Genomic DNA, 115,343 nt, shown 5'->3' with positions numbered 1-115,343 from the left:
GGATTATTGGCGGCGTTGGTGGTTGGTTCGGTTTTGGTCATGCGACGCTGGAAGGGATCTTCGGCTATGTACTGGCTCCCCTCGCCTGGATCATGGGGGTGGACTGGAGTGATGCGACGCTTGCCGGAAGCCTGATTGGGCAAAAACTGGCAATTAACGAGTTCGTAGCCTATCTCAGTTTTTCACCGTATCTGCAAACGGCAGGAATGCTGGATGGTAAAACGATCGCCATTATCTCTTTTGCTCTCTGCGGTTTCGCAAACTTTGGCTCCATTGGGGTCGTGGTTGGCGCGTTTTCTGCCATTGCACCGAAGCGTGCGCCGGAAATCGCTCAACTGGGCATGCGGGCGCTGGCAGCAGCAACGCTCTCTAACCTGATGAGTGCCACCATTGCCGGGTTCTTTATCGGTTTGTCACAATAAATGTGACCGGATGATCCCATGGGCGGGTCATCCGGTACTTTGTTCAGGCTTGTGTCGTTTGTAACAGATACAGCGCGTTATCAGCAGAAAGGGTTGGGTTGTTAATACTGACGCTGGCACGGGATAACGCAGCGCAGGCCATCGCGAAGTTCGCACTGTCTCGAAAATCGCTCCCTTCCAGGAAACTGTAGATCAATCCCGCCATAAAACCGTCATCGGCTCCGAAGCTGTCAACGACCGTATGGGGCGGAGGTGAGAGCAGGAACTGTTCACCATTCTTCCGGCTGCAAAAGACCGATTCATCTTTCAGGCACACAAAAATGTGCTCGACGCCTTGCTGGTGCAGCGCGTTAACGGCTTCTGTCATCTCTGCATCGGTGTGAATAGGCTGTCCCCAGAGGATCTCCAGCTCTTTTTGTGTCGGTTTAAGCGTGTGGATTCGGGAATACCAGGTTTTCATTTTCGCGGCTTTGAATTCAGACACGGTATCGATAAAGACCGGGATATCATCCGCAATGGTAAAGACCCACTCAATGGCTTCGGGTGTGAGGTTACAGTCTGCCAGCACGATACCCGCGTGACGAATCAAATCCCGGGAGCTGTCCAGCAACTGCGGCGTTAGCTTTTGCAGGATGTGCGTATCGTTGATCGCGAGTACCGTTTCTTCCTGTTGATTGGCGATAGAGAGATAGGTCGACGTATTGTGCCCGTGCAGACGAATGCAACTGGATATGTTCACGCCAGCCTGGCGTGTCTGCTCCAGCAGCGTTTCACCGTAAAAATCGCTGCCAACGGCTGAGATTAAATGCACATCACGCCCCAGCAGCGCCAGGTTGTGTGCGATATTTCGTCCCACGCCACCGGCTGAACAGTGGATGCTGCCTGGGTTAGAGGCGGCCTGCGGATAGTGAATATCTGCGACACCGCGAATATCCATGTTGATAGCTCCGACCACCACACAGTATTCCTGCTCAGTAAGGATATAGCCCTTACCTTTGATCATCCCTTTGCGCATCAAATCCATGATATGCGCGGCAACACGAGAACGGCTGATCTGCAAAATATCGGCGATTTCATGTTGCTGAATAAGTGGATTACGACGCAGGATCTTGAGTATCTGCTTCTCTCTGTCGTTCATTATTACGCAACCGCCTTTTCAATCTGTTGCGCCTTCAGCCAGGCAATTTCTTCTGCCCAGATATCCGGATTCACGGTTTCGAGCACCATCGGAATGCCGTCAAAACGGTCGTCCTGCATGATAAAGCGGAAAGCATCGTGGCCGATATTGCCTTCGCCCAGGCTGTGGTGGCGGTCAACCCGGCTACCAAAGGCACTTTTGGCATCGTTTAAGTGCATTCCACGCAGGTAGTTGAAACCGACGATGCGATCAAATTCGGCAAAGGTTTTTTTGCACTCGTCGAGCGTGCGCAGGTCGTACCCGGCGGCAAAGGCATGACAAGTGTCAATACAGACGCCGACGCGAGATTTATCTTCAACACCGTCAATAATGGCGGCCAGGTGTTCGAATTTGAACCCAAGATTGCTGCCTTGTCCGGCCGTGTTTTCAATGACTGCCGTCACGCCTTTGGTTTGGGCAAGGGCGATATTGAGCGACTCCGCAATACGCGCCAGACAGGCGTCTTCGTCAATCTGCATCAGATGACTTCCCGGATGGAAGTTCAGCAGCGTCAGCCCCAGTTGTTCACAGCGCTGCAGTTCATCAAGAAAAGCTTCGCGTGATTTTTCCAGAGCGTCTTCAACCGGATGACCGAGGTTAATCAGATAGCTGTCATGGGGGAGGATCTGACCAGGCCCAAAATGGTATTTCTCGCAGGCCGCTTTGAAATCGTCGATGGTTTCAGTGGTGAGTGGGGCGGCACGCCACTGGCGCTGGTTTTTGGTAAACAGGGCGAAAGCGGTCGCCTCGATTTCGGCGGCGCGAATGGCGGCATTCGCAAGGCCACCAGCAGCACTCACGTGCGCTCCAACATATTTCATAAAGGGACTCCTGTTAACCCGAAATGCTTATGATAGCGGGTTAACAGGAGAAGGATGTAGTGGTTTATGCCATCAGGCTATGAACGGCCAGGTTGATTGCCCCCCCGCCTACGATGAGCCAGATGAAAAGCACCAGCGCCATCAGCAGTGGTTTCGCACCTGCTTTTTTTAGTGCACTGACATGGGTCGTGACTCCAAGAGCCGCCATCGCCATTGCCAGAAGGATGGTATCCAGTGTCACCAGCATATCCACTACATATTTTGGCAACAGGTGGAAGGAGTTAAATATCGCCACCACAATGAACAGAATGGCAAACCACGGAATGGTGATTTTACTCTTCTGGTTACTGCCCACTGGGGCGAGTTGCTTAACACGAGCCGCCAGAATAATCAGGAACGGTGCAAGCATCATGACGCGCAGCATTTTGGCAATCACGGCGGCATTTTCAGCATCAGGGTTAATGGCGTGGCCGGCAGCAACCACCTGCGCGACTTCATGCATCGTCGAGCCAATATAGATGCCGTAAGTTTCCGGGCTAAACCAGTGAGCAACCAGCGGATACATCGCCGGGTAAAGGAAAATGGCCAGCGTGCCGAAAATCACTACCGTCGCGACCGCAACAGTCACTTTGCTGGATTCTGCTTTGACCACGGGCTCGGTTGCCAGTACTGCCGCTGCACCGCAAATACTGCTCCCCGCGCCAATTAACCAGCTGGTTTGTTTATCCAGCCCGAATACTTTCTGACCGATAAAACAGGCCAGTAAAAAGGTACTGGTCAGTGTCAGGACATCAATGGCAATTCCGCTGACGCCAACATCGGCTATCTGGGCGAAGGTAAGGCGAAAGCCGTAAAGAATGATGCCCAGCCGCAGCAGGTGTTGCTTGGCGAATATCACGCCGCCGTCGCAGGATTTCCATATATGCGGGTAAACCGTATTCCCGACAACCATGCCGAGCAAAATAGCCAGCGTCAGGGCACTGAAACCTGCGCCCGCTACGGCAGGAATGCTGCCGCCCCATAATGCTACGCCAGTGACAACGGCACTGAGCGCAAGACCCGGCACGAAGTGCCACAATGTACGATGATTCTGTAGGGTGAGTTCTGTCATAACCTTCTCCTTTCTCTGGATAAAAGGTTACGGTGCTCTGGCTTAAAAATAAAATTGATTATATATTTATAATTAATCTTTATAAGTGGTAAGCAACCATGCACATTACATTGCGTCAGCTTGAAGTCTTTGCTGAAGTGCTGAAAAGCGGTTCAACAACGCAGGCCTCACAGATGCTGGCTCTGTCTCAGTCAGCGGTTAGCGCCTCGTTGACCGATCTCGAAGGCCAACTGGGAGTTCAGCTTTTTGACAGGGTAGGGAAGCGACTGGTCGTTAATGAGCATGGCCGCCTGTTGTATCCGCGCGCGCTGGCGCTACTGGAGCAGGCGACAGAAATAGAACAACTGTTCCGCGAAGATAACGGCGCGATCCGTGTCTATGCCAGTAGTACGATTGGCAACTACATCCTGCCGGAGGTGATTGCTCGTTATCGCCGGGATTTCCCGACCTTGCCGCTGGAGATGAGCGTAGGTAACAGTCAGGATGTTATTACTGCCGTTATCGATTTTCGGGTTGATATTGGTCTCATTGAAGGCCCATGCCATAACGTCGATATTATTGCTGAACCCTGGCTTGAAGATGAACTGGTGGTCTTTGCCTCTCCGGCATCTTCTCTTCGACAGGGGGAAGTCACGCTGGAAAGGCTGGCGCAGGCGCAGTGGATTTTGCGTGAACATGGTTCCGGTACGCGAGAAATTGTCGATTACCTGCTGCTGTCGCATTTGCCGCAATTCCAGTTGGGAATGGAACTGGGTAATTCTGAAGCAATCAAGCACGCCGTGCGTCATGGCCTCGGGATCAGCTGTCTGTCCCGGCGGGTCATTGCCGAGCAATTAGCGTCCGGTACGCTGGTCGAAATTCCGGTTCCGCTACCAAAACTGGTCCGTACGCTGTGGTGTATCCATCATCGACAAAAGCATCTTTCCAACTCCCTGCAACGTTTCCTGCGTTACTGCGAGATCTAAATGATTCCGTTGCGCGCTTCTCTGCGGGGAAGGCGCGGCGACCAGATTCATGCTTTGCTTATAATTCCAGGCCAGTCATGAAGCTCTCTTATAACAGCGCATTTCTGCCAGAAGGAATGCGTATCGTCTGCTACAATCTCGCCTCGTTTTTTGAATGGACAGCATTTTCACATGGTTTCAGAAATTAAAACCACAGAAGCGCCCACGCTACGTCGTGAACTCAAGGCGCGTCACCTGACGATGATCGCGATTGGCGGATCCATCGGCACAGGTCTTTTTGTTGCCTCTGGGGCGACAATTTCTGCTGCGGGCCCGGGTGGGGCACTCTTTTCTTATATTCTGATTGGCCTGATGGTGTACTTCCTGATGACCAGTCTCGGTGAACTGGCAGCCTATATGCCTGTTTCCGGTTCTTTCTCAACGTATGGCCAGAAGTATGTCGAAGAAGGCTTCGGCTTCGCGCTCGGCTGGAACTACTGGTACAACTGGGCTGTGACCATCGCCGTTGACCTCGTGGCGTCGCAGCTGGTGATGACCTGGTGGTTCCCGGATACGCCAGGCTGGATCTGGAGTGCAATCTTCCTCTGTGTGATCTTCTTGCTCAACTACATCTCTGTGCGCGGCTTTGGTGAGGCGGAATACTGGTTCTCACTGATCAAAGTGGCTACCGTCATCATCTTTATTGTGGTGGGCGTGGCGATGATCGTTGGCATCTTCAAAGGTGCGGAACCTGCTGGCTGGAGCAACTGGGGTATTGGCGATGCGCCGTTTGCCGGTGGCTTCTCGGCCATGATTGGTGTGGCGATGATTGTCGGTTTCTCCTTCCAGGGGACGGAACTGATTGGTATCGCGGCGGGTGAATCTGAAGATCCTGAGAAGAATATCCCCCGCGCAGTACGCCAGGTGTTTTGGCGAATTTTGCTGTTCTATGTGTTTGCCATTCTGATTATCAGCCTGATCATTCCCTACACGGATCCTAGCCTGCTGCGTAACGATGTGAAAGACATCAGCGTTAGCCCGTTCACGCTGGTGTTCCAGCACGCAGGCTTGCTTTCCGCCGCTGCGGTGATGAATGCGGTGATCCTGACGGCCGTACTGTCTGCGGGTAACTCCGGTATGTACGCGTCGACCCGTATGCTCTACACCCTGGCGTGCGATGGGAAAGCCCCGCGTATTTTCGCCAAACTGTCTCGTGGCGGTGTACCGCGTAATGCACTGTATGCCACGACGGTGATTGCCGGTCTGTGCTTCCTGACGTCAATGTTCGGTAACCAGACGGTTTATCTGTGGCTGCTTAATACCTCGGGTATGACGGGCTTTATTGCCTGGCTGGGTATTGCCATTAGCCATTATCGCTTCCGTCGTGGCTACGTTATGCAGGGCCATGACCTGAACAATCTGCCGTACCGCTCCGGGTTCTTCCCGCTGGGGCCGATTTTCGCCTTCGTGCTGTGCCTGATTATTACCCTGGGACAGAACTATGAAGCTTTCCTTGCGGACACTATTGACTGGGGCGCTGTCACGGCAACCTACATTGGTATTCCGCTGTTCCTGATTATCTGGTTTGGCTACAAATTGACAAAAGGAACCCAATTCGTTCGCTACAGTGAAATGGAATTTCCGGAACGATTTAAAAAATAATGCACTTCCTCTCTCTTAACCCGCTCATTTGAGCGGGTTTTTTTATCTCCATATTATGTAAATTTGACATGATTCCTAACAATTAAATTGATAATGGTTATCGTTTGCTTTATCGTTACGCCGTAATCAAAAAGGATGAAGGACTCGGTATCACCCCCCCTTATCAGGGCAGTGATATTGCTGCCACACCTGCAAATAAAGAGATGATCGACCTGCCAAAGATGCAGGCGGTATATACGGCACTGTGAGCAATAATTATTTGATTTAGTTGTTTTTACCTCATGGAGATATGGAATGTTTAGGTTGAATCCCTTCGTCAGGGGAGGACTTTGTGCGTCCGCAATGTCCCTGGCACTGCCTGTCATCGCAGCAGAATCCGGCGACACGATGGTCGTGACGGCATCGGCGACCGAGCAAAACCTGAAAGACGCACCGGCCAGTATCAGCGTGATCACCCAGGAAGATTTGCAACGCAAACCCGTTCAGAATCTCAAAGATGTGTTACAGGACGTTCCAGGCGTGCAGCTCACGAACGAAGGTGACAACCGTAAAGGCGTTAGCATCCGTGGCCTCGACAGCAGCTATACGCTGATCCTGGTGGATGGCAAACGCGTTAACTCCCGCAATGCTGTTTTCCGTCATAACGACTTCGATCTTAACTGGGTCCCGGTGGATGCAATTGAACGCATCGAAGTGGTTCGCGGGCCAATGTCCTCACTGTATGGCTCAGATGCACTGGGCGGCGTGGTTAACATTATTACCAAGAAAATTGGTCAAAAATGGACCGGTACGCTGACGGCAGACACGACTATTCAGGAACATCGCGATCGCGGTGATACCTACAACGGCCAGTTTTATACCAGCGGTCCGCTGGTCGATGGCGTACTGGGGCTGAAAGCTTTTGGTAGCCTGTCTAAACGTGAAAAAGACGAACAACAGAAATCTGCAACTTCCGCAACCGGCGAAACGCCACGTATCGAAGGCTTTACCAGCCGTGATGCCAACGTTGAGTTCGCCTGGACGCCGAGTGAAAACCATGATTTCACAGCAGGTTACGGCTTTGACCGCCAGGATCGCGATTCAGACTCTCTCGACCAAAATCGCCTGGAGCGCCAGAACTACTCCCTGAGCCATAATGGCCGTTGGGATGTGGGTAACAGCGAGCTGAAATTCTACGGCGAGAAAGTGGATAATAAGAACCCGGGCAACAGCAGTGCGATCACCTCTGAAAGCAATGCCATAGACGGAAAATTCGTGCTGCCGCTGAGCCCGATTAACCAGATGTTTACCTTCGGTGGTGAATGGCGTCACGACAAGCTCAGCGATCCGGTTAACCTGACGGGTGGCTCCAGCAGCAAAACCTCTGCAAGCCAGTACGCTCTCTTCATTGAAGATGAATGGCGTATTTTTGAGCCGCTGGCGTTGACCACTGGCGTGCGAATGGACGATCACGAAACGTATGGCGACCACTGGAGTCCGCGTGCGTATCTGGTCTATAACGCCACCGACACCGTGACGGTGAAGGGCGGCTGGGCGACGGCCTTTAAAGCGCCATCGCTGTTGCAGTTAAGCCCTGACTGGACAACCGGTTCCTGCCGTGGTGCATGTGAAATTGTCGGTAGCCCGGATCTGAAACCTGAAACCAGTGAAAGCTTCGAACTGGGTCTTTACTATGCCGGGGAAGAGGGCTGGTTAGAAGGCGTTCAGGCCAGTATCACCACCTTCCAGAATGATGTGGATGACCGTATTAGCATCAGCCGCACGGCGAATGTGAAGCAGGCAAAAAGCTACCCGAACTATGTGGGGCTGAACGCCGACGGGGAGCCTATTTTCCGTTATTACAACGTCAACAAGGCCCGTATTCGTGGTGTCGAGACGGAACTGAAATTCCCGCTGGCTGAAGACTGGAAAATGACGCTGAATTACACCTACAACGATGGGCGTGATATCAGTAATGGTGATAACAAGCCACTGTCTGAGCTGCCGTTCCATACCGCGAATGGCACGGTTGACTGGCAGGCGACGCAAGACTGGTCATTCTACGTGCAGGGTAACTACACCGGCGAAAAACGTGCCATCACTGATGGCGCGGCGACACCGGGAGGGTATGTTGTGTGGAATACTGGTGGCGCGTGGCAGGCAACGAAAAACGTTAAGCTTCGCGCGGGTGTCCAGAACCTGCTGGATAAAGATCTCAGCCGTGACGACTACAGCTATACGGAAGATGGCCGTCGTTACTTTATGGCGGTGGATTACCAGTTCTGATGTAAAGATGCCCGGTCAGCACTGTGCGACCGGGCAGCGGTGCGCTTATTTACTTCAACAGATGCTCCGCATGGAAGCGGAGATGATCTTCAATAAACGATGCGATGAAATAATAGCTGTGATCGTAGCCTGGCTGAATGCGTAACGTGAGCGGCCAGTCTTTCTGGCGTGCTGCTTCTGCAAGCACGGCAGGTTGTAACTGTCCCGCGAGGAACTGATCGGCATCGCCTTGATCGATAAGCACAGGAAGGGCATTTTCCGACGGGCTTGCCAGCATTAATGCACAACTGTCCCATTCCTGCCATTTTTCCGCATCATCACCCAGATAATTCGTGAACGCTTTTTGCCCCCACGGCACGTGAGCCGGGTTCACTATTGGCGCAAACGCTGACACGCTGGTGAATTTTCCAGGGTTTTTCAGCGCCAGGATCAACGCCCCATGTCCCCCCATTGAGTGACCGCTTATCGCACAACGTTCGCTCACGTCAAACTCACGCTGAATCAGCGCAGGTAATTCATCGCGGATGTAATCGTACATCCGGTAGTGGCTTGCCCAGGGTTGCTCGGTGGCATTCACATAGAAACCAGCACCTTTACCCAGGTCGTATCCGGCATCGTCTGCCACCCCGTCGCCGCGCGGGCTGGTATCCGGCATGACCAGGGCAATTCCCAACTCTGTGGCAACTCGCTGCGCGCCTGCTTTGGTCGTGAAATTTTCGTCATTACAGGTTAAACCGGAAAGCCAGAACAGAACGGGAGGTTTCACGCCTTCATCTGTTGGTGGCAGAAAAATGCTGAACGTCATGGCGCAGTTCAGCACGGTGGAGTCGTGCCGCCAGCGCTGCTGTCGACCTTCAAAACAACGGTGCTCTTCGAGCAGTTCCATGCAAGGCTCCTTGTACGAATTGATCTTCATTAAAGCCATAATACAGCGTTTTCATTTACCTGTGAGCAACTTTCACTTTCGCTCTGTGGCACTATACGGCATCATAAATTTACTTATTTTTAACAATTGGAGTGGCCATGGCGCTGCGTATTGCGCTCAGCGGGTTTGTCGTTCTGGTCGTGGCGATGGGGATCGGTCGTTTTGCCTTTACACCTCAGGTTCCACTGATGATTGCGGCCGGACAACTCACTTTAACCAGCGCCGGGTTGGTGGCCGCGATGAACTATTTGGGGTATCTGGTGGGCGCATGGGACGCGATGCGTGCGCACCGTTTCGTTGAAACCCGACTGTATGTCGGGATTTTCGGCGCGGTAGCGCTCACGCTGCTCTCTGCTCTTGCGGATAACGCCATTATTCATGGTCTGATTCGCTTTGTGATTGGCTGCATGAGCGGCTGGTCCATGGTGCTGATTGCGGCCTGGACAAATGAACGGCTTGGACAACTGGGCAAACCTGGTCTCAGTGCGGCGGTATTTGCAGGCCCTGGAGCGGGCATCGCCCTGAGCGGGTTCCTGGCGGTTTATATCCAGTCGCGAGCGCTCTCTGCCGGCGCAGCCTGGCAAATTTATGGGGTGCTGGCGCTGGTTTTAATTGTCCTGGTGGCGCGTTACCTTCCGCGTACGGGGCAGCTACACCGACCGGAAACCGCACCTGAACCCCTCATCCTCACGGTCGATTTACGGCGTCTGGTCTGGAGTTATAGTCTGGCCGGGTTCGGTTATATCCTTCCGGCGACGTTTTTATCACAAATGGCCGCAGCGCGTTTTCCGGGCAGTCTGTTCGCACAATTTGTCTGGCCGCTTTTTGGTGCAGCCGCGGTGGTGGGGATTGCGCTCAGTATTGCGCTTCGGCATACCTCATCATCCAATCACCGGCTGGCTATTGTCTTGTGGTTGCAGGGTGTCGGTGTACTGGCTGCCTGGCTGTTGCCGGGTCTCAGCGGTCTGTTAGCGGGTGGGTTGCTGGTGGGCGGCGGATTTTTATGTGCCGTTCAGCTCTCCTTACTCTATGGCCGTGAACTGGCTCCAGAGCACACACGCTATATGGCGGGATTGCTCACTACAGGCTACGCAATCGGGCAGCTCATTGGCCCCGTCACGTCAGCCCTATCCACCTGGTTTACGCACCGGCTTGAGCCTGCGTTGGGGCTTGCGGGCGTTGCGTTGTTTGTTGGAGGGGCATTAGTCTGGAACCGACAAACCGAAAGGTAACAACAATTGCAATAATTATCGTCGTGAATACTGGATTATGTGTGCTACCTCACGCACAATGAGCGCACACTTTTGCCACAACGAGGGCAAAAGACAGTCACACCTGCAGGAGACAAGAATGCCATCACTCAGTAAAGAAGCTGCCCTGGTCCATGAAGCCCTGGTGGCGCGCGGTCTCGAAACACCACTGCGTCCGCCAGTCAATGAAATTGACAATGAAACACGCAAGCGTCTGATTTCCGGGCATATGACCGAGATCATGCAACTGCTGAATCTCGATCTGAGCGATGACAGCCTGATGGAGACTCCGCACCGCATCGCCAAAATGTATGTTGACGAGATCTTCTCTGGTCTTGATTACGCTAACTTCCCGAAAATTACCGTTATCGAAAATAAGATGAAGGTCGATGAAATGGTGACGGTACGCGATATCACGCTGACCAGCACTTGCGAGCATCACTTTGTCACCATCGATGGCAAAGCGACCGTCGCCTACATCCCGAAAGAGACGGTGATTGGTTTGTCCAAGATTAACCGTATCGTCCAGTTCTTTGCCCAGCGTCCGCAGGTGCAGGAGCGTCTGACGCAGCAGATCCTGACAGCGCTGCAAACATTGTTAGGAACGAACAACGTGGCAGTGTCCATCGACGCGGTTCATTATTGTGTGAAAGCGCGCGGCGTTCGTGATGCCACCAGTGCGACCACCACGACCTCACTGGGCGGTCTGTTTAAATCAAGCCAGAACACCCGCCAGGAGTTCCTGCGCGCCGTGCGTCACCACAACTAATACACAGGGCAGGGTACATGGAGCGAAACGTCACGCTCGATTTTGTTCGCGGCGTCGCCATTCTCGGTATCCTGCTGCTAAATATCAGCGCCTTTGGCCTGCCGAAGGCTGCCTATCTTAATCCTGCGTGGTATGGCGACATTACCCGTCGTGATGCCTGGACCTGGGCTGTGCTCGATCTCTTCGCGCAGGTTAAATTCCTCACTCTCTTCGCCCTCTTGTTTGGCGCGGGTCTGCAAATGCTGCTTAAACGTGGCAAACGCTGGATCCAGTCGCGTCTGACGCTGTTGGTTATTCTCGGTTTTATCCACGGGTTGTTTTTCTGGGATGGCGACATTTTGCTGGCCTATGGGCTGGTGGGATTGATCTGCTGGCGAATGATCCGCGATGCCCACAATGTGAAAAGCCTGTTTAACACTGGCGTGATGTTGTATTTGATGGGCATTGCTGTTCTGCTTCTGCTGGGGATGATTTCAGGTGGAGCAACCAATCGTTCGTGGATCCCGGATGCGGCTAATCTCCAGTACGAGCAATTCTGGAAGTTCAAAGGGGGTACAGAAGCGATCGGTAATCGCGCGGATATGCTGGGTGATAACCTCCTCGCGTTGGGGGCGCAGTATGGCTGGCAATTGGCGGGAATGATGTTGATGGGGGCTGCGTTGATGCGCACGGGTTGGCTGAAGGGCGAATTCAGTCTCCGGCATTACCGTTGGACAGGTGCAGGACTGGTTTTACTCGGTGTCCTGATCAATCTGCCTGCGATCGTGACGCAATGGTACATTCACTGGGACTATCGGTGGTGTGCATTTCTGCTTCAGGTTCCGCGTGAGCTGGGTGCACCGTTTCAGACTATCGGCTACGCGGCGTTGATTTATGGCTTCTGGCCGCAACTGTGTCGCTCCAGACTCGTGAGTGCAGTGGCGTGCGTGGGACGGATGGCGCTAAGCAATTACATTCTGCAAACGCTCATTTGCACGACACTGTTTTATCGTTTTGGCCTGTTTATGAAGTTCGACCGTCTTGGGCTACTGGCGTTTGTTATTCCGGTCTGGGCAGTCAATGTGGCGTTTTCCGTTATCTGGCTGCGCTATTTCCGCCAGGGGCCACTGGAGTGGGTATGGCGACAATTAACCATACATGCTTCAGGTGTATCATTGAGTAATACATCCAGATAACGATCTGGATCACAATCATTAACAAAACGGATGTAACCGTTTTCATCAGTGTGACCTTCTTCACGTAGTCCCCTCTCTCTCGCTGCCAAAATAGCCACCTTGCTAAACACAGGGGGTGTCTGTGAGTTGCTGCAATCCTTTGAAGGATGGTGAACATGATCACCATTCGTGACGTCGCCCGCCAGGCGGGCGTTTCTGTTGCTACTGTCTCCCGCGTGCTGAACAACAGCGCGCTGGTTAGCCCTGAAACCCGTGAAACAGTGATGAAAGCCGTCACGCAACTGGGATACCGACCTAACGCCAATGCGCAGGCATTAGCTACTCAGGTGAGCGACACCATTGGCGTGGTGGTAATGGACGTATCGGATGCCTTTTTTGGTGCGCTGGTGAAGGCTGTCGATGTTGTTGCCCAGCAGCATCAAAAATATGTCTTGATCGGTAACAGCTATCATGAGGCTGAAAAAGAGCGTCATGCCATTGAAGTACTGATTCGTCAACGCTGTAACGCTCTGATTGTTCACTCAAAAGCGTTAAGTGATGAAGAGCTGGCCGGGTTTATGGAACAGATCCCAGGTATGGTATTGATCAACCGAATCGTCCCTGGCTATGCCCATCGTTGTGTTGGGTTGGACAACGTGAGTGGTGCGATGATGGCAACACGCATGCTCATTAATAATGGTCATCAGCGTATCGGTTATCTGGCTTCCAGCCACTCTATTGAAGACGAAGATATGCGTCGTGAAGGGTGGCAAAATGCGTTGAAAGAGCACGGCATTGTGCCCCTTGAGAGCTGGGTTGGCACGGGGACGCCGGATATGCAAGGGGGAGAAGCGGCAATGGTCGAGTTGCTTGGTCGAAATCTCCAGCTTTCGGCGGTCTTTACCTATAACGATAACATGGCCGCAGGCGCGCTAACGGCGTTGAAAGACAATGGGATTGCTGTGCCACAGCATCTGTCGTTGATTGGTTTTGACGATATCCCGATTGCCCGTTACACCGATCCGCAACTGACTACAGTGAGATACCCCATTGCCTCGATGGCGAAACTGGCAACAGAGCTGGCGTTACAGGGCGCAGCAGGGCTGCAGGATCCTAACGCAACACACTGTTTCATGCCGACTTTAGTACGACGTCACTCAGTTTCTATTCGGCAAATTGTGGCTCCGATCACTAACTGATTACATAGGGTGATGTAACCGTTTTCAATCTGTGAGTAAATTCACAGTATCTTAACAATGCGCTGACTATGATGTCAGCGTTTTAGGAGCTGAAACGCTATGTAACGGTGATTAATCACTTTCACTATAGTCAGGCAGCCACAAACAACCAATAAAACGCATTTCTGGAGCGTTACCGAACACGGAAGATAGAAATTTTATAAGTGAACTTCGGCTGACAGAAACGTTTTATTAACATCTGCCCGCCGACCGTTATTCACAAGAACTACCCTGCATAAAAAAACCGGAGATACCATGAATAAGAAGGTGTTGACTCTGTCTGCTGTTATGGCAAGCATGCTTTTTGGTGCAGCAGCGCACGCTGCGGAAACCCGTATTGGTGTGACTATCTATAAATACGACGACAACTTCATGTCTGTTGTGCGTAAAGCTATCGAGAAAGATGCTAAGGCAGCGCCAGACGTTCAGCTGCTGATGAACGACTCCCAGAACGACCAGTCCAAACAAAACGATCAGATCGACGTTTTGCTGGCGAAAGGTGTGAAAGCACTGGCTATCAACCTGGTTGACCCGGCTGCGGCAGGTACGGTAATCGAGAAAGCGCGTGGGCAGAATGTGCCAATTGTGTTCTTCAACAAAGAACCTTCTCGCAAAGCGCTGGACAGCTACGACAAAGCCTTCTATGTGGGTACTGATTCCAAAGAATCCGGTATTATCCAGGGCGATCTGATTGCCAAACACTGGGCCGCTAACCCGAACTGGGATCTGAATAAAGATGGTCAGATTCAGTTTGTTCTGCTGAAAGGTGAACCAGGCCATCCGGATGCTGAAGCACGTACCACCTACGTGATCAAAGAGCTGAATGATAAAGGTTTGAAAACGCAGCAACTGGCGTTAGATACCGCAATGTGGGATACCGCTCAGGCAAAAGATAAGATGGATGCATGGTTGTCTGGCCCGAATGCGAACAAAATCGAAGTGGTTATCGCCAACAACGATGCGATGGCAATGGGTGCGGTTGAAGCGCTGAAAGCGCACAACAAATCCTCCATTCCGGTATTTGGTGTGGATGCATTACCAGAAGCACTGGCACTGGTTAAATCTGGCGCGATGGCCGGTACGGTGCTGAACGATGCCAACAACCAGGCAAAAGCAAGCTTCGATCTGGCTAAAAACCTGGCTGAAGGTAAAGGTGCGGCTGATGGCACTAACTGGAAAATCGAAAATAAAATCGTTCGCGTACCTTATGTGGGTGTAGACCAGTCAAACCTGGCTGAGTTTATCGGTAAATAAGTGATTTGAAATGTCTCCACTGGGCGCAATTCATTGCGCCCTTTTATAACGCGATATGCGAGGCCAACAAGGTATAATTATGGTCAGCACAAATACTCAGTCGTCCGGTGAATTCTTGTTAGAAATGAGTGGTGTCAACAAGTCTTTTCCCGGCGTTAAGGCACTCGATAATGTGAATTTAAACGTCCGCCCGCATTCCATTCATGCATTAATGGGTGAGAACGGCGCAGGTAAATCAACATTATTAAAATGTCTTTTTGGGATCTATCAAAAAGATTCTGGCAGTATTCTTTTTCAGGGGAAAGAGATCGATTTCCATTCAGCTAAAGAAGCACTGGAAAATGGTATCTCAATGGTTCATCAGGAATTGAACCTGGTACTGCAACGTTCGGTAATGGACAATATGTGGTTGGGGCGATATCCAACCAAAGGTGTATTTGTCGATCAGGATAAAATGTATCGCGACACCAAAGCCATTTTCGATGAGCTGGATATTGATATTGATCCGCGTGCACGCGTAGGAACATTATCTGTTTCCCAAATGCAGATGATCGAAATTGCGAAAGCCTTCTCCTATGATGCCAAAATCGTCATCATGGATGAGCCGACATCATCATTGACGGAAAAAGAGGTTAACCACCTTTTCACTATTATCCGTAAATTGAAAGATCGCGGCTGCGGTATTGTTTATATCTCGCATAAAATGGAAGAGATCTTCCAGTTGTGTGATGAAATCACGATTTTGCGTGACGGTCAGTGGATTGCCACTCAGCCTCTGGAAGGGCTGGATATGGATAAGATCATCGCCATGATGGTTGGCCGTTCACTGAACCAGCGTTTCCCGGACAGAGAAAACAAACCCGGTGAAGTGATCCTTGAGGTGCGCAACCTGACATCCCTGCGCCAGCCCTCGATTCGCGATATCTCTTTCGACCTGCATAAAGGCGAAATTCTGGGGATCGCCGGACTGGTTGGGGCAAAACGTACGGATATCGTGGAAACATTGTTTGGTATCCGTGAGAAATCCGGTGGGACGATCACGCTGCACGGTAAACAGATTAACAACCATAATGCCAACGAGGCCATTAATCATGGTTTTGCGCTGGTGACCGAAGAGCGTCGCTCAACGGGTATTTATGCTTATCTGGATATTAACTTTAACTCGTTAATTTCTAATATTCGCAACTACAAAAGTAAAATTGGCCTGTTGGATAATTCGCGTATGAAGAGTGATACCCAGTGGGTTATTGACTCGATGCGGGTTAAAACACCGGGTCACCGTACTCAAATCGGTTCACTTTCTGGTGGTAACCAGCAGAAAGTTATTATCGGTCGTTGGTTATTAACCCAGCCAGAAATTCTCATGCTGGACGAGCCTACCCGTGGTATCGATGTTGGTGCAAAATTTGAAATTTATCAGTTGATCGCTGAACTGGCTAAAAAGAATAAAGGGATTATTATTATTTCTTCCGAAATGCCGGAATTGTTAGGGATCACAGACCGTATTCTGGTTATGAGCAATGGTCTCGTTGCCGGTATTGTTGACACCAAAACGACAACGCAAAATGAAATTTTGCGTCTTGCGTCTTTGCACCTTTAAGATCAGGGGCTCCTTATGAGTGCGTTAAATAAAAAAAGTTTTCTCACTTATCTGAAAGACGGCGGTATTTACGTTGTTCTTTTAGTGTTGCTGGCCATTATTATTATCCAGGACCCCACGTTCTTAAGTTTACTGAACTTAAGTAACATTCTGACGCAGTCCTCCGTGCGTATTATCATCGCATTAGGTGTTGCGGGACTTATCGTCACACAGGGTACTGACCTGTCAGCAGGACGTCAGGTGGGATTGGCGGCTGTTGTGGCGGCAACCCTGCTACAGTCGATGGAAAACGCCAACAAGGTCTTCCCAGAAATGGCTACCATGCCGATTATCCTGGTGGTCTTGATCGTGTGTGCTGTTGGCGCAGTAATTGGTCTTATTAACGGTATTATCATCGCTTACCTGAATGTTACGCCGTTTATTACCACACTGGGCACGATGATTATCGTTTACGGTATCAACTCCCTTTACTATGACTTCGTGGGTGCATCTCCGATTTCAGGTTTCGACAGTGGCTTCTCGACCTTTACGCAGGGCTTTGTCGCGCTGGGCAGCTTCCGCTTGTCTTACATCACCTTCTACGCGTTGATTGCGGTAGGCTTTGTCTGGATCCTGTGGAACAAAACCCGCTTCGGTAAAAACATCTTTGCTATCGGTGGCAACCCGGAAGCGGCGAAAGTCTCTGGTGTTAACGTTGCGCTGAACCTGTTGATGATTTATGCCTTGTCTGGCGTGTTTTACGCATTCGGTGGGATGCTGGAGGCGGGCCGTATAGGCTCTGCAACCAACAACCTTGGGTTCATGTACGAACTGGATGCGATTGCAGCGTGTGTGGTCGGCGGGGTTTCCTTTAGCGGTGGCGTAGGAACGGTTATCGGTGTGGTAACAGGTGTCATCATCTTTACCGTTATCAACTACGGTCTGACCTACATCGGTGTGAACCCTTACTGGCAGTACATCATTAAAGGGGCGATCATCATCTTCGCCGTAGCGCTGGATTCTCTGAAATACGCGCGCAAGAAATAATCTCTGCTTGCCTTATCAGGCCCGCTCATTGAGCGGGCTGTTTTATTTTTAACGTACCAGAGCAGATTCCTGCTCGGTGACAATGCTTTCAAACCACGCCAGCTCAGATAACTTACAGGCAATCCATTGCTGCGAGAATGCCTCTCCCAGGCTCGCAGTGAGATACTCACTCTGCGCAAACTGCTCAATGGCCTGATGCTGAAACAAAGGCAGAACGGGTTCGGCCTGTTGAGGTTCAGATAAGTCGCGCTCGTCAACGTTCTCCAGTCCATACAGCATGCCGGTAAGCGCCGTCGCTACCACCAGATAAGGATTTGCATCCGCACCCGCGAGGCGATATTCAATGCGTCGGTTACCTTCATCAGAACATGGGATACGGAGTGCCGCTGAGCGGTTGTTGTATCCCCAGGAGTTGAATAGCGGCTCATTCAGATTTTTGCGCAGACGGCGAAAGGCGTTAACACCGGGGGCAAGAATGGCGACAGAAGCAGGCATGAGCGCCAACTGACCAGCAAGACACAGACGCACCATGCTGTTCAGGTCATCCGCTGGCGAGGCAAAGACGTTCTCCCTGTGAAGATCGTTCAGGCTGAAATGGAAATGCAGGCCGCTGCCGGATTGATGGCTGTAAGGTTTTGCCATAAAGGTTGCCTGGAGACCCTGTTTCTCCGCGACGAAGCGGGTCAGGCGGCGCAGGGCGAGTATGTTATCGCAAATCTCAACGACACGGTGGCTGTGTTTCAGGTTGAGTTCAAACTGGCCCGGTTCGGCTTCGGCTACAATCCCGGTGAGCGGAATACGTTGTATTTGAGCAAGTTGCTCCAGTTCGTCGAAAAGTGCCGCATGGCTTGTCGAGGCGTCCATATGAAAACAACCCTGACCACGTTCATCTTCAGGATGTTGACTGGTCAGGTAGAATTCGATTTCAGGGGCGACAACCGGATACAGTCCATGTTGATGAAAGCGAGCCAGTACATTCTGCAAAATAACCCGTGGCTCAAGCTGACAGGGCTGATTTTCGTTCTCTTGCATGGTCAACATGATTTGCGCGGTATGGTGAGGGTCAAGAGGTGAGGGGTGAAGCGTACCCGCAACGGGTAAACAGAGTCTGTCGGGTTCATCCTGAAGCGTGAGACAGGCCGACTGTGGGGCAATTTTCCCTTTTTGATCCATGGAATAGACGGAGAGCGGAAAGTAGCAACCCTTTTCAAGAGTGAGCAGGTTTTCAACGGCCAGGCGTTTCCCGCGCATTGTGCCATTGATATCGTTGAGATAAACGTCCACATGTTTCGTCTGCGGATAGCGACTGAGATAGTCCTTTACATCTGATTGAAGAGGGGGAGTTAATACGTCGATTTTTTCATCAAGGTAGAGGCCTGAATTTAGCGCAGTGGGCACAGATGGCCCCGGAAAGTTAAAGTATGGGCGGATATTTTTCAGGAAAAAAGCATTCATAATGGAGTTCATATTCTTTTTTCAATGAGGCCGTTATGGCGATGAACTCAGCTTAAAAGGGGGGGTATAAAGAGGAGGTAAAAAGAGAACCCGCAAGCGTAAAGAAAGTCTAAATGCGGGATTATTTTTTCATTTTCTTTTGCACATCCAGCAGTTGCTCTGGTGTTACAGCCGGATAACCTTGTGCATCTTCAGGGACTTCGTGCATCGCCGGGATAGGGACCAGTGGCCCTAAAAAGCGCGGCTCGCGTTTAAAAAGATAGAGGTCGGCCAGTGCGCCAAAGCGCGCACCAAATTCCCGCACACGAACGCTGAGCATATCTTTTGGTGACGGTACGGCGTAACACTGCGCCTGAATACCCATATGCAACGCAATAAACAATGCACGTTCGCAATGAAAGCGCTGGGTAATGATGATGAAGTCGTTGGTATCAAACACTTTACGGGTACGTACGATGGAATCCAGCGTACGGAAGCCCGCGTAATCGAGCACGATGTCCGCCGGGTCAACGCCCCCCGCAATCAGATCTTTACGCATCGTCACCGGTTCGTTATAGCTTTGCAGTGCGTTATCGCCGCTCAACAGCAGGTAATTCACTTTGCCACTGTTGTACGCATTGAGTGCACCCTGAATTCGGTAGCGGTAATACTGATTGATAACGCCAGTGCGGTAGTATTTGGCTGTGCCGAGGACGACGCCCACCTGGCGATACGGTAAATCTTGCAGATCATCGAAGATATAAGGGGCGGTTTTCCAGCTCATCCAGCGGTCAAGGCCAAGCGCAGTCAACAGCAGTATGCCGACCAGGACAGACAGGCTGTAAAACACACGCTTTAACATGAAAATGACTCTTTCCGTGGCTGAAATTTCACTCAGGCTACTTTACCCGCCTGGTTAGCGCAAGAAACAGCGGTTTAATTGGGGGGATTTTCGCCAGATGCGCGGGCATTGCTGCCCGCACAGGAGGATTATGCAAGCAGGATGCGGTCGGTTGTTGAGCAGCCCAGCGCTTTCAGCGTAGCGGCGGTGGCATCCCACTGAATCAGTGGTGCGTCCGCTTTTTCGGCCAGAATGGCACGCTGAATATCAGGGTAGTCGTAACCGTTCAGGCTCAGCAGGTTCAGTGCGCCCTGAAGTGGGGGTAACGTTGGGTTAAACGCGGCATTTTCCGCGTAACTGCCACTGAAGATTCGACCATCACGGCACTGCAGCGCAACGCCGCTCGGTGATTTGCTGTACGGGGTATGGCTTTTATTGGCGGCAGTAATAGCCGCTTTGCTCAGCGCATCACCGGAGAGGGCATAGCCATGATCCTGCTCGTCCATCAGCAGTGTTTTAATGTCGAGATCTTTCGGACCAAAGGCGTCGGGCAGGTAATCGCCCAGCGTATGCGGCGCACGGCCTGGCAGATTAATCCGCAACTGCAGACCACTGTTCAGCTCGTTCATAAACTGACGGCAGTGACCACAAGGGGTGTAGTTCACGGTGATGGCGCTCAGGGCTTTTTCGCCGCGAAGCCAGGCGTGGCTGATAGCGCTCTGCTCTGCATGAACGGTCTGTTGCATGGTTGCACCAAGGAACTCCATGTTCCCACCGAAGTACCACGTCCCACTCACACCACGCGCAATAGCGCCAACGTTGAAGTGGGAGAGATCGGCGCGTGCGCAGGCAGCAGCCAGCGGCAGCAGTGCAAAAGCCAGCGCGTCTTCGTCCAGTCCCGTTGCTTGTTTAAGCGTCGTGACCTGCTCAGCCGTTAGCAGGGCGGGGAAATGCTCATCCGCCAGAACCGGGGCCAGGGCTGATTGCAAATTCTCTGCCAGCTGGGCGAAAGCAGCTTGAAAACGTGGGTGCATGGCGTTGCCTCATAAAGGTTAATGGATCGGTAGTGTACGGAGCCGGTGGGGCTTTATATGTGATCCACTTCTCATTATGTATGCAACTTATGAAAACAAAATGAAATTTGCGCGACGCATCGCAAATTTTAGCCCACAACCGCCAGAATAACCGGGAACAGGAATGGGGCAATCAGTGAGGTCATGATCCCACAAATGACCAGAGCCAGGGAGCTAAATGCGCCTTCCTGGTAATCCATCTCAGCGCATCGTGCAGTGCCCAGGGCATGTGATGCGGTTCCCATCGCCAGACCACGGGCAGCTTTGGTGTGAATCCGCATCGCATTCAATAATGTATGTCCGAAAACAGCGCCAAGAATACCGACGAATATTACGCACACGGCGCTAATAGCCGGAATGCCGCCGATGCTGCCGCCAACTGCCATGGCGATAGGGGTCGTTACGGATTTCGGTAAGATTGAGGCGGCAATCTGTGGCGAGGCCCCCATCAGCAAAGCTACCGATGTCCCGGTGATCATCGCGACCAGGCTGCCGAAGAAGCAGATGGTAATGATTGATTTCCAGCGAGCGCGGATCTGGTGTAGCTGCTCATATAAAGGAAAAGCGAGCGCAACGACGGCGGGTTGCAGCAGGTCGTTTAAAATTTTACTGCCAGCAAAGTAGCGTTCATAAGGGATCCCGGTGAGCAGCAAAAAAGGAATAATCACTACCATTGCCACCAGCAGGGGATTCAGTAATGGCATTTTAAAGCGTGCGGCAAGTTTACGCGCGGCGAAGAATACCACCAGAGTTAACGGCAGCGACCACCAGATATTAGCCATCATTGTTTTGCCCCTTTCTGCCCGACCACTTTACGTTCGCCATGCACCAGATGCGAACTCCAGCTCACCACCAGGAGGACGACCAGCGTACTCACGGTACAGGAGACCACAATGGGTCCGAACTGCGCTTTGAGCAAATCATAATATTGCATCACTCCAACGCCGATGGGGACGAACAGTAGCGCCATATAGCGAATGAGCACGAAGCAACCAGGGTTGACCCATTTTGCCGGCAGAATTTGCAGTGCCAGCAGAACAAACAGAATCAACATCCCGATAATGCTACCCGGGATGGTGATGGGCAGCAGCGAAGCGATGAAGATCCCGGCGTACAGACAGGCATAAATCAGGACGAATGCGCGCAGATATTGCCAGATAGTATTCAATGATTTACTCATGGTGAAAGTCCTTGATGAAACGCATTCATCATACAATTAAACCCAGAAATGTGCCACGGATCACAACATGAATTTTGAGCATACCAGACATTCCTGAATGGAACGTCGGGCATTTCCCCAAATGGACAGCGCTCCCGCGACATGAGAATATGCATTCCATATATAAAACGTAACGGTGTGTATAAATGGGAATCGTAAAAATTTCAGACCTGCTCCATGACGATATTCGTGATGCCAGCAAGGCGATGTCTCGCTCGGTCAATGCGCAGGCCGAATACTGGATCCGTCTGGGAATGATGAGCGAACTCTATCCTGACCTGAACTATCAACAGATCAAGATGATGATGTTGAAATCAGGATCCGACCGACTGCTGGAGGTGATCAATGCCGTCAATAATCATTAAAACCGCAGACGAGCTTGCCAGCCAGCGTCATGCCGGTGAACTGCTGGCCTCTGTTTTTACCCTGTTAGATGACTTTATTGTGCCGGGCGTAACGACGATGGCGATCAACAATCGCGTAGAAGATTTTATTGTCAATGAGCTGCACTCCCGCCCGGCCAGCAAAGGGCAATATGATTTCCCGTATGTTCTGAATACCTCGGTAAATGAGGTTGTGTGCCATGGCATTCCAAAAGAGTCAGAACATCTCAAAGTTGGTTCGATCGTGAATGTCGATATCACGCTTGAGAATGGCGGCATGATTGCAGATTCCAGCAAAATGTACCTGATTGGTGAAGTGTCTCCACTGGCGCGTCGGTTAGTGAAAAAAACCTACGAAGCCCTGTGGAAAGGTATCAAGGTTGTGAAACCTGGCGCGACGCTTGGAGACATTGGCCATGCCATTCAGTCATATGTAGAAAGTCACGGCTATAGTGTGGTGCGTGAATATTGCGGACACGGTGTCGGCAAAGAGATGCATGAAGAGCCACAGGTATTGCACTACGGAAAACCGGGTGAGGGCGTTGTTTTGCAGGAGGGGATGGTGTTTACCATCGAACCGATGATCAACCAGGGCGACAGCAGGATCAAAACTAAAAAAGATGGCTGGACCGTGGTTACCCGTGACAAAAAACTGTCAGCGCAATGGGAACATACCATTGCGGTGACGGCGGATGGTTTTGAGGTGCTGACGTTGCGCCCGGAAGAGACTATTCCGGACTAAGCAAACCAGAAAGGGGGTATCGCTGTCCCTCTTTTACTGGGCAATATAACGGGCGGCAAGTTTATCCAGGAAGGTAAATAACGTCTGGTTCATCTCCTGGTAACGATGAGCGCGCAATTGCTCCGGCGTTTCCACAAAACGGAATTCGCCTGCCCGCTGTAAGTCGCTCTCTGAGTGCGCGATCAACAACTCAACGACTTCTGATGTCAGTTCCATGTGGCACTGGAATCCGTACACCCATTCACTGTACTGCACTATCTGGCGTGGGCAGCCTTCGCTGCAGGCCAGAACCTCAGCCAGCGGGGTTAACCCAGGCATGTCGTTATGCCAGTGGCCAACGTCAAGAACGTTGCTGAAGTCTGAAAATAGCGGGTTGGCTCTGCCTGCCGCTGTCAGCGTAATGGGGAACAGGCCGATCTCTTTTTCCGGGCTGTGACTAAACGGCGCGCCGAGGGCTTCACCGATAAGCTGCGAGCCGAGGCAGACGCCAATGACCACTTTTTGAGCGTCAATGGCGCGGTTAATGGCCGCTATTTCCGCCTGCGCATCGAACCAGGCGCATTCCTGACGCGTGGTGGCGGGTGACTGCGGGCCGCCCATGATGATAAGAAAATCGATAGTGCTCAGGTTTTCCGGCAGGGGATCGCCTGCATAGACGCGTGAGTCAGTTACGGTATAACCGCGCTCGCGGGCCCAGCGGGCATACGCTCCGGGCGCTTCGAAATGTTCATGGATAATAAAATGGATGTGCATTGCGGCTCTCTCTGGAAACGTGTACAAGCATCATCTTAACGGTAAGGGGAGACGGTGAAATGCCAACCATTATAGACAGAACGCCAATTCACGATGACGCGATCGGCTGGTCCAGAGGGGCAATTAACTACGCACGCGGTGAAGTCGATCCTCCCCATCATCACGCGCAGGGACAGCTTCTGTTTGCGACAAAAGGGGTCATGCTGGTGGAAACCGACAGGCAGCGCTGGGTGATCCCGCCTCAGCGTGCGCTCTGGATCCCCCCTTTTCAGGAGCATACCTACAGCGTGCTGTCTGAGACAGCGTTACGCGCAATCTGGTTTAGCCCGTCTCTGATCGCCCTCTGCGAGCCTTTTACGCGAAGAGAGGAGGTTCATGTGATCATGGCCACGCCGCTGTTTAAAGAGCTGATCGGGGGGTTGTTCAGCGCTGGTTACAGCCAGGCTAGCCAGCGTACGATGGCGGTTCTGCTGCTGGAAATCCTGAGTGAAACGCAACATATTTCGGCCGAACTCCCTATGCCTGTCGATGAGAGATTGCAGCGTACCGCGCGGGAGATCATTGCGAATAATCTCTGGGATATGCCTATGGAAATACTGGCGGAGCGAGCGGCGATGTCTGAGCGCACATTCTCGCGTCTGTTTATCAAAGACACGGGGTTTAGTTTCCGCGCCTGGCGGCAACGAGCGCGGATTTGCGCCTCTCTGGATCTGCTCGCTAACGGGATACCTGTCAAGCAGGTGGCCTGGATGCTGGGCTTTTCAGGCCAGTCATCATTCGCCGCAGCGTTTCGCTCTATCCTGAATGCCACGCCGGGAGAATTTCTTCCTGAGCAGAAGGGCTTCCCAGCGGTATAGAGAGCAGATACCATAGCGCGTCTTTTTTCACAGGTACTGATATGCGTGTTTTACTGGCCCCAATGGAAGGCGTGCTCGACTCACTGGTGCGCGAGCTGCTGACCGAGGTAAACGACTACGATCTCTGCGTCACGGAGTTTTTGCGCGTGGTTGATATGCTGCTGCCGGTAAAATCATTCTACAGGCTTTGCCCGGAGCTACATCGTCAGAGCCGCACTACTTCCGGCACGTTAGTGCGTATTCAGCTCCTGGGTCAGTATCCTGAATGGCTGGCGGAGAACGCCGCGCGCGCTGTGGAACTGGGTTCTTACGGTGTTGATCTCAACTGCGGTTGCCCATCAAAAATGGTAAACGGTAGCGGCGGTGGAGCGACTTTGCTGAAAGATCCGGAGCTGATTTATCGCGGTGCGAAAGCGATGCGTGAAGCCGTTCCTTCCCATCTGCCGGTGACGGTGAAAGTGCGCCTGGGCTGGGATAGCGATGCCCGGCAGTTTGAAATTGCCGATGCAGTACAGCAGGCCGGAGCAACCGAACTGGTGGTGCACGGGCGGACGAAAGAAGACGGCTATAAAGCTGAGCGGATCAACTGGCAGGCTATTGGCGAGATCCGTCACAGGCTGACGATCCCGGTTATCGCCAATGGTGAAATCTGGGATTATGAGAGTGCTCAGGCTTGTATGAAAGAGACGGGCTGTGATTCCGTGATGATCGGTCGTGGGGCGCTGAATGTCCCGAATCTCAGCCGGGTGCTGAAATACAATGAGCCCCGTATGGCCTGGTCTGATGTTGTCACGCTTTTGCAAAAATATACCCGTCTGGAAAAACAGGGTGACACAGGGTTGTATCATGTGGCGCGTATTAAGCAGTGGCTGAGTTATTTACGTAAAGAATACAGTGAAGCGTTAGGGTTATTTCAGGAGATACGTACCTTACAGACCTCCGCAGATATTGCACGAGTGATACAGTCAAAATAATAAGCGTTAATTCGCTCACATTTTTTAAAATATAAAATATTCTCAGTTTGCAACGTGGCGCGATGGTGTTAATGTGCCACTGTTTTCAACGCAGGATTGTTACTGGCTAACAGGCAAAACCTAAGCGTTCCACGGCATTTGTCGTTGTGGAGCACTTAGGTTTTTTTTTGCCTGTTATTTACGCAGGAGAAAAATTTGCTTTAACACCTGACTCTGAACGATATCGGCATGCATGTTGTGGTTATTGATAACTGCAGGGCTGCTATTACGCAAAAAATAAATGAAAAGACGACAGGCAATATATAAATTGCCTGCGACCGGTTACGCACTAAATACTCAATCACAGGTTTTCATTATGGCACATAAAAATATTCACTATAAGCTGTGCGCACTTGCCTTATTGACGTTTTCTCCTCTGTCGATGGCGCAAGAGTGGAACGGAACAGTTTTGGGTTTTGAGGCTCCGCCCGATCCGATTCTGGGGGATATGCTTGGTATTCGTAAGATTCTTAACGATAACGGTTTTACCTGGAATCTGGGTTATCTGAATGAAATTGGCTGGAATGGTGGCGGAGGTTACAACCACGATTCGCATGTGGCCTATATCGATCAGTTTGCCCTGACGTTCAACCAGGATCTGGAGCGCTGGACGGGCATTGCGGATGCACGAATTGAAGGGAATATCGTCAACCGTAACCATAACGACGATCTTACCACCAAACGGGTGCAGGACCCGCGCGTTAACTTTAACGATTTGACGCAGGAAAGCTGGGGCGGGCAGTCCATCACTCGTCTGGGTTGGCTGACGTTTGCCCGGAGCTTTGACGACCGACGTTTGACCTGGCGTATCGGGATGATGAATAAAGTTCAGACCTTCGATCAAATCATTCCGTGTGACTTCCAGATGCTCTCTCAATGCGGCGGAAAATCAGCCAACTCCCTGACCTGGAACAACTGGAACGTCCATACCTGGGGAACCACGCTGGAGTACAAAATCACACCAACCGTCACCTTAAAAGGCGGTGTGATGGAGCAGAATCCGGATGCCTCCAGCCGTAACCATGCCTGGAGCTGGTCCACGAAAGGCAGCAAAGGGGTATTGTTGCCGGTGGAAATTGAGGCCCGTCCTCTGATCAACGGCTTGCCGGGAGCTTATAACCTGGGCGTGGTGTTCACTAATGCGCCGCAAACCGATCTCTATCGCGGCGAATCGGGCGGTGCGGGTGCAAGCGATCCAGACGGTTATGAGAAACATAATCGTACCTGGTTCATGTATGCAGGGCTTAACCAGCAGTTGACGCAGCATCAGGACGATCCCAGCCGTGGGTTAAGTACCTCCCTGAGCATGAGTCTTGCCGATCAGAGCACAAACTACATACATCAGGTTTATGCCGCTTCGTTGCGTTATCGCGGGCTGTTTGATGCCCGACCGGAAGACTGGATTGGCTTTGGTCTGACGTGGATTGATATGAGCAACCAGTACGCACGCAACCAGCGATATATGAATAGCCTGAGTGGGATCTCTGACTACAACGACCCGGCATATCGTCCAGTTCCAGGTCATTCACTGAACGGAGAGTTTTACTATCGTTTCCGGCCTGTGGCGTGGCTTGAGTTACAGCCGGGTATTCAGTACTGGCATCACCCTGGCGGTATTTCCAGAACTCAGGATGCATGGGTGACAGAGCTAAAAACCGTCGTGACGTTCTAATATCGCAGCGGCAAGTTCGATCTGCGTCACGTTTTTACCCGTGACCGATTGAGGCTGCGAATGAAACTGATAGAGTGCCAGAACTGGATTGTTACTGCTTCTGCAGGCAAAACCTGATTTTCTGGCTTCTGCCGGAGGTCAGGTTTTTTTGTTTCTGGGGTTCCGATGAAAATCGCCAAAATTCTTAATAATAATGTGGTGGTTGTTCAGGATGAACGCGGGCGCGAACAGGTCGTAATGGGGCGAGGATTGGCCTTCCAGAAACGCGTCGGTGAAGATCTGGATACCGCGCAAGTTGAAAAGGTATTCGCACTGCAAAGTGATGAGCTGGTGCGTCGACTGGGGGAGTTGCTGAACCAAATCCCGCTGGAAGTGATGACCACCTGTGACCGTATCATTGGTCTGGCGGCACAACGGCTGGGGAAATTGCAGGACAGTTTGTATATCACCTTAACGGACCACTGCTATTTTGCGATTGAGCGGCAAAAGAAAGGCCTCGCAATCAAAAACGTGCTGCTGTGGGATATCAAACGACTGTATCCGAAGGAGTTCGATTTGGGGCAGGAGGCACGGGCCATTATTGCCAAACGCCTGAACGTCGAGCTGGCTGAGGATGAGGCCGGGTTTATCGCACTGCATCTGGTCACGGCGCAACTGAACAGTGAGATGCCCGAAGTGATGCACGTTACCCGGGTCATGCAGGAGATCCTGCAACTGGTGAAGTATCAGTTGCAGCTGGAATACGATGAAGAGTCGCTTAGCTATCAGCGCTTTGTCACCCATCTGAAGTTTTTTGCCCAGCGGATGTTAACCCGCACCGTGGTGGAGGATGACGATGTGTCGTTACATACGGCGGTGAAAGACAACTACGCGAAAGCGTGGAAATGCGCCGAGAAGATAGCCCAGCATTTGCAGAAAAGTTATCAGCGTGAGCTGACAACCGAAGAAATCATGTTCCTCGCCATTCATATCGAACGGGTGAGAAAAGAGGGGCGTTAAGCCTCAAAACTGGATTGTTACTGCATAACGCAGGCAAAACCTGAGTGCGGCTTCTGAAAGGAGGACGTTCTCGGGTTTTTTTATTTTTATACTCAGTCAACAGGTGTCTGCGGACATCGGATGTAAGGAAATCGAGATGGAATACCAGGCTTTAGCGAAGGATATTCTCGGCCACGTTGGCGGAAAAGAGAACATTGTCAGCCTTGTACACTGTGCGACCCGGCTTCGCTTCAAACTCAAAGAGAATCAAAAAGCGGATGCTGAGGGGCTGAAAAAGAACCCTGGCGTGATCATGGTGGTTGAAAGCGGTGGTCAGTTTCAGGTGGTGATTGGCAATCACGTTCACGATGTCTGGAATGCTGTGCGCAATGAAGCTGGGCTGACGGATGATGCACCAGAAGTGGAAGATAAAGGCGAAAAAGGTAATCTTCTTGGGCGGTTAATCGATATTGTTTCAGGCATTTTTACGCCATTTATCGGCATCCTGGCAGCCTCCGGTATTTTGAAAGGACTGCTGGCGCTGGCGGTGGTCTGCGGCTGGCTCACCACCGAGAGTGGGACTTACAAAATCTGGTTTGCGGCCAGTGATGCGCTGTTCTTCTTCTTCCCGCTGGTGCTGGGCTACACCGCCGGGAAGAAGTTTGGTGGTAATCCGTTTATTACGATGGTCATTGGCGGGGCGCTGACCCATCCGATGATGATTGGGGCGTTTAACGCCAGCCAGCAACCGGGGGCCGTTGCTGATGCATTTCTCGGAGTTCCGGTCACCTGGTTCAATTACAGTTCGTCGGTGATCCCAATCATTCTTGCCGCGTGGGTCAGTTGCTGGCTGGAAAAACAGAGCACAAAGCGGTTGCCAGCATCGATGAAAAACTTCTTTGCCCCGCTGATCTGTTTAGGCATTACGGTTCCATTAACGTTTCTGGTAATTGGCCCGCTGGCCACCTGGCTTAGCCAGTTGCTGGCTAACGGCTATCAATGGATTTATGTTCTTGCTCCATGGCTGGCAGGGGCGGCAATGGGCGCACTGTGGCAGGTGTGTGTGATCTTCGGTCTGCACTGGGGCCTGGTTCCACTGATGATCAACAACCTGGCAGTATTGGGCCATGATTCGATGCTGCCGATGTTGCTGCCAGCCGTATTTGGCCAGGTGGGAGCAGCGCTGGGGATTTTCCTTCGCACTCGTGATGCGCGTCAGAAAATGCTGGCGGGTTCTTCCGTAACGGCAGGGATTTTCGGTATTACCGAACCAGCCGTCTATGGCGTTAACCTCCCGCTACGCCGTCCCTTTATCTTCGGCTGTGTGGCAGGGGCGATTGGCGGTGCGATTGTGGGCTTCAGTGATACCCACGTTTACTCTTTCGGTTTTGCCAATATCTTTACCGTTGCGCAGATGATCCCGCCGGGTGGCGTAGATGCCACGCTGTGGGGCGGTATTATCGGTACGCTGGTGGCGCTGGTATTAAGCTGTGCCATGACGCTTGTCGCGGGTATGCCAGGGCGCAATACGTCTGATGCCATCGTGCCGGTTACGCCAGGTGAAGATGATGTGTTATCCCCGATGACCGGAACGGTACTGGTACTGGAAAATGTGCCGGACACCACGTTCGCCAGCGGTTTGCTGGGTAAAGGCGCGGCTATTATTCCTTCCGACAATAAAGTGATTGCCCCGTTTGCCGGTGAAGTCGCTTCACTGTTTCAGACTAAACATGCGATTGGTCTGCTCAGCGACAGCGGTATTGAAGTGCTGATCCACGTCGGGATCGACACGGTGAAGCTCGACGGTAAGCCTTTTACCGCACACGTGAAAGTGGGTGACAAAGTGCAGCCAGGTGATTTGCTGCTGGAGTTCGACAGACAGGCCATTATCGATGCCGGATACGATCTGGCGACCCCCATTATTATCAGTAACAGCGACGAGTATCGTGACGTAGCGACGGTGGCGGCCACATCCGTCAACGCCGGAATGCCGTTACTCAGCGTAAGCCATCAATAACAGGAGAACGTGATGAAAACTTTCCCGGAGACATTTTTATGGGGCGGTGCAGTTGCCGCGAATCAGGTAGAAGGTGCTTACCTGGATGATGGTAAAGGTTTGTCCACCTCTGACGTCCAGCCGCAAGGCGTGTTTGGACAAGTGGTAGAGCGTGTCGCCGGGGACAGCGGCATCAAAGACGTGGCGATTGATTTCTACCATCGTTATCCGGAAGACATTCAGTTGTTTGCGGAGATGGGCTTTAGCTGCCTGCGTGTTTCTATTGCCTGGACGCGTATTTTCCCTAACGGCGACGAACAGCAGCCAAACGAAGCGGGACTGGCATTTTACGACAAGCTGTTTGACGAACTGGCAGCACATAACATTATGCCGATGGTGACGCTCTCACACTACGAAATGCCGTGGGGGCTGGTGAAACAGTACGGTGGCTGGGGCAACCGTCAGGTGATTGGTTTCTTTGAGCGCTATGCCCGCACCGTGTTTGCGCGCTACAAAGAAAAAGTGAAACTGTGGCTGACCTTCAACGAGATCAACATGTCACTGCATGCCCCAATGACCGGGGTTGGTCTGCCAGAAACCAGCAGCAAAGCGGAAGTCTACCAGGCGATTCACCATCAACTGGTCGCCAGCGCTCTGGCGGTTAACGCCTGTCATCAGATTATTCCGGACGCCAAAATCGGCAATATGCTGCTGGGTGGTCTGGTGTATCCGTTGACCTGTAAACCAGATGATGTGCTGGAGGCGTTACAGGAAAACCGCGCATGGCAGTTCTTCGGTGATGTGCAGTGCCGCGGTGCGTATCCGGGCTACATGCTGCGCTTCTTCCGTGATAACGGCATTCAGCTTGAGATCACTGACGCTGACCGCGAGGCGCTAAAATCGACCATCGATTTTATCTCGTTCAGCTATTACATGACGGGCTGTGTCACCACGGATGAAGAGCTGAACCAGCAGGCTCGCGGTAACATTCTGAGCATGGTTCCGAACCCGCATCTGGCGAGCTCTGAGTGGGGCTGGCAAATCGATCCAGTTGGCCTGCGCACGCTGCTAAACGTGCTGTGGGATCGCTACCAGAAACCGCTGTTTATCGTTGAAAATGGTCTGGGCGCAAAAGATACACTGGACGCAAATGGCGTGGTGCAGGATGACTACCGTATCAGTTATCTTAACGATCACCTTGTACAGGTGCGCGAAGCCATTGACGATGGCGTTGAGGTTATGGGGTATACCAGTTGGGGGCCAATCGACCTGGTCAGTGCGTCAAAAGCGGAGCTGTCTAAACGTTACGGTTTTATTTATGTCGACAGGGATGACAACGGTAAAGGTACGCTTGCCCGTAGCCGCAAGAAAAGCTTCTGGTGGTACAAAGAGGTTATTGCCACAAACGGCGCGTCTCTGAAAGCGTAACGTAATCAAATTTGCCCGGTGAAATACCGGGCAAATTAATCAGAAAATCATCTTGAATACACCTGTTACCACCAGTAATCCAATCAGGAAAATAATTAAAATAATCCACAATAATATTTTCATTCGCCTCTCCTGCGTCTGTCTCTCGTCATTAAGTGTAGCAGCCCCTTGCGGATAGAATTCATAATTGAAGTGAATGTATTTAATTTATTAATTTTAAAGGTGAATGTTTTTCTGAATATAAAGAGATATGACAATATGTGGATTGCCACCGATGACTAAAAAAAAGAGAGGTATTAAGCGTAATTTGCGCCTTTATTTTTTGAGTGAATGGCGTAATGAAACGTTCTCTGACTTTATCTCTGAGTGCTCCACTGGTTTTAATTCTCGCAGCCTGTGCGCCGGAACATCCTTCCGTATCGCCTGAAAAGATACAGTCCGTTGTCACAGAGGTTAGTACTTCACTGAGCCATAAAGACTGGCCGAAAAGTGAGTGGTGGAAGGATTACCACGATCCTCAGTTGACGGGGCTGATTGTAAAGGCGCTCGATGATGCGCCGGATATGCATATTGCTCGTCAGCGTATTACGCTGGCAGAAGCTCAGGCTAAAGCCACGATGGCTGCCGATGGGCCGCAGATCGACTTCTCCGCAGATGTGGAACGGCAAAAAATGTCGGCAGAGGGGCTGATGGGGCCATTTGCGCTCACTGATCCCGCAGCGGGAACGACGGGCCCCTGGTACACCAACGGGACCTTTGGCGTGACGGCGGGCTGGGATCTGGATCTGTGGGGGAAAAATCGCGCACGCGTTGAGGCGCGTATCGGTAAGGTCAATGCGCAAAAAGCGGAGCTGGAACAAACCCGCCAGTTGCTTGCCACCAGCGTGGCCCGGCTTTACTGGAAGTGGCAGACTCAGGCTGCGATTGGCACTGTGCTGACGGCCATCAGGCAGGAGCAAAATACCCTGATTGCAGCGGATAACGAGCTTTATCAGCACGGGATCACCTCGTCGGTAGAAGGGATTGAGACCGATATTAATGCCAGTAAAACCGAGGCACGTATTGCGGAAGTGACTGGCACAATGAAGGGGATTGAAGCGCGGTTACAGGCGTTGACCAACACCTCACCGGTCAGGCTGTCTCGCCATGATTTACCGGGAGTTGAAGCCTCTTTACCGTCCACGTTACGTTATGAACTGTTGGCGCGCCGTCCCGATCTTCAGGAAGCGCACTGGTATATTGCAGCCTCGATGAGCAACGTTGACGCCGCGAAAGCGGCATTCTATCCGGATTTCAACCTGATGGCGTTTTTACAGCAAGATGCTTTACATCTGAGCGATCTGTTCCGCCATTCGGCGCAACAAATGGGCGTCACGGCAGGGGTCTCGCTACCTATTTTTGATAGCGGTCGTCTGAATGCCGCGCTCGATATTGCGCAGGCGCAAAGCAACCTGACAATTGCCGATTACAACAAAGCCGTTGTAGAGGCGGTGAACCAGGTCACGCGTACGGCAAGTGAAGTGGAAACCCTGGTCACTAAAAACCAGCAACAGCGACACGTAGAACAGGATGCCGCCAGGGTTGTCAACCTTGCGCAGGCGCGGTTCAGCGCCGGGTTGATTGCAGGCTCCCGTGTCAGTGAAGCGAAAATTCCTGCGTTGCAGGAAGAGATTGCCGGCCTGATGTTGCAAGGACAATACGTGGATGCCACGCTTCAGCTCACGTCAGCCCTGGGAGGGGGGTATCACCCAGGGTGAGTTTTTTGCCGGGAGAGGGCGCTTACTCCCGCTTCTGTTCTCGGTGTTTTAGCCACAACCGGACGGCAATCACCAGGACAACCACCAGAATCAACCAGGCCCAGTGCTTAACATGCTGATCGAGATTGTGTAGCCATGGGCCAATCACTTCGCCACCAACATAGCCAAGTGTTGTGAAGATCAACGCCCAGGCGATTGCACCCAGAATATTTAAGGGCAGGAAAATATGAGGGGGTAAACGACTCGCGCCAATGAGTAATGGCCCGATAATCCTAAAGCCGTACATAAAGCGCGTTCCGATCACAAACAGGTAAGGATGGCGCTGGATCAACTGCTGGGCACGACGAACTTTCTTTCGATGCTTCGAGAAGCGTCGCAGAAGTGTCGGCCCAAAGCGCAGACCTAAAAAGTAGAGCAACTGGTCACCAATCATCCCACCTAACGCCACGGCCGCAACCACCAGGGGGAAGCGAAGCAATCCCTGATGTGCCGCCACACCGCCAAGCAGGGTGATGGTTTCGCCTTCTGCCACGCTGCCTATCACTAATGCGGCGTACCCATATTGTTCAATCAGACCATTGATATCCATAAACTCAGCGTAGTCTCCCTGTGCGTACCTGCATTAATCATATACCCCATGAATCAATAATGGCGCAATCACGGTGATTTACCCGAGCGGCATTTTTAGTGTTGTTCATAAAATAATCAAAAGCTGCATTATACTTGAAGTATCGCTGACGGGCCGACAACAAGGGGGCGTTATGAACCATGTCTGGGGGCTGTTCTCCCATCCCGATCGTGAAATGCATGTGATCAGAGGCGAGAATGAAACGGTCGCGCATCACTATACACACCATGTATTGCTCATGGCGGCTGTACCGGTGATCTGCGCATTTATTGGAACAACACAAATCGGCTGGAATTTCGGTGATGGTACTGTTGTCCAGCTCTCCTGGTTTACCGGGTTATACCTTGCCATCCTGTTTTACGGTTTGATGCTGGCGGGAGTCGCAGTCATGGGACGCGTCATTCACTGGATGGCACGTAACTATCCTCAACGCCCGTCGCTGGCGCATTGTATGGTCTTTGCCGGATATGTTGCGACACCGCTGTTCTTAAGCGGCATTGTTGCGCTCTATCCACTGGTCTGGTTGTGCGCGCTGATCGGTACTGTGGCTCTCTTTTACACAGGTTATCTGCTGTATCTGGGGGTTCCAACCTTCCTGAATATCAATAAAGAAGAGGGCCTGAGCTTCTCCAGCTCAACACTTGCTATTGGTGTGCTGGTCCTGGAGGCGTTACTGGCACTGACGGTTATTCTTTGGGGTTATGGATACCGTCTGTTCTAAGCTCACTGCATTGCTGGCGTAAATGCCAGCAATGCAGCATCTGTTCACGATTCTTCGCTGGCGGCATGGCACGGTCATCGCTATTATGCCGTTGCCAGCCTGTGTGTATTCGTCAACACAGGCGGTGTACGTCATTACGTGCGTGAATAATTATCAGAAGCCTCACCATGCTGAAATTCCGAGTTTCTTTACTTAGCCTTGCGCTGATCCTGGGTACGCCTGTTGCCGCGCCAGCGATTGCCAAAACGCCCGCTGTGACCACCGCTGCCCAACCGGAAATTGCCTCCGGCAGCGCGATGATTGTCGATCTGAACACCAACCAGGTGATCTACGCCAGCCACCCGGATCTGGTGCGTCCCATCGCTTCTATTACCAAATTAATGACCGCGATGGTGGTGCTTGATGCGCGACTGCCGCTGGATGAAAAACTGAAAGTTGATATCAGCCAGACGCCGGAAATGAAGGGGATATACTCTCGTGTACGTCTGAACAGCGAAATCAGCCGTAAAAATATGCTGCTGTTGGCGCTGATGTCGTCAGAAAACCGTGCGGCTGCAAGCCTTGCACACCACTACCCTGGCGGATATGACGCGTTTATTCGTGCCATGAATGCAAAAGCTAAATCCCTGGGCATGACGAATACTCACTACGTGGAACCCACTGGCCTGTCGATTCATAACGTCTCCACGGCGCGTGATTTGACCAAACTGCTGATTGCCAGCAAGCAATATCCGCTTATTGGTCAGCTCAGTACGACGCGAGAAGAGATGGCGACCTTTGCGAACCCGGCGTATACACTGCCGTTCCGCAACACTAACCATCTGGTGTATCGCGATAACTGGAATATTCAGTTAACCAAAACCGGGTTTACCAATGCGGCAGGGCACTGTCTGGTGATGCGTACCGTGTTTAACGGTAAGCCAGTGGCGCTGGTCGTGATGGATGCGTTTGGCAAATACACGCACTTTGCTGACGCCAGTCGTCTGCGTACCTGGATTGAGACCGGGAAAGTCCAGCCTGTTCCGGCAGCAGCGTTGAGTTATAAAAAGCAAAAAGCTGAACAGATGGCGACTGCGCAAAACGACTGATGGTCTGCGCGGGCTAATGCTCTCTCCCACGGGAGAGGGAGAAAACATTAAAAACGGTAACGAATGTTACTGTTTTGCATTTTATTCCGGCAGCGTCCAGTCGCCATCATTGAGTGGACGCTGCATGATGACCGTATCCCGCCAGTCACCTTTTTTATAGCCTACACTGCGCAACTGACCCACCACCTCAAAACCATGCTTCTTATGCAGCCGCAAGGAACCCGCATTGTTATTCCCGTCACCGACAATGGCGATGATTTGCCGCCATTGCCCTTGTTCGCAACGTTCAATTAATGTGTCCATAAGCGCGGAGCCGAACCCTTTCCCGGTTGTACTGGCATCCACGTAGATAGACTCTTCAAGGGTATAACGGTAGGCAGGGCGAGGTCGGTACAGAGTGGCGTAGCAATATCCAACAACGATGCCCCGATAAAGGGCGACCAGCCAGGGCAAACCGTTATCGGCGACCTTTTTCATACGCAGGCGCATTTCATCGATCGTAGGGGGAATTTCTTCGAACGACGCGCGTCCATTAAGAACATGCCAGGCGTAAATTGCCGCGATGGCATGTACGTCGTCTGGCAGGGCATCGCGCACTTCAACTTCGGTTTCGGATAAAATATCAACAGCCGACATGATGTGCTTGCTCCTCGTCATGGAAAGCCGGAGAAACGTTTCTCCGGCAACATGGCACTACTCTAGTACGATTGACGAGGGCTTAACAATGGCTTCAGTGTGGCTTTACAGTTTGATCAGCAGCTTGCGTATCACTCTGCTCTGCTTCTTCACGCTCTTTCCAGTATTTATGCCGTGTCGTCTTACCAATTCCGGGGTTCATACTGTTTGTAGGGTCATTCTCACGATAAAAACGCTTAAGCGTTTCGGGTGCTTTATACAGATGTCCGACGTTATGTTCGGCCGGGTATTGCGCACCACGTTCCTGCAGTAGCGTCAACATTTGCTCTTTCAGCGCATGCGCATCGACCCCTTTTTTGACGATGTAATCCTGGTGGAAGACATAACACATAAAGTGGCCATAATAGAGTTTATGCACCAGTTTGCTGTCGATTTCCGGCGGCAGATGTTCAAACCATTCGGTATCGTTGCGTCGCAGAGCAATATCCAGTGCCAGAATATCTTCAACCTCATCAGAATGGACGGCCTGATAACGGATGGCTGCGCCAGCCGCCGCAAAACGATGTAAAAAGGCTTTGCTGCCCTCTTCAGGTGTACAGGCAAAGAAGTCGCCTTCTGCCGTTTTGAAGAATTCGCTGAGCCAGGCCTGCGCTTCGGTAATTCCGTCGCCCGCCATTTTCAGCAGCAGATGGTGCTCGTATTTATCCCGCCAGCTTTTCATCCGCGTCGGTAAATGTGCCGGGAAGACAGTCCCCAGTTTCTGCATAAAGCGGTCGGTAAAGTGCGGCTTAAAGAGCGAGACTTTGTCCAGCATCGCGTCGGTACGGCCTTTCATCGTAAAGAAGAACGGCATTTTGTCTGTGCCGAGTTTGTCGATCATCAGGAAGGTATCTTTGCCATAGCGTTCGGCAATATCGTAAATATCCCGGTGCATATACTCACCGGCCACCGGCAAGTGGGTGAATTTCCCCAAAATATGACGACGAATCTCGGTCAGAACCTCAGGCTGGTTGGTCCCGATATAGAACACCTGTTGGTTTTTTTCTGCCGGGAATGTATCCAGACGAACGGCAAACACCGCCAGTTTTCCGGCACATCCTGAAGACTCAAACAGGCGATCCGGGTCAGCGTTATAGCGTGCAGGCGTGTCAGCGTCGATGTCACGTACCCGGGTCACATAATCATGATCGTGAGCATGACGGCCATCATGCAGAACATCTTCATCCTTCACGCGGTCATCATCCAGTTTACTCAGGATCTGTTCAGGCGTGTCGCCCAACTCAATCCCCAGGTGGTTCACCAGACGGAGCTTGCCGTTTTCGTCGATACGGGCGAAGAGTGACATCTCGGTATAAGCCGGGCCACGTTGTACCAGCGACCCCCCGGAGTTATTACAGATCCCGCCGACCACGGAGGCGCCAATGCAGGATGAACCGATCACCGAATGTGGTTCACGACCAAACGGCTTGAGCGCTTTTTCAAGGGAATAGAGCGTTGTGCCAGGGTAGGCAAGCACCTGCTCGCCTTTATCCAGCAGGTGAAGTTTATCGAGCCGCAGGGTGCTGATGATGACGATATCACGGTCATAATCGTTGCCGCTTGGGGTCGAACCTTCGGTCAGACCGGTATTGGCGGCCTGCATTAAAATAATTTTATCGGCAGCGACGCAAGCGCTCAGTACGCGCCACAGTTCCAGCAGCGTGCCGGGGAAAACAACGGCCAGCGCATCGCCCTGGCCGGAACGAAAACCCTTGCGATAGCGTGCCGTTTTGGCCGGGTCAGTTAGCAGGTGAGAGTGACCAACCAGGCGCGACAGTTCGTTAATGAATGCATTGTTATCGTGAGTTCGAACAGAAGACATCTTCCACTCCTTGTGGTGGGGCAAATTTCTCGCTGTAAAGCATAGCGCGATTAACTGTTAAGCGGTCGAGTATTCACGAGAAAAATCAGAGAATAACCCTGCAAGGTACAAAGGGTTTGTGGCACACTGCGCTTTTCGCACGGTTTGGCCGAGATCTTCCGGCGGTTATTGATGAGAGAGTAAAACAACATGAAATGGCTTTGTTCTGTAGGTGTTGCCGTCAGCCTGGCGCTGCAACCTGCACTGGCAGATGATCTGTTTGGCAATCATCCCCTCACGCCTGAAGCCCGGGACGCCTTTGTCACGGAATTGCTCAAGAAGATGACGGTTGATGAGAAAATCGGTCAGCTCCGTCTTATCAGCGTCGGCCCGGATAACCCGAAAGAGGCCATCCGCGAGATGATTAAAGGTAGCCAGGTTGGTGCGATCTTTAATACCGTCACCCGCGAGGATATTCGGAAGATGCAGGATCAGGTGATGGATCTCAGTCGTTTGAAGATCCCACTGTTCTTTGCCTATGACGTGCTGCATGGACAACGCACTGTTTTCCCGATTAGCCTCGGTTTAGCCTCCTCCTTTAACCTCGATGCGGTCAAAACCGTGGGACGCGTTTCCGCCTATGAAGCGGCGGATGATGGTCTGAATATGACCTGGGCTCCGATGGTGGATGTTTCCCGTGATCCGCGCTGGGGCCGTGCCTCTGAAGGCTTTGGCGAAGATACCTATTTAACGGCAACCATGGGGAAAACCATGGTTGAAGCGATGCAGGGGAAAAGCCCGGCCGACCGCTATTCTGTCATGACCAGCGTCAAACACTTCGCGGCCTATGGTGCGGTAGAAGGCGGGAAAGAGTACAACACCGTCGATATGAGCCCGCAGCGCCTGTTCAACGACTACATGCCTCCGTACAAAGCCGGTCTGGATGCCGGCAGCGGTGCAGTTATGGTGGCGCTGAACTCGCTGAACGGTACGCCAGCCACTTCTGATGCGTGGTTGCTGAAAGATGTTCTGCGCGATCAGTGGTGCTTTAAAGGCATTACTGTTTCTGACCACGGTGCAATCAAAGAGTTAATTAAACACGGCGTGGCTTCTGACCCGGAAGACGCGGTGCGCGTGGCGCTCAAGTCGGGTATCAACATGAGCATGAGCGACGAGTATTACAGCAAATATCTGCCAGGTCTTGTGAAGAGCGGCAAGGTGACAATGGCGGAGCTGGACGATGCCACCCGTCATGTGCTGAACGTGAAATATGACATGGGGCTGTTTAACGATCCGTATAGCCATCTTGGACCGAAAGATTCTGATCCGGTGGATACTAACGCTGAAAGCCGTCTGCACCGTAAGGACGCCCGTGAAGTGGCGCGTGAAAGCCTGGTGCTGCTGAAAAACCGTCTTGAAACCCTGCCGTTGAACAAGTCAGCGACGGTGGCTGTTGTGGGGCCGCTGGCGGACAGCAAGCGTGACGTCATGGGGAGCTGGTCTGCAGCAGGTGTGGCCGATCAGTCTATAACCGTGTTGACCGGTATTAAAAATGCTGTCGGCGACAAGGGCAAAGTGATCTACGCCAAAGGTGCGAACGTCACCAATGACAAAGACATCGTGACCTTCCTGAACCAGTATGAAGAGGCGGTGAACGTTGATCCTCGCTCGTCAAAAGAGATGATCGACGAAGCGGTTAACGCAGCGAAGCAGTCTGATGTGGTGGTGGCTGTGGTCGGGGAAGCGCAGGGCATGGCCCACGAAGCCTCCAGCCGCACCGACATTACCATTCCGCAAAGCCAGCGTGACCTGATTGCCGCACTGAAAGCTACCGGAAAACCTCTGGTGCTGGTGTTGATGAACGGCCGTCCTCTGGCCCTGGTGAAAGAAGACCAACAGGCTGATGCGATTCTGGAAACCTGGTTCGCCGGTACGGAAGGCGGTAACGCCATTGCTGACGTGCTGTTTGGTGATTACAACCCGTCAGGTAAGCTGCCGATGTCCTTCCCGCGCTCTGTCGGGCAGATCCCGGTTTACTACAGCCACCTGAATACTGGCCGTCCGTATAACGCCGACAAACCGAACAAATACACTTCACGTTACTTCGATGAGGCCAATGGCCCGCTTTATCCGTTTGGCTACGGCCTGAGCTACACCACGTTCACGGTCTCTGACGTGAAAATGTCTGCGGCCTCAATGAAACGTGATGGCAAGGTCACGGCCAGTGTTGAAGTAACCAATACCGGTAAGCGTGAAGGCGCAACGGTTATTCAGCTGTATTTGCAGGATGTCACTGCGTCCATGAGCCGCCCGGTGAAACAGTTGCGTGGTTTTGAGAAAGTGGATCTGAAACCGGGTGAAACCAAAACGGTCAGCTTCCCGATCGACATTGATGCACTGAAGTTCTGGAACCAGCAGATGAAGTATGATGCTGAACCAGGCAAGTTTAACGTCTTTATCGGCGTGGATTCTGCCCGGGTGAATAAAGGCGAGTTCGAACTGCTGTAACATCCTTCCCTCCGGCCTCCCCCTGTTATGGGGGAGGCCGCTTACCTGATGCAAAAATCGCATTTCAGCGGTTAATTCCTCCTTTTTAAACTACGCTTTTCTCTCAAGCCCCTGAAAAGGGCGCAAAAAAATGAGGAAAGCAGAATGACAATTGCGAAAGGGGCTATGGGCTCTGCGCTGATTCTGGCGGCGTTGAGTCTGCCGTTACAGGCGGCAGAACCGGTCAAAGTGGGTTCAAAGATTGATACCGAAGGGGCACTGCTCGGCAATATTATTTTGCAGGTGCTTGAAAGCCACGGAGTTAAAACGGTCAACAAAGTTCAGCTTGGCACGACGCCTGTTGTACGCGGGGCGATCACATCCGGTGAGCTGGATATCTATCCTGAATATACCGGTAACGGTGCATTCTTCTTCAAAGATGAAAACGATCCGGCCTGGAAAAATGCCCAGGCAGGCTACGAAAAAGTCAAAAAGCTTGATGCTGAACAGAACAAACTGGTCTGGCTGACGCCTGCTCCGGCCAACAATACCTGGACGATTGCCGTTCGTAAGGACATTGCCGAAAAGGGCAAACTTACCTCGCTTGAAGATCTCAGCCGTTATCTGAATGAAAAGGGTGATTTTAAACTTGCCGCGTCGGCGGAATTTATCGAACGCGCTGATGCGTTACCGGCATTTGAAAAAGCCTATGGTTTCAAACTTGATCAGGCTCAGTTGCTGTCGCTTGCGGGTGGGGATACCGCGGTGACCATCAAAGCCGCGGCGCAGCAAATCTCTGGTGTGAATGCGGCGATGGCTTACGGAACGGATGGCCCGGTAGCGGCTCTTGGCCTGCAAACCCTGACCGATCCGAAAGGTGTTCAGCCGATTTATGCTCCAACACCCGTGGTACGCGAAGCGACGCTGAAGGCTAACCCTGAAATTGCGGAATGGCTCAAGCCCGTGTTTGAAAAGCTGGATGAAAAAACGCTGCAACAGCTGAATGCCAGCATTGCAGTTGAGGGGCTGGATGCCAAAAAAGTGGCTGCCGACTTCCTGAAGCAACAAGGGTTTGTGAAGTAACAGGACAGGTCTGTGCCAATAAAATGTCATAACCGCGTACTGCTGCTTCTGGCGTGTATTGCTGCCGCAGCCGTTACATTGCCGTTTGTCAATGTCGCGCCTAATCGCCTGGTGTCGGGCGAAGGGCGGGCGATCTGGCAGATCTGGTCGTTCCCCCCGGGATTCCTGCTTGTGGTGCTGGGGGTTTTCATCGGTTTATCCCTATGTCCTGGGCGTATGGCGCAGTGGCTGACGCTTTTCATCGGTGAAGGGGTGTTTGCTGTGCTGGTTTGGGGGGCCGGACTTGCGGCGACACATCTGAGCACCGTTGAAAGTCCACTTGCGAGGACCTCCGTCGGCAGTGGGTTGTGGCTGTGGATGGCGTTATGCCTGCTTGTCTGCAGTGATGTCATTCGGCGGCTAACAGCACAGTCAGTTTGGCGTTGGGTGCTGAATGCACAAGTCTGGTGTTTTCCATTGCTGCTGCTGTTTAGCGGTGAACTGAACCAGCTGTCGCTGTTAAAGGAGTATGCCAACCGCCAGGAGGTATTTAATGATGCGCTGGTGCAACATCTGACACTGCTGCTGGGCACGCTGTTCCCGGCATTATTGATGGGTTTGCCGCTGGGCATCGGCTGTTATCGTCATCCTGGACGTCAGGGAACCGTGTTTGCCATTTTGAACGTTATCCAGACTATTCCTTCTGTTGCCCTGTTTGGTGTGTTAATTGCGCCTCTGGCGGGGCTGGTGAAGGCGTTTCCGGTACTGGCATCTTTGGGTATAGGCGGGACGGGGCTTATGCCAGCCCTTATTGCACTGGTGCTTTATGCGCTATTACCGTTGGTGCGTGGGGTTGTCGCTGGGTTGAGCCAGGTGTCACCGGATGTACTGGAAAGCGCGCAGGCAATGGGGATGAGTACCCGCCAGTGTTTTTGGCAAGTGCAGCTCCCGATTGCGTTGCCATTACTGCTTCGTAGCTTGCGGGTAGTGACCGTCCAGACGGTGGGTATGGCGGTAATCGCAGCGTTAATCGGTGCGGGTGGGTTTGGCGCCCTGGTATTTCAGGGGCTGCTGAGTAGCGCACTGGATCTGGTGCTGCTGGGCGTTATTCCAACCGTTGCACTGGCTGTTGTGGTGGATGCGCTGTTTGCCTTGTGGCTCGCGTTGCTCAAGGGGAGAGGCAATGATTGAATTTCATGATGTCAGCAAACACTTTGCTGGCCGTCCGGCGGTGAGCCATCTGAACCTGCATTTTGAGGAAGGGGCGTTTTCTGTCCTGATTGGGACATCGGGATCGGGAAAATCAACCACGCTTAAGATGATCAACCGGCTCATTGAGCATGACAGCGGACTCATCCGCTTTGCAGGGGAAGAGATCCGCAGTGTGCCCGCGCTGGAGTTACGTCGTCGTATGGGCTACGCCATTCAGTCTATCGGCTTGTTCCCTCACTGGACGGTCGCGCAAAATATCGCCACCGTACCGCAACTGGAAAAATGGACACGGCAGAAAATTGCCGAACGTGTTGATGAGCTGATGGCACTGCTGGGGTTAGAACCGGCTTTGCGCGATCGCTATCCACATCAGCTTTCTGGTGGGCAGCAACAGCGTGTGGGCGTGGCGCGAGCACTTGCAGCGAACCCGCAGGTGTTGCTGATGGATGAACCTTTTGGCGCGCTGGACCCGGTGACACGGAGTGCGTTACAGGCCGAGATGACGCGCATTCACCGGATCCTTGGGCGGACGATCATTCTGGTTACGCACGATATTGATGAGGCACTGCGGCTTGGCGATCGACTGATCCTGATGGATAACGGTGAAGTGATACAGCAGGGAGCGCCGCTGACGCTTTTAACCCAACCTGCAACCGATTTTGTGCGTGATTTTTTTGGCCGCAGTGAATTGGGGGTCAGGTTACTTTCGCTGCGCACCGTAGGTGATTACTTGCGACCCCCGGGAATGCATATCGATGGCGAACCCTTGCAGGTACAGATGAGCCTGCGCGATGCATTATCCGCGTTTGTCGCTCGGCAATGTGATGTTCTGCCCGTTGTGGATGCACTGGGCAGTGTGTGTGGTGCGCTCCATTTTCGTGATCTGCTGACAGGGGAGGTCGGCCATGAAGTGGATGCGTGAACCGCTGGTTTGGCTGGTGGCGCTGTTTGTGGCGCTATTATTTCTGATGCCGCATAGCGCTGGTCTTTTTAGCGCGCTTTTTCCGGGGCTGCCGCGACCGGTTTATCAACAGGAGAGTTTTATCAATCTGACGCTGGCACATTTCTGGCTGGTGGCGGTTTCAAGTGTTACAGCCGTTGTATTAGGGGTGGGGGCAGGCGTTGCAGTGACGCGCCCCTCAGGCAGAGAGTTTCGTCCACTGGTCGAAACCATTGCCGCCATCGGCCAGACCTTTCCACCCGTGGCGGTTCTGGCCATCGCGGTTCCGGTCATTGGTTTTGGTCAGACGCCGGCAATCATTGCACTTATTTTGTATGGCGTGCTGCCTATTTTACAAGGCACGCTGGCCGGAATATCGGCGGTTCCTGCCTCGGTGATGAGCGTGGCTGAGGGGATGGGAATGAGTGGCTGGCAGCGTTTTCGCCATGTTGAACTGCCGCTTGCCGCACCGGTTATTATCGCCGGAATTCGCACGTCTGTGATTATCAACATAGGGACGGCGACCATCGCGTCAACGGTTGGTGCAAATACGCTTGGCACACCCATAATTATCGGGTTAAGCGGATTCAATACGGCCTATATTGTGCAGGGGGCGGTACTGGTTGCACTGACAGCGATTGTGGTCGATCGGGGGTTTGAGCGCCTGGCGAGTTATCTCAACCGACACCGCCACGAACAATAAACGAGTATCCAGCCAGCATAACGCCACCGATACCGCTAACGGCCATGAGGACGAAAAGAGTGATTACGGCCAGTTTGGTTGCCTTCATACATGTGCTCCTGTTGTTAACGAAGCAATTATACGGTGAAGCGTAGCTGTTAATGAACCATTAAATGCCGTTACGGCTCGTTAGGCCCAAGTGCGTAAACCGGATAACCGTGTTCACGCCATTCTGTAAGCAGTTGCTGCTGCGCTGCGCTTGGGACTTCACCGCACCAGACCAGCAATGTCTGCCCATCGAACAACTCCGGGCGTAATTGCGCTAATGAATGTGCCAGCACATCGACGCGCCAGCCCTGCTGTGTGGCAATCCATGCTTCAAGCCACAAACGGGTGGTGTCATGCACATTCCACCCGACGACCAGCGCATCTTTATTATTCTTATTTCTTGCTGATGCAAGACACACAGAAATGTAATTAATGAGAACGCCGTCAAGCATACTGAGCAGTGCCTGTAGCGTCGGCTGCTGGCACTGAAGACGGCGGCGTAAGGGAATGAACAGACGGGAGATTAACGTTTGCGCGGGATAGTCGCGGCCTTGCTCTTTTATCCACGCACGCAGGCGCTGCAGGTTACCTGCCTGCAGGAGACGCAGCAGTGTTTCCTGTTGTTCGCGCCAGATATGTTGCGTATCAGGATCGTCCTGGCTGAGCAATGATTTCACTTTACCGACCTGGACACCGTTATCGATCCAACTTTTGATCTCACGGATCCGCTCAATATCAGCATCGTTGAAAAGACGATGACCACCGTCTGTTCGCTGCGGTTTGAGTAATCCATACCGTCGCTGCCATGCTCGTAGCGTCACGGGATTGATATCACAAAGGAGTGCCACTTCACCTATCGTGTAAAGCGCCATATTCGCCCCCTGGCTTGCGCGTCCCCAGCTTAACTGTAGACCCAGTTTGGCGAACCAGGAAGAATTGCCCGAATTTTGAACAAATAATGCGACGCTCAGGTTATTTTCTGAAAAAGGTGTGATTGCGAACACGGTTTACACCTTTTTTGGTGTGCTTCAAAGAAAGTTAAACCACATCAGTGTATGTTACGCGTTTTTGAAACGCGCGGTTTGTGGGTATGTACGAGTTTAACCTGGTGTTGTTGCTGCTCCAGCAGATGTGTGTATTTCTGGTCATCGCATGGCTGATGAGTAAAACGCGTCTGTTCATCCCACTGATGCAAGTCACCGTACGTCTGCCGCACAAGTTTCTCTGTTACGTCGTTTTTTCCATTTTCTGCATCATGGGGACCTGGTTTGGTCTCCACATCGAAGATTCGATTGCCAATACGCGTGCGATCGGTGCGGTGATGGGCGGTCTGCTCGGCGGTCCCGTAGTCGGTGGGCTCGTGGGGTTAACGGGCGGACTTCACCGTTATTCTATGGGGGGCATGACAGCGCTGAGCTGCATGATCTCGACGATTGTTGAAGGGCTGCTGGGCGGTCTTGTACACAGTTATATGATCAAACGTGGCCGAACGGATAAGGTGTTTAGCCCGATTACAGCTGGTGCAATTACCTTTGTTGCCGAGTTGGTGCAAATGCTGATTATCCTGCTGATTGCGCGTCCCTATGAAGATGCGCTGCATCTGGTCAACAGCATTGCCGCGCCGATGATGGTGACGAACACCGTGGGGGCGGCACTCTTCATGCGTATTCTGCTTGATAAGCGTGCGATGTTCGAGAAATACACCTCGGCGTTTTCTGCGACGGCGTTAAAGGTGGCAGCATCGACGGAAGGTATTTTGCGACAGGGGTTTAACGAAGAAAACAGCATGAAGGTAGCTCAGGTTCTCTATAAGGAGCTGGATATTGGCGCAGTCGCGATAACCGATCGGGAAAAGCTACTGGCGTTTACCGGAACCGGGGATGACCATCACCTGCCAGGTAGACCAATTTCGTCCTCTTATACGCTTCGCGCTATCGAAACTGGCGAGGTAGTCTATGCCGATGGTAACGAAGTGCCATACCGTTGTTCGTTGCATCCACAGTGTAAGCTGGGCTCGACACTGGTGATCCCGCTGCGAGGAGAAAACAATCGGGTGATGGGGACCATTAAGCTTTACGAGGCGAAAAACCGTCTGTTCAGTTCTATCAATCGCACGTTAGGCGAGGGGATTGCGCAACTTTTGTCGGCGCAAATTCTGGCAGGACAATATGAGCGGCAAAAAGCGCTTTTAACCCAATCAGAGATTAAGTTGCTGCATGCACAGGTGAACCCGCATTTCTTGTTTAATGCGCTGAACACGCTTAAAGCGGTGATTCGCCGTGACAGCGATCAGGCCGCGCAGTTAGTCCAGTTTTTGTCGACATTTTTCCGCAAGAACCTGAAGCGTCCATCGGAAATTGTTACCCTGGCCGATGAAATTGAACATGTGAATGCCTATCTCCAAATCGAGAAGGCCCGTTTTCAGTCGCGTTTGCAGGTATCGTTATTCATTCCGGATGAGTTAGCGTCACAACATCTTCCGGCATTTACCTTGCAACCGATCGTGGAAAACGCCATTAAGCATGGTACGTCTCAATTGTTGGGCACTGGGGTGATCAGCCTTTCTGCCAGTCGTTTTAACCACTATCTGGTCCTCGATATTGAAGACAATGCCGGGTTGTACCAGCCGACGACGTCTGGAGGATTGGGCATGAGCCTGGTGGATAAACGCCTTCGTGCCCACTTTGGCGACGGTTGTGGGATTTCCGTGGCCTGTGAACCGGACAGATTTACCCGTATTACATTACGATTGCCGCTGGAGGAAGATGCATGCTGAGAGTGCTGATTGTTGATGACGAGCCGTTAGCACGGGAAAATCTGCGTGTGCTGTTGCAGGAGCACAGCGATATCGACGTGGTGGGCGAATGTGCAAATGCCATTGAAGCGATTGGAGCCGTTCACAAACTGCGCCCGGATGTCCTGTTTCTCGACATCCAGATGCCGCGAATCAGTGGCCTGGAAATGGTTGGAATGCTTGATCCTGAACATCGACCGTACATTGTGTTTCTGACGGCCTTCGATGAATATGCAGTGAAGGCTTTTGAAGAACATGCTTTTGATTATCTGCTTAAACCGATTGAAGAAAAACGGCTTGAAAAGACGCTGAGTCGTTTACGCCAGGAGCGTGCCGTGCAGGATGTGACGCTTCTGCCTGAGCACCAGCAGCCGCTCAAATTTATCCCCTGTACGGGTCATAGCCGCATTTATCTTCTGCAAATGGACGACGTTGCTTTTGTCAGCAGCCGCATGAGTGGCGTGTATGTTACCAGTGCTGAAGGTAACGAAGGTTTTACGGAACTGACGTTGCGCACACTGGAAAGTCGTACGCCGTTGATCCGCTGCCATCGACAGTATCTGGTGAACATGGCTCATCTTAAAGAGATTCGCCTTGAAGATAACGGTCAGGCCGAGCTAGTGCTTCGCGCCGGGCAAACTGTCCCCGTGAGCCGCCGATATCTGAAAAGTTTGAAAGAGGCGATTGGGCTGTAAAACTGGTACACTGCGCGTCATTGCATCACCGACAGTTAAAGGCACTCATGCTAAGTAATGACATTCTCCGTAGCCTGCGCTACACCCTGAAAGCAAACAATAACGATCTGGTGCGCATTCTGGCGCTTGCCGACATGGAATCAACGTCTGCCGGGTTTGATACCTGGATGACAAAAGAGGATGAGGACGGGTTTGTTCGTTGTCCTGATATCATCCTGTCAGGTTTCCTGAACGGGCTTATTTATGAGAAACGTGGCAGAGATGAATCTGCGCCTGAGCTGGCGCTTGAGCGTCGTGTTAACAACAATACGGTGCTGAAAAAGCTGCGTATCGCGTTTTCCCTGAAAACCGATGATATCGTGGCGATCATGACCGAACAGAAGTATCGCGTGTCAGTGCCGGAAATTACCGCCATGATGCGCGCGCCGGACCACAAAAATTACCGCGAATGTGGCGACCAATTTTTGCGTAATTTCCTGCGCGGATTGACCCACCGGGTTCATCATCCTCAGCCATAAAAAAAGCCGGAGATTATCTCCGGCTTTTTTTATTATTTCACCTGCTGGCCTGGCTTCGCGCCTTCATCAGGGCTTAACAGGAAGATATCTTTCCCACCAGGGCCTGCGGCCATGACCATGCCTTCAGAGATACCAAAGCGCATTTTGCGTGGCGCAAGGTTAGCGACCATCACCGTCTGGCGGCCAACCAGTACCTGCGGGTCAGGATAGGCTGAACGAATACCGGAGAAGACGTTACGTTTCTCTCCACCCAGATCCAGTGTCAAACGTAACAGTTTGTCGGAGCCTTCAACGAATTCCGCGTTTTCAATCAGCGCCACGCGCAGATCAACTTTGGCAAAATCATCAAAGGTGATGGTTTCCTGAATCGGATCGTCAGCCAGTGGCCCCGTTACCGGTGCAGCGGCTGCCTTCACTTCTTCTTTGGACGCTTCCACCAGCGCTTCAACCTGTTTCATCTCGATACGGTTGTACAGGGCTTTAAACGTATTCACTTTGTGTCCGAGCAGAGGCTGTGCGATGGCATCCCAGGTCAGTTCAGTGTTCAGGAATGCTTCAGCGCGTTCAGCCAGATTTGGCAGAGCCGGCTTCAGGTACGTCATCAGGACACGGAACAGATTGATACCCATAGAGCAGATCGCCTGCAGGTCAGCATCACGGCCTTCCTGTTTTGCGACAACCCACGGTGCTTGCTCATCCACATAGCGGTTAGCCAGGTCTGCCAGCGCCATGATCTCGCGCACCGCTTTACCAAACTCACGTGCTTCCCACGCTTCGCCAATGGTGGTGGCTGCATCAGTGAAGGTTTTGTACAGTACCGGGTCAGCCAGTTCAGAGGCCATCACGCCGTCAAAACGCTTCGCGATAAATCCGGCATTACGGGACGCCAGGTTCACCACTTTGTTCACGATGTCTGCATTCACACGCTGTACGAAATCTTCCAGATTCAGGTCGATATCGTCGATGCGAGAAGAGAGCTTCGCGGTGTAGTAGTAACGCAGGCTGTCAGCATCAAAGTGATTCAGCCAGGTGCTGGCTTTGATGAACGTTCCGCGAGATTTGGACATCTTCGCGCCGTTTACCGTGACATAGCCATGAACGAAGAGGTTGGTTGGCTTACGGAAACCGCTGCCTTCCAGCATTGCAGGCCAGAACAGGCTGTGGAAGTAAACGATATCTTTCCCGATGAAGTGGTACAGTTCCGCGTCGGAATCTTTCTTCCAGTAGTCGTCAAAGCTGGTGGTATCGCCGCGTTTGTCGCACAGATTCTTGAAGGAGCCCATGTAACCGATTGGTGCATCCAGCCAGACGTAGAAATATTTGCCCGGCGCGTTCGGAATTTCGAAACCGAAGTATGGCGCATCACGGGAGATATCCCATTGCTGAAGACCGGATTCGAACCACTCCTGCATTTTGTTGGCAACCTGCTCCTGCAATGCACCGCTACGGGTCCAGGCCTGTAGCATTTCGCTGAAAGATGGCAGGTCAAAGAAGAAATGCTCAGAGTCACGCATGACGGGAGTAGCACCCGACACGACTGATTTCGGTTCAATAAGCTCGGTTGGGCTATAGGTTGCACCACACACTTCGCAGTTATCGCCGTACTGGTCTGGTGACTTACATTTCGGGCACGTGCCTTTCACGAAACGGTCTGGCAGGAACATGCCTTTTTCCGGATCGTACAACTGAGAGATAGTGCGGTTTTTAATAAAACCGTTCTCTTTCAGGCGGGTGTAAATCAGCTCAGACAGCTCACGGTTTTCCTCGCTGTGCGTGGAATGATAATTGTCGTAGCTGATGTCAAAGCCTGCAAAATCAGTCTGATGTTCCTGACTCATTTCGGCAATCATCTGTTCTGGTGAAATACCCAGTTGCTGAGCTTTCAGCATAATCGGCGTGCCATGGGCGTCGTCCGCACAGATGAAGTTAACCTGATGGCCGCGCATTCGTTGGTAACGGACCCAGACATCAGCCTGGATATGCTCCAGCATGTGGCCGAGGTGGATTGAGCCGTTGGCGTACGGCAGTGCGCACGTTACCAGAATTTTCTTCGCGACTTGAGTCATAGTGGACATTACTTCTTTTAACAGTGAAAAGGGCTTTTGATATTACCAAAAGGGTCATTATTAAGTAAGCACAAACCACGGCCTTTCAGGTAAACTTGTTCAACTAAGGTCTTATTCACAAGAACAAAGGAGTCGGGATGAGTTCTCAATCCCAGGCCAAATCACCGGAAGTCTTACGAGCAATGGTTGCCGGGATACTGGCTAATTTTCAGCATCCAACCCTGAAACACAACCTCACTACGCTGAAAGCGCTGCACCACGTTGCGTGGCTGGATGATACGTTGCATATCGAGCTGCAGATGCCGTTCGTTTTTGCCAGCGCCTTTGATACGTTGAAAGAGCAATGCAGTGCAGATCTGCTCCGTATCACTGGGGCAAAAGCCATTGACTGGAAGCTGTCCCACAGCATCGCTACGCTGAAACGGGTGAAAAATCAGCCGGGTGTTAATGGTGTGAAAAACATCATTGCCATCAGTTCAGGCAAGGGAGGGGTGGGTAAATCTTCTACGGCGGTAAATCTGGCGCTGGCGCTGGCCGCTGAAGGGGCGAAAGTCGGTATTCTGGATGCCGATATCTACGGCCCATCGATTCCTAATATGCTGGGCGCGGAAAATCAGCGTCCGACGTCACCAGATGGCACGCACATGGCGCCGATCATGGCGCATGGCCTGGCAACTAACTCCATTGGTTATCTCGTGACCGATGATAATGCCATGGTATGGCGTGGCCCGATGGCCAGCAAAGCGCTGTTGCAAATGTTGCAGGAAACTCTGTGGCCGGATCTCGATTATCTGGTGCTGGATATGCCGCCGGGTACGGGTGATATCCAGTTGACGCTGGCGCAGAACATTCCGGTGACGGGCGCGGTTGTGGTGACAACACCGCAGGATATTGCGCTGATTGATGCCAAAAAAGGCATTGTCATGTTCGAGAAAGTAGACGTACCGGTGCTCGGTATTGTCGAGAATATGAGTATGCACATCTGTAGCAATTGCGGACACCATGAGCCTATTTTTGGGACCGATGGGGCGGAGAAGCTGGCTGCGCAGTATCACACACAACTGCTTGGACAGATGCCATTACACATTACGTTGCGTGAAGATCTGGATAGCGGGAAACCGACGGTGGTGAGTCGTCCGGATAGCGAGTTTGCTGAGATGTATCGTCAACTGGCGGGGCGTGTTGCGGCGCAACTTTACTGGCAAGGCGAAGTCATTCCGAGTGAAATTGCCTTCCGCGCGGTGTAACCCTTGTAGCCGGGTAACAATACCCGGCTAGTTAACGCAGCCGATAATGCATCAAATAGTACGCTCCATCCGGTGAATCACCGCGAGCCTCAATGTGCCAGCCATGATGCTGATAAAACGCCACAGCCCGTTCATTCCTGACTAAACATTTTAATGCGCCGGTGCTGGTGAATGTTTTCTGCGCCTGTTTCAGCAGTAAACGACCCACCCCAAGATGCTGATAATGTGGGTCGACAAAGAGATTGTGCAGAAAGTTATCGTTCGTCCAGACTGAGGCAAAACCTACCCGGTGGCCATCCTGAAGCGCAACCCAGATCTGTTCGTCGCGTGTTGCCTCGTCGAAATCTTCGAGCTTCCATGCATCACTTTCCAGCCAGGGCCATGCCTCACGTCGGGCATGCAGGTAAAGCGTGCGCAGGAAAGGACGATCGCTTTCCTGCCACGGACGGACGGTAATGGTATCAGCGGTGATAGAAGATATCTCCGTTATAGGCTTTGTAAATTTTGCCATCCGCGTCGCCAATCAGGACGTAGTTTTCACCCATGTAGGTCCAGTGAGTACCTGCATCTGGGGCAGGAAGATTACGTAACTGATACTGTTTGATGGTGTATTCAGGTGTCTGATACAACGCGGGAGCCGTGTCGCCAATCTTGAATTTTGTGAAATCGGCAATGAACTCTTGTTCTTCGTAAGCTTTGATGCCAGAAGGCGCAGATGCCGTTTGCGGGGCTGAATGCGCGACACCCGTCAGTGACATCACAACACCCAGAAGCAGCAATTTATACTTAGCCATTTTTTCTCCAGTTAACCCGTTTACTGATGCATTCAGTCTGCTGTTTCATAACCATGACTGTGTGGCAGACGTCCTATTCTAAGTATCACAGTAGGGTATGTTTGAAAAAAAATGTAACAAAACTGGACAGTTTTCTGTAGCTATCTAGAAAGAGCAATCTTTCTGGGGGTGAATGAAAGATCTTATTTATATTTGCTCTCTAAATGGTTTTGAGCCGAATTCTGAAAATTTCTGAAATCATTCTGATGTGCATTATTAACGGTATTCATAACATCTGATAAGAATTAACATAATGAAAGGGAGTGTTGCTTTATTTTTTATTTAAATAATGAATTCCTTCTGAATAACAAAAACAGAAAAGATGTTCTTATCGATGAAGAGGTAAGAATCCGCGCGCTGCATAATTTCATCGGAATCCGGGTTATATATTTACATGGTGAATATGAACGGTTGTGATCGCAGCAGAGGGATACCTTAGAAAACGCAGGGAGCACGAGCTTAACGCTGTGCTGAAACGCCTTCGACGAATGAAAAGGAATGTATTTTTAATGTCGTCAAATTCTACACATCAGTATAAAAATACGAATGGAAATCAGACTCTGGATCTGGTTCGACTTTTGGGTGAGCTTTTCGATAATCGTATTTTTATTCTTTGCATGACTCTCTTACTCACGATATGCACTTCACTTTATGTTGTCAGCGCCACGCCCGTTTATAAAGCCGATGCCTTAGTACAGGTCGTGGGGAAGCAGAATAATAATGTGCTTAAACGTCTCACCCAAATGAATTCAGAACTTGCGCCAGATGCCGCGCCGGACATGATGCTACTTAAGTCCCGCATGATACTTGGTAAGACGGTTGACGATTTGGGCCTTAAATATGAAGTTAGCCGGGACTGGCTTCCTGTTGTCGGGCGAGTCTGGGCGAAGATGACGGGTCAGCATGCGGGTCGCATCGTTATGGGTCGTGTTTATCTCCCTTGGGGGGACGACGATTCCCGCGAGTTCACCATCACAGCCGGTAAGGAAGGTGAGTATCGGGTTGAGGGTAAGGATTTTCATGCGCAAGGTCGAGTAGGGGAAACGCTAGAAAAAGGCGGTGTGATTATTGAGGTCAGTGAGTTGACCGCGAGACCCGGCGTACAGTTTACTCTGAAAGAAATACCAACGCTTGAGGCTATTAGTGCACTCAGTAAAGCGTTCACAGTAACAGAAACCGTTAAACAGAGTGGCGTGCTTAAGCTTTCGTTGACGGGAGCCGATCCGATGCTCATCACCAGAACGTTAAACGCTATTACGGAGAACTATCTGCAACAAAACGTCGATCGCCAGGCCCTACGTGATACACGACGGCTCAACTTTTTACAGCAGTATATACCGGAGATTCAGCGAGAACTCGTTAAGTCAGAAGAGCAATTAAATCGCTATCGACAGCAGCGCAATTCGGTTGATTTAACCCTGGAAACAAAATCTGTACTGGAACAGATTGTGAATATTAATAATCACATTAATGAGCTCACACTCCGCGAAGCGGACATTGCGCAGCGTTACAGTAAGTCTCATCCGGTATATCGTTCATTGATCGAAAAGCGGAACGCGCTCGAAGCAACGAAGTCGAGATTAAACAAAAAAGTGTCGGAATTACCCTTAATTCAGCAGGCGATTATTCGTCTTAGCCGGGATGTTGATTCCGGAAGTGCTGTTTATCAACACCTCCTGACACGCCAGCAAGAATTGAGCCTCTCGCGATCCAGCGCGATGGGTAATGTACGCATTATTGATGCTGCCCAGACGCTATCGACTCCTGTGGAGCCCAAAAAGGGGCTGATTGTCGCTTGTGGAGCACTGCTAGGATTTCTATTATCCGCAGTGGTGGTGATCCTTCGCATGGCTTTGCGCAGAGGAATCAATTCACCAGAGCAGCTGGAAGCAAGAGGGATTAGTATTCTTGCTACTGTACCGCACTCCGACTGGTTATGGCGTAAAACACACTTACGTCGCAAGCACCTCTTCCAGGGTAACTGGCAGCACAAAACCAGACATGTCCCTTTTTTACCTGTTGCCCATCCTCATGATGTTGTGATTGAGTCTATCCGTGGGCTGCGTACCCGCTTGCATTTCGCCCTGATGGGCTCTGTTAACCGCATTGTGATGGTTTCGGGGCCAACCCAGAACTGTGGTAAGACACTTATCAGTACCTCGCTGGCGGCTATTGTGGCGCAGGCGGAGTTAAAGGTGCTGTTCATCGATGCCGATATGCGTAAAGGGTATGCACATGACATCTTTTCTCTGAGTAATCGCTGCGGGCTGGCTGAAGTACTGATGGGCAACTCCAGCTATCAGAACGCTATTCAGCGGTATACCGATGGGGATATCGATGTAATAACCTGCGGCCAGCCGCCGGAAAACCCTTCCGAATTGTTGATGGGAGAGGTATTTCAGTCGTTGCTGATGTGGGTGAATGAACGCTACGACATGGTTATCGTCGATACGCCACCGGTACTCGCAGTAACGGATGCAACAGTGGTTGGAAGGATGGGGGCCTTAACGATTCTGATTGCCCGTCATGGTATGACCAGTGTGAAAGAGATAGAAATCAGTATGAAACGTTTACACCAGGCTGGCGTCGAGGTTAGCGGGACTATTTTGAATGATGTGGTGAAATCTGCTGCGAATAAATATGGTGCAGGCTATAGCCACTATGGTAAACGCGACGTCCCGGTCTGAAAAAGAAAGGCGTAACCGCCATTCCTTTTGACAAAATACGAGTATGACAGTCATAAAAAAACTGCACCCTAATTCAGTTGATTACCCAACTTTTCGGGTGCAGTTCAGCAGTGCGACTGGAAAGAACAGCTTACTTCGCCATTACTTCCGTCGCAGTACGTTCAACCAGTGACAGCAGGGTTTTTACATCATCCAGCGTGACGGTTGGGTTCAGCAGGGTGAGCTTCAGACAGGTTATGCCGTTGTGCTCCGTCACGCCCACGTTAGCGCGACCCGACTCCAGCAGCGCATCACCAATCTTCTGATTAAGTAATGCAATGTTCGCATCGTCCATCCGTACTTGCGGACGGAAACGGAACAGCACGCTTGCTAGCTGTGGCTTCATCACCAGTTCCAGCGCAGACTGATCGTTGACGTAAGCGGCAACCTGCTGTGCCAGCGTGACGCCGTGATCGATGATTGCCGCATATTGCTCCTGACCCAGCGCTTCCAGGCTCATCCACAGTTTCAGCGCATCGAAACGGCGCGTCGTTTGCAGTGATTTAGAAACCAGGTTCGGGACGCCCGCTTCTTCATCAAACTCGGAGTTCAGATAAGCCGCCTGATAGCGCATCAGCTCGTAGTGACGCGCTTCTTTCAGCAGGAATGCGCCGCAACTGATGGTCTGGAAGAACTGCTTGTGGAAGTCCAGGGTAATGGAATCGACAAGTTCAATGCCATCCAGATAGTGACGATACTGCTCAGACATCAGCAGCGCACCACCCCAGGCCGCATCGACGTGAACCCAGATATTCTGCTTCGCTGCCAGCTCAGCAATCTCACGCAGTGGGTCGATAGCCCCCGCATCAGTTGTGCCTGCAGTGGCAACAATCGCCAGAATCTGTTCGCCGTTAGCGTTGCACTGATCAATTTTCGCCGCCAGATCGTTAAGGTCCATGCGTGAAAACTCGTCGGTTTTCACCAGCGTGACAGACTGGTAGCCCAGACCCATCAGCGCCATGTTTTTCTGTACGGAGAAGTGCGCGTTTTCAGAGCACAGTACACGGATCTTACGCAGATCGCCCACCAGACCATTCTGCTGGACGGAGTGGCCCTGGCGTGCAAAGAACGCATCACGAGCCAACATCAGGCCCATCAGGTTGCTCTGAGTTCCGCCACTGGTGAATACACCTGCGTCGCCAGCCTGATAACCTACACGGGTACGCAGCCATTCGATCAGTTTGATCTCAATAATGGTTGCGGACGGGCTCTGATCCCAGGAGTCCATGCTCTGGTTGGTGGCATTAATCAGCACTTCCGCTGCCTGGCTTACGACCAGGCTAGGGCAGTGCAGGTGTGCCACACATTGCGGGTGATGGACGGACAGACTGTCTTTCAGGAAGAACTCAACAGCGCGTTCAATCGCCGCTTCGTTGCCCAGTCCTTTCGGGTTGAAATCCAGCTTAATACGGTCGCGCAACTGCGCGACCGTTTTGCCCTGGTACATCTCAGGCTGTTTTAGCCACTGCATAACAGCCTGAGTGCTTTGTTCAATCGCCTGCTGGTAAGCTTCAATGCTTTGGGCGGACGAGAACAAAATTGGGTTTGAATCAGACATCGTATTCAACAACTCCGGTTATACCGGGCGAACGCCCGCAGCAAGCAGTGCCTGCTCGAATTTATCCAGGAAGATTTTCAGCTCATCGTTGCTGATAAGCAGGGACGGCAGCAGACGCAGTACAACGCCGTTGCGACCACCACGTTCCAGAATCAGACCGGCTTCGAAGCACTTCTTCTGAATCAGTGCGGAGAGCTCACCATCACCAGGGAAGCAACCCATATGGTCAGCTGGCTCGTTTGGTTTAACGATCTCGATACCGATCATCATACCCAGACCGCGTACGTGACCGATCACTGGATAACGTTTTTGCAGTTCAGCCAGCTGTGCTTTCAGCCATTCGCCTTGCGCAGCAACTTTGCCAGCAATGTTCTGGTCTTTCAGGATTTTCAGCGTGGTCAGACCGGTCGCCATAGCGAGCTGGTTGCCACGGAAAGTACCGGTATGGTGGCCTGGAGCCCATGCATCGAACTGTTTCTTGATGCCGAGAACGGCCAGTGGCAGACCGCCACCAACGGCTTTAGACATCACGATGATGTCAGGCTCAATACCCGCGTGTTCGAAGGCGAAGAACTTACCAGTACGGGCAAAGCCAGCCTGCACTTCGTCGAGGATCAACAGAATACCGTGTTCCTGTGTCACTTTACGGATGCGCTGCAGCCACTCAGCCGGAGCCGGGTTCACGCCACCTTCGCCCTGAACAGCTTCCAGGATCACAGCAGCGGGTTTGCGCACGCCGCTTTCAACGTCGTTAATCAGGTTGTCGAAGTAGTAGGTCAGCGCTTTCACGCCAGCTTCGCCACCGATACCCAGCGGGCAACGGTACTGATTTGGGTAAGGCATGAACTGAACTTCTGGCATCATACCGTCAACCGCTTCTTTTGGAGACAGGTTGCCGGTCACGGACAATGCGCCATGAGTCATACCGTGATAACCGCCAGAGAAACTGATGATCCCGCTACGGCCGGTAACTTTTTTTGCCAGCTTCAGTGCTGCTTCAACAGCATCTGCGCCGGATGGACCGGTGAACTGCAGGCAATACTCTTTGCCCTGACCAGGCAGCAGAGACAGCAAATATTCGGAAAACGCGTCTTTCAACGGCGTAGTCAGATCCAATGTATGTAACGGCAAGCCGCTGGTAATGACATTTTGGATGCTTTTCAGCACATCAGGATGGTTGTGACCAAGCGCAAGCGTGCCTGCACCGGCTAAACAGTCAAGGTATTCTTTATTATCTGCATCGGTGATCCACACGCCGTCTGCTTTAGTGATCGCTAAAGGCAGCTTGCGGGGATAACTCCTGACGTTTGATTCAAACTCGGCCTGACGGGCCAGATAGGTTTCGTTGCTTTTATGGGCATCTACGGTGTCAATACGGACTTTATCCGTCATCATATCACTCCTACAACCGCGGCTTCGTTATGTACCACGATTGAATAAAAAGTTAAAAAAACAGATGGGGTATGGAAAAAACGCCGCCAATATAGAGCCTTTTTTCATGGGGCTCAATGGTTAATTTGTTTACTGTTTTGTTACATGAAGCACAAGTAAGGGATTATTCAGAGTTTAAAAGCGTTACCAACCCTATTCGTCAAATTAAAACAAAGAGTTATATCATTATCGTTATGAGGGTAAATCGAGGGCAAAGAGTGTTACAAATCGTGCCTTATGGCGGTGTTCAGGGAGGTGTTCGCCTCCCTGATATCTTTATTTTTGTGTTACCTGCAAAATGCCGTTGTCGCGGCCCTTTGTCTTATTCCAGGACGCATTTGTAATACCGTTTTCATCAAGACTTAGAGATATAACATAGCCGTAACCATGAATTTCATAGAAATTCGCGTTAAGGCGCTTTACGGTTGCTTTGTTGCCATTGATTGTTGCGGTGAAAAATCCGTTAGAAATGGTGGCGTTAAGGGCATTTGCTGAGAAAGAAGCCTCACGAAGCGGATCATGAATCTTTGCGGCCTGGGCATGCTGTACGGCATTAGCCGCATTTTCTAATGCCTGTTTTTCAGCCGCCGCATTAATGGCAGCTGTGCGGTTTTGATCTGCGAGATAGCATGTATCGCGACTGATTCCCTGAGCCTCGCATTTCGCCAGGCGATCGGCTTGCGTGGTACAACCTGCCAGCGTTGAAACAGCCAACGCTATTATCATTAACTTTTTCATTATATGACCTTGAATATTACAATATAGAGAGCAAATTAAATACATTGTCCGATAACTATTGGCACTGAGTTATTATTGTGAAATAAATAACGCCCATAAAAAAACTGTAGTAACCAGGAGCAAAGAAACGATTGCACTGAATATTATTAATTTCATAAAGCGAATATCATTTATACGATATGAGAAATAACATAATCGCTACACAGTATCTGCAAATCAGGTGTAGCACTGTTTCTTTAGTAGCGACAATGGTAACGCGAGACAACTATCCAGTATGGTGACAGTTGCCATTTTGATGCAGATCACATTTAACATGATTAACTAATACCGTATTCTTGTTGGCTGAAAATAAATAACTATTTGTTATTTATAGATTATTTTATTTTCGTGAATGTACTTCAGGCGTGTTTTTACGATGCGTGGCGCTTTTAATCTCACGTAAATCAATAACATTTAATGTTTGCATTTAAAATAATCACGTCTAAGAGAAAGCGTGAAAATTGTCATTGTTTTGCGCCGGGATTATGCAAATAAAATGAGAGGTATGGGGCTTGCTATTGTCCGTGGCTTACCATAGTCTGCCGTTGTTACATCATTTTGACTCGGGGTGCTCTTCTTTTTTGAAGGCTGAGAAATACCCGTAATACCTGATCTGGATAATGCCAGCGTAGGGAAGTCAGATGCCTTCCCGGTCATCGCTTCTTCACGTAAGGCAGGAGCGAAACCATGCAGCCTGACCTGCTCGATTTACCTTTTTTGCATCAATTCCGAACCCGTTCCCCACTCACTCACTGTATGACCAATGATGTCGTACAAACCTTTACCGCTAACGTTTTACTGGCACTCGGCGCATCTCCTGCGATGGTGATTGAAGCTGAAGAAGCGGAACAGTTTGCGGCGATTGCCGATGCACTGCTGATCAACGTTGGGACACTCACCGCGCCTCGCGCACAGTCTATGCGCCGGGCGATAGAGAGCGCAGTTGCTGCAGGCAAACCCTGGACGCTTGATCCGGTTGCCGTGGGGGCGCTTTCCTTCCGCACCCGTTTTTGCCAGCAAATTCTCACGCTCAAGCCCGCGGCAATCCGGGGAAATGCATCTGAGATCCTCGCTCTTGCCGGAATGAGTGCCGGTGGACGCGGTGTGGATACGACGGATACGGCAACCCGTGCTTTGCCTGCGGCCCAGGCACTGGCCCGGCAAACTCATGCAATTGTCGTGGTCACCGGCGAGGTGGATTACATCACCGACGGGCTTCGAACTCATGCTGTCACTGGCGGCGATCCGCTTATGACCCGCGTGGTAGGAACCGGATGCGCGCTGTCTGCCGTGGTGGCTGCCAGCTGTTCGCTTCCGGGCGACAGGCTGGATAATGTGGCGGCCGCCTGTGGATATATGAAGCAAGCAGGGACAGTTGCTGTCTCACAATGTCGTGGGCCTGGCAGCTTTGCCAGCGCATTCCTTGATGCGCTTTATCATCTGGAGGATCAGGCATGAAACGGATTAATGCCCTGACCATCGCCGGGACAGATCCCAGCGGTGGGGCGGGAATTCAGGCTGACCTGAAAACGTTTTCGGCTCTGGGCGCATATGGTTGCTCGGTGATCACTGCACTGGTGGCGCAAAACACCCGTGGCGTGCAGTCCGTCTATCGCATTGAACCAGACTTTGTTGCCGCGCAACTGGACTCGGTATTTAGCGATGTACGCATTGATACCACCAAAATCGGCATGCTGGCGGAAACCGACATTGTAGAAGCCGTGGCGGAACAACTTAAGCGTTATCAGGTCCAGAACGTGGTGCTGGATACCGTGATGCTGGCAAAAAGTGGCGATCCGCTACTTTCCGCCTCGGCAGTCGATACGCTACGAAAAAAACTGTTGCCGCAGGTGGCGCTGATCACGCCGAATCTGCCGGAAGCGGCTGCGCTTCTTGGCACGCCGCATGCGCAGAATGAACGAGAAATGAAAGAACAAGGGAATGCGTTGCTCGCCATGGGGTGCGAAGCCGTGCTGATGAAGGGCGGTCATCTTGATGATGCGGAAAGCCCGGACTGGCTTTTCACCCGGGAAGGCGCGCTGCGTTTTACGGCTCCACGTGTGAAAACTAAAAATACCCACGGTACGGGGTGCACATTATCGGCGGCACTTGCGGCATTACGCCCACGCCACGATAGCTGGGCGGATACGGTGCAAGAGGCCAAAACCTGGCTCTCCTGCGCGCTGGCGAAAGCGGATTCTCTGGAAGTCGGTCACGGTATTGGACCGGTACACCATTTTCATGCATGGTGGTAAGCCGTATACTGGCAGAAATCGCCAGGCCTGAGAAAAACAGAGATGGAACAAGCGCATACCCGGTTAATTGCTCAACTAAACGAACGTATTGCCGCGCCAGACAACACGCCCCTGTACCTGAAATTTGCCGAAACGGTAAAAAACGCGGTGCGCAGCGGGGGGCTTGAACACGGCAATATTTTACCGGGTGAACGTGATCTGAGTCAGTTGACGGGCGTGTCGCGGATCACCGTACGTAAAGCCATGCAGGCGCTGGAAGAAGAGGGCGTGGTCACCCGCGCCCGTGGCTACGGTACGCAAATCAACAATATCTTTGAATACTCACTGAAAGAGGCGCGTGGTTTCTCGCAGCAGGTCGTACTTCGCGGGAAAAAGCCCAATACCCTGTGGGTCAACAAAAGCGTAGTGAAGTGTCCGGAAGAGGTGGCAAACCAGTTATCTGTTGCGCCGGAAAGCGACGTCTTTTTGCTAAAACGCATTCGTTACGTGGATGATGATGCGGTCTCAATTGAAGAGTCCTGGGTTCCGGCAGGACTCATTCATGATCCAGATGCCATTGGCATTTCGCTGTACGATTACTTCCGTAGCCAGAATATTTTCCCGCAGCGAACTCGCTCGCGTGTGAGTGCCCGCATGCCGGACAGCGAATTTCAGACACACATTAAGATGGACGACAAAATACCGGTGCTGGTGATCAAGCAAGTGGCGCTTGACCAACAACACCGGCCCATTGAGTACAGCATCAGCTACTGTCGCAGCGATCTATACGTGTTTGTGTGCGAGGAGTAGCTCCTCACGTCGGGGAGCGCAATCACCGCCACGGTGACTGACCACCCAGGCCGCAACCGCATTGCCGAGTCTGACGGAATCAGCCAGGCTCCATCCGGCAGCCAGTCCGGCAAGCGTGCCTCCTGCATGACTGTCACCCGCGCCAATAGTGTCTACCACCGTGGCAGGAAATGCCGGAACATAACCCGTGTCCTGGTCCTTATACCATGCAGCGCCGTCTTTATCATGACGAACAATCAGCGCAGAGGCGAAACGCTGCTGCCATTTTTCCCCCAACGATTCAACATCCACGCCAAGCCGTTCTGCCGCAATCTGTGCCTCCTGGCGATTCAGTGACACGATGGGTTTACAGGCCATTAGCCGCGCCATCAGTGCATCGGGGATATCGGCAATGCGTGGGCCAAAGTCGATCAATGCGGTGACCTCCTGTAGTCCTTCCAGCCAGCTTGTCAGCAACTCACCACAAGGTGACGCCAGTTGATAACCCGACAAATAGACCAGACTGTTTTGTGGAACGCTAAGCGCAGCAAGCCAGGACGGCTGCCACTGGTTCTCCACGCCACTGAATGACATGAACGTACGCTCGCCGTCTGGCTCCACCAGCGCCAGACACCAGCCATTGTCACCCGATTCGGCTTCCACGGCACTGTGTAGATCCTGTTTTGCCATCGCATTACGAATGATATCAGCCCAAACACCGTGTCCGACGGGTAGGGCATTTTGCGCCGCAATACCGAGGCGCTTCAGTGCGATAGCAATATTGAGCGCGCAGCCGCCAATATTGACACCTTGCTGCTTTAACTCAATATCACACCCGCGCCACGGCAGGGCGTAGGCATCGGCAATCACGTCAATCACTGCCGCGCCCAGAACGGTTACCGGGCGCTGGGCTGTCAGCGTCGCCAGCTGTTGGTCAAATGGTGTCGGGTTCATACGCCCTCCCTTTGCTCCCGATAGTGCAGCAGTTTTTCGCAGTATTGACCAAAATCGAGTTGATTGACGGCATCGAGTTCCTCCTTGAGCGACGGGTCAATAGCCTGCACGCCCTGTAGTGCCCCACAGATGGCCGTTGCCATTGCGCCAATGGTGTCCGTATCGCCGCCCAGGTTGGCACACAACATCGCACAACGGTTAGGGTCAGTGCCTGCCAGTTCGACCATCGCAATAGCTGCAGGGACGGATTCGATGGTGCTGGTTCCGGCCCCAACAAGCTGATAAACCCCTTCGCTTGCGGATTCAATACCGTGAGCCTCACGCACCGTTTTGAGCGCCAGTTCAATACGGGCAGCGAGCGAGGCGCTAAAGGTCGTGGTCCGTGATTCCTGTGCGTAGCGCGCAATACCCGGCAGGGCATCGACGATGTTTTGCCAGCTTTCACCGTCAATGGCGCGTGATATCGCCCAGGCAATCACCACCGCACCGGCGATCGCCAGATCGGATTTATGCGTCGGGCTGGAGGCCAGTGCCACCTGCTCAACAAAATGTTCCAGGCGGGTGGCAGGCAACAGGCAACCGAGCGGGGAAGCGCGCATGGCTGCACCGTTGGTCACACCGTTGTTTTCCAGTTCGCTGACCGGTTTACCGTCGCGGATCGCATTGAGTGCGATCTTTGACGTCGGGCCGAGCACGTTCTTATTAAAGGCATCGAAATCCAGCGCCCAGCGCAAGATGTGTTTGCCGATAACATCTGCGTCGATCTGCCCGTCGCACTCGATAATGGCATCAGCCAGACACAGTGCCATTGACGTATCGTCGGTAAACTCCGCCCGGTTGAAATAACAGGCGGCATTGTTTTCCGCCGGTCCAGGCAAAAAGCGATCGATCCAGCCGAAGTGCGCTTTTACACGGCTTCTTGGCCACAGCTCCGACGGCATGCCCATCGCATCCCCTAAGGCCTGCCCGTAAAGAGCACCGAGAACACGTTCTTGTTTCATTTAACTTCCCCTTGTGTCAGCGCGGTATCGCCATCAACCACCTCAATTGCGGTGATCTCTTTATCCGATTCGCGGAAAAACAGCATAAACAACACGGCGATCACGGCAATCATGATCCCGCCGAATGCCCACATTCCGGCCCAGTTGAAGGTCAGCCCGTTCACTGGCTCTTTGTATGCGAACATTTTTTCCATCATTACACCGCCCAGGCGGTAGCCTAACAGGCTGCCAAAGCCCTGACAGCACAGCGTAATCAACCCCTGCGCTGCAGTACGCATGTGTACTGGCGCTTTTTTATCCACGTAGATATACGCGGTCACATAGTAGAAGTCGTAACTCACGCCATGCAGCAAAATGCCGAGGAACAGCAGGGCGTAGGTAAAGTATTGCTCTGCGCCACCGTAAACAAAGAAACCATAGCGGATGGCTGCGGTGATAAGACCCAGCAGTAAGACCTTCTTAATACCAAAGCGTTTGGTAAAGAACGGCAGTGCCAGCATGAAGAAGATTTCGGAGAACTGGCCGAGCGTCATCCAGCCTGTGGCGTTTTTCATGCCCACTTCAGTGAGGTAGCCGTTAGCGAAGATGTAGTAGAACGCCAGCGGCATGGCGAACAGGAACGAGCAGAAGAAGAACACAAGGAAGTTCTTATCGCGCAGCAGGATCAGGGCATCCAGGCCGAGCATCACCTTGATATCCAGTTTTCCCGTACTCTTCGGCGGGGTGTCGGGCAGGAACAGCGCAAACACGCCCAGTAGTGCGGAGCTGGCGGCGGTGAGTAACAGCGGAATATTGGTATCTGAAATATCGCTGTGTCCCATCATTTGCGGCAGAAATCCGCACGCCAGGCCCGAGGCAATCCAGCCGATCGTGCCCATCACGCGAATTCGCGGGAAGTCTGCTTCCACGTCGTCCACGTTGGCGAAGGCGATACTGTTGGTTAATGCAATCGTCGGCATATAGGTCAGAGAGTAGGCCAGCAGCAGCGGGAAGAAGGTACTGAACTGCGTTTGCTGTGCGGCGAAGTACATCAGGATCGCGCCAGCGAACATCAGGACGGCCAGTACTTTTTGTGCCGCGAAAAAGCGATCGGTCAACGAGCCGACGAGGATTGGCGAGAGGATCGCGGCAATGGCGGTACAGGCATAAGACCAGCCAATTTCCCCGGCGGTAAAGCCGCTTTTACTCAGCCAGAGCCACAGGGGCACAAACCAGGCGCCCCAGATAAACCATTCAACAAACATCATGAATGACAGTTGGACTTTCGTTTTCATTGTTTAATCCTGCATGTCAGAGAGGGTACTCCTTTAACATACCATTCAATAATACCTTTTAAATACCTTTGTGGTGATTGTTTGATCGATGTAACAGTTTTGTTGTACACGAATCGAGCCAGCAGATTGTGCTGAAAACGATCGCAGGTGCTGGAAAATCTGTTAAGTCAGTACCAGGCTTACTCTGCCCATAAAAGTGTGGGCCTGGATCACATGCTCCGACATGATGTCGGAACCTACGGGAGCATCGCTATGACTGATATTTCGCAATTGCTTGGCAAAGACGCCGACAGCCTTCTACAGCATCGTTGTATGACCATTCCAGCCAGCCACCTCTATCTACCGGGCCATGATTATGTGGACCGTGTGATGGTAGATAACAACCGTCCGCCAGCCGTCCTGCGAAACATGCAGACGCTGTATAACACCGGACGTCTGGGTGGGAGCGGATACCTCTCCATTTTGCCGGTTGACCAGGGTGTAGAACACTCGGCGGGCGCATCTTTTGCGGCCAACCCGCTGTATTTCGATCCGAAGAACATTGTGGAGCTGGCGATTGAAGCGGGCTGTAACTGCGTGGCATCGACCTACGGCGTGCTGGCTTCGGTATCCCGCCGCTATGCCCACCGCATTCCGTTCCTCGTCAAGCTGAACCACAACGAAACGCTGAGTTATCCGACAGAATATGACCAGACCCTGTATGCCAGCGTAGAGCAGGCGTTCAACATGGGAGCGGTGGCCGTAGGCGCGACTATCTATTTTGGTTCTGAGCAGTCTCGCCGCCAGATTGAAGAAATTTCTGCCGCCTTCGAGCGTGCGCATGAGCTGGGGTTAGTGACGGTTCTGTGGGCATATCTGCGCAATGAAGCCTTTAAGAAAGACGGCGTGGATTACCATGTGTCAGCTGATCTGACCGGCCAGGCAAACCACCTTGCCGCCACCATCGGTGCGGATATTGTGAAGCAGAAAATGGCCGAAAATAATGGCGGTTACAAAGCCGTCAACTTTGGCTATACCGATGATCGCGTCTACAGCAAATTGACCAGCGACAACCCGATTGATCTGGTGCGTTATCAACTGGCGAACTGCTACATGGGCCGCGCCGGGTTGATTAACTCTGGCGGTGCGGCTGGTGGTGAAACCGATCTCTCTGACGCCGTGCGTACTGCGGTCATTAATAAACGTGCAGGTGGGATGGGCCTGATTCTTGGGCGTAAGGCGTTCAAGAAGTCAATGGCCGATGGCGTGAAACTGATCAATGCGGTTCAGGATGTTTATCTGGATAGTAAAGTGACGATTGCGTAACTTCTGCACTTCTCCCTCTCCCGCGGGGAGAGGGCATCAGATCTCGCCTGGTTCAAATCCGAAACCCCTTTTCATTTCATTCAAACACTCATCCCGATCCACTTCACAGTTCCTTATCCTTTTGTGAAAACTGTCACTTCATGCCGTGCATATGCACAAAAAATGGTCGATGCTTAGCGGAATTTGTCTAAGGCAGCGGACGAATTTTGCGCTTAAAGTTACTTTCGAAACAGCTTTTCAAAATACAAAGTCGCTCTGAACCTCTGTAGTGTTAAGGACTGATAATGAAAATAGAATCTGTAAATGTCACCGTCTTCCAGTATCCGACGCGCCGGGTGTCCGACAGCGCCGGGCATTCACATCCGGGGCCAGAGAGCATGGCTAAAATGGCGATGCTGAGCATTACTGCAGACGATGGCACAAAAGGGTATTCGTTCGCTCCACCGGAAGTGGTGCGTCCCTTCGTCGTGAACACCTTCTTTCGTAAAGTGCTGGTGGGGCAGGATGCATTTAATCGCGAGCGTATCTGGCAGGATCTGGCGCACTGGCAACGGGGTAGCGCCCATCAACTGACAGAACGTGCGCTGTCATTTGTTGAACAGGCGTTGTGGGATCTGATTGGCCGTAAACTCAATATACCTGTCTGGAAGCTGCTCGGCGGTTTTCGTGACACCGTACCCGCCTACGGCAGTACCATGTGTGGCGACGATTTGCCTGGGGGGCTTTCCACGCCGGATGAATATGCCCGCTTTGCCGAAAAACTGGTGGCGCGGGGCTATAAAGCGATCAAACTCCACACCTGGATGCCGCCTGTTTCATTCGCGCCCAATCCTAAAATGGACGTTAAAGCCTGCGCAGCCGTGCGCGAAGCTGTAGGGCCTGATATCGATCTGATGATTGACGGCTATCACTGGTACAGCCGGACGGAAGCGCTGTACATCGGCAAGGAACTCGAAAAGCTTAACTTCGCGTGGTTCGAAGAGCCGATGGAAGAAGAGAGCATGGCTTCTTACGCATGGCTGGCGGAAAATCTGTCGATTCCGATCATCGGGCCAGAGAGCCTGGGCGGGAAACACCACAGCCGCGCCGACTGGGTAAAAGCGGGGGCATGCGACATCCTGCGTGCTGGTGCTAACGGCGTGGGCGGAATTTCACCCACACTGAAAGTGGCAAACCTGGCGGAGTCGTTCGGTATGGACTGCGAAGTCCATGGTAACGGTGCGGCGAGCCTGGCTGTGATTGGCGCGATCAAAAACTGCCGCTGGTATGAGCGCGGGCTGCTGCATCCGTTCCTGGATTATGATGAACCGGCGGCGTATCTCCACAGCCTTATTGATCCGATGGATGAAAACGGCATGGTCAGTTTGCCGGACCGTCCGGGTCTCGGCGAAGACATCAATTTTGCGTATATCGAAAACAATACCGTCAGCCACGACTGACCTATAACGATACCTCACCCTACACGGTATACACAGATGAAGAAAAACTCCCTCACGGGAGCGTGTTTACTCGCGCTCTCGCTGATGATGGGGAGCGGTGCGGCGTACGCAAAAACGCCGCCCGACCAGCTCATCATCGGTATGAATATGAACAACCTGCTGACTCTCGATCCGGCAGCAATGACCGGTAACGAAGTGGTTGGCATTGTGGTGAATCTCTACGATTCACTGGTAGAGCTTGATCCAAACGAACTCACCAACGTCAGGCCCGCACTGGCGAAGTCCTGGGATATTGCCCCCGATGGCAAAACCCTGACTTTCCACCTGCGTGATGATGTGACATTTCATTCCGGCCATCCGCTGACGGCAGACGACGTGGTCTGGTCGATGCGGCGTTTGCTGCACCTCAATCTGGCCCAGGCATCGGTATGGAAATCCTACGGTTTCAGCAAGAAAAACATCGATAAGCAGATCAGCGCCCCGGATGCCTACACGGTGCAGATTGTGTTGCCCAAAGCCAATGACCCGCAACTGGTGATCTACTCCCTCGGCGCTCTGGGTAATCTGGGCGTGCTGGACAGTAAAACGGTACAAACCCATGAAGTGAACAATGACTGGGGAAACCGCTGGCTCACCACCAACGAAGCCGGTTCCGGCCCGTTCATGCTCGACACCTGGCAGGCAAAAGATGTGTTGCGTATGCAGCGTAATCCGCACTACTGGCGAGAAGAGCCGAAGATGAGCCGCGTGGTATTGCGCCATTTTCAGGAGTCGCAAACTCTGCGCCTGATGATTGAAAAAGGCGATCTCGACATCGCGAACAACATGGCGGTGGCGGACATCAACGCCCTGCGTAAAGACCCGCAACTTACCGTCGAGGCTGTACAAAAAGGAACGGTGTATTACGTTGCGATGAGCATGAAGGAAGCCCACTTTGCCAACCCCAAAGTGCGCGAAGCGGTGCGTTATCTGATCGATTATCAGGGGATCAACAAAGCGTTGATGCCGGGTTATGGTGTGTTGCACCAGCGTCCAATTAAGGCGGGAATGCCCTCCACGCTGCCGGACCCAGGCTACACGCTTGATCTCCCCCGCGCCAAAAAACTGCTGGCGGAAGCGGGTTACCCGAATGGATTTGATACCACATTGCGGGTGTTGGCGGATCAACCCTTTCTCAACATTGCCATTGCCGTACAGTCCACGCTGATGCAGGCCGGGATTAACGCCAAAATCATCACCGGGACAGGGAATCAGATCTACGGCGCAATGCGCGAGCGCAAGTTCGATATGCTGGTTGGGCGCGGCGGCAGTGGCGTCGAGCCGCATCCGCACTCCAGCCTGCGCGCGCTGGTCTATAACCCGGATAACAGCGATGACGCCCGGCTCACCAACTTCCAGGGCTGGCGCACCAGCTTTTACGATAAACCGCTCAACGAGATGATCGATAAAGCCCTGCTGGAGCGCGATCCCAAAAAACAGATTGCCGACTACCAGCAAATTCAGGTGCGGTATGACGAACTGATCCCGGCGATGATCCCACTATCGCAGATGGTCGATTCCGTGGTCGTGCGTAACGACGTGAAAAACTTCCAGTCGCACCCGTCAGCCACCACATTCCTGCGGGATGTGTATAAAACTGGAGGTGACAAATGAGTGTGGCGATTTTCTCTCCCAACTCCCGTACACGCCGCTTCTCGAAGCGGTTCACTCAGGTACTGGTGACGCTTTTTGGCCTGCTGCTGCTGACCTTTTTTATCGGTCGCGTGATGCCGGTCGATCCGGTGCTGGCGATTGTTGGCCCGGATGCCGATCACAGTACCTATCAGCAGGTCTATCACCAGCTGGGTTTCGATCAGTCGCTGCTGACCCAGTTTGGTATTTACCTTAATAACCTGCTGCATGGCGATCTGGGGAGTGCATTGTTAACCGGTAAGCCGGTGACGGATGACATTCTGCGGGTCTTCCCGGCGACGCTGGAACTGGCGACGATGGCGATTATCGTCGGGGCAGGTCTTGGTATTCCGCTGGGGGTTCTGGCCGCTGCGCGTCGGAACAGTTTTTCCGATTACGTAGTGCGCATTATCAGCCTTGCGGGATATTCCACACCGATCTTCTGGGTTGGCATGATGGGGCTATTGCTGTTTTACGCCTGGCTTGGCTGGGTAGGGGGCGCCGGAAGACTGGATCTGGGTCTGGACGGACTTGTGCCGCGTCGTACCGGGCTGATGACCGTCGATGCACTGCTGGCCGGGAACAGCGCTGTGTTCTGGAATGCGATTAACCACCTGGTATTGCCGGCCTCGCTGCTCGGTTTCCATTCGCTGGCCTACATCAGCCGTATGACCCGCAGCTTTATGCTGGCGCAGTTGTCGCAGGAGTTCATCATCACCGCGCGTGTTAAGGGCTTAACCGAGTGTCAGGTGATCTGGAATCACGCGTTTCGCAACATCCTCGTCCAGCTTCTGACGGTCGTTGCGCTGGCTTACGGCTCGCTGCTGGAAGGGGCAGTGCTGATTGAAACCGTCTTTTCCTGGCCGGGCTTTGGCTCCTATCTTACCGGTAGTTTGTTGTTGGGGGATATGAATGCCGTGATGGGCTGTGTACTGCTGGTGGGGATGATCTTTGTGATGCTCAACCTGCTCTCCGACATGCTGTATCAACTCTTTGACCCGAGGACGAAATCATGACCGTTTCTCTGGATAGCCCGCTGGGAACGCGTCACTCTGAAGGCCGCCAGCGTTTTAAACGGGCAGCATCGCGTGCTGCCGGGTTTGTCGGCAAAATGGCGCGCAACCCACTCACGGCGATAGGTGGCGGTATCATTTTGCTGCTGCTGATTGTCGCCGCCTTTGCACCGCTCATTGCACCGTATAACCCGCTGGTGCAGGACCTGAATAGTGCGCTGGTTGCTCCGAACGCGCGACACTGGTTCGGTACGGACGAGTTTGGCCGCGATATCTTTAGCCGCCTCGTGTACGGCTCGCGTATCACCCTCTATATCGTGCTACTGGTCTCCGTCACCGTTGGACCACTGGGATTGTTGCTGGGCGTAACCGCCGGGTATTTCGGCGGCAAAGTTGATGCGGTGCTGATGCGCGTAACAGACATTTTTATCTCCTTCCCAAGCCTGGTGCTGGCACTGGCGTTTGTCGCCGCGCTGGGCCCTGGGCTTGAACATGTGGTGATTGCCATTACGCTCACCGCCTGGCCGCCGATTGCGCGACTGGCGCGAGCGGAAACGCTCTCTCTGCGCCAGGCCGATTTTATCTCCGCTGTGCGCTTGCAGGGAGCGTCACCAGTACGCGTGTTGTGGCGACACATTGTGCCGCTGTGCCTGCCGTCGGTGATTATCCGCATCACTATGAACATGGCCGGGATCATCCTGACTGCCGCCGGGCTCGGTTTTCTGGGACTCGGTGCTCAGCCGCCAGAGCCGGAGTGGGGCGCGATGATCTCAAGCGGTCGCACCTACATGATGGAGTGCTGGTGGGTCGTGACTATTCCGGGGCTGGCGATCCTGATTAACAGCCTGGCGTTTAACTTCTTAGGAGATGGCCTACGTGACATCCTCGATCCTCGCAGCGAATAATGCGCCTTTGCTTGATGTGCGCGACCTCCACGTCGATTTTATCAACGGCGGTGCGGTGACCAACGCCGTACGTGGCGTCTCTTTCCAGCTCGGACGCGAGAAGCTGGCTATTGTCGGTGAATCGGGTTCCGGTAAATCGACCGTCGGGCGAGCGCTGCTGCGCCTGCATCCGGCCAGGGCCCGAATCAGTGCCACACGAATGCAGTTTGGTGATGTTGATTTGCGTACCGTCAGCGAGGCGCAAATGCGCGGTATTCGCGGCAAACGTATCTCGATGATCATGCAGGACCCGAAATACTCGCTCAACCCGGTGGTGTGTGTCGGGGATCAGATTGCTGAAGCCTGGCTCACCCATCATCCAGGGCGTAAGGCAGAGGCAAAAGCCAAAGTACTGGAGATGCTTGACGTGGTGCGTATCCGCCAGCCGGAACGCGTCTATCACCTTTATCCGCATGAGATTTCCGGTGGGCAGGGGCAGCGCATCATGATCGCCATGATGCTGATCACCGACCCTGAACTGGTGATTGCTGATGAACCTACCTCGGCGCTGGACGTGTCGGTGCGTTTACAGGTGCTGGGGCTACTGGACGATCTGGTGCTGTCGCGTGGTCTGGGGCTGATCTTTATCAGCCACGACATTAACCTGGTGCGCAGTTTTTGCGATCGGGTGCTGGTGATGTATGCCGGACGAGTGGTGGAGTCTATCGCCGCGTGCGACCTGCATAACGCGAAGCATCCCTACACTCAAGGGTTAATCAGCGCGTTGCCGGAACTGAATCACCGCCGTCCCGTATTGCCCGTGTTGCAACGCCAGGCAAACTGGCTCACCGAGTGAGGAGCTGAGATGATCGAGATTAAACACCTCAACCTGGCCTTTGGCGAAGGTGAGAAGCGTAATCAGGTGCTGGACGATGTGAACATTAGGGTCCGGGAAGGGGAGATTTATGGCCTGGTGGGGGAATCCGGATCGGGTAAAACCACGGTGCTGAAATGTCTGGCCGGACTCTTTACTCACTGGGAAGGCACGTTGGCAATTGACGGTAAACCGCTGGAAAAGCGTATCAGTCAGGCTCGGTGTCGTGGTGTGCAGATGGTGTTTCAGGATCCCTACGGTTCGCTCCATCCGCGCCATACCATTGGTGACATTCTGGAAGAGCCACTGCAAATTCACGGAATGAATGACCGGGAGCGACGTATCCATTCGTTACTGGACAGAGTCGGGCTGAACCGGGCGTTTCGCGATCGCTATCCACATCAACTTTCCGGTGGGCAGCGTCAGCGTGTGGCGATTGCCCGGGCGCTGATTCTGGAGCCGCAGGTATTGTTGCTGGATGAGCCGACCTCGGCGCTTGATGTATCGGTGCAGGCGGAGATCCTTAACCTGCTTGCCGAACTCCAGCGTGAATCGAATCTTACCTATCTGATGGTCACGCACGATCTGGGGGTGATTGCGCATCTGTGCCAAAAGGTGGCCGTTATGCAATACGGTAAAATTCTGGAAACCTTAACCGTCGACGATTTGGTTGCCGGGCACGCCAAAACCGGCTATACGCAAATGCTGGTGAATGCCAGCCAGCAGTACAGCCGGGAGATGGCGCGGGAGGTGGCGGCGTATTAGCGCAGCAACGGGCAATCCGGCGGCAGGCGGCAGCTTAGTGCGCCGGGTAACACCGCAATACGAAAATGTTTCCCGCTGAGTGGCTCCCCATCCAGGTTAAAGGTCATGCTGTGTGGGGCGCTTACTTCGAACCAGGCTGACTGACCATCGATCAGATTGGGGTTTTGCTCCGGCCTGGTCAATGTGTTGAACAGGGCGGGAAGCAACTCTTCTCCGGTAAAAATGCGCAGTTGCAATAAGCCGTCGTTGATCAGTGCATCCGGGCATAATTGTTGGCCCCCTCCGGCCTGGCGACCATTGCCAATTCCGATCACCAGCGCGTCACCTTGCCAGTGAAAATCGTCGCCGTGGATTTCGCAGCGATCGGGTTTCAGGGTGTCCATCCGCATCAGGCCATGAATAAAGTAGGAGACGCCACCCAGAGCGGCTTTGAGTTTTTCCGGCGTTTCGCTGGTGATGCGCGTACCAAAACCACCTGTGGCCATGTTGATAAAGCAGGTTTTATCGTTCACCTGAGCAATGTCCACGGCAGTTGCTTTCCCGGCGATAGCGAGTTGAAGTGCTTTGCTGAGATCGTCAGGAATACCCACGCTGGTGGCAAAATCATTCGCCGTACCGAGAGGCAAAATGCCTAATGCAGGACGAACCGGGGCATTCAGGTGAATAAGTGCGGTGGCGATTTCATTGATGGTTCCATCGCCGCCACCGGAGATAACGGTTTCAACCCCCAGATGGCACGCTTCATCAAGATAGCGAGCTGCATCGCCTTTTTCCCATGTGACGCGGACATGGATGCGTGCCCCTTGATCGCGCAGGTCAGCAATCGCCTGGCGCAGAATATCGTTGCCGGCACTCTTGCCGTTGAGGATCAGTAAACTATCCGGATATGTCGCCATTGTGATGCTCCCTTTTTATACGTTATCAAGAGTGTATCTCAGGGAGAGGAAAAGCGGTTAAGAAGAGGATGAAAGGAAAAAATCAGCCTGCGTAAGGGAGATTACGCAGGCTAAGGAGGTGGTTCCTGGTACAGCTAGCATTTATGGGTTATGTTTTTCAGCGAGATAGATAATACCCGTATTGAACGGAACGGTATGTGATCCGATTCTAAGAATCATCCTGGACTGAAAAAATACCTGCAATGAACTATTTACTGTGTGGATTACGGGTGTTTTCGCCTTCGAAATTGCGCATCAGCAGCGCAAATTCCAGATCCACTTCTTCAGGAACCGGCAACCAGACCGTATGACCGTCTCCTGGTGCGACGGTAATGGCTTCACCTTTACCGTTTTCCAGATGTTCCAGACGGAAGTTGATGTTGCCCTGAGGGGTCATCAGTTCCAGGCTGTCACCTTTGGTGAATTTGTTTTTGACGGCAACGGCTGCCAGATCACCTTTGCGTGCGCCCGTAAAATCACCGACAAACTGCTGACGTTCAGAGACTGAATAACCGTGTTCATAGTTCTGGTAATCGTCGTGGGTATGGCGGCGCAGAAAACCTTCGGTGTAACCGCGATGGGCCAGACCTTCCAGCGTCTCCAGCAGGCTGGTATCGAACGGTTTACCGGCAGCGGCATCGTCGATCGCCTTACGATAGACCTGCGCGGTACGAGCGCAGTAGTAATAGGATTTGGTACGGCCTTCGATTTTCAGGGAATGCACGCCCATTTGCGTCAGGCGCTCAACGTGAGCGATGGCGCGCAGATCTTTCGAGTTCATGATGTACGTGCCATGCTCGTCTTCAAAGGCTGTCATGTACTCGCCCGGACGTTTTGCTTCTTCAATCATAAATACGCTGTCAGTCGGCTCGCCAATACCGAGCGTCGGTTCAACGTTCTTCACCGGGATCGGCTCGTGTTTGTGGACGATATTACCGATATCGTCCTCTTTGCCTTCCTGAACGTTATATTCCCAGCGGCAGGCGTTGGTGCAGGTTCCCTGGTTCGGGTCGCGTTTATTGATATAGCCTGAGAGCAGGCAGCGGCCTGAATAGGCCATGCACAGTGCACCGTGAACGAAGATTTCAAGCTCCATATCCGGAACCTGAGTGCGGATTTCCTCGATCTCTTCGAGTGACAGTTCACGCGACAGGATCACACGGGTCAGCCCCATCTGTTTCCAGAATTTCACGGTTGCCCAGTTCACGGCGTTTGCCTGTACCGAGAGGTGAATGTCCATGTCAGGGAAGTTCTCCCGAACCAGCATGATTAAACCAGGGTCTGACATGATCAGCGCATCCGGCCCCATATCCACAACGGGTTTCAGGTCACGAATGAACGTTTTCAGCTTGGCGTTGTGCGGTGCGATGTTAACGACCACATAGAATTTTTTGCCCAGGGCATGCGCTTCATTGATGCCAAGTTGCAGATTCTCGTGGTTGAATTCGTTGTTGCGCACGCGCAGCGAGTAGCGCGGTTGGCCCGCGTATACCGCGTCAGCACCATAAGCGAAAGCGTAACGCATATTTTGCAGCGTTCCCGCCGGGGAGAGGAGTTCCGGTTTAAACATGTTTGTTCTCGTTCTGATGACAGGTCAGATCCGCTAGCACCAGGTGCAGCGTCAGGGGAGATCCCATACTTTAAGGGCGGGCATTGTAGCGCTGAGGGGCGGGGAGGTAAACCTTTTGATAGTTCAATTGGCTCTTGAATGCGCTCTGAAAGCCTTGCGATTAATCAATGAACAATGGTCGGTGACAGTTAAAAATAAAAAATCTCATCCTTTTTAAATTTATTAATATATGTTTAACTCTGTTCTCAAATTATATTCAGTAAACACCTTTGCTACTATTTTTGGTGGGTGTGAAAACGAGGGATCATAAAATTATGCTAAAATCAGCATGTAAAGTGGTAATTGCGGCGTCACTTTTGATTAATTGTCATGTAGTCATGGCGGCGGGGCCTGTTAATCTTGGTCTTTCGGCTCTTGAAACGCTAAATAAAGGGCTCGAATTTAAAGAAGCTATCGAAGAAGTTGAACATCATAAGAAGGTGGCTGAGATGGTTTCTGGTATTTATACAAATGCTACAGTGTATAAGCTTTACGATTCTATCGTCGGGCCATACAGAAATGCCACCCCAGATATATTGAAACAGAAGGAGAAAGTGTTTTATGAAGAGGCTCGCAAAAAAAGTATCAACTTACCTGATAACATTTACTTGTCATACTACGGTGAAAAAGATTATTTGGTGGTTATGACCAAACTGACAAATGCTGATTGTAAAGGATTTAGGGCAAAATTAAATAATTCAGACATTCAACATCTCATTATTAACCCCGGTGAGAAAGAACCAGAGTGTAAACTCTTCGGCGATAACATCGTTGCTTATGTACCAAAAACATTTAATCCAAACTATCAATAATGTTCCCTTTTAGGGAGAACGGTATTGTTTCTGAAGAGTAAATTCACATAATGTCACCCCTGGCAGGTGACATTCGTTTTTAGTCCGATATTATCACGCAATCCTGCATGCATCCGCTTCCCATCGATAACCTACGCCATACACTGCGCGAATAAACGACTGGTCGGCATCGAGTGCCTCCAGTTTACGACGCAGATTTTTGATATGGCTATCGATAGTGCGGTCAGTGACGACCCGGTAATCATCATAAAGATGGTTCAGCAGTTGTTCGCGCGAGAACACTTTCCCTGGCTCGTGGGAGAGCGTTTTGAGCAAGCGAAATTCAGCAGGGGTGAGATCCAATAATTTGCTGCGCCAACTGGCCTGAAAGCGGCTTTCGTCAACGATCAGCGGGCTTTCTGCATCCAGTACCTGCAATTCTCGCTGCGGTTTGCAGCGACGCAGGATCGTTTTCACGCGTGCGACCACCTCGCGTGGGCTATATGGTTTACAGATGTAATCGTCTGCGCCAATCTCAAGACCCAGCAGACGGTCGATCTCTTCGATTTTGGCTGTCACCATCACGATCGGGACATCGGAAAAACGGCGGATCTCGCGGCACAGGGTCAGGCCGTCAGTGCCGGGCAGCATCAAATCCAGCAATATCAGCGCGGGTGGCGTCTGGCGAACATAAGGAAGAACCTTGTCGCCGTGGCTGATAAGCGTAGGGGCGTAACTTGCCGCGCGTAAATAGTCGATTAATAACTGCCCAAGTTTAGGCTCGTCCTCCACGATCAGAATACGTGGCGTGTTTTCATCAATGGGTAACTCGGTCATGCTTCTCTCGATAAATCGCGTTCCAGCGGTAACTCTACTGTAATGCTAACCCCGCCAAAAGGCGAATGAGCGGCGCGGATTGTACCGTTATGCGCTTCGACAATGTTGACGCAAATGGCCAGCCCCAGCCCGGAACCGCCGCTGGCGCGGTTACGTGAACCTTCGGTACGATAAAAACGCTCGAACAATTTTTCAAGCTGCGTGTCCTGCACCCCAGGAGAACTGTCGGCAAACGTCAGCGCAAAACGGCTGGCTTCCAGCCTGCCAGAAATGTACAACGCGCCACCGCTGTCGGTATAGCGCAGGCTGTTCTCCAGTAAATTATTGAAGAGCTGCGTCAGACGGTCGCGATCGCCAAACACCACAGCGCTGTCCGGCAGGGAGAGCTCAATTTTCAGGTTACGGCTGGAAAAGCGTTCACGGAATGCGCCTGTGGTGACTTCCAGAATGTTGATCACATCAACAGGGGCTTTTTGGTAGGCCAGTGCCCCTTCGTCGGACATGGAAAGCTGATGCAGGTCGTTCACCAGCTTGGTGAGCGTACCCACTTCAGCCTGAAGTGACGCCACCGACTCCGGTGTGAACTGGCGTACGCCATCCTGAATAGCCTCCAGTTCGCCACGGAGTACCGCCAGCGGAGTACGGAGCTCGTGCGAAATATCGGCCATAAAATCACGGCGCATCTGCTGGTTTTTTTCCAGTGTACTGGCGAGCTGGTTAAAGTCTTGCGCCAGCCTGCCCAGTTCATCCTGGCTGCGGGTGTCCACGCGAGTAGAGAAATCACCGGCTGCCAGTTTATGTGTACCTTCCACCAGCCGCTTGACTGGCGCGAGCAGGCCGCGTGCCAGTGGGAAGGTAGCGAGTGCGGCGAGCAGTGTGGAGAGGGCGACAATCAACCAACTGGTCTGACGCTGCTGCCTGTCGAAGTTGATGTCGGTGTTACGTGTCAGCCGCTCAACCGGCGACGCAATCACCCAACCTACGCTGACATTATTGAACATGATGGCCCGACGCATACCATCCGGAGGAACAGGGGCGCGTGGACCGACCAGCACTTTTTTATCCTGATCGACCACCCAGAACTGCGTACGCCAGCCGTGAGGTGGCATGCCAGGGCCAGGACGGTCATCGTCATTATCGTGCTCAAGCGAACGCAGGATCTGGAACACGAAACGATCGTTGTTGCGCAGGAAACGCCAGTTGCCGTGAAGGGCGTATTGCTCGCTCAGGGCATCGCTCAGCCCCTGTAAACGCTGCTCGTTTCCGTGTTTGATGTAATCAATAAAACCGCGCTCGAAGCTAACACGCACGGCCCAGTGCATGGTGATCAACAGGACAATGCAGGTGGTAAAAATCGCGACAAAGAGCTTGCCGGTAATACCGGGACGCCAGAACTTCATGGTGCACTCCTTTTGCCACGTCGGATAACGACGTTCTTACTGGTATCATCCGGCACTCTGGCGAAGATGAGCGCGGGCAGGGCGATGATCACCGCCATGCTGAGATAGGTATACAAAAAGACCTGATGCGCGACGGGGGTATCGACGCTGAGATGGTGTTGTCCATACATACCCAGCAGCAGGCCTGCCACCGTTACACCGACGCTCATGGAGAGTTGCATAACCATCGATAACAAGCTGTTGCCACTGCTGGCCAGTTCATCCGGCAGATCTTTCAGGGTCAGCGTGTTCATGGAAGAGAAGCGCATGGAATTGATAATGCCCTGGCAAAAACGCACCAGCGGAAGCGCGTAGTACCAGCCCATTAATGCCACGGTCATAAACAGCAGGCTGACTACTGCCAGGCCAAGCGTGGCGGCCACCAGTACGTGACGGTAGCCAAAGCGGTTCACGACCTGCACCACAATACGCTTCATCCCCATACTGCCGAGTACCATCGGGATCATCATTAAACCTGCGTGGAAGGGTGAGAAACCCATACCAATCTGTAAAAAGACCGGGGTCATGAACGGTAACATGCCGCTGCCCACCCGCCCGGCAAAGCTGCCGAAAAGACCCAGCCGGTAGGTTGAATTTCTGAACAATGACAGGCTGAAGAGGGCTTGCTCGTTATCTCTGGCATGCCATAGATACCACAGGATTGCGGTGATACCGAGGACGACCAGAATACCCAGCGTCAGGGACGAAATGCCCAGCCCCTTTTGGCCGTCGAGCGCCAGCGTGAGTGTTGCCATTCCGGCGGCCAGCAGAATGAAGCCGATGAAATCAAAACGCCGCGTCTGCATGGTGTAATTCGGCATGAGCATCAGCGTAGCAATAGCCCCAACAATCCCCACAGGCAGGTTGATTAAAAAGATCCAGTGCCAGGAGGCGTACTCGACCAACACCCCGCCCAGCGCAGGGCCAAGCAAGGGGCCAACCTGGCCTGGCAGCGTGACAAAGGTCATCGCTGCCATGTATTGCTCGCGCGGGACGATCTTCATCACCGTCAGTCGTCCGACGGGAACCATCATCGCGCCGCCGACGCCTTGCAGGACGCGAGCCATCACCAGTTCATTGAGCGTATTGGCCTGAGCGCAAAACAGCGACCCTATAGTGAACAGCACGATGGCAGTAAAAAAAATATTCCTCACGCCCACTTTATCCGCCATCCAGCCGCTGGCAGGCAGCATCACGGCGACGGTCAGCACATAGGAGACAATCACCATGTGCATATGCAGCGGACTCTCTCCCAGACTTTTCGCCATCGAGGGGAGGGCAGTATTCACAATGGTCGTATCCAGCGACTGCATAAAGAAGCCGAAGGCGACAATCCATAACTGCCAGCGGACGTTTTTCGGGAGGTCTGTCATTTACCCATTTACCGTATCTCTGTGTTTACGCGAAAAACGCACCCGCAGGCGGTCGAAAAAGAGATAGACCACCGGCGTGGTGTAGAGCGTCAATAGCTGACTCATGACTAAGCCGCCGACAATGGTTATCCCCAGCGGTTGACGCAGCTCAGAGCCATCGCCACCTGAAATAACCAGAGGAAGTGCGCCAAACAACGCCGCCAGCGTGGTCATCATGATCGGACGAAAACGCAGTTGGCACGCCTGGAAAATGGCCTCTTCCGGCGTCAGGTTACCGTTTCGCTGTGCGTCGAGCGCAAAGTCGACCATCATGATGGCATTTTTCTTCACAATGCCGATGAGAAGCATGATCCCAATCAGGGCGATGAGGCTAAAGGGCGCACCGAACAGCTCCAGCGCCAGCAATGCGCCTACACCTGCCGACGGCAGTGTAGAGAGAATGGTCAGCGGATGGACATAACTTTCATACAGCACCCCCAGCACAATATAGACCGTCGCGATGGCGGCGAGGATCAGTATCACCTGCGAGTTCATCGTCTCCTGGAAGACCTGAGCGGTTCCGGCGAAGCTGCCGCGCACAGTGGACGGCACGCCGAGCTGGGTCATGCTGCGGTTGATCGCATCACTGGCTTCTGACAGCGATGAGCCGGTTGGCAGGTTAAACGAAATAGTTGATGCCGCCGACAACCCCTGATGGTTGACCGATAGCGGCGCGTTTGCAGGCTGCCAACGGGCAAAATACGACAGCGGAATGGCCTTACCGTCGCTGTTGATGACAAACATCTTATCCAGCGCGCTGATATCCTGGGTGTAACGCGGATCAACTTCCATCACCACCTTGTACTGGTTCATTGGCTGGTAGATGGTGGATATTTCCCGCTGACCAAATGCATTATTGAGCAGGCTGTTAGCCGCTTCGACGTTAATGCCTAACCGCGACATGGTTTCGCGATCGTAGGTCAGATCCATTTCCGCACCGTTATCCTGCTGATCGGAGTTCACGTCTGCCAGCTCAGGCAATGCGGCTAGCGCCTTGCGGATCTTCGGCTCCCATTCGCGCAACGCGGCCAGGTCGTCAGAGAGCAGTGTGTACTGATAGCTGGCGTTGGCCTGGCGTCCACCCACACGGATATCCTGAACGGCCATCAAAAACAGATTCGCGCCCGGTTCTTTGGCAAGCTTGCTGCGCAGACGGTCAATGACCTGCTGTGCAGTTTCGTTGCGTACGTCGCGTGCTTTCAGGGTGATGAACATCATTCCGCTATTTACCCTCGAACCGCCGGTAAATCCGGTGACGTTATCCACCGCAGGATCTTCACGAATAATTTTCATAAAGTCCTGCAATTTACCGCGCATCGCCTGGAATGAAATGCTCTGGTCAGCCTGGATGCCACCCATCAGTACGCCGGTGTCCTGTTCCGGGAAGAAGGTTTTCGGGATGGTGATATACATCCACACGTTGAGCACGATTGTGCCTGTCAGCACCAGACCGACAAGCCGGGTATGGTTCAACACCCATTTCAGCGATCTGCCGTAGCTCTCCTGCATAGCCATCAGGAAGCGACCAAAACCTTTTCGCCGAGGCTGTGAGTGTGGTTTGCTCCGTTTTAGCATCCAGCCACACATCATCGGCGTCAGCGTCAGGGAGATGATGAGTGAAATGCCTATGGCGACGGAAAGTGTCACGGCGAATTCGCGTAACAGTCGGCCCGGGAGCCCGCCCATCAGCAACAACGGCAGGAATACCGCCACCAGCGACAGGCTCATGGACAGCACTGTGAAGCCGACCTCGCGTGTCCCCTGAAGCGCGGCTTGTAAGGGTTTCATCCCGGCTTCAAGGTGGCGAGAGATATTTTCCAGCACTACGATGGCATCATCGACCACAAATCCGGTCGCGATGGTCAGTGCCATCAGCGACAGGTTATTCAGGCTAAACCCGCACAGATACATGGCCGCGAATGTCCCAATCAGGGACACCGGAACCGCCACCGCCGGGATAAGCGTGGCGCGTCCGGAACGCAGAAACAGAAACACCACCAGAATCACCAGCGCGACGGAGATGATCAGCGTCTGCTCCACCTCTTCGAGCGAGGCGCGGATCGTTGGGGAACGGTCCTGGGCGATCTGCAAATCAATGGCCGCCGGGATAGTTTCCTGCAATTCAGGCAGACGGGCACGAATACGGTTTACCGTCTCGATAATGTTGGCTTCCGGCAATTTGCGAATCATCAGCAAAATGGCCGGTTTGGCGTTGGTCATCCCGGCATTACGGACGTCCTGTACCGAGTCGGTCACGTTGGCGACGTCGCTGAGCCGTACCGCTGCACCGTTGTTGTAGTGAATAATCAGTGGCTGGTATTCCGCCGCGGTTTTTAGCTCATCGTTGGTTTGAACCTGCCAGCGATGGCTGGCGTCTTCAATGGCTCCCTGCGGTTTGCGCACGTTGGCATTACTGATGGCAGTGCGCACGTCATCCAGTGATACACCCTGGTTGAACAGCGCCTGCGGGTTCAGGTCAACACGCACAGCGGGCAGGGAGCTACCGCCCACATCCACATCTCCTACGCCATCAATCTGGGAAATAGTTTGTGCCAGCTGCGTGGAGGCGAAATCGTATAGCTGCCCCTGAGAGTAGGTATCCGAGGTGAGCGTCAGGATCATGATTGGCGCATCGGACGGATTCGCTTTGCGATAGGTTGGACGGCCAGGCATCCCGCTGGGCAACAAGCTTTGCGCGGCGTTAATTGCTGCCTGAACGTCGCGTGCCGCACCGTTAATGTCCCGGTCGAAGCTGAACTCCAGGATGATCCGCGTACTACCCAGCGAACTACTGGAGGTCATTTCGTTGACCCCGGCGATACGCCCAAGCGAACGTTCCAGCGGTGTCGCCACTGACGACGCCATGGTTTCCGGCGATGCGCCAGGCAGCGAGGCGCTGATCATAATTACCGGGAAATCCACCTGCGGCAAAGGGGCAACCGGCAACAGCCGGAAGCCAAGAATGCCGCACAGGGTGATGGCAAGTGAAATTAAGATCGTTGCCACCGGGCGGTAAATGAAGAGGGCAAAAAACTTCACTTACGCCTCCTCTTCACGTTTCGGGAAACGGCTCTTTGACCACAGTGCCAGACGGTCAAACAGCAGGTAAATCACGGGCGTCGTGAATAAGGTCAAGACCTGGCTGACCAGCAGACCGCCAACCATGCCGATACCTAATGGGCGACGTAACTCCGCGCCGACCCCGGTACTCAGCATCAGCGGTAATGCGCCGAGAAGGGCGGCGAGCGTGGTCATCAGAATCGGACGGAAACGCAGCAGGCAGGCCTGGAAAATGGCATCACGCGGCGACATGCCTTGCTCACGTTCAGCAGCAAGGGCAAAGTCGATCATCATGATGGCGTTTTTCTTCACGATCCCGATAAGCAGGATGATCCCGATGATCGCTATCACATCCAGCTCGCTGCCCGCCAGCATCAACGCAAGTAGTGCACCGACACCTGCAGTTGGCAGGGTAGAGAGGATGGTAATAGGGTGAATGAAGCTTTCATACAGCACGCCGAGCACGATATACATCGCCACGACAGCGGCCACAATCAGCCAGATGGTGTTGCCCAGTGCGGCCTGGAACGCCAGCGTGCTGCCCTGGAATTGGGTCTGAATATCCGACGGGAAATTCAGGCTTTTTTCCGCCGTCAGAATCGATTCGACGGCTTCACCCAGTGAATACGCGTCTGGCACATTGAAGGAGATCGTCGTAGACGGGAACTGATCCAGATGGTTTATCGATAGCGGTGTATAGCGCTCTTCGACATTCGCAATTGCGCTTAATGGCACAATGCCGCCGCTGCTGCTGGTTAGACGCACCGTGTCCAGCGCGGCAAGTCCCGGCGTACTATCGGTATTGTGTTCCAGCACCACCCGATATTGGTTCGCCTGAGTGTAGATGGTTGAGATCAGGCGCTGTCCAAACGCGTTGTACAAGGCGTTATCGACATCCGCCATCGTAATGCCCAGGCGGCTGGCGCTGTCGCGGTTAACGTTCACGTATGCTGCCAGCCCCTTGTCCTGCCAGTCGCTACTAACATCAGAGAGTTGTGGCAGCGTTTTCAGTTTATCAACCAGTTGCGGAACCCAGGTGCTAAGTGCCTCAAGGGACGTAGCCTGTAGCGTGAACTGGTACTGCGTGCGGCTCACCTGAGTATCAATGGTTAGATCCTGAATCGGCTGGAGATACAACTCGACGCCTGGCACGCGCGCCACATCATTTTGCAGACGGTCAATCACCGTCTGTACGCGGTCATCACGGTCGCTTAGGGGTTTTAAATTGATTTGCAGGCGCGCGCTGTTCAGCGACGGATTCGTCCCGTCGACACCCACGAATGACGTCAGGCTTTCGACCGCCGGATCTTTCATGATGATTTCCGACACCTGTTGCTGGCGCTGGGCCATGCTGGCGAATGACACCGATTGTGGGGCCTGAAGCGTCCCCTGGATGATGCCGTTGTCCTGAATCGGGAAGAATCCTTTTGGAATAAAAATCCACAGCATCACACTCAGAGCCAGTGTCCCCAGTGCGACGCTGAGTGTTGCCCACGGATGATTAAGGACTTTCGCCAGGACGTGACCGTAGGCGGCAATGATGCGCTCAAACAGTCGCTCAGACGCGCGGGAGAAGCGGTTCTGCTTACGCAGAGACTCATGGCTGAGCATGCGGGCGCACATCATTGGCGTCAGCGTCAACGAGACTATCGCGGATATCAGAATCGCTACCGCCAAAGTCACTGCGAACTCGCGGAACAGGCGGCCCACAATATCGCCCATAAACAGCAAAGGGATCAGCACGGCAATCAACGAGAAGGTCAGGGAGATAATGGTAAAACCGATCTCTCCTGCGCCTTTCAGCGCTGCGGCCAGCGGTTTTTCCCCTTTTTCGATGTAGCGCGAGATGTTCTCGATTACCACGATGGCATCATCGACCACAAAACCGGTCGCGATGGTTAGCGCCATGAGTGTCAGGTTATTGATCGAGAAATCGAGGAACACCATGACGGCGAAGGTCCCGACCAGCGAAAGTGGAACGGCAACGGCGGGAATAATGGTTGCCGGAACGTTACGCAGGAACAGGTAGATAATCATGACGACCAGCGCAATCGCCAGCATGAGCTCAAACTGTGTATCGGAAACGGAGGCCCGGATGTTGGTGGTGCGGTCAGAAAGCACTTTCACGCTGACCGACTTCGGCAGGCTTTCGATAAGCTGCGGCAGCATGGTTCGAATGCTGTCCGCAGTTTCAATGATGTTCGCACCTGGCTGGCGCTGAACGTTCATCACGATGGCCTGCTGTTTGTTGGCCCATGCGCCAAGCCAGTTGTTTTCTGCCCCTTGCTCAACGGTGGCAATATCACCCAGACGGATGGGCGCGCCATTCTGGTAGGCCACAATCAGTTGACGGTATTCATCGGCGGATTGCATCTGATCGTTTGCCGAAAGCGTGACGGCACGCGTCGGGCCATCAAGCGAGCCTTTCGCCGAGTTCACGTTGGCATTGCTGATGGCTGTACGGATGGTTTCACTGGTTAAGCCCAGTGAAGCAATCGCCTGAGCATTGAGCTTCACTCGAACAGCGGGACGTTGCCCGCCCGCCAGCGTAACCAGGCCGACGCCAGACACCTGAGAAATCTTCTGCGCCACACGCGTTTCAACCATGTCCTCAACCTGTGTCATCGGAATGGCCGATGAGGTAACGGACAGGGTCATGATGGGCGGGTCCGCCGGGTTGACTTTGCTGTAGACCGGTGGGTTTGGCAGATCGGAAGGCAGCAGATTCGTGGCCGCATTGATTGCTGCCTGGACTTCTTGTTCGGCCACATCCAGCGATAGCGTAAGCTGGAATTGTAGCGTGACGACGGATGCGCCGCCGGAACTCTGTGAAGACATCTGCTTCAGGCCCGACATCTGACCAAACTGGCGTTCCAGTGGGGCGGTAATGGCGGAGGTGACGACATCCGGACTCGCACCCGGATAGAGGGTGATGACCTGAATCGTCGGATAGTCCACTTCTGGCAGCGCCGAAACGGGTAAAAAGCGGTAGCCAATCATCCCGGCGAGCAGGATAGCCACCATCAACAAGGTCGTGGCGACAGGGCGCATGATAAACAGGCGTGATGGCCCACCTGTAGAGCTCGGTGGTAACACCTGCATCAGGAGTTTGCTCCCTGTTTAGCATGCTGGCGTTTTGCGGGTTGCTCACCCGGCGCCGTACTGCTGTGCGCTTCAACCACCTCGACTTTGGCGCCTTCAGTCAGGCGGTCAATGCCGTCGGTGACGACGCGATCGCCTGCGGAAAGTCCTGCGCTTATCACAACAGTCTGGCTGTCCTGAATTCCAGTTTTGACCAGATGTTTGCTGACCTTATTGTCGCTGTTCAGCACCCAGACGAAGTTACCTTCATTGCCCATTTGCAGGGCGGCGGTAGGGATCACCACGGCATTTTCTTCGGTCGCAACCAGCATCCGGGCGTTGACAAACTGGTTCGGGAATAACGCATCGTCCTGGTTGTTAAAACGAGCCTTCAGCTTGATTGTGCCGGTGGTCGCATCAATCTGGTTATCAAGACTGAGCAGTTTGCCTTCGCTCAGTTTTTGCTTGTTGGTCCGATCCCAGGCTTCGACAACCAGGGCTTGTCCGGTTTTTTGCGCCTGCACGACGGTGGCGATATCACTCTCTGGCAGGGTAAAGACTAAGTCGATAGGGTGGGTCTGGGTTATGACAACAATACCTGTGGTGTCACCGCTGGAGATTTGGTTACCGATATCGACCTGTTTCAGACCCACACGCCCGTCAATTGGGGCGGTAATTCTGCTCCAGTCGAGTTGTAACTGTGCGCTGGCAACGGATGCTTCATCGGCTTTGATCGTGCCCAGCGTCTCGCTGACCAGTGATTGTTGGGTATCCAGCTCCTGACGTGAGACGAGATTAGTTTTAACCAGTTGTTGATAGCGGGCTAAATCACGTTGTGCATTGGCAAGCGTGGCCTTGTCTTTTGCGAGCTGCCCCTGTGCCTGGGCAAGCGTGACTTTAAACTGGCTCGGGTCAATTTCTGCCAGTAAATCACCGGCTTTAACCTGCTGACCCTCCTGGAAGTGAATGGACATCAACTGACCGTCCACACGGCTACGTACCGTCACGGTATTCGCCGCTGTGATAGTTCCGAGGCCCGAGAGATAACGAGGAACGGCTTTATTAACTGCTGTCGCCGCCTGAACCGGAGCCAGAGGCCCATTACGCATACCGTGACGACCGCTACCGCCGCCAGTTGGGCGTTGTGATTGATTGCTGGCTCCTGTGGGGGCGGCTGAGTCCGAGGATTGACTGTGCCAGTACCAGGCGGCGGCAATGACCACCACAATGATGCCAGCGGCGATTGCCCAGCGGGATTTATTACGGCCTTTCATCGTTATACGTTCTCATCCTGAAACACTTCGGGGAATGATACTAGTTTAGTCAGGAGAGAGAGCAGAAAAATGGAGGAAATATGGAACACTGTCTGGAATTGTCTGAATGGGGCTAAAAGTAAAACGGCAACGTCAGTTGCCGTTTTTAGTGTGTTCTCAGTCTCCCCGAGGGAGCGCGCTGGGGCAAGCATGCCAGCGGCACAAAAGCAGTATTAGCTGAACATGACCTGTGCCCAGCGAGCCAACCCGGCCGTAACCGACCCAAAGTCATCGCCACCGGCAATGGGAATGCCCGGCAGTTGTTCTGACAGCGCTTTTTTGATCAGCGGAGAACGGGCGCTACCCCCGGTAAGATAAATTACATCCGGCTTCTCTTTACCGTTTTCCAGCGCCAACTGGACCTGCTCCAGAATGCGTTGTAGCGGTTGCGCCAGCGCGATTTCCAAACCGTGCCGGGAAATCTCGGTCGCCAGATCATCACCAATAAACGGCAAAGATACTGCGTGTTCTGGGCGATCTGAGAGGGCAATCTTACTCTCTTCTGCGCTACGTACGACGCGATAGCTCAGACGCTGACGCCAGACTTTATGCAGTAAAGCGACTTTGTCGCTCTCCTGGGCGTCGCGAACGAGATCGTTCAGGAAGCGACCATTGGCAGTGCTGTAAAAATCACTTTGTGCCGGTACGTCGTTGATGGCGATAGCATTCCACCACGGTAAAATAGGTAACGCGATGCCTTTTTCGGTTTGGCCGCCCATGCCGAGCAGTGGCATCAGGCTTTTGAATGCCAGGGCGATATCCAGATCGTTACCGCCTACGCGGCAACCGCTGTGCCCCAGCAGGCTATTTTCACGGTCACGACGATTGTGCCATTGCGGGCCCATCAGCAGCAGCGAGCAGTCTGTCGTACCACCACCGATATCGACCACCAGAACGCGTTTCTCTTCCGTCAGCGTGGCTTCAAAATCCAGCCCTGCCGCAACCGGTTCATACTGGAACACCACATCGCGGAAACCAGCACGATGAGCAGCACGCTCAAGGATCCCCTGAGCTTGCTGGTTTGCCTCATCGCCGCCTAAACCCTGAAAGTTAATTGGGCGTCCAATGACGGCCTGGGTGATGGTCTCTGAAACCTGCGTTTGTGCCTGATTGCGGATGTGCAGCATCATGGCGCACACCAGATCTTCAAACATGGCAACCTGTTGTGGCTTCAGGCCGCTAGCGCCCAGAAATGATTTGGGTGATTTTACAAAGTAGACTTCTTCTGGGTCGTCAATGTAATGCCCAAGAGAGGAGAGGCCAAATTGTACGCTGGATGGCGTAACGTCGATATCTTCATCGCGGTTAAAACTGACTGCGCGGCGCAACAACGCCTGCGTTTCCGCCGCAGTAGCGGGAACCTGATGGTGGCGGAACAGCCATTCGCTGACCGCCTCACGGGTTGGCGCGCAGAGCATCGACGGCAGCAGCGTGCTCTCTTTTTCCATTTTCAGGAGTTGCGGCTGTCCGTTTTGCATGATGGCAACTGAACAGTTAGCCGTACCGTAGTCAAATCCAATAAACACTTACAAGTCCCCATGCCAGTGAGAAGGGGCGAGACTTTAGCGAAATGTACGGTCTGCGACAACAGGAATATGAAAGCAAGGCGAAACAAGCGTATTCAGTTTATGCTGAGGGCGAACACAAAAGGAGCAATGATGTACACCCTGAACTGGCAACCCCCTTATGACTGGCAATGGATGTTGGGTTTTCTTGGCGCGCGTGCGGTTACGGGCGTAGAAACGGTCACTGACGCGTACTACGAACGTAGTTTCGCCTGTGATGGTCATCAGGGCGTGTTCCGCGTCACACCGGATGTTGATACCTGTACGCTTGTGGTGACCCTCAGCGAGGGTCTGATCCCGGTAGCGTCGACGTCCCTTGCCCGAATTGCGCGCTTATTTGATCTTGACTGCGACCCTCAGCAAATATCAGTGGCTCTGGGTAAACTGGGAGAGGCGCGTCCTGGATTACGTTTGCCGGGGGCGATGGACGCTTACGAGCAAGGTGTGCGGGCGATTCTGGGTCAACTGGTGAGTGTGGCGATGGCGGCAAAACTCGCGTCACGCGTCGTGTCCCTGTACGGTGAACCGGTCATGCATTTTCCGGAGTATATCTGTTTTCCCACGCCTGAGACGTTAGCGGCTGCGGACTCACTGGCCCTGAAGGGGCTGGGCATGCCGATTAAACGGGCGGAGTCTTTGATTCATCTTGCGCAGTCCGTTGTCGACGGAACCTTTCCGCTTTTCCCGCCGGCGGATATTGAAGGTGGAATGAAAGCATTGCAGCAGCGCCCGGGTATTGGACGCTGGACGGCTAATTACCTTGCCTTGCGCGGCTGGCAGGCAAAAGATGTGTTTTTGCCGGATGATTATTTGATTAAGCAGCGTTTCGCGGGCATGACGCCAGCCCAAATCCGCCGGTATGCCCAACGCTGGCAGCCTTGGCGTTCATACGCTCTGCTACACATCTGGTATACCGACGGCTGGACGCCTTTAATTGATGGCGAAATAGCTGGTGTTAAGCAGTAATTCGAGTGGTTGCGGTTCGGCAATGGTGTCGCCATAGATGAAATCGATGCCAATGCCAGATAATGTGTCCATCATCATCGGCTGATTACTCGGCCCGGCAATGGTCTTCATGCCCAGTCGCTGAGCGTGTCCCTGGATGATCGTGACCGTCATTTCATCCATCAGATTACCGTGGACGTTGGTGACGACCTCCGCATCCAGCATCAGATAATCGGCCATATGGGCGCTTAACTGGTTGAGGATGTTCATATCGCGCCCGACCTGACTGAGCACCACGCGGCAGCCAGCATGGCGCAGTTTCTGCAAGCCCTGATGTACGTTTTCGTCTGGATTATTCAGGACCTCAATCGAGATGACTAAATGCAGCAGACGTCCTGGCAGGGCGCCTTTCTCGAGCATGTCGAGCAGTTCATCGACCAGAGTGACACTCGATAACCCGGCTTCAGAGAGCGGCAGCGCCACACCCATTCCCTTGCTGGCAACCTGAGTGGCGTAAGCGCGGAAGAACTCACTGAAAATACGTCTGTCGAGTGCATGCAGCAGTTCAGATTCTGCCAGCCCGGAACGGAAAGCCTGCTCCTCCTGCACCTCACCCTGACTGGTCCACAGACGCAGTGAGATAAGCCAGAAATTACAGCTTTCAGGAATGCGCGGAGAGGCAACGCTGCGGGCAATCATCAGCAGGTGATTGTCTTTGATCATGTGCCACTGCTCATCCAGTGACATCATGCTGCGGGTACTGTGGATCCTTTCCTGCTGGGGTTCGTAAACGGTGACAATGCCGCGTCCATTATTTTTAGAGGCATAGCAGGCGATATCTGCCTGCGACATGACTTCGGCTGCCTGGTAATTATTCACGTCAATCAGCGTGATACCCGCACTGGCGCCGATACGGTGCAGACGGCCTTCCCACATAAAATGATAATTGTTGATGGAATGAATCAGGCGACCCGCAATATAGCGTGCGCTTTCGACATTACAGTCAGGTAAAAGCAGCCCAAATTCGTCACCCCCCAGGCGAGCAAGTACATCGCTTGAACGTAGCATTGTTAGCATTAACGACGAAAGTTCGCGGAGCAGGGCATCACCTGCGGCGTGTCCTGCGGTGTCGTTGACGGCTTTGAAACGATCCAAATCGATAAACACCAGAGCATGGCGCTGGCGTGTCTCTTGCACCGTTTGCAGCAGGCGTTTTAGATGGTTTTCAAAACTCACGCGGTTTGCAAGATGGGTGAGGGCATCATGAGACGCGCTGTAGCTTAACTGGCGCAGCATTTTGCGCGATTCGGTGACATCCTGAATTACCAGCACGGAACCGATGTTTTGCCCATCAAGCGTACTGAGAGGCGTAATGCTGTAATGAATATCATAACTGCCACCACTACGGCAGTTAAGAACAACATCCTGTTCGATGTCAGAGCGAGACATATCGCCACTGTGAATGTTTTCCATCAGTGGGCCATTGTCACCAAAGGTAATATGTAACACCTTCAGGATGGGCTGCCCCATGGCTTCCGTTTGCACCCAGCCGCTCATTTTCTCCGCGACCGGGTTCATAAAGGTGATGTTCATGTCGATGTCTGTACACAGCACCGCCTCGCCGATGGAGTCGAGGGTAATGTGCAGCCGCTCTTTTTCCTGGAACAGCGCCTCGTTAAGCTGTTTAACCTCGGTCATGTCCATGTTAATGCCAAGGAGACGTTCAACTTCTCCCTGTTTGTTCAGAACCCGGTTTGCCAGGGAGCGAATATGGCGTACACCCTCTTTCACGCGAATACGGAACTCAAGCTTAAACGGTAGCCTCGCCATCAGCGAGTCACGGATCACCTTTTCGGCATGATCGCGATCTTCCGGCAGCATGGCTTCATGCCAGAGCTGCCATGTGGGTTTGATGTGCGGCGGAATTTCGTACAGCTCGAACATCCGTTTGTCCCAACTGATGATATCGGGCTCAAGGTCCCACTCCCAGATCCCAATACCACCGGCTTCGTTGGCAAGCGTAATACGCTCCATCAGACGCTTATTGACCCATTCGGTTTGTTTCAGGTCATTAATGTCTTCAATCTGGGCGATAAAATAGAGCGGTGTCCCGTCAGCGTGGCGGACTACTGATACGGCGAGAAGCGCCCAAACCACTTCTCCGCTGCGGTTGTAGTAACGCTTCTCCAGGGTGTAGGTGTTGATATCACCGTTAACTAACTGCTCCAGTTGCTCAAGGTCGGAGTTTAAATCCTCCGGCCAGGTGAGTTGCTGGAAGGTGAGAGATTGCAGTTCCGCCTGGCTGTAGCCGAGGAAATTACACAGCGCCTTGTTTGCCTGCAGCCATTGTCCCTCGATCCCCACCAGTGCCATGCCAATGGCGGAATACTCCATGGCATTACGAAAACGTTCTTCGCTCTCGGTGATATGCTTTCGTTCGGCCCTAAACGCATACATCACCATGGTCATGACGTTGGCGGGCAATAGCATCATCAGGAAAGGTAGCCAGGGGGCGTTGAGCATTGCACCGGAGTTTTGGGTTGCCATTGGGATGGGGTTTTGCGCCATCATCAGGGAAACCATCATTACGGTGACTAAAAACACCAGAAAGGCTTCCATGCGAGGCAGGCGTACCGCGCTCCACATAAGCAAGACGATCACACAGGTAAACGGCCAGGGTAGCCAGGTAATTGCAACCCAACAAAGGGCAAGTGTTACTGCCATTGTCAGGAGGGTTTCCAGCAGTAACTGCGGGTTTCGATGACGCAGCAGGTAGTGTGGTTTAAACAGAAGGCCTAAGGGGACCAGTGCCAATGCGCCGATGGATTCCGAAAGCACCCAGACCAGAAAATTGCGAAGGGGTTCGGCTGTGGGAACCAGAAAATGAACCAGTATCCCCCCGATCAACGGAGGAATCAGAGCACTACCGAGAGCCAGCCGGATCCAGTCATTCAGATTCTGGAGCGGATTATACCAGGGAAGCAGTTTTCGTAGCATCACTGCGCCAATACAGGCCTCGACAACATTAATCAGGGTATAGACGAAACTGATCGCGTCCCAGGAAAAAAGCAGCCATGAGGCAGAAATATTACCTAAGGTGCAGGCCAGTGCGATACCGGGCCACATCTTTCCGGCGTGGCGATAAAACGCCACCATCATAATAGAGGTGGGGAACCATAAAGGCGCCAGGAGCGTTCCAAAGCGGGTCAGCTCCAGCGAGAATAAGGTAAAGATGAAGGTGACCAGGCCCAGACAGACAAGTCGCAGTAAAGGATGTGGGGTGGTAATCAAAACCCGCTGGTATTGTTTATTCATTACCGCTTTATCCAGGGTCGCCAGGCCGTCGGGAGCCAGGTCCGGACGAGTGAATTTACGAATTTGGTTTATGCTAGTACAAACAATTTACAATTCATATGCCGACTGCTGATAATTTGACATCATAGACTTATTAAATAGTTACTCTGCAAAAAATTCATGTTAAACGCTGAAAAAGTGGGCATTTAAATTTACCTAAGGGAAGGAAAAAACGCTTTTGATGCTCTCTCGCATTACCTGCGCATTCGACTGGTATCACGCCCCCGAAATCCCTATAATTGCCGCGTTTGACGCTACGGCGTCGTCCTTCCTTAACATCCAGGTTAATCAGGTCGCTAAATTTATGACTGATAAGTCTCATCAGTGCGTCATTATCGGCATTGCCGGCGCATCGGCTTCAGGTAAAAGTCTTATTGCCAGTACGCTTTATCGCGAACTGCGTGAACAAGTTGGTGATGAGCACATCGGTGTCATTCCCGAAGATAGCTATTACAAAGATCAATCGCATCTTTCGATGGAAGAGCGTGTTAAAACCAATTATGACCATCCGAATGCAATGGACCACAGCCTGTTGTTCCAGCATTTAGAAGCGCTCAAAAGCGGCAAAGCGGTCGAATTGCCTGTCTATAGCTATGTAGAACATACCCGCACAACAGAAACGGTCCGTATTGAGCCGAAAAAAGTCATTATCCTTGAGGGCATTCTGCTTCTTACCGACGCGCGACTGCGTGAATCGATGAACTTCTCCATTTTCGTCGATACGCCGCTGGATATCTGCCTGATGCGTCGCATCAAACGTGATGTCAACGAGCGCGGTCGTTCGATGGATTCCGTGATGGCCCAGTATCAAAAAACCGTCCGCCCAATGTTCCTGCAATTTATTGAACCGTCCAAACAATACGCCGATATTATCGTGCCTCGCGGAGGTAAAAACCGCATCGCCATTGATATCTTAAAAGCGAAAATCAGTCAGTTTTTTGAATAAATCGCGCGAATTGTGTACCGTTCAGAGATAACCTGGTTTGCCCTGAAGCTCTTCCGGCTTCAGGGATTGCTGCACGAAAGGAGAAAGTGCCATGCGTCTTTGTGATCAAGATATAGAAGCCTGGCTGGATGAGGGCCGTCTGTCGATTACGCCTCGTCCACCCGTTGAACGTATCAACGGCGTCACTGTTGATGTGCGTCTGGGGAATAAATTCCGTACTTTCAGCGGTCATACCGCACCATTTATCGATCTGAGTGGCCCGAAGGATGAGGTCAGTGCCGCGCTCGATCGCGTGATGAGTGATGAAATTGTCATCGCCGAGGGCGAAGCTTTCTATCTTCATCCCGGCGAGTTGGCACTGGCGGTAACGTTTGAATCAGTAACGTTGCCTGCGGATCTGGTCGGCTGGCTTGATGGCCGTTCGTCGCTTGCCCGTCTTGGCTTAATGGTCCATGTAACGGCTCACCGTATCGATCCTGGCTGGTCAGGTAAAATCGTGCTGGAATTTTTCAACGCTGGTAAATTACCGCTGGCCTTGCGTCCAGGGATGATGATTGGCGCGCTGAGCTTCGAGCCTCTTTCTGGCCCGGCGGCACGTCCTTATAATCGTCGTCAGGATGCAAAATACCGCGACCAGCAAGGTGCAGTCGCCAGCCGTATTGATAAAGACTGAGTTTACCCTTTAGGGTCGGTTCACTGAGGATGCCATGAGAAGAGTTCTGACAACGCTGATGATTTTGCTGGTGGTGCTGGTTGCTGGCCTTTCGGCGTTGGTTCTGCTGGTTAACCCGAATGATTTCCGCGCTTATATGGTGCGCCAGGTTGAGGCACGAAGCGGATATCAACTGAAGCTTGACGGTGCATTGCGCTGGCATGTCTGGCCACAACTCAGCATTCTTTCTGGCCGTATGTCATTAACTGCACCAGGGGCGTCGGCTCCGCTTGTGGCAGCAGATAATATGCGACTGGATGTCGCTCTTATCCCGCTATTTTCACATCAGTTACAGGTGCAACAGGTGATGCTGAAAGGGGCGGTGATTCAGCTTACACCGCAAACGGAAGCTGTTCGTAAAGCAGGTTCGCCAGTTGCGCCGCGCGAAAATACCTTGCCTGATGAACCGTCAGATACCGGCTGGTCGTTTGATATTGGCAGCCTGAAGGTTGCCGACAGCGTGCTGGTATTCCAGCATGAGGATGACGAGCAGGTTACGGTACGCAATATCAATCTGAAGATGGAACAGGATGCTCATCATCGTGCCACGATTGATTTCTCAGGCCGGGTAAACCGCGATCAGCGAGACCTGACGTTATCACTGAACGCGAATGTGAACGCCTCTGATTATCCGCATCAGTTGACGGCCGATATTCAGCAGCTTAACTGGCAACTGACGGGCGCTGACCTTCCTGTTCAGGGCATTACTGGTGAAGGTACGTTGCAGGCCGTGTGGCGTGAAGAGCAAAAACAGCTGGAACTGGATAATCTTAATCTGCAGGCCAACGACAGTGCGCTGAAAGGGCAGGCGAGTGTCTCTCTTGCCGATAAGCCGAAATGGGTCTTCAACCTGCAGTTTGATAAACTGAACCTGGAAAATCTGCTGGCCGCTGAAACGGTCAGTACTCCTGACAGTGCACCTTCTCAGTCAGGCCAGGTTGCGGTGAAACAGACGCGTCCGGTTATTTCATCAAATATTGAAAAGCCTGAATATAATGGTTTGCGCGGTTTTACCGCCGATATTTTACTGAAGGCGAATAGCGTGCGCTGGCGCGGTATTGATTTTACCGATGTCAGTAGCCAGATGTTCAACCACAATGGCCTGTTAGTGATCTCCGACCTAAGCGGAAAAATGGGGGCCGGACACGTATCGCTGCCAGGCACACTGGATGTACGCACGTCTGCCGCCAGTGCTGAATTCCAGCCTCGCCTCGACAATGTTGAAATTGGCACAATCCTGAACGCGTTTAATTACCCTATTTCGATGACAGGCCAACTGACATTAGCAGGGGATTTCTCAGGAACGAAGATCGATGCTGAAGCCTTCCGCCGTGACTGGCAAGGGCAGGCACACGTTGAACTGACAGACACTCGTATGGAAGGGCTTAACTTCCAGCAACTGGTTCAGCAGGCCGTTGAGCGTAGCAGCAATGTCACCGCGAAAGAGAATTACGATAATGCAACCCGTCTGGACACCTTTACCAGTGATTTAACGCTGGATAGCGGACAGCTTTCACTGGATGGCATGCAAGGATCGTCCTCATTGCTTTCATTGACCGGTGTTGGGTCGCTTGACCTGGTGAAAGAGACCGCTGATACCCGCTTTAACGTGCGCGTGCTGGCTGGCTGGGAAGGCGAAAGTAAGTTGGTTGATTTCCTGAAAGAGACGCCTATTCCGCTGAATGTTTATGGTAAGTGGCAGGCGCTGAATTATAGCCTTCAGGTGGATCAGATTCTGCGTAAACATTTGCAGGATGAAGCGAAACGTCGGCTGAACGACTGGGCGGATCGCAATAAAGATTCGCAGAGTGGGAAGGATGTGAAGAAGCTTCTCAACAAGTTGTAATGGATAGCCCTCTCCCTGTGGGAGAGGGCTAAAACTAGACCTCGTAATCCAGTTCATCCTCTTCATGCAGTGGTATAAGCTGCACTTTCTGGACCCGATGGCTCTCTACCTGTAGCGTTTTTAACAGATAATCCCCCACCTGTACCTCTTCCCCTGGCTTTGGAATACGTTGCAGATTTTCCATCAGTAAACCCGCGATGGTGTGGTATTCACGTTTTTCATCCAGTGGTAGTGGAACATACTGCACCAAATCTTCAAGCGGCATATGACCATTAGCCGTCCATGAGCCGTCCGCATTTTTCTGGATATCATGGCGTGCATCGATCTCATCAACTTCGTTAGGAAGATTGCCCGCGATGGTTTCCATCACATCACTGAGCGTGACCAGCCCCTCGACTGAACCAAATTCATCCACTACAAAGGCGAAGTGGGTGCGCGCATTACGGAACTGCTCCAGCGCAGAGAGCAATTGTAACGTTTCGGGGAACACCAGTGGCTGGCGAACCAGCGCACGGAGATCGAGTGGCTCACCGCGAAGTTGCTGTTGCAGCAGGTCAATAACATGGACTACGCCAAGTAGATCGTCATCCTCTTCCCCCCCTGTGACGACCACGCGGGTATGCTGGTTTTTATCCAACAATGCGCGGATTTGCGACTCCGGTGCATTCAAATCAATATGCTCAATATCATGGCGTGACGTCATGATGCTGCTGACAGAGCGCTGGTTGAGGTTGAGTACACGCTCAATCATCAGCCGTTCCTGCGGGTTGAATATCTGGTTGTCATCGTGATCGGCGAGAAGGGAGGCTGATTCAGCGTCCAGCTCCGCGTCTTCTTTTTGTCCGCTAAGCAGTCGCATTACTGTGTCTGCGGTGCGTTGGCGCAAGCTTTGGTTTGCGGACAAGAAACGGCGTCGGTTGAAAATGGCAAGCTGGTTAAGCGACTCGATGATGACGGAGAAACCAATGGCAGCGTAGAGGTATCCCTTCGGTATATGGAAACCAAAACCGTCTGCCACCAGGCTAAAGCCAATCATCAGCAGGAAGCTGAGACACAAAATAACGATAGTGGGATGGCTATTCACAAAGCGAGTGAGCGCTTTGCTGGCCATGACCATCAACGTAATGGCGATAATAACCGCTGCCATCATTACCGCCAGATGGTCAACCATACCGACAGCAGTGATCACTGAATCGAGAGAAAATACAGCATCCAGAACCACAATTTGTGCGACGACGGGCCAAAACTTCGCCCCCCGGCGCTGAGTCGGATTTTCACTGTCTTTCCCTTCCAGCCGCTCATTAAGCTCTACTGTTGCTTTAAACAGCAGGAACAATCCTCCGAACAGCATGATCAGATCACGGGCGCTGAAGCTCAGGCTATGAAAGGTGATCAGCGGCTTGGTGAGGGTAACCAGCCAGGAAATAGAGGCCAGCAACAGCAAACGCATCCCCATCGCCAGCAGTAAGCCCGTGACGCGTGCGCGGTCGCGCTGCGAGGGGGGTAATTTTTCGGCGAGGATGGCAATAAAGACAAGATTATCAATACCGAGGACTAATTCGATAACGACCAGCGTAACCAGCCCGGCCCAGATTGATGGATCGGCAATCCATTCCATAGTAATAGCAATACCTTCTGTCATATGACCAATGTCACACTTCGATCATGGATAAAGCTGGCGAAAATTGCAATAACAGCATGAGATTTCTCTCAATAATGGTGGAAATAATATCGCTAGCGGAGAATAGATTTAATTCAATAAGGAGAATCTTTTTTTATTAAATATGCGTTAATTAAGAAATATCGCACTAAAAGTATTACCTGGCACAGATGTCAATATAAAGAAATTCTTAAAATAATGTGTGTGTTTCTAAACAAATTCTTAAAAAACCATATTCGCAACCCGGTTGCCTTGCCTGCTTTGGGGTTGGCTGTTACAACATTAATAGTATAAAACGTTAAATCTTCCATTACTAACCATCGTGCCGCTTTCGCGTTGTCATGTAATTTCGGCTGGGTGTTATGAATGCTTTCTCTATTTCAATAAAAACCAGCTTCACATGATTTCCTGTCATAACTAATTGTTTAGTCAGTACATTGGTAGCTGAAAGCCAAGGGCGGTAGCGTGCCTGAGTGTGTATTAATTGGTCTTGATTATTCTGTCAACAGCGAATGATTAAATAATGTTTTTTTAGGAGTGATGCCAGTTATATTTTTATTTGTTTAGCTGCATTCTTAATGCTGTTTTGATTCGCACGTATTTAAATTGCACGGGATAATTACTCTGCCAAAGTGATAAATAATCAATGATGAAATCCAAACTGAAGTTGATGCCATTATTGGTGTCTATGATCTTGATGAGTGGTTGCACGGTTTTTCCCGGCAGCAATATGTCCACCATGGGCAAGGATGTGATCAAGCAGCAGGATGCTGATTTTGACCTTGATCGAATGGTGAATGTTTATCCACTGACCCCTCGCCTTGTGGAGCAGTTACGCCCACGACCAAACGTGGCACAACCAAATACTTCTCTGGACCAGGAGATTGCGTCTTATCAGTACCGCGTCGGGCCCGGTGATGTCATTAACGTCACAGTCTGGGATCACCCAGAATTGACTACACCAGCGGGGCAATATCGTAGCTCCAGTGATACCGGCAACTGGGTACAACCGGATGGCACAATGTTCTATCCCTACATCGGGAAAGTGCACGTCGTCGGGAAAACGCTGGCCGAAATCCGTAGTGATATTACCGGCCGCTTAGCGCAGTACATCGCTGACCCGCAGGTGGACGTTAATATCGCCGCGTTCCGTTCGCAAAAAGCCTACATCTCAGGTCAGGTCAACAAATCTGGTCAGCAGGCGATCAGCAACGTCCCACTGACGGTACTGGATGCTATCAATGCTGCAGGCGGTTTAACGGATGCTGCCGACTGGCGAAATGTTGTGCTGACCCACAACGGAAAAGAACAACGTATTTCGCTTCAGGCGTTGATGCAAAACGGCGATCTGAGCCAGAACCGACTGCTTTATCCTGGCGACATCCTGTATGTGCCACGCAATGATGATCTGAAAGTGTTCGTGATGGGCGAAGTGAAGAAACAGAGCACGCTCAAAATGGACTTCAGCGGTATGACGCTGACCGAAGCGCTGGGCAATGCAGAAGGTATCGATCTGACCTCCTCTAATGCCAGTGGGATCTTCGTTATCCGTCCGCTGAAAGGTGAGGGCAGTGCGAAAGGTAAAATTGCCAATATCTACCAGCTGGATATGTCGGATGCGACCTCGCTGGTTATGGCTACTGAGTTCCGCCTTCAGCCTTACGATGTGGTGTATGTGACGACCGCGCCTGTTGCTCGCTGGAATCGCCTGATCAACCAGTTGCTGCCAACCATCAGTGGCGTTCGCTACATGACGGATACGGCGCGCGACATTCACACCTGGTAATCCGCAATGTTTAACAAAATTCTGGTGGTATGCGTGGGGAACATTTGCCGTTCCCCTACGGCCGAGCGGCTGCTGAGAAGCTATCAACCCGCGATTACGGTCGACTCAGCTGGGCTTGGGGCACTTGTGGGTAAAGGGGCTGATGAGCGCGCGAAAAGTGTCGCAGCCTCACATGATGTTTCACTTGATGGACATTGTGCACGCCAGGTCTCCGGACGTATGTGTCGAGAGTATGACCTGATCCTCGCGATGGAAAAACGCCACATTCACGCGCTGTGCGACATTGCGCCTGAAATGCGCGGCAAAGTGATGCTGTTTGGTCACTGGGATAATGAACGCGAAATTCCCGATCCGTATCGCAAGAGCCGTGAGGCATTTGAGGCGGTATACACCTTACTTGACCAGTCTGCCCGTCAGTGGGCGCAGGCACTGAACGTTCAGCAGGGATAACAATGACAGAAAAAACAAAACCTTCTGCCGCCCAGATTTCGGGCAGTGATGAAATTGATATTGGTCGTCTGGTCGGCACGATCATTGAAGCCAAATGGTGGGTGCTGGGGATAACGACGGTTTTTGCTGCAGCGGCAATCGTCTACACCCTGTTTGCTACACCTATCTACAGCGCCGATGCGCTGGTCCAGATTGAACAAAATACGGGGAATTCGCTGGTACAGGATATCGGCTCAGCGTTATCGAATAAGCCTCCGGCGTCGGATGCAGAAATTCAGTTGATTCAGTCCCGGATGGTGTTGGGTAAGACGGTTGACGATCTTGACCTCGATATTGCCGTAACGAAAGACACCTTCCCGATTTTTGGCGCGGGATGGGATCGGTTGACGGGACGCCATAATGACACGGTAAAAGTCACCACCTTTGTGCTGCCAAAAGGAACCGCGGAAGACACCTTCACGCTGACGGTTCTGGGGCCGAAGCATTATCAGCTGACCAGCGATGCGGGCTTTAGCGCCAGGGGAGAAGTGGGGCAGCTATTGAATAAAAATGGCGTCAGCATGATGGTGAGTGCTATCCAGGCTGAACAAGGTAGCGAGTTTACCGTCACCAAATTCTCAACGCTTGGGATGATTAACAATCTGCAAAATAACCTTACCGTCACGGAAAACGGTAAAGACACCGGCGTGTTGAGCCTCAGTTTTACCGGGGAGGATAAGGATAATATTCGTAACATCCTCAACAGTATCACCCGCAATTATCTTGAGCAGAACGTCGCCCGTAAATCGGAAGAAGCGGCGAAAAGTCTGGCCTTCCTCGCCAGACAACTGCCAGAAGTGCGCGAGCGTCTTGATGTGGCTGAGAACAAACTCAACGCCTATCGCCAGACAAAGGACTCAGTTGATCTGCCGCTGGAAGCGAAGTCCGTCCTCGATTCTATGGTCAATATCGATGCCCAGTTAAATGAGCTGACCTTCAAAGAAGCGGAGATCTCCAAGCTTTACACTAAACGCCACCCGGCATACCGCACGCTGCTGGAAAAGCGCCAGGCGCTGGAAGATGAAAAGTCAAAGCTGAACAACCGTGTGACGGCGATGCCGGAAACGCAGCAAGAGATTGTGCGATTGACTCGTGATGTGGAGTCGGGTCAGCAGGTCTATATGCAACTGCTGAACAAGCAGCAAGAGCTGAAAATCACCGAGGCCAGTACGGTAGGTGATGTGCGTATCGTTGATTCTGCAATTACCCAGCCTGGGGTACTCAAACCCAAAAAAGCGCTGATCATTCTGGGTAGCATTATTCTTGGTCTGATGCTTTCGATTGTTGGCGTGCTTCTGCGCTCACTGTTTAACCGGGGGATTGAGAGCCCGCAGGTGCTGGAAGAAAACGGTATCAACGTTTACGCCAGTATTCCGCTGTCCGAATGGCAGAAGTCACGCGATAGCGTCAAAACGGTTAACGGGGTTAAACGCTACAAACAGAGTCAACTGCTGGCGATCGGGAATCCGACTGACCTGGCGATCGAAGCCGTGCGTAGTCTGCGTACCAGTCTGCATTTTGCCATGATGCAGGCCAAAAATAATGTGTTGATGCTCACCGGTGTCAGCCCATCCATTGGTAAGACCTTTGTCTGTGCCAACCTGGCGGCGGTTGTTAGCCAGACCAATAAACGTGTGTTGCTGATCGACTGCGATATGCGTAAGGGCTATACCCATGAGTTGCTCGGTACAGACAACACGAATGGTTTGTCTGAGCTTTTGCTCGGCAAAGGGGAGATAGGCCAGTACGCCAAACCCACCTCTATTCCCAACTTTGATCTCGTTCCTCGTGGGCAGATCCCGCCTAATCCGTCCGAACTACTGATGAGCGAGCGCTTTAGCCAACTGGTGACGTGGGCAAGTGAACACTATGACCTGGTATTGATCGATACTCCGCCGATCCTGGCCGTGACCGATGCCGCGATTGTTGGCCGTCATGCAGGGACGACGCTGATGGTTGCTCGTTACGCCGTAAACACGGTGAAAGAAGTGGAAACCAGTCTGAGCCGCTTTGAACAGAACGGTATCGAGGTGAAAGGGGTGATCCTGAACTCTATCTTCCGTCGTGCGGCCGGTTATGAGGACTACGGGTATTACGAATACAGATACAAGTCTGACAATCATTAATCGTGAGCTATCGGGGAAGAACATGACCATACAACGCCCTTTGATTTCTATTTATATGCCGACATGGAACCGTCAGCAGCTGGCGATCCGCGCGATTAAATCAGTCCTGCGTCAGGACTACGACCACTGGGAGTTGATCATCGTCGATGACTGTTCGTCATCTTATGAACAACTGCAAACTTTCGTGGCTGAACTTAACGACCCACGAGTGGTGTACACCCACAACGCCATCAACTCCGGGGCATGTGCGGTACGTAATCAGGCGATATTGCAGGCGAAAGGGCACTATTTGACCGGGATCGACGACGACGACGAGTGGACGCCAAATCGTTTGTCCACTTTCCTGTCACAGAAGCAGCAACTGGTTACGCACGCGTTCTTGTATGCCAATGATTATGTCTGTCAGGGCGAGGTCTATTCTCAACCCGCCAGTTTGCCGCTGTACCCGAAATCACCCTATTCTCGTCGTCTGTTTTATAAACGAAATATCATTGGTAATCAGGTGTTTACATGGTCATGGCGCTTTAAAGAGTGCCTGTTTGATACCTCGCTTGCCGCAGCGCAGGATTATGACATTTTTCTGCGGATGGTCGTTGAGTATGGCGAGCCGTGGAAAATGGAAGAGGCTACGCAGATCCTGCATATCAATCATGGTGAGATGCAAATTACCTCATCGCCGAAGAAGTTCTCGGGTTATTTCCACTTTTACCGTAAGCACAAGGCGAAGTTTGACCGTGCCAGCCGGAAGTATCAGCTTTTTACTCTTTATCAGATCCGCAACAAACGGATGAACTGGCGCACCTTGTTGACACTCTTTTCAGTACGCAATACCAAGCGCCTGGCCGATGGACTTCGGGGGAAATGATGTTTCTGGAAGATTGTCGCGCGAACAGCTGGAGTTTACGTCCTTGCTGCATGGTCCTGGCATATCGTGTGGCGCATTTTTGCTCGGTCTGGCGTAAAAAAAATGTGCTCAATAACCTCTGGGCAGCACCGGTGCTGGTGCTGTACCGCATCGTTACCGAATGTATTTTTGGCTATGAAATTCAGGCGGCCGCCACTATTGGGCGTCGTTTCACTGTGCACCACGGCTACGCAGTTGTGATCAATAAGTTCGTGGTAGCGGGAGATGATTTCACAATCCGCCATGCTGTCACCATTGGCAACCGAGGGCCAGAAAGTCTGGCCTGTCCGGTCATTGGCAACAACGTTGAACTGGGGGCGAATGTGGTCATCATTGGTGATATCACCGTGGGCAATAACGTCACCATTGGCGCTGGCAGCGTAGTACTGGACAACATTCCTGATAATGCGCTGGTGGTGGGAGAGAAAGCCCGCGTGAAGGTGATCAAATGAATATTCTGCAATTTAACGTTCGCCTGGCGGAAGGCGGAGCGGCAGGTGTGGCGCTGGATCTCCATCAGCGTGCGCTGCAAAAAGGGTTACAGTCGCGCTTTGTTTATGGCTACGGGAAAGGCGGGAAAAAAAGCGTCAGCCACAATAGCTATCCGCAGGTGGTAAAGCAAACGCCACGCGTGACGTCCATTGCCAACATTGCGCTGTTTCGCCTGTTTAACCGTGATCTGTTTGGCAACCTTAATAACCTGTACCGCATGGTGACGCGTTCTTCTGAACCCGTGGTACTGCATTTTCACGTGTTGCATAGCTACTGGTTAAATCTGGATGAGGTTGTGGCATTTTGCGAGAAAGTAAAAGCACATAAGCCAGATACCACCTTTGTCTGGACGTTACACGATCACTGGAGTGTGACCGGGCGTTGTGCATTTACCGACGGCTGCGAAGGCTGGAAAAACGACTGTCAGAAATGTCCCACGTTGGCGAACTACCCGCCGGTAAACGTTGACCGCGCACACCAGTTGGTGGCCGGTAAACGCCAGTTATTTCGCGACATGCTTGCACTTGGTTGCACGTTTATCTCTCCCAGCCAACATGTGGCCGAGGCATTTAACAGCCTGTACGGTGCGGGGCATTGCAAGATCATCAATAACGGAATTGATGTAGCGACAGAAGAGATCCTGGCCGAATTGACCCCGGTTGCTGAAACAACGGGCAAACCGAAAATTGCGGTGGTCGCCCACGATCTCCGTTATGACGGAAAAACCAACCAGCAGCTGGTACGGGACATGATGGCGCTGGGTGATAAGGTGGAACTGCACACTTTCGGTAAGTTCTCTCCTTTTGAAGGCGAGAATGTGGTGAATCACGGCTTTGAAACCGACAAACGCAAACTGATGAGCGCGCTGAACGGCATGGATGCGCTGGTGTTCAGCTCCCGTGTTGACAACTATCCACTGATTCTATGTGAGGCGTTGTCCATTGGTGTCCCGGTGATTGCAACTCACAGCGATGCCGCACGTGAGGTGCTGGAAAAATCAGGCGGCAAAACCTTCGGCGAAAACGAGGTGTTGCCATTGGTGCAATTGTCTAAGGCGGAAATTGCGCAGGCCGTATTCGGAACAAGCCTTGAAGCGTTCCGCACCCGTAGCCGTGAGGCGTACAGCGGAAAACAGATGCTGGAGGAATATGTCTCGTTCTATCAGAATCTGTAGTTATCTGCTGTTACCATTGATCTATCTGTTGGTGAACGTCAAGATTGCTCAACTGGGAGAAAGCTTCCCCATCACCATCGTGACTTTTTTGCCGGTTTTACTCTTGTTGTATGTCGATAAAATCAGTATTAACAAGCTAATGATCGCGCTCGGCGCAGGGGTGGGGCTGACGATGTTTAACTACATCTTTGGTCAATCGCTGGATGCCAGTAAATATGTCACCTCCACCATGCTGTTTGTTTATATCGTTATTATTATTGGGATGGTCTGGAGTATTCGGTTCAAAACAATATCACCGCACAATTATCGGAAAATCCTCAGGTTCTTTTATCTTGTCGTGGCACTCATTGTTGTGCTTGCAGCTCTGGAAATGGCACAGATTATTTTGACCGGCGGCAGTAGTCTGATGGAGATAATTTCGAAATATCTCATATACAGTAACAGCTATGTTCTGAATTTCATTAAGTTTGGCGGTAAACGCACCACTGCACTCTATTTTGAACCGGCATTCTTTGCTCTGGCATTAATCTCAATTTGGCTCAGCATCAAACAGTTTGGTATCAAAACGCCTAAGACCGATGCTATGATCCTTGCAGGGATTGTTCTGTCAGGTTCCTTCTCTGGGTTAATGACATTTATATTGTTTTATTTGCTGGAGTGGGCATTTCAGTATCTCAATAAGGATGCGATTAAGAAAAAGCTGCCGCTGGCGATCATTTCTCTCACAGTGTTCATGGTCGGTGTGGTATTTGCATTCCCGTATATTTCTGAGCGTCTCGGGGATTTAGGAACGCAAGGCTCATCATCTTATTATCGTATCATTGGGCCACTGGTGATGGTGGGGTATTCTTTAACCCACGTTGATGGCGTAGTAAGATTTGGCTCACTTTATGAATATGTAGCATCATTCGGAATCTTTAACGGTGCGGATGTCGGTAAAACCATAGACAATGGTCTGTATCTGTTAATTATTTATTTTTCATGGTTCGCTGTGTTGTTGACGTCATGGTATCTGTTCAAGGTTTTCAAAATGATGATCAACGCATTCGGTGATAATCAGAATTTTCGTGTGCAGCTCTATCTTTTTACACCCGTGTCGCTGTTTTTCACTGGGTCAATATTTAGCCCGGAATATGCATTCTTAATTGTTTGTCCGTTTATTCTGCGCAAGGCGCTTAATATTACGAACGCATGACGAAATGAGGTGATTTATGTTTCTTAGCGTCATTACTGTCGCCTTTCGCAATTATGAAGGGGTAGTAAAAACCTGGCGCTCGCTGCGCAATCTGGCACGCGACCCGAGCCTCACGTTTGAATGGATAGTGGTTGATGGCGGCTCCGATGACGGGACGGCTGAATTCCTGAAAAAACTCAACGGTGAGTTTAACTTACGTTACATCAGTGAGAAGGACAAAGGCATCTACGATGCTATGAATAAAGGTATCGATATGGCGCAAGGGCGTTATGCGATTTTCCTGAATTCCGGTGATGTCTTCCATGATGAAGTGGCACTTTTTGTCCGCCAGCTTGTGCGCCAGAAAGATGATGCCATGTATATTGGCGATGCGTTGCTTGATTTTGGTGATGGTAATAAAGTGCAGCGCAGCGCAAAACCAGGCTGGTATATCTATCACAGTTTACCGGCCAGTCATCAGGCTATTTTCTTTCCGGTAGCAGGGCTGAAGAAACAGCCTTATGACTTGCAGTATAAAGTTTCTTCTGATTATGCACTGGCGGCTATGTTGTACAAATCAGGTTATCCATTCCGTCGAATTAAAGGCTTTGTTTCTGAGTTTTCGATGGGGGGCGTATCGACATCAAACAATCTCGAATTGTGCCAGGACGCAAAATCAGTACAGCGTAATATCTTGCGCGTACCTGGGTTTTGGGCGGAATTGTCTTATTTATTACGTCTGAAAACAACGGGCAAAACGAAAGCCTTATATAACAAAGTCTGAATATAAGGGAAGGTAATGCAAGATCTTAATGGCTTCTCCGTACCGAAAGGGTTTCGGGGCGGGAGTGGTATTAAAGTTCAGTTATGGTGGGCCGTTCAGGCAACGTTATTTGCCTGGTCGCCACAAATATTATACCGCTGGCGGGCATTTTTATTACGTTTGTTTGGCGCAAAAATAGGAAAAAACGTAGTCATCCGCCCGTCAGTGAAAATCACTTATCCATGGAAATTAACGCTGGGTGATTACGCCTGGGTTGGTGATGATGCAGTGTTATATACCCTTGGGGATATAACAATTGGCGCAAATTCCGTTGTGTCGCAGAAGTGCTATTTGTGCGCGGGCAGTCACGATTTTATGAGTCCATATTTTGATATTACCGCTGCACCAATCGTTATCGGCGAAAAATGTTGGCTGGCGACAGATGTGTTTGTCGCACCTGGTGTTTCTGTTGGCGATAGCACCGTAGTTGGTGCGCGTAGCAGTGTATTTAAATCGCTACCGGCAAATAAGATTTGCCGTGGCAACCCCGCAGTGGTGATACGCGAACGCGTTGAAACGAAGAGCCAATAGAACGGCTCTCATTAAATTCGATAAGTAGAGGAATATAAATATGTCTAAAGTCGCTCTCATCACAGGTGTTACCGGACAGGATGGTTCTTATCTGGCAGAACTTCTGCTGGAAAAAGGGTACGAGGTTCATGGCATTAAACGCCGTGCATCATCGTTCAATACCGAGCGCGTGGATCATATCTATCAGGATCCACACTCCGCGAACCCGAAATTCCATCTTCATTACGGCGACCTGACCGACTCCTCCAACCTGACCCGCATTCTGCAAGAAGTGCAGCCGGATGAGGTGTACAACCTGGGTGCAATGAGCCACGTCGCCGTGTCGTTCGAATCCCCTGAATACACCGCAGATGTAGATGCCATGGGCACATTGCGTCTGCTTGAGGCCATCCGCTTCCTGGGCCTTGAGAAGAAAACCCGTTTCTACCAGGCCTCCACATCGGAGTTGTATGGTTTAGTGCAGGAAATTCCACAGAAAGAAACCACCCCGTTTTATCCACGTTCACCCTACGCAGTCGCAAAGCTTTACGCCTACTGGATCACCGTTAACTACCGCGAATCCTACGGCATGTATGCGTGTAACGGTATTTTGTTCAACCATGAATCTCCCCGCCGTGGTGAAACCTTCGTGACCCGTAAGATCACTCGTGCAATCGCGAACATCGCGCAGGGGCTGGAGTCTTGTCTGCATCTCGGCAACATGGATTCCTTGCGTGACTGGGGCCATGCCAAAGATTACGTGAAAATGCAGTGGATGATGCTGCAACAAGACAAACCAGAAGACTTCGTGATTGCAACCGGTGTGCAGTATTCCGTGCGCCAGTTCGTTGAGATGGCGGCCGCGCAACTGGGTATCAAACTGCGTTTTGAAGGCAAGGGTGTGGAAGAGAAGGGCATTGTGGTGTCAGTGACAGGCCATGATGCTCCAGGTGTGAAACCGGGTGACGTGATTGTTCAGGTTGATCCGCGTTACTTCCGTCCTGCTGAAGTAGAGACCCTGCTTGGCGACCCAACCAAAGCACACGAAACCCTGGGCTGGAAGCCTGAAACCACTCTGCAGGAGATGGTCTCTGAGATGGTTGCTAAAGATCTCGAAGCCGCGAAGAAACACTCTCTGCTGAAATCCCATGGTTACGAGGTTGCGATCGCGCTGGAGTCCTGAGAATGACCAAACAACGTATTTTTGTCGCCGGTCATCGCGGCATGGTGGGTTCCGCCATTGTTCGCCAACTGGAACAACGCGGTGACGTTGAGGTGATTGTCCGTACGCGTGACGAGTTGAACCTGCTCGACAGCAAAACAGTACAGGAGTTCTTTGCACATTCGCGTATTGATCAGGTGTATCTGGCGGCGGCAAAAGTGGGCGGTATTGTGGCCAACAATACTTACCCGGCAGATTTCATCTACGAAAACATGATGATTGAGAGCAACATCATTCACGCAGCGCACCTGCACAACGTGAATAAACTGTTGTTCCTCGGTTCATCCTGCATCTATCCGAAATTGGCTAAACAGCCGATGGCGGAAAGTGAATTGCTGCAAGGGACGCTTGAAGCCACCAACGAGCCTTACGCGATCGCCAAGATTGCCGGTATCAAGCTGTGTGAGTCCTATAACCGGCAGTATGGCCGTGACTATCGTTCAGTGATGCCGACGAACCTGTACGGGCCGCACGATAACTTTCACCCGAGCAATTCGCACGTGATCCCGGCGTTGTTGCGCCGCTTCCATGAAGCGACGGCAGAAAATGCCCCGGATGTGGTGGTGTGGGGCAGTGGCACACCGATGCGTGAGTTCCTGCATGTGGACGACATGGCAGCAGCCAGTATCCACGTGATGGAGCTGGATCGTGAGGTGTGGCTGGAAAACACCGAACCGATGCTGTCCCACATTAACGTGGGAACAGGCGTGGATTGCACGATCCGCGAGCTGGCGCAAACCCTGGCAAAAGTGGTGGGTTACAAGGGCCGCGTGGTGTTTGATGCATCAAAACCGGACGGTACGCCACGTAAGTTGCTGGACGTAACGCGTCTGCATCAGTTGGGCTGGTATCACGAGGTTTCACTGGAACAGGGGCTGGCAAGCACCTATCAGTGGTTCCTCGAAAACCAGCACCGCTTCCGGGGGTAATCATGTTTTTAAGTCAGGAAGATTTTGCCACGGTAGTGCGCTCTACTCCGCTCATATCACTCGATCTGATTGTGGAAAATGAACGCGGCGAGTTCTTGCTGGGGAAACGAACCAATCGCCCTGCCCAGGGTTTTTGGTTTGTACCCGGTGGACGCGTGCAAAAGGATGAGCGGCTTGCCAGTGCCTTTGAACGTCTCTCGCTGGCGGAACTGGGGCTGCGTCTGCCAATGGCGGCAGCTCAGTTTTATGGGGTCTGGCAGCACTTCTACGACGATAACTTCTCCGGGACGGATTTCACGACACACTACGTGGTGCTCGGTTTCCGCCTGAAAGTTCGCGAGGCTGAGTTGTCTCTGCCTGATTCTCAACATGATGATTACCGCTGGCTTGATCCAGAGGCGTTACTGGCAAGCGAAAATGTGCATGACAACAGCCGTGCGTATTTTCTTGCGGCGCAACAGGCTGAGGCACCAGGAATATGAAAATTTTGGTGTACGGCATTAACTATTCGCCAGAGTTGACCGGGATCGGAAAGTACACCGGTGAAATGGTCGAGTGGATGGCAAGCCAGGGTCATGAGGTGCGGGTCATTACCGCACCACCGTATTACCCGGAATGGAAGGTGGGCGAGCGTTATTCAAGCTGGCGTTATCGCCGTGAACAGGGGGTGGCTACCGTCTGGCGTTGTCCCCTGTATGTTCCTGAACAGCCTTCGACGCTAAAGCGTTTGATTCATTTGGGCAGTTTTGCGCTGAGCAGTTTCTTCCCGCTAATGGCCCAGCGTCGCTGGAAGCCGGATCGCATTATCGGCATCGTGCCAACGCTGTTTTGTACCCCTGGTATGCGGTTGCTTGGCAAGCTCTCTGGCGCACGCACGTTGTTGCATATTCAGGATTATGAAGTGGACGCGATGCTGGGCCTGGGAATGGCCGGTAAAAGCAACGGTGGAAAAGTGGCAAAACTCGCCAGTGCCTTTGAGCGAAGTGGCCTGCTTAACGTTGATTATGTTTCGACCATCTCACGCTCCATGATGAACAAAGCGCAGGAAAAGGGCGTGGCGGCGGACAAAGTGATCTTTTTCCCGAACTGGTCGGAAGTGGCGCGTTTTCGGGATGTGGCAGAGCGTGATGTCCTGACGTTACGTACTCAACTCGGTTTGCCTGACGACCAAAAAATTATTCTTTACTCAGGCAACATCGGCGAAAAGCAGGGGCTGGAAAGCGTGATTGAAGCGGCTCATCAGCTTCAAAAACATCCATGGATGTTTGTGATTGTCGGACAAGGAGGCGGTAAAACGCGCCTGGAAAAAATGGTCAGTGAGCGTGGTTTACCCAATGTGAAATTCTTCCCGCTCCAGTCTTATGACGCATTGCCCGCGTTGCTGAAGATGGGCGATTGTCACCTGGTGGTGCAAAAACGCGGGGCGGCGGATGCCGTTCTGCCTTCAAAACTGACCAACATCCTGGCTGTTGGTGGCAATGCGGTGATCACCGCAGAACCTGAAACTGAATTGGGTCAGTTGTGCAAAAGCTATCCCGGTATCGCCGTCTGCGTGGAGCCGGAATCCGTTCAGGCGCTGGTGACGGGGATCGAACAGGCACTCGTGATGCCAAAAGAGAACACGGTGGCACGTGAATATGCCGAACGCACGCTCGAAAAAGAGAACGTGCTTAGCCAATTTATTGCAGATATACGGGGATAAATCATGAGTCAAACCAAACTTTTTCCGGTCGTGATGGCTGGAGGCTCTGGTAGCCGGTTATGGCCGCTGTCCCGCGTGCTCTATCCAAAACAGTTCCTCTGCCTGAAAGGGGATCTCACTATGCTGCAAACAACGGTGTCACGCCTTAATGGTGTGGCGTGCGAAAGCCCGGTGGTGATTTGTAATGAACAGCACCGCTTTATCGTTGCCGAGCAGTTGCGTCAGCTCAACAAGTTGACTGAAAACATTATTCTGGAACCTGCGGGCCGCAATACAGCTCCGGCGATAGCGCTGGCAGCACTGGCGGCACTGCGTAGCAGTCCAGAGAGTGACCCTCTCATGCTGGTGCTGGCAGCAGACCACGTGATCCAGCAGGAAGATGCTTTCCGTGACGCTGTACGTGCAGCTATTCCCTACGCCGAAAGTGGCAAACTGGTGACGTTCGGTATTGTGCCGGATCTACCGGAAACGGGTTACGGCTATATCCGCCGTGGGGATGTCGCTGAGGCGCAGGCTGACAGCGTGGCGTTTAACGTGGCGCAATTTGTTGAAAAACCGAATCTGGACACCGCGCAGGCCTACGTTGCCAGTGGGGAGTATTACTGGAACAGCGGCATGTTCTTATTCCGCGCCGGGCGCTACCTCGAAGAGTTGCAAAAGTACCGCCCGGATATCCTCAATGCCTGTGAAAAGGCGATGGATGTGGTCGACCCGGATCTCGATTTTATCCGTGTAGACGAAGCTTCGTTCCTCGCCTGCCCGGAAGAGTCGATCGACTATGCGGTGATGGAGCGGACGGCTGACGCGGTGGTGGTTCCCATGGATGCGGGCTGGAGTGATGTCGGTTCCTGGTCCTCGCTCTGGGAGATCAGCGCCCACACGCCGGAAGGCAACGTTCATCATGGGGATGTGATCAGTCATAAAACGGAAAACAGCTATGTGTATGCCGAATCGGGTCTGGTGACCACGGTGGGTGTCAAGGATCTGGTGGTTGTCCAGACCAAAGACGCGGTGTTGATTGCCGATCGCAATGCTGTGCAGGATGTCAAAAAAGTCGTGGAGAAAATTAAGGCCGATGGCCGCCACGAACACCATATTCACCGCGAAGTTTACCGCCCGTGGGGTAAATACGATTCGATCGATGCAGGGGAACGCTATCAGGTGAAACGTATTACGGTGAAACCAGGTGAAGGACTGTCGGTGCAGATGCACCATCACCGGGCGGAACACTGGGTGGTTGTGGCGGGAACAGCCAAAGTGACCATCAATGATGACGTGAAACTGCTGGGTGAAAATGAATCAATCTACATTCCGCTGGGGGCAACACATTGCCTGGAAAACCCAGGGAAAATTCCTCTCGATCTGATCGAAGTACGTTCCGGCTCCTATCTGGAAGAGGACGATATCGTCCGCTTTGAGGATCGCTACGGGCGCGTGTAAGCACGACGTTACCGGGCAAAACATTTACTACCAATTAATAAGGCTCATTAAGAGCCCTGGACGACTGTTGCCTGAAAAAGGGGTGATCATGGAAAAGTTAACCTGTTTTAAAGCCTACGATATTCGCGGCAAGCTGGGTGAAGAACTGAATGAAGATATTGCGTGGCGTATTGGCCGGGCATATGGCGAATATTTAAAGCCGAAAACGATTGTACTGGGCGGTGACGTGCGTTTGACCAGCGAATCGCTAAAACAGGCACTGGCGAAAGGGTTGCAGGATGCCGGTGTCGATGTGCTGGATATTGGACTTTCGGGTACAGAAGAGATCTATTTTGCCACTTTCCATCTGGGGGTGGATGGCGGTGTTGAAGTGACAGCCAGCCATAATCCAATGAATTACAACGGGATGAAGCTGGTGCGTGAGGGAGCTCGACCTATCAGCGGAGATACTGGCTTACGTGATGTGCAGCGTCTTGCGGAAGCCAACGATTTCCCCCCGGTGGACCCTACAAAACGTGGCAGCTACCAGCAAATCGACCTTCGCGCTGCCTATCTCGACCATCTCCTGGGTTACATCAACATGGCAAACCTCAAGCCATTGAAGCTGGTAATTAACTCCGGCAACGGTGCGGCAGGCCCGGTTGTAGATGCCCTGGAAGCTCGCTTTAAGGCGCTCAACGTGCCGGTGACGTTCGTCAAAGTCCATAACACCCCGGACGGTCATTTCCCCAATGGTATCCCTAATCCGCTGCTGCCAGAGTGTCGGGCGGATACCCGCAATGCGGTGATTGAACATGGCGCGGATATGGGGATCGCCTTTGACGGTGACTTTGACCGTTGCTTCCTGTTCGACGAAAAAGGTCAGTTTATCGAAGGTTACTACATCGTAGGCCTTCTGGCAGAAGCATTCCTGGAGAAAAACCCAGGCGCGAAGATCATCCATGATCCGCGTCTCTCCTGGAATACGGTTGATGTGGTCAGTGCCGCAGGGGGCAAACCGGTTATGTCCAAAACCGGTCACGCTTTTATTAAAGAGCGGATGCGTGAGGAAGATGCCATCTATGGTGGAGAGATGAGCGCACATCACTATTTTCGCGATTTTGCCTACTGC

General features: G+C 52.3%; 98 protein-coding genes and 1 riboswitch (2 of these 99 cut by a window edge). Of the genes, 63 read left to right on the top strand and 35 right to left on the bottom strand.

Annotation, left to right across the window (positions count from 1 at the left end):
* Positions 1-422, top strand: partial view of a NupC/NupG family nucleoside CNT transporter gene (locus GF617_RS07815; protein ID WP_181620149.1) — the final stretch only. Its footprint begins 832 nt before the window's first position; only the last 422 of its 1,254 coding nucleotides appear in the window; its start codon lies off the left edge, out of view; it ends in the stop codon at positions 420-422.
* Between the two features lie 43 nt (positions 423-465).
* Here GF617_RS07815 and GF617_RS07810 read toward each other — a convergent pair whose 3' ends face one another.
* From GF617_RS07810 to GF617_RS07800, 3 genes are all read right to left on the bottom strand, one after another.
* Entirely contained in the window at positions 466-1,560 is a 1,095-nt protein-coding gene (locus tag GF617_RS07810; RefSeq protein ID WP_181620148.1) for a sugar kinase, read from the bottom strand.
* 2 nt (positions 1,561-1,562) lie between these two features.
* Positions 1,563-2,420, bottom strand: a complete 858-nt coding sequence (gene nfo, locus GF617_RS07805) for a deoxyribonuclease IV (RefSeq protein ID WP_181620147.1) — start codon at positions 2,418-2,420, stop codon at positions 1,563-1,565.
* Between the two features lie 64 nt (positions 2,421-2,484).
* Positions 2,485-3,531, bottom strand: a complete 1,047-nt coding sequence (locus tag GF617_RS07800) for a YeiH family protein (protein WP_181620146.1) — start codon at positions 3,529-3,531, stop codon at positions 2,485-2,487.
* Between the two features lie 98 nt (positions 3,532-3,629).
* On the opposite strand from GF617_RS07800, the gene yieE reads away from it, so the two are divergent.
* The 4 genes from yieE to cirA all read left to right on the top strand — a co-directional run bounded on the left by yieE (position 3,630) and on the right by cirA (position 8,402).
* Complete coding sequence (yieE, locus tag GF617_RS07795; protein WP_203451442.1) at positions 3,630-4,496, top strand: DNA-binding transcriptional regulator YeiE; 867 nt, start codon at positions 3,630-3,632, stop codon at positions 4,494-4,496.
* 171 nt (positions 4,497-4,667) lie between these two features.
* Positions 4,668-6,137, top strand: a complete 1,470-nt coding sequence (locus GF617_RS07790) for an amino acid permease (protein ID WP_181620144.1) — start codon at positions 4,668-4,670, stop codon at positions 6,135-6,137.
* 104 nt (positions 6,138-6,241) lie between these two features.
* Positions 6,242-6,385 (top strand): hypothetical protein, encoded by a 144-nt coding sequence (locus GF617_RS07785; protein WP_203451441.1) that lies wholly within the window; start codon positions 6,242-6,244, stop codon positions 6,383-6,385.
* Positions 6,386-6,431: 46 nt separating this feature from the next.
* Entirely contained in the window at positions 6,432-8,402 is a 1,971-nt protein-coding gene (gene cirA, locus GF617_RS07780; RefSeq protein ID WP_181620143.1) for a catecholate siderophore receptor CirA, read from the top strand.
* A gap of 49 nt (positions 8,403-8,451) precedes the next feature.
* Here cirA and fghA read toward each other — a convergent pair whose 3' ends face one another.
* Positions 8,452-9,288, bottom strand: a complete 837-nt coding sequence (gene fghA, locus GF617_RS07775) for an S-formylglutathione hydrolase (protein ID WP_181620142.1) — start codon at positions 9,286-9,288, stop codon at positions 8,452-8,454.
* Between the two features lie 137 nt (positions 9,289-9,425).
* Here fghA and GF617_RS07770 point away from each other — a divergent pair, with 137 nt between their 5' ends.
* From GF617_RS07770 to mglC, 7 genes are all read left to right on the top strand, one after another.
* Entirely contained in the window at positions 9,426-10,559 is a 1,134-nt protein-coding gene (locus GF617_RS07770) for a YbfB/YjiJ family MFS transporter (RefSeq protein ID WP_203451440.1), read from the top strand.
* 118 nt (positions 10,560-10,677) lie between these two features.
* Entirely contained in the window at positions 10,678-11,346 is a 669-nt protein-coding gene (folE, locus tag GF617_RS07765) for a GTP cyclohydrolase I FolE (RefSeq protein WP_181620140.1), read from the top strand.
* 17 nt (positions 11,347-11,363) lie between these two features.
* Positions 11,364-12,521 carry a DUF418 domain-containing protein YeiB gene (gene yeiB / locus GF617_RS07760; RefSeq protein ID WP_203451439.1) on the top strand — a complete coding sequence of 386 codons (1,158 nt, stop codon included), beginning with the start codon at positions 11,364-11,366 and terminating at the stop codon, positions 12,519-12,521.
* Positions 12,522-12,676: 155 nt separating this feature from the next.
* A complete protein-coding gene (galS, locus tag GF617_RS07755; protein ID WP_181620138.1) occupies positions 12,677-13,699 on the top strand; it encodes an HTH-type transcriptional regulator GalS in 1,023 nt (340 codons plus the stop codon).
* Positions 13,700-13,993: 294 nt separating this feature from the next.
* Positions 13,994-14,992: a galactose/glucose ABC transporter substrate-binding protein MglB gene (mglB, locus tag GF617_RS07750; RefSeq protein WP_181620137.1), complete on the top strand. Its 999-nt coding sequence runs from the start codon at positions 13,994-13,996 to the stop codon at positions 14,990-14,992.
* A 79-nt stretch (positions 14,993-15,071) separates the two neighbouring features.
* Positions 15,072-16,592, top strand: a complete 1,521-nt coding sequence (gene mglA, locus GF617_RS07745) for a galactose/methyl galactoside ABC transporter ATP-binding protein MglA (RefSeq protein ID WP_181620136.1) — start codon at positions 15,072-15,074, stop codon at positions 16,590-16,592.
* 15 nt (positions 16,593-16,607) lie between these two features.
* Positions 16,608-17,618: a galactose/methyl galactoside ABC transporter permease MglC gene (mglC, locus tag GF617_RS07740; protein WP_181620135.1), complete on the top strand. Its 1,011-nt coding sequence runs from the start codon at positions 16,608-16,610 to the stop codon at positions 17,616-17,618.
* A 48-nt stretch (positions 17,619-17,666) separates the two neighbouring features.
* Here the strand turns inward: mglC and GF617_RS07735 are convergent, their stop codons facing one another.
* The 5 genes from GF617_RS07735 to GF617_RS07715 form a co-directional block, all read right to left on the bottom strand.
* The gene (locus GF617_RS07735) at positions 17,667-19,073 is read right to left on the bottom strand and encodes a glutamine synthetase family protein (protein ID WP_203451438.1); all 1,407 of its coding nucleotides are present in this window, start codon (positions 19,071-19,073) and stop codon (positions 17,667-17,669) included.
* Between the two features lie 121 nt (positions 19,074-19,194).
* Positions 19,195-19,914, bottom strand: coding sequence for an outer membrane permeability protein SanA (gene sanA / locus GF617_RS07730; RefSeq protein ID WP_181620133.1), 720 nt, complete (start codon positions 19,912-19,914; stop codon positions 19,195-19,197).
* A 128-nt stretch (positions 19,915-20,042) separates the two neighbouring features.
* Entirely contained in the window at positions 20,043-20,927 is an 885-nt protein-coding gene (cdd, locus tag GF617_RS07725) for a cytidine deaminase (RefSeq protein ID WP_181620132.1), read from the bottom strand.
* Between the two features lie 128 nt (positions 20,928-21,055).
* Complete coding sequence (locus GF617_RS07720) at positions 21,056-21,751, bottom strand: CidB/LrgB family autolysis modulator (protein ID WP_181620131.1); 696 nt, start codon at positions 21,749-21,751, stop codon at positions 21,056-21,058.
* Entirely contained in the window at positions 21,748-22,146 is a 399-nt protein-coding gene (locus GF617_RS07715) for a CidA/LrgA family protein (RefSeq protein WP_181620130.1), read from the bottom strand. The genes GF617_RS07720 and GF617_RS07715 overlap by 4 nt, the downstream gene beginning before the upstream one ends.
* Before the next feature lie 185 nt (positions 22,147-22,331).
* Here GF617_RS07715 and GF617_RS07710 point away from each other — a divergent pair, with 185 nt between their 5' ends.
* Together GF617_RS07710 and map are read left to right on the top strand one after the other, a co-directional pair.
* Positions 22,332-22,550, top strand: a complete 219-nt coding sequence (locus GF617_RS07710) for a ParD-like family protein (protein ID WP_181620129.1) — start codon at positions 22,332-22,334, stop codon at positions 22,548-22,550.
* Positions 22,531-23,310, top strand: coding sequence for a type I methionyl aminopeptidase (map, locus tag GF617_RS07705; RefSeq protein ID WP_203451437.1), 780 nt, complete (start codon positions 22,531-22,533; stop codon positions 23,308-23,310). Before GF617_RS07710 ends, map begins: the two co-directional genes overlap by 20 nt.
* 33 nt (positions 23,311-23,343) lie before the next feature.
* Here map and GF617_RS07700 read toward each other — a convergent pair whose 3' ends face one another.
* Entirely contained in the window at positions 23,344-24,063 is a 720-nt protein-coding gene (locus GF617_RS07700) for a type 1 glutamine amidotransferase (RefSeq protein WP_203451436.1), read from the bottom strand.
* A 59-nt stretch (positions 24,064-24,122) separates the two neighbouring features.
* Here GF617_RS07700 and GF617_RS07695 point away from each other — a divergent pair, with 59 nt between their 5' ends.
* From GF617_RS07695 to mdtQ, 7 genes are all read left to right on the top strand, one after another.
* Positions 24,123-24,920: a helix-turn-helix transcriptional regulator gene (locus GF617_RS07695; RefSeq protein ID WP_203451435.1), complete on the top strand. Its 798-nt coding sequence runs from the start codon at positions 24,123-24,125 to the stop codon at positions 24,918-24,920.
* A 41-nt stretch (positions 24,921-24,961) separates the two neighbouring features.
* Positions 24,962-25,894, top strand: a complete 933-nt coding sequence (gene dusC / locus GF617_RS07690; protein ID WP_181620125.1) for a tRNA dihydrouridine(16) synthase DusC — start codon at positions 24,962-24,964, stop codon at positions 25,892-25,894.
* A 421-nt stretch (positions 25,895-26,315) separates the two neighbouring features.
* Positions 26,316-27,605, top strand: a complete 1,290-nt coding sequence (locus GF617_RS07685) for a carbohydrate porin (protein WP_239006384.1) — start codon at positions 26,316-26,318, stop codon at positions 27,603-27,605.
* 165 nt (positions 27,606-27,770) lie between these two features.
* Positions 27,771-28,604: a BglG family transcription antiterminator LicT gene (gene licT / locus GF617_RS07680; protein WP_181620123.1), complete on the top strand. Its 834-nt coding sequence runs from the start codon at positions 27,771-27,773 to the stop codon at positions 28,602-28,604.
* A gap of 136 nt (positions 28,605-28,740) precedes the next feature.
* On the top strand, positions 28,741-30,600 hold the full coding sequence (gene bglF / locus GF617_RS07675) for a PTS beta-glucoside transporter subunit IIABC (RefSeq protein WP_203451433.1): 1,860 nt from the start codon (positions 28,741-28,743) through the stop codon (positions 30,598-30,600).
* Between the two features lie 12 nt (positions 30,601-30,612).
* Positions 30,613-32,007: a glycoside hydrolase family 1 protein gene (locus GF617_RS07670; protein ID WP_181620121.1), complete on the top strand. Its 1,395-nt coding sequence runs from the start codon at positions 30,613-30,615 to the stop codon at positions 32,005-32,007.
* A 338-nt stretch (positions 32,008-32,345) separates the two neighbouring features.
* Entirely contained in the window at positions 32,346-33,764 is a 1,419-nt protein-coding gene (gene mdtQ / locus GF617_RS07665; protein WP_181620120.1) for a multidrug resistance outer membrane protein MdtQ, read from the top strand.
* Between the two features lie 22 nt (positions 33,765-33,786).
* Here the strand turns inward: mdtQ and GF617_RS07660 are convergent, their stop codons facing one another.
* On the bottom strand, positions 33,787-34,353 hold the full coding sequence (locus tag GF617_RS07660) for a DedA family protein (protein ID WP_203451432.1): 567 nt from the start codon (positions 34,351-34,353) through the stop codon (positions 33,787-33,789).
* Between the two features lie 172 nt (positions 34,354-34,525).
* On the opposite strand from GF617_RS07660, the gene GF617_RS07655 reads away from it, so the two are divergent.
* Entirely contained in the window at positions 34,526-35,113 is a 588-nt protein-coding gene (locus GF617_RS07655; RefSeq protein ID WP_181620118.1) for a Yip1 family protein, read from the top strand.
* A gap of 167 nt (positions 35,114-35,280) precedes the next feature.
* Positions 35,281-36,201: a D-alanyl-D-alanine endopeptidase gene (gene pbpG, locus GF617_RS07650; protein WP_181620117.1), complete on the top strand. Its 921-nt coding sequence runs from the start codon at positions 35,281-35,283 to the stop codon at positions 36,199-36,201.
* An 81-nt stretch (positions 36,202-36,282) separates the two neighbouring features.
* On the opposite strand, the gene GF617_RS07645 is transcribed toward pbpG, so the two are convergent.
* Complete coding sequence (locus GF617_RS07645; RefSeq protein WP_181620116.1) at positions 36,283-36,837, bottom strand: GNAT family N-acetyltransferase; 555 nt, start codon at positions 36,835-36,837, stop codon at positions 36,283-36,285.
* A 94-nt stretch (positions 36,838-36,931) separates the two neighbouring features.
* Positions 36,932-38,698, bottom strand: a complete 1,767-nt coding sequence (gene dld / locus GF617_RS07640; protein ID WP_181620115.1) for a D-lactate dehydrogenase — start codon at positions 38,696-38,698, stop codon at positions 36,932-36,934.
* Positions 38,699-38,887: 189 nt separating this feature from the next.
* On the opposite strand from dld, the gene bglX reads away from it, so the two are divergent.
* From bglX to GF617_RS07615, 5 genes are all read left to right on the top strand, one after another.
* Entirely contained in the window at positions 38,888-41,185 is a 2,298-nt protein-coding gene (bglX, locus tag GF617_RS07635) for a beta-glucosidase BglX (protein ID WP_203451431.1), read from the top strand.
* 144 nt (positions 41,186-41,329) lie between these two features.
* On the top strand, positions 41,330-42,247 hold the full coding sequence (locus tag GF617_RS07630; protein ID WP_181620113.1) for an ABC transporter substrate-binding protein: 918 nt from the start codon (positions 41,330-41,332) through the stop codon (positions 42,245-42,247).
* Positions 42,248-42,259: 12 nt separating this feature from the next.
* Complete coding sequence (locus tag GF617_RS07625) at positions 42,260-43,417, top strand: ABC transporter permease (protein ID WP_203451430.1); 1,158 nt, start codon at positions 42,260-42,262, stop codon at positions 43,415-43,417.
* Entirely contained in the window at positions 43,410-44,360 is a 951-nt protein-coding gene (locus GF617_RS07620; RefSeq protein WP_203451429.1) for an ABC transporter ATP-binding protein, read from the top strand. The genes GF617_RS07625 and GF617_RS07620 overlap by 8 nt, the downstream gene beginning before the upstream one ends.
* Positions 44,344-45,081, top strand: a complete 738-nt coding sequence (locus GF617_RS07615; protein WP_203451428.1) for an ABC transporter permease — start codon at positions 44,344-44,346, stop codon at positions 45,079-45,081. The genes GF617_RS07620 and GF617_RS07615 overlap by 17 nt, the downstream gene beginning before the upstream one ends.
* Here the strand turns inward: GF617_RS07615 and GF617_RS07610 are convergent.
* Both GF617_RS07610 and mlrA read right to left on the bottom strand, forming a co-directional pair.
* The gene (locus GF617_RS07610; RefSeq protein ID WP_010433613.1) at positions 45,056-45,169 is read right to left on the bottom strand and encodes a protein YohO; all 114 of its coding nucleotides are present in this window, start codon (positions 45,167-45,169) and stop codon (positions 45,056-45,058) included. The two genes, GF617_RS07615 and GF617_RS07610, sit on opposite strands and share 26 nt — an antisense overlap.
* A 70-nt stretch (positions 45,170-45,239) precedes the next feature.
* Positions 45,240-45,980, bottom strand: a complete 741-nt coding sequence (gene mlrA, locus GF617_RS07605) for an HTH-type transcriptional regulator MlrA (protein ID WP_181623805.1) — start codon at positions 45,978-45,980, stop codon at positions 45,240-45,242.
* A gap of 218 nt (positions 45,981-46,198) precedes the next feature.
* Between mlrA and GF617_RS07600 the strand changes: the two genes are divergently transcribed.
* From GF617_RS07600 to GF617_RS07590, 3 genes are read left to right on the top strand one after another with little or no spacing between them, the layout of a single operon-like run.
* A complete protein-coding gene (locus GF617_RS07600; RefSeq protein ID WP_181620109.1) occupies positions 46,199-47,884 on the top strand; it encodes a sensor histidine kinase in 1,686 nt (561 codons plus the stop codon).
* The gene (gene btsR / locus GF617_RS07595) at positions 47,878-48,597 is read left to right on the top strand and encodes a two-component system response regulator BtsR (RefSeq protein WP_181620108.1); all 720 of its coding nucleotides are present in this window, start codon (positions 47,878-47,880) and stop codon (positions 48,595-48,597) included. Before GF617_RS07600 ends, btsR begins: the two co-directional genes overlap by 7 nt.
* A gap of 47 nt (positions 48,598-48,644) precedes the next feature.
* Positions 48,645-49,115 carry a DUF1456 family protein gene (locus tag GF617_RS07590; protein ID WP_203451427.1) on the top strand — a complete coding sequence of 157 codons (471 nt, stop codon included), beginning with the start codon at positions 48,645-48,647 and terminating at the stop codon, positions 49,113-49,115.
* Between the two features lie 32 nt (positions 49,116-49,147).
* Here GF617_RS07590 and metG read toward each other — a convergent pair whose 3' ends face one another.
* Positions 49,148-51,181 carry a methionine--tRNA ligase gene (gene metG / locus GF617_RS07585; RefSeq protein WP_203451426.1) on the bottom strand — a complete coding sequence of 678 codons (2,034 nt, stop codon included), beginning with the start codon at positions 51,179-51,181 and terminating at the stop codon, positions 49,148-49,150.
* Positions 51,182-51,318: 137 nt separating this feature from the next.
* Between metG and apbC the strand changes: the two genes are divergently transcribed.
* Positions 51,319-52,428, top strand: a complete 1,110-nt coding sequence (apbC, locus tag GF617_RS07580; protein WP_203451425.1) for an iron-sulfur cluster carrier protein ApbC — start codon at positions 51,319-51,321, stop codon at positions 52,426-52,428.
* Positions 52,429-52,459: 31 nt separating this feature from the next.
* On the opposite strand, the gene GF617_RS07575 is transcribed toward apbC, so the two are convergent.
* Together GF617_RS07575 and GF617_RS07570 are read right to left on the bottom strand one after the other, a co-directional pair.
* Entirely contained in the window at positions 52,460-52,939 is a 480-nt protein-coding gene (locus GF617_RS07575; RefSeq protein WP_181620104.1) for a GNAT family N-acetyltransferase, read from the bottom strand.
* Entirely contained in the window at positions 52,890-53,222 is a 333-nt protein-coding gene (locus tag GF617_RS07570) for an RcnB family protein (RefSeq protein WP_181620103.1), read from the bottom strand. Before GF617_RS07570 ends, GF617_RS07575 begins: the two co-directional genes overlap by 50 nt.
* 527 nt (positions 53,223-53,749) lie before the next feature.
* On the opposite strand from GF617_RS07570, the gene GF617_RS07565 reads away from it, so the two are divergent.
* Positions 53,750-55,948 (top strand): polysaccharide biosynthesis tyrosine autokinase, encoded by a 2,199-nt coding sequence (locus GF617_RS07565; protein WP_375289760.1) that lies wholly within the window; start codon positions 53,750-53,752, stop codon positions 55,946-55,948.
* Between the two features lie 130 nt (positions 55,949-56,078).
* Here the strand turns inward: GF617_RS07565 and GF617_RS07560 are convergent, their stop codons facing one another.
* The 3 genes from GF617_RS07560 to GF617_RS07550 form a co-directional block, all read right to left on the bottom strand.
* The gene (locus tag GF617_RS07560; RefSeq protein ID WP_203451423.1) at positions 56,079-57,545 is read right to left on the bottom strand and encodes an aspartate aminotransferase family protein; all 1,467 of its coding nucleotides are present in this window, start codon (positions 57,543-57,545) and stop codon (positions 56,079-56,081) included.
* An 18-nt stretch (positions 57,546-57,563) separates the two neighbouring features.
* Positions 57,564-58,940 carry a diaminobutyrate--2-oxoglutarate transaminase gene (locus GF617_RS07555; RefSeq protein ID WP_181620101.1) on the bottom strand — a complete coding sequence of 459 codons (1,377 nt, stop codon included), beginning with the start codon at positions 58,938-58,940 and terminating at the stop codon, positions 57,564-57,566.
* A 312-nt stretch (positions 58,941-59,252) separates the two neighbouring features.
* The gene (locus GF617_RS07550) at positions 59,253-59,714 is read right to left on the bottom strand and encodes a hypothetical protein (RefSeq protein WP_181620100.1); all 462 of its coding nucleotides are present in this window, start codon (positions 59,712-59,714) and stop codon (positions 59,253-59,255) included.
* Positions 59,715-60,307: 593 nt separating this feature from the next.
* A riboswitch (TPP riboswitch) is annotated at positions 60,308-60,405 on the top strand.
* A gap of 35 nt (positions 60,406-60,440) precedes the next feature.
* Here GF617_RS07550 and thiM point away from each other — a divergent pair.
* From thiM to GF617_RS07535, 3 genes are read left to right on the top strand one after another with little or no spacing between them, the layout of a single operon-like run.
* The gene (thiM, locus tag GF617_RS07545; protein WP_203451422.1) at positions 60,441-61,211 is read left to right on the top strand and encodes a hydroxyethylthiazole kinase; all 771 of its coding nucleotides are present in this window, start codon (positions 60,441-60,443) and stop codon (positions 61,209-61,211) included.
* A complete protein-coding gene (thiD, locus tag GF617_RS07540) occupies positions 61,208-62,008 on the top strand; it encodes a bifunctional hydroxymethylpyrimidine kinase/phosphomethylpyrimidine kinase (RefSeq protein ID WP_181620098.1) in 801 nt (266 codons plus the stop codon). Before thiM ends, thiD begins: the two co-directional genes overlap by 4 nt.
* A gap of 42 nt (positions 62,009-62,050) precedes the next feature.
* Positions 62,051-62,797, top strand: a complete 747-nt coding sequence (locus GF617_RS07535; RefSeq protein ID WP_181620097.1) for a GntR family transcriptional regulator — start codon at positions 62,051-62,053, stop codon at positions 62,795-62,797.
* On the opposite strand, the gene GF617_RS07530 is transcribed toward GF617_RS07535, so the two are convergent.
* The 3 genes from GF617_RS07530 to GF617_RS07520 are packed head-to-tail and all read right to left on the bottom strand — an operon-like array spanning position 62,771 to position 66,005.
* The gene (locus GF617_RS07530; RefSeq protein WP_181620096.1) at positions 62,771-63,730 is read right to left on the bottom strand and encodes a PfkB family carbohydrate kinase; all 960 of its coding nucleotides are present in this window, start codon (positions 63,728-63,730) and stop codon (positions 62,771-62,773) included. The two genes, GF617_RS07535 and GF617_RS07530, sit on opposite strands and share 27 nt — an antisense overlap.
* The gene (locus tag GF617_RS07525) at positions 63,727-64,731 is read right to left on the bottom strand and encodes an ADP-ribosylglycohydrolase family protein (RefSeq protein WP_181620095.1); all 1,005 of its coding nucleotides are present in this window, start codon (positions 64,729-64,731) and stop codon (positions 63,727-63,729) included. Before GF617_RS07525 ends, GF617_RS07530 begins: the two co-directional genes overlap by 4 nt.
* Positions 64,728-66,005, bottom strand: a complete 1,278-nt coding sequence (locus GF617_RS07520; RefSeq protein WP_203451421.1) for a nucleoside permease — start codon at positions 66,003-66,005, stop codon at positions 64,728-64,730. The genes GF617_RS07525 and GF617_RS07520 overlap by 4 nt, the downstream gene beginning before the upstream one ends.
* Before the next feature lie 252 nt (positions 66,006-66,257).
* Here GF617_RS07520 and fbaB point away from each other — a divergent pair, with 252 nt between their 5' ends.
* From fbaB to GF617_RS07485, 7 genes are all read left to right on the top strand, one after another.
* Entirely contained in the window at positions 66,258-67,310 is a 1,053-nt protein-coding gene (gene fbaB / locus GF617_RS07515) for a class I fructose-bisphosphate aldolase (RefSeq protein ID WP_203451420.1), read from the top strand.
* Between the two features lie 284 nt (positions 67,311-67,594).
* A complete protein-coding gene (locus GF617_RS07510) occupies positions 67,595-68,749 on the top strand; it encodes a mandelate racemase family protein (RefSeq protein WP_181620092.1) in 1,155 nt (384 codons plus the stop codon).
* A gap of 36 nt (positions 68,750-68,785) precedes the next feature.
* Positions 68,786-70,402, top strand: coding sequence for an ABC transporter substrate-binding protein (locus GF617_RS07505; protein WP_181620091.1), 1,617 nt, complete (start codon positions 68,786-68,788; stop codon positions 70,400-70,402).
* Positions 70,399-71,436: an ABC transporter permease gene (locus tag GF617_RS07500; RefSeq protein ID WP_203451419.1), complete on the top strand. Its 1,038-nt coding sequence runs from the start codon at positions 70,399-70,401 to the stop codon at positions 71,434-71,436. The genes GF617_RS07505 and GF617_RS07500 overlap by 4 nt, the downstream gene beginning before the upstream one ends.
* Positions 71,433-72,338, top strand: coding sequence for an ABC transporter permease (locus tag GF617_RS07495; RefSeq protein WP_181620089.1), 906 nt, complete (start codon positions 71,433-71,435; stop codon positions 72,336-72,338). Before GF617_RS07500 ends, GF617_RS07495 begins: the two co-directional genes overlap by 4 nt.
* Positions 72,310-73,173, top strand: coding sequence for an ABC transporter ATP-binding protein (locus tag GF617_RS07490; RefSeq protein ID WP_181620088.1), 864 nt, complete (start codon positions 72,310-72,312; stop codon positions 73,171-73,173). The genes GF617_RS07495 and GF617_RS07490 overlap by 29 nt, the downstream gene beginning before the upstream one ends.
* 9 nt (positions 73,174-73,182) lie before the next feature.
* Positions 73,183-73,956, top strand: coding sequence for an ABC transporter ATP-binding protein (locus GF617_RS07485; RefSeq protein ID WP_181620087.1), 774 nt, complete (start codon positions 73,183-73,185; stop codon positions 73,954-73,956).
* On the opposite strand, the gene yegS is transcribed toward GF617_RS07485, so the two are convergent.
* Entirely contained in the window at positions 73,953-74,852 is a 900-nt protein-coding gene (gene yegS / locus GF617_RS07480) for a lipid kinase YegS (RefSeq protein ID WP_181620086.1), read from the bottom strand. The two genes, GF617_RS07485 and yegS, sit on opposite strands and share 4 nt — an antisense overlap.
* 247 nt (positions 74,853-75,099) lie before the next feature.
* A complete protein-coding gene (yegQ, locus tag GF617_RS07475; RefSeq protein ID WP_181620085.1) occupies positions 75,100-76,461 on the bottom strand; it encodes a tRNA 5-hydroxyuridine modification protein YegQ in 1,362 nt (453 codons plus the stop codon).
* A gap of 314 nt (positions 76,462-76,775) precedes the next feature.
* Between yegQ and GF617_RS07470 the strand changes: the two genes are divergently transcribed.
* Positions 76,776-77,312, top strand: coding sequence for a hypothetical protein (locus GF617_RS07470; RefSeq protein ID WP_203451418.1), 537 nt, complete (start codon positions 76,776-76,778; stop codon positions 77,310-77,312).
* Positions 77,313-77,405: 93 nt separating this feature from the next.
* Here GF617_RS07470 and baeR read toward each other — a convergent pair whose 3' ends face one another.
* The 7 genes from baeR to yegD all read right to left on the bottom strand — a co-directional run bounded on the left by baeR (position 77,406) and on the right by yegD (position 89,959).
* Positions 77,406-78,128 (bottom strand): two-component system response regulator BaeR, encoded by a 723-nt coding sequence (gene baeR / locus GF617_RS07465; protein ID WP_181620083.1) that lies wholly within the window; start codon positions 78,126-78,128, stop codon positions 77,406-77,408.
* Positions 78,125-79,528, bottom strand: coding sequence for a two-component system sensor histidine kinase BaeS (gene baeS / locus GF617_RS07460; RefSeq protein WP_181620082.1), 1,404 nt, complete (start codon positions 79,526-79,528; stop codon positions 78,125-78,127). Before baeS ends, baeR begins: the two co-directional genes overlap by 4 nt.
* Complete coding sequence (locus tag GF617_RS07455) at positions 79,525-80,940, bottom strand: MFS transporter (protein WP_203451417.1); 1,416 nt, start codon at positions 80,938-80,940, stop codon at positions 79,525-79,527. The genes baeS and GF617_RS07455 overlap by 4 nt, the downstream gene beginning before the upstream one ends.
* On the bottom strand, positions 80,941-84,018 hold the full coding sequence (mdtC, locus tag GF617_RS07450; RefSeq protein WP_203451416.1) for a multidrug efflux RND transporter permease subunit MdtC: 3,078 nt from the start codon (positions 84,016-84,018) through the stop codon (positions 80,941-80,943).
* A complete protein-coding gene (locus tag GF617_RS07445; protein WP_203451415.1) occupies positions 84,019-87,141 on the bottom strand; it encodes an MdtB/MuxB family multidrug efflux RND transporter permease subunit in 3,123 nt (1,040 codons plus the stop codon).
* On the bottom strand, positions 87,141-88,394 hold the full coding sequence (locus GF617_RS07440; protein WP_203451414.1) for an MdtA/MuxA family multidrug efflux RND transporter periplasmic adaptor subunit: 1,254 nt from the start codon (positions 88,392-88,394) through the stop codon (positions 87,141-87,143). Before GF617_RS07440 ends, GF617_RS07445 begins: the two co-directional genes overlap by 1 nt.
* A gap of 212 nt (positions 88,395-88,606) precedes the next feature.
* The gene (yegD, locus tag GF617_RS07435) at positions 88,607-89,959 is read right to left on the bottom strand and encodes a molecular chaperone (RefSeq protein WP_181620077.1); all 1,353 of its coding nucleotides are present in this window, start codon (positions 89,957-89,959) and stop codon (positions 88,607-88,609) included.
* A 132-nt stretch (positions 89,960-90,091) separates the two neighbouring features.
* Between yegD and alkA the strand changes: the two genes are divergently transcribed.
* Positions 90,092-90,964: a DNA-3-methyladenine glycosylase 2 gene (gene alkA / locus GF617_RS07430; RefSeq protein ID WP_203451413.1), complete on the top strand. Its 873-nt coding sequence runs from the start codon at positions 90,092-90,094 to the stop codon at positions 90,962-90,964.
* Here alkA and GF617_RS07425 read toward each other — a convergent pair.
* Positions 90,929-94,258, bottom strand: coding sequence for a diguanylate cyclase (locus GF617_RS07425; RefSeq protein WP_203451412.1), 3,330 nt, complete (start codon positions 94,256-94,258; stop codon positions 90,929-90,931). The genes alkA and GF617_RS07425 overlap by 36 nt on opposite strands.
* Positions 94,259-94,601: 343 nt before the next feature.
* Between GF617_RS07425 and udk the strand changes: the two genes are divergently transcribed.
* The 3 genes from udk (at position 94,602) to asmA (ending at position 97,801) form a co-directional block, all read left to right on the top strand.
* Complete coding sequence (udk, locus tag GF617_RS07420) at positions 94,602-95,243, top strand: uridine kinase (RefSeq protein ID WP_181623802.1); 642 nt, start codon at positions 94,602-94,604, stop codon at positions 95,241-95,243.
* Between the two features lie 91 nt (positions 95,244-95,334).
* The gene (dcd, locus tag GF617_RS07415) at positions 95,335-95,916 is read left to right on the top strand and encodes a dCTP deaminase (protein ID WP_181620075.1); all 582 of its coding nucleotides are present in this window, start codon (positions 95,335-95,337) and stop codon (positions 95,914-95,916) included.
* 34 nt (positions 95,917-95,950) lie between these two features.
* Positions 95,951-97,801 carry an outer membrane assembly protein AsmA gene (gene asmA / locus GF617_RS07410; protein WP_203451411.1) on the top strand — a complete coding sequence of 617 codons (1,851 nt, stop codon included), beginning with the start codon at positions 95,951-95,953 and terminating at the stop codon, positions 97,799-97,801.
* 34 nt (positions 97,802-97,835) lie between these two features.
* On the opposite strand, the gene GF617_RS07405 is transcribed toward asmA, so the two are convergent.
* Positions 97,836-99,419: a TerC family protein gene (locus GF617_RS07405; RefSeq protein ID WP_181623801.1), complete on the bottom strand. Its 1,584-nt coding sequence runs from the start codon at positions 99,417-99,419 to the stop codon at positions 97,836-97,838.
* Between the two features lie 688 nt (positions 99,420-100,107).
* Here GF617_RS07405 and GF617_RS07400 point away from each other — a divergent pair.
* The 15 genes from GF617_RS07400 to cpsG form a co-directional block, all read left to right on the top strand.
* Positions 100,108-101,247 carry a polysaccharide export protein gene (locus GF617_RS07400; RefSeq protein ID WP_203451410.1) on the top strand — a complete coding sequence of 380 codons (1,140 nt, stop codon included), beginning with the start codon at positions 100,108-100,110 and terminating at the stop codon, positions 101,245-101,247.
* A 6-nt stretch (positions 101,248-101,253) separates the two neighbouring features.
* A complete protein-coding gene (gene wzb, locus GF617_RS07395; protein ID WP_181620072.1) occupies positions 101,254-101,697 on the top strand; it encodes a low molecular weight protein-tyrosine-phosphatase Wzb in 444 nt (147 codons plus the stop codon).
* A gap of 2 nt (positions 101,698-101,699) precedes the next feature.
* Positions 101,700-103,862: a tyrosine-protein kinase Wzc gene (gene wzc / locus GF617_RS07390; RefSeq protein ID WP_203451409.1), complete on the top strand. Its 2,163-nt coding sequence runs from the start codon at positions 101,700-101,702 to the stop codon at positions 103,860-103,862.
* 22 nt (positions 103,863-103,884) lie between these two features.
* Entirely contained in the window at positions 103,885-104,727 is an 843-nt protein-coding gene (gene wcaA, locus GF617_RS07385; protein WP_181620070.1) for a colanic acid biosynthesis glycosyltransferase WcaA, read from the top strand.
* The gene (gene wcaB, locus GF617_RS07380; RefSeq protein ID WP_181623800.1) at positions 104,727-105,218 is read left to right on the top strand and encodes a colanic acid biosynthesis acetyltransferase WcaB; all 492 of its coding nucleotides are present in this window, start codon (positions 104,727-104,729) and stop codon (positions 105,216-105,218) included. Before wcaA ends, wcaB begins: the two co-directional genes overlap by 1 nt.
* Positions 105,215-106,432 (top strand): colanic acid biosynthesis glycosyltransferase WcaC, encoded by a 1,218-nt coding sequence (wcaC, locus tag GF617_RS07375; protein WP_181620069.1) that lies wholly within the window; start codon positions 105,215-105,217, stop codon positions 106,430-106,432. The genes wcaB and wcaC overlap by 4 nt, the downstream gene beginning before the upstream one ends.
* Entirely contained in the window at positions 106,407-107,627 is a 1,221-nt protein-coding gene (gene wcaD, locus GF617_RS07370) for a colanic acid polymerase WcaD (RefSeq protein ID WP_203451408.1), read from the top strand. Before wcaC ends, wcaD begins: the two co-directional genes overlap by 26 nt.
* A gap of 16 nt (positions 107,628-107,643) precedes the next feature.
* The gene (gene wcaE / locus GF617_RS07365) at positions 107,644-108,390 is read left to right on the top strand and encodes a colanic acid biosynthesis glycosyltransferase WcaE (RefSeq protein WP_181620067.1); all 747 of its coding nucleotides are present in this window, start codon (positions 107,644-107,646) and stop codon (positions 108,388-108,390) included.
* 15 nt (positions 108,391-108,405) lie between these two features.
* Positions 108,406-108,960: a colanic acid biosynthesis acetyltransferase WcaF gene (wcaF, locus tag GF617_RS07360; RefSeq protein WP_181620066.1), complete on the top strand. Its 555-nt coding sequence runs from the start codon at positions 108,406-108,408 to the stop codon at positions 108,958-108,960.
* Positions 108,961-109,000: 40 nt separating this feature from the next.
* The gene (gene gmd / locus GF617_RS07355; RefSeq protein WP_181620065.1) at positions 109,001-110,122 is read left to right on the top strand and encodes a GDP-mannose 4,6-dehydratase; all 1,122 of its coding nucleotides are present in this window, start codon (positions 109,001-109,003) and stop codon (positions 110,120-110,122) included.
* Positions 110,123-110,124: 2 nt separating this feature from the next.
* Complete coding sequence (locus GF617_RS07350; RefSeq protein WP_181620064.1) at positions 110,125-111,090, top strand: GDP-L-fucose synthase; 966 nt, start codon at positions 110,125-110,127, stop codon at positions 111,088-111,090.
* Between the two features lie 2 nt (positions 111,091-111,092).
* Entirely contained in the window at positions 111,093-111,572 is a 480-nt protein-coding gene (locus GF617_RS07345) for a GDP-mannose mannosyl hydrolase (protein ID WP_181620063.1), read from the top strand.
* Positions 111,569-112,792, top strand: a complete 1,224-nt coding sequence (wcaI, locus tag GF617_RS07340) for a colanic acid biosynthesis fucosyltransferase WcaI (RefSeq protein WP_203451407.1) — start codon at positions 111,569-111,571, stop codon at positions 112,790-112,792. The genes GF617_RS07345 and wcaI overlap by 4 nt, the downstream gene beginning before the upstream one ends.
* A 3-nt stretch (positions 112,793-112,795) precedes the next feature.
* Positions 112,796-114,232: a mannose-1-phosphate guanyltransferase gene (gene cpsB / locus GF617_RS07335; RefSeq protein ID WP_203451406.1), complete on the top strand. Its 1,437-nt coding sequence runs from the start codon at positions 112,796-112,798 to the stop codon at positions 114,230-114,232.
* Positions 114,233-114,320: 88 nt separating this feature from the next.
* A protein-coding gene (cpsG, locus tag GF617_RS07330; RefSeq protein WP_203451405.1) for a colanic acid biosynthesis phosphomannomutase CpsG crosses the window boundary here: on the top strand, positions 114,321-115,343 show its 5' portion. It continues 348 nt past the right edge of the window; 1,023 of the gene's 1,371 nt are visible here — the first part of the coding sequence; its start codon is at positions 114,321-114,323; its stop codon lies beyond the right edge, outside the window.

This window comes from Lelliottia sp. RWM.1 (genome assembly GCF_016859735.1).
Classification (GTDB): domain Bacteria; phylum Pseudomonadota; class Gammaproteobacteria; order Enterobacterales; family Enterobacteriaceae; genus Enterobacter.
This window is presented reverse-complemented; position numbering and strand designations above follow the sequence as displayed.

Bases quoted from the DNA above. Each gene is read 5' to 3' on its own strand.
- GF617_RS07655 (WP_181620118.1), top strand. From the start codon at position 34,526: ATGAACCATGTCTGGGGGCTGTTCTCCCATCCCGATCGTGAAATGCAT.
- GF617_RS07565 (WP_375289760.1), top strand. From the start codon at position 53,750: ATGAAAAGGAATGTATTTTTAATGTCGTCAAATTCTACACATCAGTAT.
- GF617_RS07520 (WP_203451421.1), bottom strand. From the start codon at position 66,005: ATGAAAACGAAAGTCCAACTGTCATTCATGATGTTTGTTGAATGGTTT.
- GF617_RS07770 (WP_203451440.1), top strand. From the start codon at position 9,426: ATGGCGCTGCGTATTGCGCTCAGCGGGTTTGTCGTTCTGGTCGTGGCG.
- gmd (WP_181620065.1), top strand. From the start codon at position 109,001: ATGTCTAAAGTCGCTCTCATCACAGGTGTTACCGGACAGGATGGTTCT.
- GF617_RS07810 (WP_181620148.1), bottom strand. From the start codon at position 1,560: ATGAACGACAGAGAGAAGCAGATACTCAAGATCCTGCGTCGTAATCCA.
- btsR (WP_181620108.1), top strand. From the start codon at position 47,878: ATGCTGAGAGTGCTGATTGTTGATGACGAGCCGTTAGCACGGGAAAAT.
- wcaB (WP_181623800.1), top strand. From the start codon at position 104,727: ATGTTTCTGGAAGATTGTCGCGCGAACAGCTGGAGTTTACGTCCTTGC.
- yegS (WP_181620086.1), bottom strand. From the start codon at position 74,852: ATGGCGACATATCCGGATAGTTTACTGATCCTCAACGGCAAGAGTGCC.
- bglX (WP_203451431.1), top strand. From the start codon at position 38,888: ATGAAATGGCTTTGTTCTGTAGGTGTTGCCGTCAGCCTGGCGCTGCAA.
- GF617_RS07525 (WP_181620095.1), bottom strand. From the start codon at position 64,731: ATGAAACAAGAACGTGTTCTCGGTGCTCTTTACGGGCAGGCCTTAGGG.
- dcd (WP_181620075.1), top strand. From the start codon at position 95,335: ATGCGTCTTTGTGATCAAGATATAGAAGCCTGGCTGGATGAGGGCCGT.
- galS (WP_181620138.1), top strand. From the start codon at position 12,677: ATGATCACCATTCGTGACGTCGCCCGCCAGGCGGGCGTTTCTGTTGCT.
- udk (WP_181623802.1), top strand. From the start codon at position 94,602: ATGACTGATAAGTCTCATCAGTGCGTCATTATCGGCATTGCCGGCGCA.
- GF617_RS07570 (WP_181620103.1), bottom strand. From the start codon at position 53,222: ATGGCTAAGTATAAATTGCTGCTTCTGGGTGTTGTGATGTCACTGACG.
- wcaC (WP_181620069.1), top strand. From the start codon at position 105,215: ATGAATATTCTGCAATTTAACGTTCGCCTGGCGGAAGGCGGAGCGGCA.
- GF617_RS07800 (WP_181620146.1), bottom strand. From the start codon at position 3,531: ATGACAGAACTCACCCTACAGAATCATCGTACATTGTGGCACTTCGTG.
- GF617_RS07345 (WP_181620063.1), top strand. From the start codon at position 111,093: ATGTTTTTAAGTCAGGAAGATTTTGCCACGGTAGTGCGCTCTACTCCG.
- GF617_RS07610 (WP_010433613.1), bottom strand. From the start codon at position 45,169: ATGAAGGCAACCAAACTGGCCGTAATCACTCTTTTCGTCCTCATGGCC.
- dusC (WP_181620125.1), top strand. From the start codon at position 24,962: ATGCGTGTTTTACTGGCCCCAATGGAAGGCGTGCTCGACTCACTGGTG.
- licT (WP_181620123.1), top strand. From the start codon at position 27,771: ATGAAAATCGCCAAAATTCTTAATAATAATGTGGTGGTTGTTCAGGAT.
- cdd (WP_181620132.1), bottom strand. From the start codon at position 20,927: ATGCACCCACGTTTTCAAGCTGCTTTCGCCCAGCTGGCAGAGAATTTG.
- map (WP_203451437.1), top strand. From the start codon at position 22,531: ATGCCGTCAATAATCATTAAAACCGCAGACGAGCTTGCCAGCCAGCGT.
- GF617_RS07670 (WP_181620121.1), top strand. From the start codon at position 30,613: ATGAAAACTTTCCCGGAGACATTTTTATGGGGCGGTGCAGTTGCCGCG.
- GF617_RS07735 (WP_203451438.1), bottom strand. From the start codon at position 19,073: ATGAATGCTTTTTTCCTGAAAAATATCCGCCCATACTTTAACTTTCCG.
- thiD (WP_181620098.1), top strand. From the start codon at position 61,208: ATGAAACGGATTAATGCCCTGACCATCGCCGGGACAGATCCCAGCGGT.
- GF617_RS07510 (WP_181620092.1), top strand. From the start codon at position 67,595: ATGAAAATAGAATCTGTAAATGTCACCGTCTTCCAGTATCCGACGCGC.
- wzc (WP_203451409.1), top strand. From the start codon at position 101,700: ATGACAGAAAAAACAAAACCTTCTGCCGCCCAGATTTCGGGCAGTGAT.
- asmA (WP_203451411.1), top strand. From the start codon at position 95,951: ATGAGAAGAGTTCTGACAACGCTGATGATTTTGCTGGTGGTGCTGGTT.
- wcaD (WP_203451408.1), top strand. From the start codon at position 106,407: ATGTCTCGTTCTATCAGAATCTGTAGTTATCTGCTGTTACCATTGATC.
- GF617_RS07700 (WP_203451436.1), bottom strand. From the start codon at position 24,063: ATGCACATCCATTTTATTATCCATGAACATTTCGAAGCGCCCGGAGCG.
- GF617_RS07455 (WP_203451417.1), bottom strand. From the start codon at position 80,940: ATGACAGACCTCCCGAAAAACGTCCGCTGGCAGTTATGGATTGTCGCC.
- GF617_RS07425 (WP_203451412.1), bottom strand. From the start codon at position 94,258: ATGAATAAACAATACCAGCGGGTTTTGATTACCACCCCACATCCTTTA.
- GF617_RS07470 (WP_203451418.1), top strand. From the start codon at position 76,776: ATGCTAAAATCAGCATGTAAAGTGGTAATTGCGGCGTCACTTTTGATT.
- metG (WP_203451426.1), bottom strand. From the start codon at position 51,181: ATGACTCAAGTCGCGAAGAAAATTCTGGTAACGTGCGCACTGCCGTAC.
- apbC (WP_203451425.1), top strand. From the start codon at position 51,319: ATGAGTTCTCAATCCCAGGCCAAATCACCGGAAGTCTTACGAGCAATG.
- yieE (WP_203451442.1), top strand. From the start codon at position 3,630: ATGCACATTACATTGCGTCAGCTTGAAGTCTTTGCTGAAGTGCTGAAA.
- yegQ (WP_181620085.1), bottom strand. From the start codon at position 76,461: ATGTTTAAACCGGAACTCCTCTCCCCGGCGGGAACGCTGCAAAATATG.
- fbaB (WP_203451420.1), top strand. From the start codon at position 66,258: ATGACTGATATTTCGCAATTGCTTGGCAAAGACGCCGACAGCCTTCTA.
- GF617_RS07530 (WP_181620096.1), bottom strand. From the start codon at position 63,730: ATGAACCCGACACCATTTGACCAACAGCTGGCGACGCTGACAGCCCAG.
- GF617_RS07445 (WP_203451415.1), bottom strand. From the start codon at position 87,141: ATGCAGGTGTTACCACCGAGCTCTACAGGTGGGCCATCACGCCTGTTT.
- cirA (WP_181620143.1), top strand. From the start codon at position 6,432: ATGTTTAGGTTGAATCCCTTCGTCAGGGGAGGACTTTGTGCGTCCGCA.
- mlrA (WP_181623805.1), bottom strand. From the start codon at position 45,980: ATGGCGCTTTACACGATAGGTGAAGTGGCACTCCTTTGTGATATCAAT.
- GF617_RS07620 (WP_203451429.1), top strand. From the start codon at position 43,410: ATGATTGAATTTCATGATGTCAGCAAACACTTTGCTGGCCGTCCGGCG.
- GF617_RS07645 (WP_181620116.1), bottom strand. From the start codon at position 36,837: ATGTCGGCTGTTGATATTTTATCCGAAACCGAAGTTGAAGTGCGCGAT.
- yeiB (WP_203451439.1), top strand. From the start codon at position 11,364: ATGGAGCGAAACGTCACGCTCGATTTTGTTCGCGGCGTCGCCATTCTC.
- GF617_RS07550 (WP_181620100.1), bottom strand. From the start codon at position 59,714: ATGAAAAAGTTAATGATAATAGCGTTGGCTGTTTCAACGCTGGCAGGT.
- folE (WP_181620140.1), top strand. From the start codon at position 10,678: ATGCCATCACTCAGTAAAGAAGCTGCCCTGGTCCATGAAGCCCTGGTG.
- cpsB (WP_203451406.1), top strand. From the start codon at position 112,796: ATGAGTCAAACCAAACTTTTTCCGGTCGTGATGGCTGGAGGCTCTGGT.
- GF617_RS07400 (WP_203451410.1), top strand. From the start codon at position 100,108: ATGATGAAATCCAAACTGAAGTTGATGCCATTATTGGTGTCTATGATC.
- GF617_RS07350 (WP_181620064.1), top strand. From the start codon at position 110,125: ATGACCAAACAACGTATTTTTGTCGCCGGTCATCGCGGCATGGTGGGT.
- wzb (WP_181620072.1), top strand. From the start codon at position 101,254: ATGTTTAACAAAATTCTGGTGGTATGCGTGGGGAACATTTGCCGTTCC.
- GF617_RS07715 (WP_181620130.1), bottom strand. From the start codon at position 22,146: ATGAGTAAATCATTGAATACTATCTGGCAATATCTGCGCGCATTCGTC.
- mdtQ (WP_181620120.1), top strand. From the start codon at position 32,346: ATGAAACGTTCTCTGACTTTATCTCTGAGTGCTCCACTGGTTTTAATT.
- wcaE (WP_181620067.1), top strand. From the start codon at position 107,644: ATGTTTCTTAGCGTCATTACTGTCGCCTTTCGCAATTATGAAGGGGTA.
- wcaI (WP_203451407.1), top strand. From the start codon at position 111,569: ATGAAAATTTTGGTGTACGGCATTAACTATTCGCCAGAGTTGACCGGG.
- thiM (WP_203451422.1), top strand. From the start codon at position 60,441: ATGCAGCCTGACCTGCTCGATTTACCTTTTTTGCATCAATTCCGAACC.
- GF617_RS07485 (WP_181620087.1), top strand. From the start codon at position 73,183: ATGATCGAGATTAAACACCTCAACCTGGCCTTTGGCGAAGGTGAGAAG.
- wcaF (WP_181620066.1), top strand. From the start codon at position 108,406: ATGCAAGATCTTAATGGCTTCTCCGTACCGAAAGGGTTTCGGGGCGGG.
- GF617_RS07790 (WP_181620144.1), top strand. From the start codon at position 4,668: ATGGTTTCAGAAATTAAAACCACAGAAGCGCCCACGCTACGTCGTGAA.
- GF617_RS07695 (WP_203451435.1), top strand. From the start codon at position 24,123: ATGCCAACCATTATAGACAGAACGCCAATTCACGATGACGCGATCGGC.
- pbpG (WP_181620117.1), top strand. From the start codon at position 35,281: ATGCTGAAATTCCGAGTTTCTTTACTTAGCCTTGCGCTGATCCTGGGT.
- nfo (WP_181620147.1), bottom strand. From the start codon at position 2,420: ATGAAATATGTTGGAGCGCACGTGAGTGCTGCTGGTGGCCTTGCGAAT.
- GF617_RS07615 (WP_203451428.1), top strand. From the start codon at position 44,344: ATGAAGTGGATGCGTGAACCGCTGGTTTGGCTGGTGGCGCTGTTTGTG.
- baeS (WP_181620082.1), bottom strand. From the start codon at position 79,528: ATGAAGTTCTGGCGTCCCGGTATTACCGGCAAGCTCTTTGTCGCGATT.
- GF617_RS07660 (WP_203451432.1), bottom strand. From the start codon at position 34,353: ATGGATATCAATGGTCTGATTGAACAATATGGGTACGCCGCATTAGTG.
- mglC (WP_181620135.1), top strand. From the start codon at position 16,608: ATGAGTGCGTTAAATAAAAAAAGTTTTCTCACTTATCTGAAAGACGGC.
- GF617_RS07590 (WP_203451427.1), top strand. From the start codon at position 48,645: ATGCTAAGTAATGACATTCTCCGTAGCCTGCGCTACACCCTGAAAGCA.
- GF617_RS07505 (WP_181620091.1), top strand. From the start codon at position 68,786: ATGAAGAAAAACTCCCTCACGGGAGCGTGTTTACTCGCGCTCTCGCTG.
- GF617_RS07710 (WP_181620129.1), top strand. From the start codon at position 22,332: ATGGGAATCGTAAAAATTTCAGACCTGCTCCATGACGATATTCGTGAT.
- GF617_RS07575 (WP_181620104.1), bottom strand. From the start codon at position 52,939: ATGGCAAAATTTACAAAGCCTATAACGGAGATATCTTCTATCACCGCT.
- wcaA (WP_181620070.1), top strand. From the start codon at position 103,885: ATGACCATACAACGCCCTTTGATTTCTATTTATATGCCGACATGGAAC.
- GF617_RS07535 (WP_181620097.1), top strand. From the start codon at position 62,051: ATGGAACAAGCGCATACCCGGTTAATTGCTCAACTAAACGAACGTATT.
- mglB (WP_181620137.1), top strand. From the start codon at position 13,994: ATGAATAAGAAGGTGTTGACTCTGTCTGCTGTTATGGCAAGCATGCTT.
- dld (WP_181620115.1), bottom strand. From the start codon at position 38,698: ATGTCTTCTGTTCGAACTCACGATAACAATGCATTCATTAACGAACTG.
- bglF (WP_203451433.1), top strand. From the start codon at position 28,741: ATGGAATACCAGGCTTTAGCGAAGGATATTCTCGGCCACGTTGGCGGA.
- GF617_RS07600 (WP_181620109.1), top strand. From the start codon at position 46,199: ATGTACGAGTTTAACCTGGTGTTGTTGCTGCTCCAGCAGATGTGTGTA.
- GF617_RS07500 (WP_203451419.1), top strand. From the start codon at position 70,399: ATGAGTGTGGCGATTTTCTCTCCCAACTCCCGTACACGCCGCTTCTCG.
- GF617_RS07685 (WP_239006384.1), top strand. From the start codon at position 26,316: ATGGCGCAAGAGTGGAACGGAACAGTTTTGGGTTTTGAGGCTCCGCCC.
- baeR (WP_181620083.1), bottom strand. From the start codon at position 78,128: ATGACCGAGTTACCCATTGATGAAAACACGCCACGTATTCTGATCGTG.
- GF617_RS07405 (WP_181623801.1), bottom strand. From the start codon at position 99,419: ATGGAATGGATTGCCGATCCATCAATCTGGGCCGGGCTGGTTACGCTG.
- GF617_RS07720 (WP_181620131.1), bottom strand. From the start codon at position 21,751: ATGATGGCTAATATCTGGTGGTCGCTGCCGTTAACTCTGGTGGTATTC.
- GF617_RS07560 (WP_203451423.1), bottom strand. From the start codon at position 57,545: ATGTCTGATTCAAACCCAATTTTGTTCTCGTCCGCCCAAAGCATTGAA.
- mglA (WP_181620136.1), top strand. From the start codon at position 15,072: ATGGTCAGCACAAATACTCAGTCGTCCGGTGAATTCTTGTTAGAAATG.
- GF617_RS07495 (WP_181620089.1), top strand. From the start codon at position 71,433: ATGACCGTTTCTCTGGATAGCCCGCTGGGAACGCGTCACTCTGAAGGC.
- GF617_RS07630 (WP_181620113.1), top strand. From the start codon at position 41,330: ATGACAATTGCGAAAGGGGCTATGGGCTCTGCGCTGATTCTGGCGGCG.
- fghA (WP_181620142.1), bottom strand. From the start codon at position 9,288: ATGGAACTGCTCGAAGAGCACCGTTGTTTTGAAGGTCGACAGCAGCGC.
- GF617_RS07555 (WP_181620101.1), bottom strand. From the start codon at position 58,940: ATGATGACGGATAAAGTCCGTATTGACACCGTAGATGCCCATAAAAGC.
- sanA (WP_181620133.1), bottom strand. From the start codon at position 19,914: ATGTTAAAGCGTGTGTTTTACAGCCTGTCTGTCCTGGTCGGCATACTG.
- alkA (WP_203451413.1), top strand. From the start codon at position 90,092: ATGTACACCCTGAACTGGCAACCCCCTTATGACTGGCAATGGATGTTG.
- GF617_RS07440 (WP_203451414.1), bottom strand. From the start codon at position 88,394: ATGAAAGGCCGTAATAAATCCCGCTGGGCAATCGCCGCTGGCATCATT.